Raw genomic sequence first — 112,464 nt, forward strand, 5'->3', positions numbered from 1 at the left:
CTACCCGGTCGGCGTCGTCACCGGCGTGCTCGGTGCTCCGTACCTGATCTACCTGCTCATCCGCACCAACCGCTCGGGAGGATCGCTGTGACCGTCTCGCACAGCCTGTCGGCCGAAGGGGTCACCCTCTCCTACGGCGACCGCACCATCATCGACGGACTCGACCTCACGGTCGCGGCCGGCAAGATCACGACGATCGTCGGAGCGAACGGATGCGGCAAGTCGACGCTCCTGCGATCGCTGGCGCGCCTGCTGTCGCCGTCGTCGGGGCAGATCGTGCTCGACGGCAAGTCGGTGCACGCACGGCCGACCAAGGAGGTCGCCCGCATCCTCGGGCTGCTGCCGCAGTCGCCGGTCGCCCCCGAGGGCATCGCCGTCGCCGATCTCGTGGGGCGCGGACGGCATCCGCACCAGAAGACGCTCGCCCGCTGGAGCGCCCACGACTACGAGGTCGTGGCCGACGCACTCGACGCCACCGGGGTGAGCGATCTCGCCGACCGCAGCGTCGACGAACTGTCGGGCGGACAGCGCCAGCGCGTCTGGATCGCAATGGCGCTCGCGCAGGAGACCGACATCCTGCTGCTCGACGAGCCCACGACCTTCCTCGACGTCGCCCACCAGGTCGAGGTGCTCGACCTGCTCACCGACCTCAGCGTCGCCCGCGGCACCACGATCGTCATGGTGCTGCACGACCTCAACCTGGCGGCGCGCTACGCCGACGAACTCGTGGCGATGAAGAACGGCTCCGTGCACGCGGTCGGGGCGCCGGCCGAGGTCGTCACCGCCGAGCTCGTCGAAGAGGTCTTCGGCCTCGCCAATCAGATCACCATCGATCCCGTCTCGGGCAAGCCGATGGTCACACCCATCGGGAGGCACCATGTCCGCTGAGACCACCACCACCGAGAAGCCGACCTACATCCTCGCGCGCGCCGTGGTGCGCCGCGTCGAACGCGTCTCGCCCAACTTCGTGCGGGTGACGTTCGGCGGCTCCGACCTCGACGAGTTCGGCACACCGGGCAGTGTGTTCGACGCCCGCATCAAGCTGATCTTCCCGCCGGCATCCGGCATCCTGCCCCCGCTCGAGCGCGACACCCCCGACTGGTGGGCGGCGTTCCTGGCGGTTCCCGAAGACGAGCGCGGCACCATGCGCACGTACTCGATCCGCGATCTGCGGGTGACGGATGCCGGCACCGAGGTCGACATCGACTTCGTGCTGCACCTCGCGCCCGGGCTCACCGGCCCGGCATCGCGGTGGGCGAGCGCGGCCGATGCCGGGCAGGAACTCATCATCATCGGACCGCGCCGTGGCGTGATCGCGGGTGGCGGCACCGAGTACCGCCCCGGCGACGCTCCCTCGGTCGTGCTGGTGGGCGACGAGACCGCGGCTCCCGCGATCGCGCGCATCCTCGAGGACGCCCCGCGCGACCTGCGCGGAACGGCGTTCATCGAGGTGCCGTCGGCAGCCGACGAACTCGCGATCGATGCCCCCGCCGGGGTCGAGGTGAACTGGCTGGCCCGCGACGACGAGCAGGAGCACGGATTCAAGGTCATTCCGGCGGTGCTCGCGCACCTCGGCGACGCGGATGCTTCGGACGCGATCGCCGTGAAGGATATCGAGAGCGACGACCTGCTGTGGGAGACACCGGCGTACTCGGGCCTCGGCGAGGAGATCGCGGCATCCGACGCCCCGGGCGACCGCTACTTCTGGATCGCGGGCGAAAGCGGTGTCGTGACGACGCTGCGCCGGCACCTGGTGAAGGACCTCGGCATCGACCGCGGCCAGGTGGCCTTCATGGGCTACTGGCGCCGCGGCGTCGCCATGCGCGGCTGAGTATTCCGGTCGGCCGACCCCCGGACATTCGAATCGCTCACCTTGTCGTTTCCAGACCCTGGAAACTGCAAAGTGAGCGATTCGAAACGGGGGCGGTGGATGCCCCGGTCGCGGGTTACTTCGCGAGGAAGCTCGTCAGCGCGGCGTTGACCTCGTCGGCGTGGGTCCAGAGGAGGCCGTGCGGGGCACCCTCGACCTCGACGTACTCGGCCGCGGGCACCGCCTGGTGGAAGCGGCGGGCGGTGGCGTCGATCGGGAGGATGTTGTCCTTCGTGCCGTGCAGGATCAGCGTGGGCTTCGCGGCGGCGGCGACGGCCTCGACGTCGGCGCGGAAGTCCTCGATCCACGACGAGACGACGGCGTAGGCGGCGACGGGCGCGCTGGTGACCGAGAGGTTCCAGTTGGCGTTCACGACCTCCTGGCTGATGCGCGATCCGAGGTTCTCGTCGAGGTTGTAGAAGTCGTTGTAGAACTGGGTGAACCAGGCGTAGCGATCGCCCTTCGCGGCGGCTTCGATTCCGTCGAAGACCTCCTGCGGCACACCCTCGGGGTTGTCGTCGCGCTGCACGAGGAAGGGCTCGAGCGAAGCGAGGAAGGCGAGCTTCGCGACGCGGTCGGCGCCGTACCGGCCGACGTAGCGGGCGAGTTCGCCGGTGCCCATCGAGAAGCCGACGAGCACGACGTCGCGCAGGTCGAGGGTTTCGAGCACGGTGTTCAGGTCGGCGGCGAAGGTGTCGTAGTCGTAGCCCGTGCTGACCTTCGACGACTGGCCGAAACCGCGGCGGTCGTAGGTGATGACGCGGTAGCCCTGCGCGAGCAGCTCGCGGGTCTGGCGCTCCCAGCTGTGACCGTTGAGCGGGTAGCCGTGGATCAGGACGACGGGCTGACCCGAACCCTGGTCTTCGTAGTAGAGCTCGATCGGGGTGCTGTTCTCGTTTCCGACGGTGATGTAACCCATGATCCTGATCCTTTCGGTTCGGCGAGAACGATCGTTCTCGCCCGATGGATCCTAATCTAGAGAACGATCGTTCTCATGTCAAGTAGACTTCTCGCATGACCGAAGACGAGGCACGCGAACGCATCCTCTCCGCCGCCGAGGGGCTCTACTACCGCAAGGGATACGCGGCCGTCGGCATGGACGAGCTGCGCCAGTCCGCCGGCGTGTCGCTGCGCCGCCTCTACGGCCTCTTTCCCGCGAAGAACGACATCGTCGCGGCCGTGCTCGCGCGCAAGCACGGAGAGTGGGAGTCCGGCCTGACGGCCGCGGTGGCGGATGCCGGTGGCGACCCGCGCGCCCGGCTGCTCGCCGTCTACGGGTACCTCGAGAACTGGTTCTGCACCGACGACTTCCGCGGCTGCGCCTTCATCAACGCCTTCGGGGAGCTCGGTGGCACGAACCCCGAGGTCGCCGAGATCGTGCGCTCGCACAAAGCCTCGTTTCAGGACTACATGTCGAGCCTCGTCGCGAGCACGGGCGCCTCGCCGCTGCTCGCGGCGCAACTGTCGATCCTCGCCGAGGGCGCGCAGAGCACGGCCGCGATCTCGGGCGACGCGGCAGTGGCGGCGCACGCGCGCAGCGCCGCCGAGGTTCTGATCGACGCGGCGGTCGCCGGCTGAGGCATCCGCTCGATTTCGCTAGCCAAGCTAGACGTTAGCTGGGCGAGAGTCAAGGGGATGTGTGTCGACGCCCCGCGCCCGTAGCGTGCCGAGCATGGAGACGCAGACGAAGACCCCGACCACGGGCATCGCCCGCCAGAGCCTCATCATCGCCGCGGCCGTGTTCATGCTGATCGCGGCGGCGGTCGGCGCCGGCGCATTCGGCGGAGCATCCGTCGATGACCTGCAAGACGGCGCCCTCTCGGCCCAGGGCTCGTACCTCGCCCCCGCGGGCCCCGCCTTCTCGATCTGGTCGCTGATCTACATCGCGCTGCTCGCCTACACGGTGTGGCAGGCGCTGCCGGCGCAACGGACGGATGCCCGGCAGCAGGCCGTGGGCGGATGGATCGCCCTCTCGATGGTGCTGAACGGCCTCTGGCTGGTGACTGCACGATTCCTGACGCTTTGGCTCACGGTGATCGTGATCGCTCTGCTGGTCGCCGTGCTCGCCCGAGTGATCGTGCTGCTCGGGCGGTTCCCGGCGAAGAACGTCGTGGACCGCATCCTCACCGACGGTGCGAACGGGCTGCACTTCGGATGGGTCACGATCGCGACCGTCGCCAACACAGCCGCCTGGTTCACGCAGATCGTCCCGGCGGAGTGGGCGGACATGGCGGATGCCGTCGCCGTCGCTGTGCTGGTCGTCGTGGCGGTCATCGGCGTGGCTGCGGCGCTCGTGACCGGGCGGATCGCCCCGGCCCTCGCGACGGCCTGGGGGCTGGCGTGGCTCGCGGTCGGACGGCTGACGGATGCCCCGGACAGCGTGCCGACCGGCATCGCCGCGATCGTGGTGGCCGTGGTGCTGGTGGTCGCGGGTGTGGTCGGGGTCGTGCGGGGTGGGGCCCTTCGACGTGACGCCCGTCAGACGACGAGACGGTAACCCATCCCCGACTCGGTCAGCAGGTGTTCCGGAGCGCTCGGCTCCTGCTCGAGCTTCTTGCGCAACTGCGACATGTAGAGCCGCAGGTACCCCGAATCCGAGACCTGCTCGCTGCCCCAGATCTCCTTCAGCAGATCCTGCCGGGTGACGAGCGCTCCCGGATGCCGGGACAGGTGCTCGAGCATCCGCCACTCCGTCGGGGTCAGGTGCACCCGCGACCCCCCGCGCGTCACGGTCTTGGTCGCGAGGTCGACGACGACGTCGGCGAACGCCACGGTCGACTCGCCGCCGGCCGGCACCGCGCGGCGTGACAGCGCGCGCAGGCGGGCGAGGAGCTCGTCGACCTGGAACGGCTTGGTGACGAAATCATCGGCCCCGGCATCCAGCGCCTCGACCTTGTCGGCCGATCCCGTACGCCCGGAGACGACGATGATGGGCACGTTCGTCCAACCGCGCAGCGCCTGGATCACCTCGATGCCGTCGAGCCGCGGCATCCCCAGGTCGAGCATGATGAGGTCGGGATGCGACTGTGCGGCGGCCGCGACGGCGGCGGCGCCATCGGATGCCACGACCACCTCGTATCCGTGGGCGGCGAGCGTGATGCGCAGAGCCCGCACCATCTGCGGATCGTCGTCGGCGATGAGGAGTTTCACTCCGTGTCCTCCGTGTCGGCGCCGGCCAGCGGCAGTGAGATGACCATCGTGAGGCCTCCCCCGGGAGTGTCCTCGGGAGTCAGGCTACCGCCCATGCCCTCCGTGAAACCGCGTGACAGGGCGAGCCCCAGACCCAGACCCGTCGTGTTGTCGGTGTCGCCGAAGCGCTGGAACGGCTGGAAGATGCTGTCGCGCCGCTCGGCCGGAACCCCCTCACCGCGGTCGATGATGCGGATCTCGGCGCGCTCGCCGAGGGCGCTCGTCGACACGAGTACACGCGCCCCCACAGGCGAGTGGCGGTGGGCGTTCGCCAGCACGTTCACGATCACACGCTGCAGCAGCACCGGGTCGGCCCGCAGGGCGGGGAGGGCGGGGTCGAGCGCGAGCTCGACGTCAGCGGGGCCGAGGCCGAGCTCGTCGACGGCGGCCAGCACGGGGCCGGTCGCGTCGATCCGGGTGGCCGAGACCGCGAGCACGCCCGCTTCGACACGGCTCACGTCGAGCAGGTCGGTGACGAGGGTCGACAGCGTCGCGAGGCTCTCATCGGCGGTCGCGAGCAGTTCGGCGCGGTCGTCGGCCGAGAGATCGTGGGCTCCCCGCAGCCCGCCGATCGCGGCGACGGCCGAGGCGAGCGGGCGGCGCAGGTCATGGCTGACCGCCGAGAGTAGCGCGCTGCGCACCTGATCGGTTTCGGCCAGGGCGGCGGCTTCGGCGGCCGTCGCCCGCAGATCGGTGTGCTCGATCGCGGCCGAGAGCTGCGCGACGATCGCGTCGAGCAGACGGCGGGCCGGGGCATCCAACGCGTCGCCGCTGAGCTCGAGCACGGCGTGCGATGCGCCGACCTCGACCGTGGTCGTGCGCCCGTCGGCGAGCGGCTCGCCGTCGCTGGCCAGCACGTCGCCCTCGGCCGTCAGCAGCCGCACGCCGCTGAGCCCGAACGCTTCGCGCGTGCGGCTGACCAGCGCCAGCACGGCATTGTCGCCGCGCAGCACGTTGCCGGCGACGGCCGCGAGCAGTTCGGCTTCGGCGGTCGCGCGCTTGGCGGTGCGCGCCCGGCGGGCCGCCTGGTCGACGATGATGCTCACGAGGATCGCGATCACCACGTAGAGAGCGAGCGCGAGCACGTGCAGGGGATGCGCCACCGTGATCGTGAACAGCGGCGCGACGAAGAGGAAGTCGAGGGTGATGCCCGACAGCACGGCCGCGAACACGGCCGGACGGATGCCGCCGATCAGCGCCACCACGACGACGAGCAGTTGATACGCCAGCACCTCGGAGGTGATCGACTCGGGACTGCGGAACGTGAACATGATCCACGACAGCAGCGGTCCGAACACGAGGGCGACCGCGAAGCCGAGCACCTGCCGTCGCCAGCCCAGCGCCCCGCCGGTGATGCGGGGAAGGGCGAGGCGCCCGCCGGCGGCGGCGTGGGTGACGATGTGCACGTCGATATCGCCCGAGCGGCGGATCACCTCCGAGCCGATGCCGGGACCGGTGAGCGCCGCCATCAGTCGCCCACGCCTGCTCACTCCGATGACGAGTTGCGTGGCATCCGCTCCCTGCGCGAACTCCACGAGGGCGCCGGGGATGTCGTCGCCGATGATCTGGTGGAAGCTGCCGCCCAGCGACTCGACGAGAGCCCGCTGCGCCGCGAGCGCGCCGGGTGCCGCGTCGCGCAGGCCGTCCTGCGTCGAGATGTGTACCGCGAGCAGTTCGCCGCCGGCAGAGCGCGCGGCGATACGGGCGCCGCGGCGCAGCAGCGTCTCGCCCTCCGGCCCGCCGGTCAACGCGACGACCACGCGTTCGCGCGCCTGCCACGTGCCCTCGATGCCCTGCTCGGCGCGATAGCTGCGCAGGGCGCTGTCGACCTCGTCGGCGAGCCACAGCAGCGCGAGTTCGCGGAGCGCCGTGAGGTTGCCCAGCCGGAAGTAGTTCGAGAGCGCCGCGTCGATGCGCTCGGCCGGGTAGACGAGTCCGGCGGACAGGCGGTCGCGCAGCGTCTGGGGCGCGAGGTCGACGACCTCGATCTCGTCGGCCGCCCGCACGACGGCATCCGGGATCGTCTCCTGCTGCGCGATGCCGGTGATCTTCTCGACCACCGCGTTGAGCGACTCGATGTGCTGCACGTTCACGGTGGTGACGACGTCGATGCCGGCGTCCCGGATCGCCTCGACATCCTGCCAGCGCTTCGGATGCCGCGAACCCGGCACGTTCGTGTGCGCGAGCTCGTCGACGAGGGCGATCTCCGGCCGGCGGGCGATCACGGCATCGACGTCGAGCTCGTCGAGCGCGACGCCGCGGTGCTCGGTGGTGCGCCGCGGTACCTCGGGAAGCCCGATCGTCTGGGCCGACGTCGCCGCGCGCCCGTGCGTCTCGACGACGGCGATCACGACGTCGCGACCGTCGTCGAGCAGGCGTCGCCCCTCGACGAGCATCTCGTAGGTCTTGCCGACGCCGGGAGCCGCGCCGAGGAGAACGCGGAGTCGGCCCCGCCGCTCTCGTGTCATTCGCCCTCCCGCTCATCGAGCGCGAGATTGAGTTCGGCGACGTTGATGCGCTCCTCGCCGAGGAATCCCAGATCCCGCCCTTGAATCCTAGACTCCACGAGGGTGCGCACGACGTCTTCGGCGAGGCCGCGGGTGGCCGCGACGCGCGGCACCTGGAGGAGCGCGTAGGCGACGCTGATGTGCGGGTCGAGACCGGAAGCGGATGCCGTGACGGCATCGGCCGGCACATCGGACGGGTCGACACCCTCGCGCTCGGCGATCGCGACCTTGCGCTCCTCGATCGCGGAGATCAGATCGGCGTTCTCCGGGCCGAGGTTGCTGCCGCTCGAGGCGGTGCCGTCGTAGCCGTCGCCCGCGGCGGACGGGCGGGACTGGAAGTACTCGGGCAGGGCGTCGCCGTCGGCATCCGTCGCGGGTTGGCCGATGAGCGCGCTGCCCTTGTCGTCGGCGAGGGGAGAGCCGTTCGCCTGCCACGGCAGGAGCAGTTGGCCGATGCCGGTGACGACGAGCGTGTAGCCGACGCCGAGCACGAGGGTGAGCACGAGCATCGCGCGGACGGCGACGCCCGCCGTGCGGACGGTGGTGCGGGTGGAGGACATGTGCGGGCCTTTCAGAAGCCGGGGAGGAGGCTGACGACGAGATCGATCAGCTTGATGCCGATGAACGGGGCGATCACGCCACCGAGCCCGTAGATGAGGAGGTTGCGCTGCAGGATCTGCGAGGCGCTCGCCGGGCGGTACTTCACGCCGCGCAGCGCGAGCGGGATGAGGAACACGATCACGATCGCGTTGAAGATGATCGCGCTGGTGACGGCGGATGCCGGGGAGTGCAGTTGCATCACGTTGAGCACCGCCAGCCCCGGGAAGACGCCCATGAACATCGCGGGGATGATCGCGAAGTACTTGGCGATGTCGTTCGCGAGCGAGAACGTGGTGAGTGCCCCGCGGGTGATGAGCAGCTGCTTACCGATGCGCACGATGTCGATCAGCTTGGTCGGGTCCGAGTCGAGGTCGACCATGTTGCCCGCCTCTTTCGCCGCCGAGGTGCCCGTGTTCATCGCCACACCGACATCGGCCTGCGCGAGCGCCGGGGCGTCGTTCGTGCCGTCTCCGGTCATCGCGACGAGGCGCCCGCCCTCCTGCTCGCGGCGGATGAGGGCCAGCTTGTCCTCCGGGGTGGCTTCGGCGAGGAAGTCGTCGACTCCGGCCTCCTTCGCGATGGCGGCGGCCGTGAGCGGGTTGTCTCCCGTGATCATGACGGTGCGGATGCCCATGCTGCGCAGCTCGTCGAACCGTTCGCGCAGGCCGTCCTTGACGATGTCCTTCAGGTGCACGACCCCGAGGATGCGGGACGCTTCGCACGACTCGGGATCCTGGGTCCCTGAGCCTGCCTGCGGGCCCGTCACGGCGACGACGAGGGGTGTTCCTCCGCTGGTGGCGACGGCATCCGTCAGCTCCTGCAGTTCGGTCCCTGAGCCCGACGAAGGGCCCACCCACGCGCGCACTGCCGACGCGGCGCCCTTGCGGATCTGCGTGCCGTCGGCCAGGCCGAGCCCGCTCATGCGCGTCTGCGCTGTGAACGGCACGACGACGGCATCCGTCTGCTCGTCGAGGCGGATGCCGCGGCTCGCCGCGAGATCGACGATCGACGCGCCCTCGGGCGTCGGGTCGGCGAGCGAGGCGAGGGCCGCGAGGCGCAGCAGCTCGTCGGCATCCACACCCGGCAGCGGCAGCACCTCGTGGGCGCGGCGGTTGCCGTGGGTGATCGTTCCGGTCTTGTCGAGGAGGAGCGTGGTGACGTCTCCGGCGGCCTCGACCGCGCGGCCCGACATCGCGAGCACGTTGCGCTGCACGAGGCGGTCCATCCCAGCGATGCCGATGGCCGACAGCAGCGCGCCGATCGTCGTGGGGATGAGGCAGACGAGCAGGGCGATGAGCACCGGGATGCTGACGGGAGACGCTGCGTACGAGGCGATCGGGTTGAGGGCGAGCACCACGATCACGAACACAATCGAGAGGCTAGCGAGCAGGATGTTCAGTGCGATCTCGTTGGGAGTGCGCTGACGGCTCGCGCCCTCGACGAGAGCGATCATGCGGTCGACGAACGTCTCGCCCGGCTTCGAGGTGATGCGCACGACGATGCGGTCGGAGAGCACGCGGGTGCCGCCGGTGACGGCGCTACGATCGCCGCCGGACTCGCGGATCACCGGGGCGCTCTCGCCCGTGATCGCCGACTCGTCGACGGTCGCGATGCCGGCGATGATGTCGCCGTCGCCGGGGATGAGCTCGCCCGCCTCGACGATCACGAGGTCGTCACGCTGCAACTCGGCCGACGAGACCTCTGTCGTCTCCGCGTCGTCGAACTGGGTCCCTGAGCTGAACTGGGTCCCTGAGCTTGTCGAAGGGTCCCACCCCGCATCAACTCTCCGCGCCATCGTGCTCGTACGGGTCTTACGCAGGCTCGCTGCCTGCGCCTTGCCCCGGCCTTCCGCCACCGACTCGGCGACGTTCGCGAAGAGCACGGTCAGCCAGAGCCACACGGCGATGCCGGCGGTGAAGGGTGCGGGCACCGTGGTGCCGCCCGATTCTCCGGGGCCACCGAGGAAGGGCTCGGCGATCGCGAGCACCGTGGTGAACGCGGCGCCGACCCACACGATCAGCATCACGGGGTTGCGCACGAGGGCGGCGGGGTTGAGCTTGCGCAGCGCACCCGGCAGGGCGGCGGCGAGCTGCGGCCAGCCGAAGGTGCGGCCGTTCGTCGGTTCCTGAGCGAGCGAAGCGAGACGAAGGGCGTCGCTGCGCTCCTCGCTCAGTAACCGGTCCGTCGGTTCCTGAGCGAGCGAAGCGCCCTTCGTCTCGTCGCTGTGCTCCTCGCTCAGGGACCGGTTAGTCGAATCGTTGTGGAGGGTCATGGTCAGACGAGTCCTTCGGCGAGCGGGCCCAGGGTGAGCACCGGGAAGTAGGTGAGCGCGGTGACGACGACCGTCACGGCGAGGAGCAGGCCGACGAACTGCGGCCGGTGGGTGGGGAGGGTGCCGACGGTCTCGGGCACCTTCTCCTGCGCGGCGAACGATCCCGCGAGGGCCAGCACGAGCACGATCGGCAGGAACCGCCCGAGCAGCATCGCCACCCCCAGCGCGGTGTTGAACCACGGGGTGTTGGCGGTGAGCCCGGCGAACGCCGAGCCGTTGTTGTTGGCCGCCGATGTGAAGGCGTAGAGCACCTCGCTCATGCCGTGCACCCCGGGGTTCAGGATGCTGGTGGCCTCGACATCCGCTCGGATGCCGGGGATCGCGAAGCTCAGCGCCGTGCCGAGCAGCACGAGCGTCGGTGTGACGAGGATGTACAGGCTCGCGAGCTTGATCTCCTTCGGGCCGATGCGCTTGCCGAGGTACTCGGGCGTGCGGCCGACGAGCAGTCCGCCGACGAAGACCGCGATGATGGCGAGCACGAGCATGCCGTAGAGGCCCGAGCCGACACCGCCAGGGGCGACCTCGCCGAGCATCATGTTGAGCATCGGCATCATGCCGCCGAGAGCCGTGTACGAATCGTGCATCGAGTTGACCGCGCCGGTGGAGGTGAGGGTGCTCGCGCTGCCGAACAGGGTCGTGCCCAGGATGCCGAAGCGCACCTCCTTGCCCTCCATCGCGGCCCCGGCGAGTTCGGGGGCGGTGCCGCGGCCGGCCAGTTCGAGGGCCGAGAGCGCGAACGTCGAGACGAGGAAGATCGTGCCCATCACGGCGGCGATCGCGTAGCCCTGGCGGTGGTCGCCGACCATGCGACCGAACGTGCGGGGGAGCGAGAACGGGATCGCGAGCATCAGCAGGATCTGCAGCAGGTTCGTCGTGGCCGTGGGGTTCTCGAACGGATGCGCCGAGTTGGCGTTGAAGAAGCCGCCCCCGTTCGTGCCGAGCATCTTGATCGCCTCCTGCGAGGCGACGGGTCCGCCGGGGAGAGTCTGAGTTCCTCCCGAGACCGTGGTGACCTCGGTGAATCCGGCGAAGTTCTGGATGACACCGCCCGCGATGAGCGCGAGCGCGGCGAGGATGGCGACGGGTAGCAGCAGGCGTCCGAGACCGCGGATCAGGTCGACCCAGAAGTTGCCGATGGTGGTCGCGCCGCGGCGCGCGATGCCGCGGATCAGCGCGACCGCGACGGCGAGACCCACCGCCGCCGACACGAAGTTCTGCACCGTGAGGCCCGCGAGCTGCACGGTGTAGCCCATGGTCTGCTCGGGCGAGTACGACTGCCAGTTGGTATTCGCGACGAACGACGCCGCGGTGTTGAACGCGAGGCCCTCGGGCACGGCGGGCAACCCGAGGGATTCGGGGAGGAAAGCCTGCAGGCGCTGCAGCCCGTACACGAGCAGTAGGCCGACGACCGAGAACGCCAGGACGCTGCGGGCGTAGGCGCGCCAGGTCTGCTCGGATGCCGGGTCGACCCCGATCACGCGATACACGCCGCGTTCGATGCGGGCGTCGCGCGGGCTCGTGAAGACGTGGGCGATGTAGTCGCCGAGCGGACGGTAGAGCAGCACGAGGGCGACGGTGAGTGTCGCCGCCTGCAGGATGCCGAACCAGATCTCGGCGCCCATCAGATGCGCTCCGCCGCGACGAGGGCGATCACGAGGTAGACGACGGCCGCGGCGGCGAGGGTCGCGGCGATGATCTCGAAGACGATCACAGCTTCTCCACCCCCTTCGCGGCGAACGAGACGAGGGCGAACAGCGCGAGAGTCAGCGCGAGGTAGAGGATGTCGAGCACGTCACCGATACAAGTCCGTCCGCGGCCCCGTTTCGCCGTTCCTCACGGTTCCCCTACGGTGCTCGCTCCGATACATGCGCTTCCCCAACGGCATCCGCTGTTAGCCGTTCCGTCCCCGAGGGCGGCTTTCGAATCGCTCACTTTGTCGTTTCGAGGCCGACAAACCGACAAAGTGAGCGATTCGAAAGCCTGTCGGTGGGCCTATGGTGGCGAGGTGGGACAGGTAGCGCGCCGGGTCGGCGCCGGAACATGGGTGGTGATCGGGCTCGTCGCGGTCGCGGTCGTGTGCGTGCTCATCGGCATTCTGCCGGGCGCGGATGCCGAGGCTCTCGGCGCGCGGATCGCCCCCGTGCTCGGCTTCGTCGTCGCGATCACGATCGTGGCCGAGCTCGCCCGAGACGCCGCCGTGTTCGACGTGGTCGCGCAGCGGCTCGCCCGCTGGGGTCGCGGCCGCGTGCTGCTGCTCTGGGTACTCGTGATCGCGCTCGCCGTGGTGAGCACGGTGTTCCTCTCGCTCGACACGACCGCGGTGATCGTCACTCCCGTGGTGGTGGTGCTCGCGCAGAGCATCGGGGTGCCGCCGATCCCGTTCGCCCTGGCGACCGTGTGGCTCGCGAACACCGCCTCGCTCGCGCTGCCCGTCTCGAACCTCACGAACCTTCTGGCCGCGGGGCAGATCGGGGGACCCGGGGCGTTCTTCGCGCTGAGCTGGGCGCCGACCCTCGTCGGCATCCTCGTGCCGGTCGCGATCCTCACCCTGGTGCACCGGCGCACCGTGTTCTCGGCCTACGAGGTGCCGCCGCCGCGCCGCTCGGCGGATCCCGTGCTCTTCTGGTCGGCCACCGGCATCCTGGTCGTCCTGATGCCGCTGCTCGCGCTCACGCACGACGTGTGGATCCCGGCATCCGTCGCCGCCGTCGCCCTGATCGCGCTGTTCGCGGTGCGCCGACGCCGTGCCCTGCGGCTCGGACTCGTGCCGTGGCAGGCCCTCGCGCTCGCCGCGGCGCTGTTCGTGATCGTCGAGACGCTGCACGCCCGCGGCATCCTGGACTTCCTGACGACCCCGATCGCGGACGATGCCCCCGGTGATCTGCTCCGCCTCGCGGCACTCGGCGCGGTCAGCGCCAACGCGATCAACAACCTCCCGGCGTATCTCGTGCTCGAACCCGCGGCGGGCGACCCGGTCGCGCTCATGGCGCTGCTGATCGGCGTGAACCTCGGGCCGCTGATCACGCCGTGGGCCTCACTCGCGACCCTGCTGTGGCACCACCGGATCACGGCGCTCGGCGTCGAGATCCGGTGGGGACGGTTCATGCGCTGGGGCATGGTCGCGGCCATCCCGACGGTCGCCCTGGCGGTGCTGGCGCTGATGCTGGTGGTCTGACGCCGGCCACCCACCGCTTTCGAATCGCTCACTTTGTCGTCGTCGGCGCCGGAAAACTGCAAAGTGAGCGATTCGAAACCGGGCCGAGTTCACTGCAGGGGCAGGTCGAGATTCCGGAAAGTCGCGCTGTCGTCGAACGTGCCGTCGCCGCGTCCTGGTCGCTGCGAGAAGTAGAGGACGATGCCGGCGATGAGCGTCAGCGGGCCCAGGCTCAGCCCGGCCGGAGCGAAGCCCTCCGACACCGGGATGCCGAAGAACAACTGCGGGATGGAGGCGAGAACCAGCAGCGAACCGATCCCGATCAGCCAGAGTCCGGCCGTGCGGTACGGGCGAGTACGGCGCCGACGACGGGTCATGCGTTCACGATAGCGGCCGGGCCGGGCTTTCGAATCGCTCACTTTGTCGTCTTCGGTGCCTAAAAGCTGCAAAGTGAGTGATTCGAAACCCGGCTCGACACCGGCTACTCCTGCGGCGGGCCCTCCGGACGGTGGGCGCGGCGGCCCGAGACGACCACGGGGGCGACCGGCCGTCCGGCACGCTCCTGCCCGGGCAGCGGGCGCGAGCGGCGTCCGTAGATGAGCTCCGACGAGTCGAGCAGCCACGGCACGAGCGTGATCGAGACGCCGTGCACGAGCATGAGCTGGTTCGCCAGGCGGCGCGCGCGGCGGTTGTGCAGGAACGACTCCCACCAGTGCCCCACGATGTACTGCGGCAGATAGACGGTCACGACCGACGAGCCGTGCTTCTCGCGGTACTGGGTGATGAACTGGCTGATCGGTTGGGTGAAAGACCGGTAGGGCGAGTCCAGGATCACCAGCGGGATCGGCACGAGGTGGTCTTTCCAGTCCTTCTGCACGGCGGCCGCGGCATCCGCCGATACGGCCACGTGCACGGCCAGCGTCTTGTCGTGTTTCGCCGCGATCGCGTAGTCGATCGCCTTCATGCTCGGCTTCTGCAGGTGGCTGACGAGCACGATGGCGACGTCGCCGGATGCCCCGAACCGGGTCGTGTCGTCGATAGCGATCTCGTGGTCGACGTCGCGGTAGTACCGCTTCACGCCGAGCATGAGGAACGCGAGGATCGGGATCGCGAAGAACACCAGGTACGCGCCGTGCGTGAACTTGGTGATCGTGACGATCACCAGCACCAGCACGGTGAGCGTCGCGCCGGCCGAATTGATCACGAGGCCCACGCGGGCGGATCGGCGATCGGATGCCGCAGCCCCGTCTTTCGCGGCGGCACCGTGCCCGCGCAGAACGCGCCGCCAGTGCCGCACCATGCCGATCTGTCCGAGCGAGAACGACACGAACACGCCGATGATGTACAGCTGGATCAGCGTCGTGAGCCGGGCCTGGAACACCACGAGCACGACGATCGCGGCGATGCCCAGCAGGATCATCCCGTTCGAGAACACCAGGCGGTCGCCGCGGGTGTTGAGCGACTTCGGGGCGTATCCGTCGCGGGCGAGGACGGCGCCCAGCAGTGGGAAGCCGTTGAACGCGGTGTTCGCCGCGAGCAGCAGCACGCAGGCGGTCGCGGCTTGCACGACGAAGAACAGGATGCTGCCGCCGCCGAACGTCGCGGAGGCGATCTGCGCCATGAGGCTGGGCTGCGGGTTGGTGCAGTCGAAGCCGATCAGGTCGCAGGGATTCTCGGCGTAGTGCACGCCGGTGATCAGGGCGAGCGCCGTGAGTCCCGAAAACAGGCAGATCGCGATCGTGCCCATCAGCACCAGGGTCGACTGGGCGTTGCGCACCTTCGGCGCCCGGAAGGCGGGCACCCCATTCGACACGGCCTCGACGCCGGTGAGGGCGGAGCATCCGCTCGAGAAGGCCCGCAGGATCAGCAAGATCACCGCTGCCTGACTGAGGTTCTCGGCCTGCACCGAGAACTCTGCGCTCGAGGCGACGGGCGCGTCGCCGAGGAATGTGCGCACCAGTCCGGTCACGATCATCAGACCGACCGACCCGATGAAGACGTAGGTGGGGATCGCAAAGACGAGGGATGCCTCGCGCACCCCGCGCAGGTTCACGATGATGATGAGGATGACGAAGCCGACCGCCAGTTCGACGCGGAAGGGGTCGAAGCCGGGCAACGCCGAGATGATGTTGTCGACGCCGGAGGCGACCGACACGGCGACGGTGAGCACGTAGTCGACGAGCAGGGCCGCCGCGACGATCACGCCGGGGATCTCGCCGAGGTTCTTCGACGCGACCTCGTAATCGCCGCCACCCGAGGGGTACGCCTTGATGAGCTGGCGGTAGCTGAGCACCACCACGATCAGCAGCACGACGACCGCGACCGCGACGAGCGGGGTGAAGGAGAGGAACGTGAGCCCGCCGATCAGCAGGATCATCACGAGTTCCTGCGGGGCGTAGGCCACGGAGCTCAGAGCATCCGACGCGAAGATCGGCAGGGCCATGCGCTTCGGCAGCAACTGGTCGTCGACCTGGGCGCTCGTCAGCGGTTCGCCGATGAGGATGCGCTTGACCGCCGGCGCATCGCCGCCCTCTCTGAATTCTTCCGACACGTCCGGCGACACTACTCCTGCCGAACGGCATCCTGACGGCATCCTCACGGAATCCCTACGGGCCGTGCGGGCGCGCTCACGGAATCCTTACGGGCCGGTGGATGGGTGGCTGGGCGCTCGGGCGGAGATCTCGGGGTCGGCGGATGCTCCTCCGGAACGAGAGATCTCCTCCCGAACGTGCGTGGAATGTCCGGGCGAACGGATGCACAGCCGTTTCCGATCACGGATGGATAACGTCGACATCATGACCACCCTCCCCGTCGACGAGATCTCGATCCAGGAGACCAAGGCCCTTCGGGACCAGTTCCAGCGGTTCCTGCGCGAGTACGAGTTCGGCATGCGCGAAGTCGAGACGAAGATCTCGATCCTCCGCGACGAGTTCACCCACGACCACGCCTACAACCCGATCGAGCACGTGAAGAGCCGGCTGAAGTCTCCCGACAGCATCGTCGAGAAGCTCGCCCGCAAGGGCATCGACGAGCCCGACTTCGAGCTCATCCGCTCCGAGATCACCGACATCGCGGGCGTGCGCGTCACGTGCAGCTTCGTCGCCGACGTCTACCAGCTGTTCGACCTGCTCACCGCGCAGGACGACATCACCGTGCGAGTGGTGAAGGACTACATCGCCACCCCCAAGCCCAACGGGTACAAGAGCCTGCACGCCATCATCGAGGTGCCGGTGTTCCTGTCGACGGGAGCGCTGTCGGTGCCGGTCGAGGTGCAGTTCCGCACGATCGCGATGGACTTCTGGGCCAGCCTCGAGCACAAGATCTACTACAAGTTCTCGAACCAGGTGCCTTCGCACCTCGTCGACAGCCTGAGCGATGCGGCCGAGGCCGCCGCCGAGCTCGACACCCGCATGGAGCGCCTGCACCGCGAGGCGCACGGCGTGCCGAAGCGCCAGCTCGCCCCGCCGCCCCCTCCGCGCATCGTCGAGGTCTGAGTCCGCGGCCCATCCGATCCGCAGTCGACTCCGAACAACACGTGGTGACTCCGATCGTTCGGGAGTACCGTCACCCGTGGACCAGGAGGAGACCATGGCCGAGCACCGAAGCGGAAAGCGATTCATCGCCTGGGCGGCACTCGCCGGTCTGATCAGCGGGGCCGTGTTCCTCGCGGTCGCCGAGCTGTTCGCCCTCCTTGTAGCCCGCACCGCGAGCCCGATCCTCGCCGTCGGCGGATTCGTGATCGACATCGTGCCGCAGCCCTTCAAAGAGTTCGCGATCGCCACGTTCGGCGAGTACGACAAGATCGCGCTCCTCGCCGGACTCGGTCTCGCCGTAGTCATCGCCTCGGCGATCGGCGGAATCCTGCAGCTCGTGCGCGCTCCTCTGGGTGTGATCGTAATCGTCATCGCGGGTGCTCTGTCGACGGCCGCGATCGTCACCCGCGCCGGCGTCACCCCCCTCGCCTTCCTCCCGCCGGTGCTCGGCACGGTCGGCGGGGCGATCATCCTCGTGCTGCTGATCCGGCGCCTGCGCCGCTGGCGCGAGGCCGCGCTGGCTCCGGCCGCAGCGAAGAAGCCCGCCGCCGACCCGTCGACGCCCCCGATTACCAAGCCGTCGCCCACCGACCTCGCGGCCCCGGCGGCGAAGGCCGGCGTCAGCCGTCGCGGATTCTTCGGCCTCGCGGCGATCGCCGGGATCTCGGCCGTCGTCGTCGGCGTCGCCGCGCGCACCGTGAGCATGACGGTCTCGTCGGTGGAGAGCATCCGCAAGGCGCTCAAGCTGCCCACTCCGAACAGCACGGTGACGATTCCGGACGGGGCCGAGCTCGACGTTCCCGGCGTCAGCCCCCTCTTCACGCCGAACGAAGACTTCTACCGCGTCGACACCGCGCTCACCGTTCCGACGATCGACCCCGAGACCTGGCGCCTCGTGATCGACGGCATGGTCGACCAGCGGGTCGAGATGAGCTTCCAGGACCTGCTCGACATGGGCCTCGACGAGTACGTCATCACCCTGACCTGCGTCTCGAACGAGGTCGGTGGCGAACTCGTCGGCAACGCCAAGTGGCTCGGCGTGCCGATCCGCGACGTGCTCGCGAAGGCCGGCGTGAAGTCCGGTGCCGACATGGTGCTCTCGCGGAGCGTCGACGGCTATACGGCCAGCACGCCGCTGGAATCGCTGACCGACGACAACCTCGACGCCATCCTCGCGGTCGCGATGAACGGCGAGCCGCTGCCGCTCGAGCACGGCTTCCCCGTGCGGATGGTCGTGCCCGGGCTCTACGGCTACGTCTCGGCGACCAAGTGGCTCACCGAACTCAAGGTCACCACCTTCGCCGACGACGAGGCCTACTGGACACCGCGCGGGTACAGCGCCGAGGCGCCGATCAAGTTCTCGTCGCGCGTCGACACTCCGAAGCTCGGCGAGGCGGTCGACGCCGGTCGCATCCCGATCGCGGGCGTCGCGTGGGCGCAGTCCGTGGGGATCGAGCGGGTCGAGGTGAGCATCGACAACGGCGAGTGGACGCCGGTCACCCTGTCGAAGGCCATCAACGACGACACCTGGGTGCAGTGGTTCATGGAGTGGGACGCCACGCCCGGCACGCACTACGTCGCCGTGCGAGCGATCAACAAGAACGGCGACACGCAGATCGAGGAGCGCGCGCCGATCGCACCGAACGGCTCGTCGGGCTGGCAGCGCTCGCTCGTGCGGGTGAACTGAGCGGTGCGGGGTAGCCGCTCTCGCCCTAGGGTGGACGGATGACGTCGCTCCCCGCCTGCGTGATCACCGTGTCCGACCGTTCGTTCGCAGGAGAGCGCGAGGACCGAGGCGGGCCGATCGCCGTCGGACTGTTGCGTGAGGCCGGGTGGCACTGCCCGGATGCCGAGATCGTGGCCGATGGCGCGGACTCGGTGTCCGATGCGCTGCGGCGGGCGTTGGGCCGCGGCGCGAAGCTGATCATCACGACCGGGGGCACGGGGATCGCCCCGCGTGATGAGACCCCCGAGGGCACGCGGCCGGTGCTCACGCGCGAGCTCCCCGGGATCGCCGAGGAGCTGCGGCGCCACGGCCTCGTGGACACTCCGAAGTCGGTGCTGTCGCGCGGCCTCGCCGGCGTCGTCGATCCGTTCGGAGCGCTCGTGGTGAACCTTCCCGGATCCACGAACGCCGTGGCATCCGGCATCCCGATCGTGCTGACGGTCGCGGAGCACATCGTCGACCAGCTCGCGGGCGGGGACCACGGATGAACGACGTCCGGATCGCCGCGATCGTCGAGCACCCGCTCGACCTCGACGCGCACCTCGCCGCGGTCGACGACCCGCGCCTCGGCGCGGTCACGACCTTCGTCGGGCGCGTGCGCAACAACGACCCCGACGCCGACTCGCCCGTGGTGGGTCTGGAGTACAGCGCCCACCCGGATGCCACCGTCACTCTGCGGCGCATCGCCGAGGAGGTCGAGGGCGGCGCGGGTGCACTCGTCGCCGTGAGCCACCGGATCGGGCAGCTCGCGGTGGGGGATGCGGCGGTCGTGATCGCGGTCGCCTCGGCGCACCGGGCGGAGGCGTTCGCGGTGTGCCGTGAGGTGATCGAGGCGATCAAGCGCGACCTGCCGGTGTGGAAGCGGCAGCATGAGGCCGACGGCACGTCGTCGTGGAAGGGCATCGGGGGCTGACCCTTCGCGGAAACCGGGTCCCTGAGCTTGTCGAAGGGCCCCGCCCCGCGGAACTCGACGGCTCAGCCGCCGGCGAAGGGCGGCAGCACGTCGATGAGTTCGACCCCGTCGAGCGGGCGATCGTCGTCGGTGCGTACGCCGTCGACCAGCACGGCGCAGCGCGGAAGAATGCCGGCGAGGGCCGGATGCTCGGCGACCGCCGCCGCCCGCAGCGCGTCCAAGGTGAGTTCGCTGCGCTCTTCGGCATCCGTCCCGGCAGCCTCGGCCGCGGCGGCGAAGTAGCGCACGCGGGTCATGCGGATGCCTCGCCCGAAGCGGCCACGCCCGGACGCACCCAGTCGCCCGAGCGCCCGCCCGACTTCGCGGTGATGCGTACGTTCTCGATCACGACCGAGCGGTCGAGCCCCTTGACCATGTCGACGACCGCGAGCGCGGTGACCGAGACCGCGGTGAGCGCCTCCATCTCGACGCCGGTGCGGTCGGCGGTGCCGACGGTCGCCTCGATCTCCACGCCTTCGTCGACGATCTCGAGGTCGACGCTCGCCCGGTGCACACCGATCACGTGGGCGAGGGGGAGCAGAGATGCCGTCGACTTCGCCGCCTGGATGCCGGCGATGCGCGCGACGGCGATCACGTCGCCCTTGGGGGCGGTGCCGTCGCGAAGAGCGGCGATGACCTCGGCGCTGCAGCGCACGAAACCGCGGGCTGTGGCGGTGCGGACGGTCGGCTGCTTGAGGGTGACGTCGACCATGTGCGCGTGGCCGGCGGCATCGAGGTGCGTGAAGCTCATTCAACCAGCATGACATCGATCCGATCGCCGCCGGCCACGGCCTCGACGTCTGCGGGAACGATCGCGAATGCCCGAGCACGCGCGAGTCCTCCCGCCAGGTGCGACCCCGATCCCCCGGACGTGGCGGGGCGCACTGTTCCCGCGACCAGATCGACCACGGCGGGAAGGTACTGACGTCTGCCGGGCGGCGTGGACCACGCGGCATCCGCGATCAGCGACGTGCGCGGGCGATGGATCGCGGTCCGGCCCTGCAGAGCCAGCAGCGCCGGACGCACGAACACCTCGAACGACACCGCCACGCTGACCGGATTGCCGGGCAGGCCGAACACGAGCGCCCCCGAATCGAGCACGCCGAAGGCCTGAGGCTTGCCGGGCTGCATCGCGACGCTCGCGAACTCGACCTCTCCGCCCCCGTCGAACGCTCCGCGCACCGGCTCGTAGGCGCCGGCGCTCACTCCACCCGTGAACACGATCACGTCGGCGTCGAGGGAGACGGCCTCGGCGGTGACCGCGCGCACGGCATCCGCCTCGTCGGCCACGCGGGCGACGAGGACGACGTCGGCATCCGCCTCGCCGACGAGCAGTTCGAGCAGCGGGCCGTTCGAATCGGGGATCCGACCACGCGCTGCCGAGTCGCCGGGAGCGAGCAGCTCGCTGCCCGTCGACACCACGGCCACGCGCGGAGCGCGCGTCACGGTGACCTCCGAGATCCCGGCGGCGACGGCCGCGGCGACCTGGAACGCGCCGAGCCGCTCGCCCGCCCGCACGACCGAGTCTCCGGCGGAGAGGTCGGCACCTCGGCGGCGCACGAAAGCTCCCGCCTTGGCGGGCGCACGCAGCACCCGCACCTCGCCGAGCGAGTCGGCGAGACCGCCCGCGGTGTCTTCGAAGGGAACGATCGCGTCGGCGTCGCTCGGCGTCGGAGAGCCGGTCATGATCCGGGCCGTCTCGCCGGAGGCGAGCGCCGGGTCGTCCGAGACGCCGGCCGGTAGATCGGCGACGACGCGCAGGGCGACGGGGGTATCGGCGGATGCCGTCGCGACATCGGCGAATCGCACGGCGAAGCCGTCCATCGCGGAGTTGTCGAACAGGGGGATGTCGTGCGCGGCGGTGGCATCGGCGGCGAGGGTGCGGGAGGCCGCCGCACGGATCGACTGGATCTCCGACGGCAGCGGGCGCACCGCGTCGAGCACGCGTGCGAGCTGCTCCTCGACGGTGCGGCGGCCGCCGGGCGCGGCGCTCACGCGGTGACCTCCGTCGCGACGCGCGCCGGGCCCGCCGGATGGATCGCGATCTCGTGCTGTCGGCCCGCGAGGGCGTCGATGACGGCGAGGCGTCCGAGCAGGGGGTCGCCGGCACCGGTGATGAGCTTCACGACCTCGGTCGCCAGCATCCCGCCCACCTGCACGCACAGCGCGCCGAGCACGCCGACCTGCGCGCAGCTGGGCGGCTCGCCCTCGGTGCCGATCGGGAACAGGTCGCCGAGCACAACGGCATCCGTTGCGGGCGGATCCGACCAGAAGACCGTCACCTGTGCGTGCCATTCCTGCACGGCCCCCCACACGAGCGGAACGCCCAGGGCCTCGGATGCCGCGGCGACGGCTCGACGCGTCTCGAAAGAGTCGCTCGTATCGACGATGATGTCGGTGCCCGCCAGCATCCGTCCGGCATTCTCGGCATCGAGCCGCTCAGCGATCTGCACGACCACCGTCTGCGGGGCGAGGGCGGTGATCGCTCGGGCAGCCGACGCGGTCTTGGGCGTGCCGATGTCGTCGACGCGGTGCGCGAGCTGGCGCTGGAGATTGGTGAGTTCGACCGCGTCGTCGTCGATGACGGTGAGAGTGCCGATGCCCGCGGCCGCCAGCGCGAGCAGTGCGGGGGAACCGAGCCCGCCCGCCCCCACGACCGCGACGTGGGTGGCGTTCAACCGCCGCTGACCCTCTTCGCCGATGCCCGCGAGTACGGCGTGGCGCGCGGTGCGCACCAGCTCGCTCGGATCGAGGGCCGGGGCGGGAGCGACGAGCGGGTCCATGTGATCAGCGTATGCCCGGCTCCCGACAGAGCGGTCTTCGCCGCATGCGCGGAGATTTCAGTCGCAGAACTCCGCTTCTGCGGTATCGTTGGCCGCATGCAGAGTTACCGCATCACCCGTGCCGCGCAACTCCTCGGAGTCAGCGACGACACGGTGCGCCGGTGGATCGACCAGGGGCTGCTGCCGGTGACCGATGCAGTCCCCGCCGAGATCCCGGGTGACGCGCTCGCCGCCCGCACCCTCGCGCTCGCCGCCGAGAGGGACGCCGCCGACGAGGGGCACTCCAGCGCCCGCAACCGCTTCACGGGCATCGTCACCCGGGTGCAGATCGACGGGCTGATGGCCCAGGTCGACATCCAGGCTGGACCCCACCGCGTGGTCTCGCTGATGTCGGCGGAGGCTGCGCGCGAACTGCGTCTCGACGTCGGCTCGCTGGCCACGGCATCCATCAAAGCGACGCACGTCGTCGTCGAAACCCCGAAGGGCTGACATGAACCGCACGCTCCGCCGCTCCACCGTCGCCGTGCTCGCCGCCGTCGCGCTCGCCCTCACCGGGTGCGCCGCGGAGAGCGCGAACGAACCGGCGCCCACGGATGCCGCCGCCGACACGCTCGAGGGCGAGATCTCGGTCTACGCCGCGGCGTCGCTCACGGGTGCGTTCGACACGCTGGCTTCGGCGTTCACCGCCGAGCACCCCGACGTGACCGTCGTGCCGGTGTACGACGGCTCGTCGACACTGGTGACGCAGATCCTCGAGGGAGCACCGGCCGACGTGTTCGCGTCCGCCGACGAGGCCAACATGGACAAGGCCGGCGACGCGGCGATCGACCCCGAGCTGTTCGCCTCGAACACGCTCGTCATCGCCGTGCCCGCCGGAAACCCCGCCGGCGTCGAGAGCCTCGCCGATCTGGCCGACGTGACGACGGTGCTGTGCGCCTCCGAGGTGCCGTGCGGTGCGGCATCCGCGAAGCTCCTCGATGCGGCCGGCGTCACCGTCGAGGCCGCCAGCCTCGAACAGAACGTGACCGCCGTGCTCACCAAGGTCGCGACCGGCGAGGCCGATGCCGGGCTCGTCTACGCGACGGACGTGATCGGCAACGACGCGGTCGAGTCGATCGTGCCCGAGAACGCCGACGACGTCGTGAATCACTATCCGATCGCCGCACTCGACGGGGCCGCGAACCCGGATGCCGCGGCCGCCTTCGTCGCCTTCGTGCTCTCGGACGCCGGGCAGGCGATCCTCGCGGACTTCGGCTTCGGCAAGCCGTGAGCGCCACCGGCGCGCGAGGCTATGCGCCACGCGCGCTCGCGATCCCCGCGGCGATCGGACTCGCGTTCCTGATCCTGCCGCTCGCCGCGCTGATCGCCCGAGTCGACTGGTCGACCTTCATCGCGGACGTGACATCGGATGCCGCGCGCTCCGCCCTCGTGCTCTCGCTGGGTACGGGGCTGATCGCCACGGTGCTCTGCATCGCGGTGGGCGTGCCGCTCGCCCTGTACATCGCGCGCTCCGGGCCGCGGCTCGCGGCCGTTCTGCGTGCGGCGGTGACCGTGCCGCTCGTGCTGCCGCCGATGGTGGGCGGTGTGGCGCTCCTCTATCTGTTCGGTCGCGCGGGGTGGTTCGGCGGGCTGGGGCTCTCATTCAGCACGCCCGCCGTCGTGCTGGCGCAGACGTTCGTCGCGCTGCCGTTCCTCGTGCTTGCCGTCGAGGGAGCCGTGCGCACCTCGGGTCTCGACCACGAGCGCACGGCCGCCGCGCTGGGGGCCGGCCGGTGGACCATCCTGCGCCGCATCACCCTCCCTCTCGCCGCCCCGGGAATCGTCGCGGGTGTGGTGCTGTGTTTCGCCCGGGCGATCGGCGAGTTCGGGGCGACCGCGCTGTTCGCCGGTAACCGTCCAGGCGTCACCCAGACCATGCCGCTCGCGATCTACACGGCCTTCAACGGTGCGGGCGTCACGCAGGGGGCGGCGGTCGCACTCGCGCTGCTGTTGCTCGCGACCGCCATCGCGGTGCTTCTCCTCGTTCGGGGCTGGCGACCGGGGGCCGCGCGATGAGCGGCGAAGCGATCAGCGAGGTCGGCTCGTCGGCCCGCGGCGCGACGACGGGGCTGCGCGCGCATGTCGTCGTGCCGCGAGAGCACTTCGCGGTCGACGTCGCGATCGAGGTCGCCGCGGGCGAGACCGTCGCCGTGATGGGGCCGAGCGGCGCCGGCAAGTCCACGCTGCTGCAGGCGCTCGCCGGGTTCGTGCCCCTGTCGGCAGGTGAGATATCGGTCGGCGGCGCGACCGTCGACCGGGTCTCGTCGCCGCGCGTGCAGATCGCGCCGATGCACCGCGGGATCGTGCTGCTCGGTCAGGACGCCCGCCTGTTCCCGCATCTGTCCGTGCGCGAGAACGTCGCATTTGGTCTGCGGTCGTCCGGGATTGCCGCTCGCGAGGCGCGCGCCACGGCCGACGAATGGCTCGATCGTGTGGGCCTGCCCGGATCGGGCGGTCGCATGCCCCGCGAGCTCTCGGGCGGCGAAGGCCAGCGGGTCGCTGTCGCCCGCGCGCTCGCCGCCTCGCCGCGGGCCGTGCTGCTCGATGAGCCGCTCGTCGCCCTCGACCCCGAGACCGCGGGCGGCATCCGGCGGATGCTGCGCGAACAGCTCGCCGGCACCACGACGGTCGCGGTCACCCACGACGCGGAGGACGCCGTGTCACTGGCCGATCGGCTGGTCGTCGTCGAGGCGGGTCGAGTCACGCAGAGCGGGGCGGTGCGCGAGGTGCTGGCGTCACCGGCATCCGCTTTCGTCGCCAGCATCGCCGGGATGAACCGCCTCGCCGGGGTCGCCTCGGAAGGGGAGTGGCGCGGCGGCGATATGCGGGTCGCGAGTGCGGATGCCGCGTCGCAGGCGCTCGCCGCGACCGACGGGGCGCCGCTGGCCGCGGTCTTCCGTCCGGGCGATGTGCGGGTGGTCGGACCCGAGATATCGGATGCCGGTGTCTGGTCGACAGTGATCACGTCGCTCGAGCCGACCGTCGCGGGGGTGCGGGTGCGCACCGAGGCGGTGGTCGTCGACGTTCCACTGGCGGAGGCTGCGGGGATGGCGGTCGGGATGTCCGTGCGGCTCCGGGTCGATCCGGGGGCGGTGCGGTTCGTCGCGGGCTGAGTTCGTGCCCGTCCGTCTGGGCGGGCACCGTTCTGACGCCGCCCTGGCAATCGCCCGCCGATCCCTGCCATACCCGCCCCGACCGGTATTCCACGGGTTAGTCTCGGAGGATGATGGGGATCGAGGGGGAGCGATGACGGCCGTACCGGTCGTGATCGGCCGCCGAGCACCCGAGGCCCAGCCCCGCGAACGCACGGAGATCGACCCGCGCGGACTCGTCGACACCCACGGCCGCGTGCACCGTGATCTGCGCATCTCGCTCACCGACCGCTGCTCCCTGCGCTGCACCTACTGCATGCCCGAGCAGGGCAACGAGTGGCTCGCGCGCACCAGCATCCTCTCGACCGACGAGATCGTCGAGGTGGCCGAGGTGGCGGCGGCCCTCGGCATCCGCACCTTCCGGCTCACCGGAGGCGAGCCGCTGCTGCGGCCCGACATCGTCGATGTCGTGCGGCGCATCTCGCGCATCCAGGGGGAGGACGGCCCGGTCGAGGTCGCGATGACCACCAACGGCATCAGCCTGGCCCAGAAGCTCCCTGCCCTCATCGATGCCGGCCTCACGCGACTGAACATCAGCATCGACACGATCGACCGGCAGCGCTTCGCCGACCTCACCCGGCGCGACCGGCTCGACGACGTGTTCGAGGGGATCGCGGCGGCCGCGGCATCCGATCTGCGCCCGCTCAAGCTCAACGCCGTCGCGATGCGCGGCGTCAACGACGACCAGCTCGCGGACCTCGTGGCGTTCGCGATGGGCGTCGGCGCGCAGCTACGGTTCATCGAGCAGATGCCGCTCGACGCCGGGCACACGTGGGACCGCTCGACCATGGTCACGCGCGAGGAGATCCTCGCCGCGCTCGGCGAGCGGTGGTCGCTGGAGCCGGTTCCCGGCCGTGGTGGGGCGCCCGCCGAGAAGTGGCGCATCGACGGCGGACCGCACGAGGTCGGCGTCATCGCTTCGGTCACCGCCCCGTTCTGCGGTGCGTGCGACCGCCTGCGCCTCACGGCCGACGGACAGTTGCGCAATTGCCTGTTCTCGAACGACGAGTACGACCTCACCGCGTTGCTGCGCGGCGAGGCATCCGTTCCCGGTCAGCGCGACGATCAGATCGCCGACCTGCTGCGCTCGTGCATCCTCGGCAAGCTGCCGGGACACGCGATCGACGACCCGTCGTTCCTGCAGCCGGCGCGCGGGATGAACGCGATCGGCGGCTGAGCGCGTCGGTCGCGCCTTTGCGCGGTTCATAACTCCTCAGAGAACGACCGTTCCGGGCGGTTTCGGGGTCGAACCGGCCGGGAGGCGGCGATTTCTCCGGAGTTATGCGCGGGTCGGGTGGCACCAACTCAGGAAAAACAGGCCCAGACGTTCCGAATCGGGCACGAAACAGGGCTTTCGGCGGCGAATGTCCTGAGTTGGGGCCCGCCCGCCGGCCTCAGTCGAGGAATTCGCGCGCCGCGGTCGTCAGGGCCGTCACGCCGACCTCGATCGTCGGGTGGATGACCGGCGCGAAGTACGGCGAGTGGTTGGTCGGGATGTCCTTGTCGAGCGTGCCGCCGGCCATCGCCGCCGCGAAGGTCGCGGGGTCGACACCTCCCCAGAACCAGAACACGAGCGGTGCGCCGGTGTCGCGGGCGAACCACGAGACGTCCTCGCTGCCGGTGAACATTCCGGGGTCGACGACGGATGCTTCGCCGAGCACGCTCTTGAGCGCCCGGGTGACGCGGGCCGTGGCATCCGCATCGTTGATCGTGGGCGGGAGGGTGTGGTCGGTGCGGATCTCGGGTTCGCGCTCGGCTCCGGATGCCGCGGCCTCGGCGCGCACGATCCGCTCGACGCTCGCGAGCACACGGTCGCGCATCTCGTCGTTCGGGTAGCGCAGGCTGAGCTCGAGCTTCGCCTCGGCGGGGATGATGTTGTTCTTGAGTCCGGCGTGGATGGAGCCGACGGTCACGACAGCGACGTCGCGCGGGTCGACCTCGCGCGAGGCGATCGTCTGCAGGCGCATGACGGTCGCCGCGGCCATGACGATCGGGTCGATGGTGGAGTGCGGGCGCGAGCCGTGCCCGCCACGGCCGTGCAGGGTGACGGTGAGGCCGTCGGATGCCGCCATCTGGGTGCCCGGGCGCACGCCGATGGTGCCGGCGGGCAGCGGGGTCACGTGCTGGCCGAGCACGATGTCGGGTTTCGGGGCGATGTCGAGCAGGCCGTCGTCGAGCATCGCGCGCGAGCCCGCGCCGTACTCCTCGGCGGGCTGGATGAGCACGACGAGGGTGCCCGACCATTCGCTGCGCCCGGCGACGAGCTTCTCGACGGCGCCGATCATCGCGGTCACGTGCATGTCGTGGCCGCATGCGTGCATGACGGGAACGGTGTTGCCGGCGGGGTCGATGCCGGTGGCGGTGCTCGCGTAGGCGAGGCCGGTCTGCTCGCCCACGGGCAGCGCATCCATGTCGGCGCGCACCCAGACCGTGGGTCCGTCGCCATTGGGCAGGATGCCGACCACGCCCGTCACTCCGACGCCCTCGTGCACCTCGAGGCCGAGGTCTCGCAGATGACCGGCGGCGATGCCGGCGGTGCGGGTCTCCTGGAAGGAGAGCTCGGGGTGCTGATGCAGGTCGACGTAGAGCGCTTCGAGATCGATCGTCATGGCCCGAGCCTATCCGGCGGGCCGGTATGCCGTCCCGGGGGGAGGGCTCGGGGTCAGGCCCCGGAGACGTAGGTGTCGAGGGCGGGGCCGGGGCGCAGCACGGCGGTGACGATCGCCTGGATCGCGAAGGCGCTGGTCTCGCCGAGCTCGATGAGGTCGGGGTGCAGCAGCCACTGCAGTTGCAGGCCGTCCATGACGGCGAGGATGCTGGAGGATGCCGCGGCGATCGTGTCGGGTGCCGTCACTCCCTCCTGCGCGCAGAGTTCGTGGAACGCGGCGGTGACCTCGCGGCGGAGGGTCGTGTACCGCTCCTCGAAGTACTCGCGTCCGGGGTGGTCGTCGGTCACCGACTCCGACGAGAGCACCGTGTACGCCTGCACGATTCCGGGGCGCAGCTCGTTGGCGAAGGCCGTACGCACGAGGTGCAGGAAGAGTTCGGGCCCGTCGGGGATGTGCTTCTCGGCGAGGTCGGCGACGTCGGCCTGATCGCGGTAGGCGAGCACCTCGAGCAGCAGCTTCTGCTTCGAGCCGAAGTGGTGGAGCACGCCGGCGTGGGTCATGCCCACCTGCTCGGCGACGTCGGCGAGGGTGCCGTTGGTCGATCCCTTGTTGCCGAAGATCTCGACGGCGGCCTGCAGGATCGACTCGCGCTTGGCCAGGGTCGCCGGACGCACCCGCGACTTCTCGCTGTTCTCGTTCACGTGACCCCCGTCGTTCGTGCTCAGGGTTGCCATCTTACTCACCAGTAGGTAACCTCACGGAAGCTTACTTTCTCGCCAGTAAGCAAATCACGAGGCCGTTGATCACCGACCGCTCGACGGCGACACAGCACAAAGACCGTGCCCCCAAGGAGAAGCAATGAAGCTCAGTAGGTCCTTGATCGCCCTCGCGGCGGTCACCGCGCTCGGCACCACCGCGCTCGCCGGATGCTCGTCCGGTGGATCGTCGGATGCCGGTGAAGGGTCAGGCTCCGCCGCCCTCACGATCGCCAAGCCGGACGGCGCGATCACCACCGAGTCGAACAACCCCTACGTCGGCGACTCCGCCGCCTCGAAGTACGGGTACGGCAAGGTCATCTTCGAGACCCTCGGCCTCGTGAACCAGACCGGCGACCGCGGCGTCACCCCCTGGCTCGCCGAGAGCATCGAGTGGAACGACGACTACACGCAGCTGACCGTCGTGCCCCGCGAGGGCGTCACCTGGAGCGACGGCGAGCCCTTCACCGCCGACGACATCGTCTTCACCTACGAGCTCGTCTCGACTCCCGCGCTCGACACCGCCGGCCTCAAGTTCGAGGGGGCGACCGTCGACGGCGACGCCGTGACCCTCACCTTCGGCGAGTCGAAGTACGTCAACCAGGCCCGCGTGCTGCACGTGCCGATCGTGCCGAAGCACATCTGGGAGAACCTCGACGAGCCGGCCACCGACCCGGTCACGGGCGACGACCTCGTCGGCACCGGCCCCTACGCCCTGTCGAACTGGTCGACCGAGTCGGTCACCCTCGAGGCGCGCGACGACTACTGGGGCGGCGACCTGGCCGTGCCCGAGCTGCACTACGTCTCCTACGGCGACAACACCGCGCTGACCACGGCCCTCGCGCAGGGCGAGGCCGATTGGGCGCAGGCGTTCATCCCGCAGATCGAGGAGCAGTTCCTCTCGGTCGACCCCGAGCACAACAAGTACTTCGTCGCCCCGACCACCGGTTCGGCGACGCTGTTCATGAACCTGCACGAGAAGCCGTTCGACGACCCGGCCTTCCGCCAGGCCCTCGCCTGGGTGATCGACCGCGACGCCTACGTCGACATCGCCCGCGAGGGCGCGAGCGAGGCCGTGTGGTCGGTGACGGGTCTGTCGTCGATCCTCGACGACGAGATTCAGCCCGAGTTCGCCGGGCAGAACTACGAGGTGGATGCCGAGAAGGCGCGCGACCTGCTCGAGGGCGCGGGCTACACCTGGGAGGGCGACGCCCTGGTCGACCCCGACGGCGCCCCCGTCTCGTTCACGCTCTCGGTGCCCTCGGGGTGGAGCGACTGGAACACCGCGCAGGAGCTCATCGCCGAGGACGTCAAGGAGTCCATCGGCGCCGAGGTCAAGATCGACATGCCCGACTGGGGTGGCTGGGCCGGACCCCGCGACGACGGCTCGTTCTCGGCGATCATCCACTGGCTCGAAGACAGCGGCACGGCCTACGGCCTCTACACCTCGACCATGGACCCGCGATGGATCTCCCCGGAGGGCATCGCAGGATTCAACTTCGGCCGCTTCGAGGACCCCGCCGCGACCGAGGCGCTGAACACCTACGCGAACGCCTCGTCGGACGAGGAGCGCACCACCTCCCTCGACACCCTGCAGAAGATCTTCGTCGAGCAGGTGCCGGCGATCCCGCTCGGCGCGCACCCGCTGCTGGGCCAGTTCAACACGCGCAACTACGTGGGATGGCCCTCGGAAGAGGACCCCTACGCGTCCGGTGACCCGACGCAGCAGAACATCGTGCTCATCCTCACGAAGCTGAAGCCGGCCGAGTAATCGCGACGAGGAGGCCGGGCTTCGACAGGCTCAGCCACCCACTGGGTCCCTGAGCCTGTCGAAGGGCCCCGGCCTCCGCCGTCCGGTATTGGGTCCCTGAGCCTGTCGAAGGGCCCCCCACGCAGCACCCCACGAAGGGACCCCCATGCCAGACCCCCTCCTGACCGTGCGCGACTTCTCGGTCGTGTACGACGTCGATCCGCCGGTCGCGGCGGTCACGAACGTCACCCTCGAACTGCAGCGCGGCGAGATCCTCGGTCTCGCCGGCGAAAGCGGATGCGGCAAGACCACGCTCGCGTACGGTGTGCAGCGCCTGCTGCGGGCGCCGGCCGTGATCACCGGTGGCGACGTCACCTTCCACGATGTCTCGGGCGTCGATGTCGACATCAACTCCCTCGGTGTCGAGGCGATGCAGCGCTTCCGCTGGGACAAGGTGTCGATGGTGTTCCAGGGCGCCATGAACGCCCTGAACCCGGTCGCGACGATCGGCTCCCAGCTCGAGGACGTCTTCGAGATCCACCGTCCCGAGATGAACCGCCGCCAGCGACGGGCCGAGGCCGAGGATCTGCTCGAGATCGTGAAGGTCGGGCGTCAGCGCGTGCGGTCGTTCCCGCACGAACTCTCGGGCGGCATGCGCCAGCGCGTGATGATTGCGATGGCGCTGGCCCTGCGACCCCAACTGATGGTGATGGACGAGCCGACCACCGCCCTCGATGTGCTGGTGCAGCGCGAGATCCTGAAGCAGATCTCGCAACTGCGGCACGAGTTCGGCTTCTCGGTCATCTTCATCACCCACGATCTGCCGCTGCTGCTCGAGATCAGCGATCGCATCGCGATCATGCGCGAGGGCGAGATCATCGAGCTCGCTCCTGCCGAGCAGATCTGGCGGAATCCACAGCAGGAGTACACGCGCACGCTGCTGTCGTCGTTCCCCCGACTCACCGGGGAGAGAGGGGTGCTGGTGCGATGACCACCCTCGAGTTCCAGAACATCACCAAGACCTACACGGTGCGCGGTGCCGGGCAGATCACGGCGCTCGATGACGTGAGCTTCACGCTCGACTCGGGGCGCACGCTCGGGCTCGTCGGTCAGTCGGGCAGCGGCAAGTCGACGATCGCGAAGATCCTCACCCAGCTCGAGACCCCGTCGAGCGGGAGGGTGCTGCTCGACGGCGAGCCCGTGCCCCGCCGGGGCAGGGGCCTGCGCCGCTACCGCCAACAACTGCGGATGGTCTTCCAGGATCCGTTCGCCTCGCTCAACCCCTACCACTCGATCCGCTATCACCTGGAGCGCCCGATCCGCCTCGACGACGTGGTGCCGAAGAACGAGACCGAGGACGAGGTGCGACGCCTGCTCGCCCGGGTCCGGCTCGATGCGGATGCCGTGATCGATCGCCGCCCGCACGAGTTGTCGGGCGGCCAGCGGCAGAGGGTCGCGATCGCCCGTGCCCTGGCCTCCCGTCCGTCGATCCTCGTCGCCGACGAACCGGTCTCGATGCTCGACGTCTCGATCCGCCTCGGTGTGCTGACCCTGCTCGCCGACCTCCAGCGCGAGGAGGGGCTGGGCGTGCTCTACATCACGCACGACCTCGCCACCGCGCGTCACTTCAGCGACGAGATCATGGTGCTGAACCAGGGACGCGTGGTCGAGCACGGCACGGCCGACGAGGTCATCCTCGACCCGCAGGACCCCTACACGCGCGAGCTGCGCGCGGCATCCCCCGATCCCGAGAAGCACTTCGCCTCGGCATCCGCGAGTGCATCCCCGAACGGAGGCGCCCAGTGAGCACCGCATTCCCCCAGCTCGACGACAACGATCTCGTCGCGCAGGACGCTCTCGAGGTCGGCACGACCGCGACGACGGCCGAGCGCGGGCGACGCCCGGTCGCCTGGCGGTTCTTCGTCGGACGCGCGGGCTTCTATCTGTTCACGCTGTGGGCCGCGATCACGATCAACTTCTTCCTGCCGCGGTTCATGAAGGGCGATGCGGTCAGCTCGTATCTCGCGCGCAACCGCAACGTGAGCCCGGAGGCGGCGGAGTCGCTGCGCATCCTGCTCGGCATCGACAGCGACAAGTCGATCTGGCAGCAGTACATCGAGTACTGGGGGATGCTGTTCCGCGGCGACCTCGGCATCTCGACGCTGCACGGACTGCGGCCGGTGGGCGAGGTGCTCGCCGCCGCCCTGCCGTGGACACTGGGCCTGGTCGGTCTCGCGACGATCATCTCGTTCCTGCTCGGCACCGTCGGCGGGGCGATCGTCGGTTGGAAGCGCGGGAGCAGACTCGACGCGCTCATCCCCATCACGACCTTCTTCAACACCATCCCGTATTTCTGGCTGGGCCTCATCGCGATCGCCATCTTCTCGTCGACCCTGAAGTGGTTCCCCTCGTCGCACGCCTACGACAAGGGGCAGTCGCCCGAGTGGAGCCTCGACTTCATCGGCCAGGTGATCATGCACGGCACGCTGCCGGCGATGACGATCATCATCGCGTCGCTCGGCGGATGGATGCTCGGCATGCGCAACATGATGCTGACCGTGCTCGACGAGGACTACATCACCGTCGCCCAGGCGAAGGGCATGCCGAACCGGCGCGTGCTCTGGGCCTACGCCGCGCGCAACGCGGTGCTGCCGCAGATCCAGAGCTTCGCGCTCTCGATCGGGTTCATCGTCGGTGGGACGATCGTCATGGAGATGGTCTTCAGCTATCCCGGCCTCGGCAAGCTCCTGCTCGACGCCACCAACGCCAAGGACTTCGCGCTCATGCAGGGCGTCTTCCTGGTGATCACGCTCTCGGTGCTCGCGGCCAACATCCTCGCCGATGTCGTCTACGCGTACCTCGACCCGCGCACCCGTCAGACGGAGGCCTGAGATGACCGCTGAACGAAAGACCTTCGCCTCGCAGCTCGCGCAGGCGTTCGCGATGTTCGGAAACCGCAAGTCGATCGCGGGGCTCGTGATCCTCGGCGCGTTCGTGCTGATCGCGATCCTCGCCGACTGGATCGCGCCCTACGGCCCCACCCAGAAGGACCGCTCGGCGCTGCGCCAGCCGCCGTCGTTCGAGCACTGGCTCGGCACGACGCACATGGGCGAGGACGTGCTCAGCCAGATCATCTTCGGCACCCGCGGCGTCATCGTGGTCGGCTTCCTGTCGGCCGCGATCGCCACGGTCATCGCGATCACGATCGGCGTCATCGCCGGCTACGTACGCGGCTGGAAGAGCGAGTCGCTCTCGGCGCTGACGAACGTGTTCCTCGTGATCCCCGGCATCCCGTTGATCATCATCATCGCGTCGCAGTTCGAGAACCCGCCGCTCATCCTCATCGCCGCGGTGCTCGGGCTCACCGGGTGGGCGTGGGGCGCGCGCGTCCTGCGCGCGCAGACCATGTCGCTGCGCAACCGCGACTTCATCCAGGCGGCGCGCGCCAACGGCGAGCCCCTGCGCCGGATCATCACGGTCGAGATGCTGCCGAACCTCATGGCGCTCATCGCGTCGAGCTTCGTCGGCACCGTCACCGCGGCGATCCTGGGCCTGACGACGCTGGCGTTCATCGGGGTCATCCCGGTGAACAACCTCAACTGGGGCACGATCCTCTTCTGGGCGCAGCAGAACGGCGCCTTCCCGCGCCTGTGGTGGTGGTACGTGCCCGCCGGGCTCTGCATCGCGATCATCGGCGTCGCGCTCTCGCTCATCAACTTCGGCATCGACGAATACGTCAACCCGCGCCTGCGCTCGGCGGGCGAGCGGGCGCGCGCGATGAAGAAGAAGGGCCTCGACGTGAACGACGCCGTCACGGCGGTGCGCAGCATCCCGATGGCGAACACGGATGCTCCGCCCAGCTCGACCCGAGACGATACGACCACGCAGAACTCCTCGACCCTCTTGACCCGGAACGCGAAGTGATGACCTCCTCCACCCTCACCACGGCACTGCCGTACCAGGACCCCGCCCTCTCGATCGACGAGCGCGTCGCCGACCTCCTCGACCGCATGACGCTCGAGGAGAAGATCGGGCAGATGCTGCAGCTCGACGCGCGCGAGGACCTCGACGACCACATCCTGCGCCGTCACGCCGGGTCGATCCTGCACACCTCGCCCGAACGCATCCTGCAGGCGAACGACCTGACGGCTCGGACCCGGCTGCGCATCCCGCTGCTCGTCGCCGAGGACTGCATCCACGGCCATTCGTTCTGGCCGGGGGCGACGATCTACCCGACCCAGCTCGGCATGGCCGCGTCGTGGGATGCCGAGCTCGTCGAGCGCGTGGCCCGCGCCACCGCCGAGGAAGTCGCGGTCACCGGCATCCACTGGACCTTCTCTCCCGTACTCTGCATTGCCCGCGACCTGCGCTGGGGCCGCGTCGACGAGTCGTTCGGCGAAGACCCGTTCCTCATCGGCGAGCTCGCCTCGGCGATGGTGCGCGGCTACCAGGGTGACGGGCTCGACGACCCCACCGCGATCCTCGCCACCGCGAAGCACTTCGCCGGGTACTCCGAGACGCAGGGCGGGCGCGATGCCAGCGAGGCCGACATCTCGCGCCGCAAGTTGCGCTCGTGGTTCCTGCCGCCGTTCGAGCGGGTCGCCCGCGAGGGATGCCGGGTGTTCATGCTCGGGTACCAGACGATGGACGGAGTGCCGATCACGGTGAACGACTGGCTGCTCACCGACGTGCTGCGCGGCGAGTGGGGCTACACCGGCACACTCGTTACCGACTGGGACAACGTCGGGCGCATGGTGTGGGAGCAGCACGTGCAGCCCGACTACGCGCACGCCTCGGCCGCCGCGACACGCGCCGGCAACGACATGATCATGACCACGCCCGGGTTCTACGAGGGCGCGATCGAGGCCGTCGAGCGCGGGCTGCTGCCGACGGATGCCTTCGATGCCGCCGCCGCGCGCATCCTCACCCTCAAGTTCGAGCTGGGGCTGTTCGAAGACCCGCGGCTGCCACGCGACGATCTCGACACGGTCGTCGGCAGCGTCGCGCACGCCGAGCTCAACCTCGAGATCGCGCGCCGGTCGATCGTGCTGCTCGAGAACGACGGGGTGCTGCCACTCGACGCGAGCGGTCCGACGAAGGTCGCCGTCGTCGGACCGCTCGCCGACGATGCGCAGACGCAGCTCGGCGACTGGGCCGGTGGATCGGGCCAGGCCGGATGGCTCGACGGGCAGCCCCGTGAGATGATCACGACCGTGCTCGACGGGTTGTGGGGGGTCGACGGGTGGTCGATCTCGCACGCCCGGGGCGCCGACATCCTCACCCTCGAAGACGACCCGCAGGGCGCGCTGTTCCCCGACGGCCAGCCGCGCCCGCGCATCGTGAAGCCGTGCGCCCCCGACGAGGCGCTGATCGCCGAAGCCGTCGCCGCGGCCGAGGCGGCCGACGTCGTGGTCGCCGTCGTCGGAGACCGGATCGAACTCGTCGGCGAGGGGCGCTCGACCGCCACCCTCGAACTCATCGGCGGGCAGAACGCCCTGCTCGACGCGGTGATCGCCACCGGGACACCCGTCGTGGTGGTGCTCATGGCGTCGAAGCCGCTCGTGCTGCCGGCATCCGTCTCGCGGGCCGCCGCCGTGATCTGGGCCGCGAGCCCGGGCATGCAGGGCGGTCGCGCGATCGCCGAGATCATCGCCGGTCAGGTGGAACCCTCGGGCCGCCTGCCGATCTCCTTCGCCCGTCACGTCGGCCAGCAGCCGACCTACTACAACCAGATCCGCGGACAGCACGGCGACCGCTATGCCGACCTCACGCAGGCTCCGGCCTGGGGCTTCGGTGACGGGCTTTCGTACACGACGGTGTCGTATGCCGACCTCGCGCTGGAGCGCTCGGCGCTGGGACGCGATGACGTCGTCGTCGGGCACGTGACGGTGACGAACACCGGGGAGCGGCCGGTGCGCGAGACGGTGCAGGTGTACGTGCGGGATGCCGTGACGAGCGTGAGTTGGACCGACCGCGAGCTCAAGACCTTCCGTCAGGTCGACCTCGCACCGGGGGAGTCGGCGCGCGTGCGGATCGAGGTGCCGGTGGCCGACTGCACGATCGTGGATGCCGCGGGAGTGCGGGTCGTCGAGGCGGGCGAGTTCGCGTTGCTGGTCGGCCCGTCGTCGCGCGAGGAGAAGCTGCTCGGGGCGGGGTTCACGGTGGAGTGATGGGTGCGTCGGTGGGCCCTTCGACAAGCTCAGGGACCCAGTAGTGCGTGGGCCCCGAGCTGCTCGGAGACCCGCGCCGCGAGGGCGACCGCTGCGGCGCGCGCCTCGCCGAGCTTCGCCTTGACCGCCCCGGTGGTGCCGACGATGCAGGCGGCGGCGACGACGAGCCCGCTCGAGTCGCGGACGGGGGCGGTGATGCCGATCTGCCCGGCCTCCTCGGCGGATTCCCGGGAGAGCACGCCGTCTCGGGCGATCTGCCACATGCCGTCGCGGAGCGTCTCGAGCGCGGCGAGCGGGGTGTCGCCCGGGATCAGTGTCGCGATCGCCTCGATGCCGTAGTCGAGCAGCAGGGCGGGGCCGCCGTCGGAGAGTTCGAGGGGACACGGTCGACCGAGCCACGGCGCCATCACCAGGCCATCGGGCTGCTCGGCGAGCTTCTCGACCAGGGTCACGCTGCGCATACGGCGCATCACGGTCAGGAACGCGCTGTGTCCGGTCGCCTGCGATGTCTCGGCGACGAGCCGATCACCGCGCGTCGTGAGGATCGGGGTGACCGCAGCGCGGTGCCACCCGTGCACCGACCAACTCAGGCGCAGCACGGAATCGTCGGCGTCTCGGTGCACGACGCCCGCCCCCTCGGCGGCATCGATCAGGCGCTGTCCACGTCCGGCGGAGATGCCGACGGCGCGCCAGAGCTCTCGCGGGACGTCGGCCCCCTCCGCGAGGTGCTCCAGGAGAAGAGCGACGGCTTCGAGCGTGGAGAGTTCCTCGGGTCCCCGGCGACGAGCGGCCGAGTCGCGTGCCCGCTCCCGGAACTCTCCGACCTGGGTGATCCCGGCTTCGATCCGTTCCCGCGCCTGGTCGACCGCGCGACGGGCGCGTGCCGCCGCCGACCGGGACCGGTTGCGCGGCAGCCGCACGGCGACGGCGGCGATCGTCCGCCCCGTGCGGTCGCGGATCGGAGCCGCCACCTCGGTGCGCACGCCGACGACGGACTCGAAGAGGCGCGCACGATTCGCGGTCGACGACGTGTCGATCGCCGACCGGATCGCGGATTCGCCGTCGTCCACCCGCGAGCCGACCGCGGCCGGGACGAACAGCGTCCACCCCGACTCGACGGACGCGACGATGCGGATGCCGTCGCGCACCGCGGCCGCGATGCACACCGTGTCACCGGTGACGCGCGCCGCCTCGGCGAGCGCGAGCTGCACCTGTCGGGCGGTCGGGGCGGCGGCGCGACCGGAGATCCGGATCGCGCGGAGCCCCAGCCCGTACGACCCGTACTCGGCGGACGGCTCGAGAAGACCGATCGACGCGAGCTCGGCGCACAGCCTCGATGTGCTGCTCAGCGACAGGCCGAGCTGCGCCGACAGCTGCCCGACGCTGACGGGCGCCAGAGGGTCGATGCGCTCGGCGACCAGCCGCACAGCGTGCAGGGCCGAGACGACTCGTGTCATGGGTGTCAGTGTGGCAGAGCGGGTTCCGCGGCGGGCTGGTCGCCCCACACCTCGCGGTAGAGACGGAGCCAGTTGCCGCCCATCACCTTGCCGACCTCGTCGTCGGAGTAGCCGCGGTCGCGCAGTGCCGCGGTGATCAGGGGTGTGTCGACGGAACCGCGGATGCCGCGCACGGTCGGCTCCAGCGGGGCATCGATCTGCCACATCGCGGTCGTGCCGTGCACGTGGCCGAGGTAGTCCCAGAACTCCGGCCCGTGGCCCTCGCAGAAGTCGCTCGCGATGCCCACCGCGTCGATGCCGGCGACCTCGATCAACCGCTCGATGCCGTCGATGTACGCCGCGAGGTCGGCATCCCACCCACCGGGCAGGAACTGCGGGAAGGCGTTCGCGCCGACGACGCCGCCGCGCTCGACGAGCGCGCGGACGAGCTCGGCCGGCTTGTTGCGCGGGGTGTCGAAGTACTCCCGCAGTTGCGTGTGGGTGAAGGCGACTGGATGCCGCGACTCGTCGATCGCATGCCGACTCGATCGGTCGCCCACGTGCGAGAGATCGATGAGGATGCCGCAGTCGTTCATCCTCTGCACGGCTTTCACGCCGAACAGACTCAGACCGTCGTCGTGGGGCTCGAAGCATCCGTTCGCGATGAGGTTGCGCACGTTGTACGCGAGCTGGATGATGCGCACCCCCAGCATCTGGAACACCTCGATCCTGTCGAGGTCGTTCTCGATCGGGGCGACGTTCTGCCACCCCAGGATGATCCCGGCCCGCCGCTCCTCGCGGGCGCGGAGGACGTCGTCGGCCGTGCGGACGGGGCGGATCAGGTCGGCGCGCGTGCGGAAGCGCTGCTGCCAGCGGGCGATCTCGTCGAGCGTGTCGGCGTAGCCCTCCCAGATCGCGGTCGTCGCGTTGATCGCGGTCACGCCGCCCTCCACCAGATGTTCGAGCACGCCCGGCGCATCCCAGCGCGAGGGATTGCACCCGTCGATCACGAGGGGATGCGCCGGAGCGTTCATCGGGGTTCCTTTCCTAGGGCGTACTCACGGTCGGGACCGGACTCAGGGCTGCAGCCAGCTGCCGATCAGGTTGTGCATCGACGTGTACGGGTCGGAGTCGTATCCGATCAGCTTGGTCGAATCCCACACTTCCGAATAGACCGGGAGTGCCAGCGGCATCAGCACCAGCACCTGCTCGGCGACCTCGTCGGTGAGCTGCTCCACCAGTTCGGCCTTGGCATCCGGGTCGCTCTCGGCGCGCACCTGGGCGAGCAGATCACGCGCCTCGTCGGCCTCGGGGTTGTCACGCCAGTGGTTGTAGAGACCGGCTTCCGAGAGGAACCCGTCGAAGTAGAGGGCCGGGTCCGGGCGGTAGCTGCCGGGCAACGCGACCATGTCGACGAACGATTCGCCCGTCGTGTAGATCGGCGCGAGCTCGGCCTGCGGCGTGGCCTTGAGGGTGAGGGTGATGCCCGCCTCGGCGAGCTGCTGCTGCATCAGTTCGTAGATCGGATGCTGCGACGCGGCGACGTCTCCGAAGTAGGAGAGCTGGATGGTCGGGTTCGGCTGGCCGGCTTCTTCGAGCAGCGCGCGGGCCGCATCGAGATCACGCGTGTAGAGGGGCGTGGAGTCGGTGATCTCGGGAGAGGCCGGGTCACCTGCAGGGGTCAGGAGCGAGATCGCCCCGTTGCCGAGCGCCGCGGTGTCGACCAGCGCCTGCCGGTCGAGCGCGAGGGAGACGGCCTGCCGCACGCGGATGTCGGACAGCGGTCCGTCGCCCGGGTTCAGGTAGATGCCGACGCCCTGCGTGTACGAGCGCTCGCCGAGGGTGTATCCGGCGGAGGCCGCCTGATCCGCCGTCAGGGCGTCGATGAACGACGCCCCCTGGATCGAGCCCGACTGCAGGGCCGCGAGACGCGTGGACTCGTCGGGGATGATGTCGAAGACGATCTGGTCGAGGTAGGGCTCGTCCTCGCCCCAGTAGTGCTCGTTCTTGTCGAGCGTCAGGCTCACGCCGTCCTGCCAGTCGACGACCTGGAACGCACCGGTGCCGTAGGTGCGGGTCTGACGCTCCTCCTCCGTCGCGTTGCCGTAGCCGTCGCGGCCGACGATGAACATCGTCTGCCAGCCGGACACGGCGTTGAGGAATGTCCCGTCGACCGCCGACAGGCGGAAGGTGACCTCGAGGTCTCCGGTGGCTTCGACGCTCTCCATGTTCGCGAGGTAGGCCTTCTTGCCCGTCTGGGCGGTCAGGTACGTCTCGAACGTGTACACGACGTCGTCGGCGGTGAACTCCGTGCCGTCGGCGAAGGCGACGCCCTCGCGCAGCTCGAACACCCAGGTGAGGTCGTCGACCTGCTCCCAGGAGGTCGCAAGTCCCGGCTCGATGGTTCCGTCGTCGGCCTTGGTGAGCAGGGTCTCGTACGACTGATCCATGATCACCTGCGCCGCCAGCGCGGCGGCGACCATGGGGTCGACCCCTCCGGCGGCGGGCTGCGCTCCGAGACCCCAGTGCAGGGTTCCGCCGGCGACGGGATCACCGGCCTCGGACGACGGATCGCTGGCGGTGGGGGTGCAGGCGGTGATGAGCAGAGCGGCGGCGATCGTCGCTCCGAGCAGGGCGGTTCTCCTTCGATACGTCTTCATCGTGTCTCCTCGACAAGGGGGCGGCCAACGGTTTCGCCCATTATTCGATGGGTACGTAACACTCGATCGCAACGCCCGTGCACTGCAATTCGGATGCCGGCTGATTGCGTTCTTCGGCAGGTTCGACGGTGATCGGCGGCGGATAACCTGGCGTCGTGCATCGATATCGCGAGATCGCCCGCGACCTGACGATCCGGATCGCCGAGGGCGGGTTCGACGCGGCCGGGATGCTGCCGTCCGAGGCGCAGCTCGCCGCGACCTACGAGGTCTCGCGCGGTACCGTGCGCAATGCGCTCGTACTCATGGCGCGGCAGGGTGCGATCGCCCCTCGGCGGGGTTCGGGCTGGTTGGTGCGCACGGCGGCGCAGAGTCAGCGCTTCTCGGAGATGCGCTCGTTCGCGCAGTGGGCGGCGAGTCGCGGTATGGAGCCGGGAGGGCACGTGCTCACGCAGCAGCGCCGCGCGGCGACCGCGACCGAGGTGCGGCAGTTCCGTGGCGGTCAGGGGATCGGCGAGGTGCTCGAGGTCGTGCGTCTGCGGTCGTTGAACGGGCGGGTCGTCATGCTCGAGCGCACCGTGTACCCGTCGTGGATCGCGCCGATCGTCGAAGACCTCTCGCCCGACGAACCCTCCGTCGTCGGGGCGCTCGAGTCGCGGGGTGTGCGCATGGCGCACGGCGAGCACACGATCGACGCGATCGCGGCGCCCAGCGAGGATGCGCAGCTTCTCGGCGTGCGGCGGGCGAGTCCCTTGCTGCGGGTGCACCGCGTCAGCTACTCCTCGGACGGGCGCGCGATCGAAGCCGGCGACGACCGGTACCTCCCCGACGCGATGTCGTTCCAGATGCACGTCTCCCTGCAGGGATCCTCGCTCTCGCGCCACCCGGGTTGATCCGCGGGGCGGCCGAGCAGCCGTCTGTACAACTGTGCATCGTGGGCGCTCCGATTCGGCGGCCCCGCGGCATCCGTCCCCGGCCGGACCGGCCCCGTTCATCGTCACGTCACCTTCCGACTGTTCTGTCGCATCCAGGAGGCGATCTCGACCTCCGAGGGGCGTCCCGTCGGGGACGCCGACCCTGTTCCCGGAAGGATCACGCCAGACATGTCCTCGTCACCTCCCCCCGTGGTGCGCCCCCGTCGGAGCGCCCGCCTGCTCGCCGCGCTCGTCGCCGCCGGAGCGATCCTCGTGTCGCCCCTGCTGACCGCGGTGCCCGCCTCGGCCGCTGCGGCATCCGAGGTCACCCTCGCCGCCACCGACGTCGCCGTCGGGGGAACCCTCTCGGTCGAGTACTCGACCGATCGCCCGAGCGCCACGAACTGGCTGGCGATCTACCCGGCCTCCCGTCCCGAGCCGTGCAGCGAGTGCGGCATGGCCTGGGCGTACGCTCCCGGCCCGAGCGGCTCGGTGCAGTTGCCCGCGAACGACCGGTCGGGCAACCCGCTTCCGGCGGGCGACTACCGCGTCGAGTACCTCTACAACGACGGCTATTCACGCGTCAGCGAGCCGGTGGCGTTCACCGTCGCCGGCGGACCCGTCACCGAGGAGCCGGGCGAGGGCCCGGAGGTCGACCCCACGAAGCCGATCGACCTGTCGGTCGTGCAGATGAACCTCTGGGGCAAGACCACCGACGCCACGATGCTCGACGAGATCGGCGCCGACCTGATCTTCGTCGAGGAGGCGCAGCGCGGCACGGCTGCCATCGCCCGTGACCTCGGGTTCGACTACCACTCCACGGGTGGCAGCGCGGGCGTCATCTCGCGTTATCCGATCGTCGATGCGGGCGTCGTCACGGTGGCGGGCACGCAGGGCGGATGGATGAAGGCGATCGTGCAGGTCGGCGACACCCAGGTCGCGGCCTACGCGGGCCACCTCGAGTACCGCTACTACGCCACGTACCTGCCCCGTGGATACGCGGGCGACGTGCTCGGCTCCGGATTCCCGACCGAGTGGCGCGGCTGGAACAAGCTCAGCGCCCCGGTCACCGATGTGCCGCAGATCCTCGCCGCCAACCAGGCCTCCGGGCGACCGGCCGCCGCCGCCGCGCTGTCCGCCGACATGGCGACCGAGCGCACCGCCGGACGCCTGACGATCATGGGCGCCGACATGAACGAGCCCTCGGTTCTCGACTGGACCGAAGCCACGGCGAACCTCTACGACCACAACAGCGTCGTCGCTCCCTGGCAGACCACCAGCATCCTGCGTGACGGTGGCCTCGTCGACGCGTACCGCGCCGCCTACCCCGACCCCGTGACCCACCCCGGATTCACGTGGCCGGCCGACACCCCGAACGTCGACGTCTCGCAGCTCGCCTGGGCACCGGAGGCCGACGAGCGCGACCGGATCGACTACATCTTCTTCGCTCCCGACGACCGCCTGAGCCTGACCGGCACGCGCATCGTCGGCCCGACGGGTGACATCGTGCGCGGAGCCCGCGCCCTGCCCGTGTCGGACGAGGAGATCTTCACCCCGCAGACGCTGTGGACCAGCGATCACAAGGCCCTGCAGTCCGACTTCGTGATCTGCGGCGAGGCGTGCCAGGCTGCGGCCGAGCCGGGCGAGCTCGTCGTCGGCACGCCGACGATCGCCGGCGCGGCCGTCGCCGGCGCCGAGGTCACCGCCGCACCCGGCGAGTGGACCGCGGGAACCGCGTTCTCGTACCAGTGGCTGGCCGATGGCGAGGCCATCGACGGCGCCACCGCGGCGACGTTCGCGATCCCCGCGGGTCTCGAGGGTCGTGCGCTCTCGGTGCGCGTCGGCGGCACGCTCGACGGATACGTGCCCGCCGAGGCGACCAGCGCCGCGGTGACCGTGACGGCGGCGGAGGAGCCCGGTTCGGATGCTCCGGCCGTCGTGCTCGGATCGACCACGGTGGTCGCGGGCGGCAGCCTGAAGATCAGCGGCGCCGGCTTCAACGCGGGTGCAGAGCTGCGGCTCGAGCTGCGCTCCACGCCGGTGGCTCTCGGCTCGGTGACCGCGTCGGCCGCGGGTGAGTTCTCGACGACCGTCACGATCCCGGCATCCGTCGCGGCCGGTGCGCACACGCTCGTCGTGATCCTCCCGGACGGCTCCGAAGTGACCGCCGCGGTGACCGTGACGGCGGCTCCGGGTGCCGGTGCGGGCGCGGATGCCGGAGGCGACGCACTCGCGCAGACCGGTGGCGAGCTGTTGCTGCCGGCCGTCTGGGCCGCGGTCGTCGCGCTGTTGCTCGGCGCCGCGCTGGTGATTCGCCGTCGGGTACGTCAGTCGTAACGGCATCCGCTCCTGGCGCCGAGCCACCCCTTTCAGCGCGAGCCACCCCCTTCCGCGACGTGCGGAAGGGGGTGGCTCGCATTCAAGGGGGTGGCTCGGCAGAGTCTGTGACCGGCCGGTCGGGGCCGGTCCGACTAGCGCCAGACGGAGACCAGCACCTTCCCCGATGCCTGGGAATCGCGTGCCGCAGCGAACGCCGCCTCGATGTCGTCGGCGGCGAACTCGTGCGTCACGACCTCTTCGATGCGGGGCTGCGCCAACAGCAGAGCGACCGCCGCATCGATCTCGTCGTTGAACCGGAACGTGCCGAACCAGCGCAGTTCCTTCGAGATGAAGGGCGCGATGTTGATCGGACGTGGCTCGTTGGGAACCATCCCGACCTGCACGACCGTGCCGGCGATACGTGCCGCCTTCAGCGCCGTCGACACGGACGGTGCGACACCGGAGCATTCGAGCACGACGTCGTAGGCGCTCTCGGGCACCTCATCGCGGGTCACGTCGAACACCCGGGTTGCACCGAGCGCCTTCGCGCGAGCGAGCGGACCCTCGAGCACGTCGGTGGCGTGGACCTTTGCAGCGCCCGCCGCGACCGCCGCCGCGATCGCGAGCAGACCGATGGGGCCGGAGCCGGTCACGAGCACGCGCTGCCCCGCGACATCCCCGGCCTTGCTGAGTCCGTGGAGGGCGACGGCGAGAGGCTCGGCGAGTGCTGCGCGGCGCACCGGCAGCCTCTCGGGGAGCACCCGCAGCATGCCGCGGTCGACGATCAAGAACTCTGACAGCCCGCCCTGCGTGTGCGGCCACGTCGAGGCGCTGCCGAGATAGGCACCACCCGGCCACAGGTGCGGCTCGTCGGCGATCTTCTCGCTCGGCGTCCCGAACGTCGCCGGGTGGACGGTGATCGGCGTGCCGGCCGCGAGCTCGCCGCTCGGGTCGAAGTCGACGTGCCCCGACACCTCGTGGCCCGGAACGAGCGGCTCACGCACGACGAACGCGCCGTTCGCGCCCTCGTAGTAGTAGTGCAGGTCCGAGCCGCAGATGCCGACGTACTCGATGCGCACGCGCACCTGCCCCTCGGCGGGCTCGGGCGTCGGCACGTCGCGGACGACGATGTTCTTCGCGGATTCGATGAAGGCTGCGCGCATGAGTGCTCCCGGGTGAGAAGAGGTGGTGATCGGATCAGACGACGGCGGTCATGCCGCCGTCGACGAAGATGTTCTGTCCCGACACGAAGCTGGACGCGTCGGAGGCGAGGAAGAGGAGCGCACCGTCGAGCTCGGCGAAGTCGCCCCAGCGCTGGGCGGGCGTGCGCTGGGTGAGCCAGCCGCTGAACGCGTCGTCATCGACGAGCGCGCGGTTCATCTCGGTGGCGAAGTACCCGGGCGAGAGCGCGTTCACCTGTACGTTGTGGCGCGCGAGGTCGGCGGCCATGCCCTTGGTGAGCTGTGCGACGCCGCCCTTCGTGGCGGAGTAGGGGGCGATGGTCTGCCGCGCGAGCTGCGACTGCACGCTCGCGATGTTGACGATCTTGCCGCTGCCGCGCTCGACCATGCCGGGCGCGACGAAGCGGGCCACGTAGAAGACGCCGGAGAGGTTCGCCGCGACGATGTCGTCCCAGTCGGCGACCGAGAACTCGGTGAACGGTGCGCGACGCTGTACGCCCGCGTTGTTGACGAGGATGTCGGGGACGCCGACGGTCTCGAACAGGCCCGTGATCGCCTGCTCGACGGCCGCGGCATCCGTGACGTCGAACACGAGCGCGTGCGCGGGGCGACCGCTCAGCCGTTCGGCTTCGAGGCGCGTCGCTTCGACGGCATCCGCATCGCGCCCGTGCACGACGACGCGCGCACCCGCACGAGCGAGAGCGAGAGCGAGGGAGCGACCGAGGCCGCGGGACGACCCGGTGATGAGGGCGAGGCGGTCGGTGACGTCGAACAGCTGAGACATGAGAATCCTCTCGGAAGTGATGCGGATGGAAAGAACGGGGGCGGGCCCGGCGTGTGCCCGACCCGCCCCGTTTCGTGCGACGTGCGTGCTACAGAAGCGACGCGAGGCCGTAGATGCCGAGCACCAGGACGAACGCGGCGACGGATTCGATCGTCTGCTGCACGGTCCAGGTCTTCAGCGTGGTCTTCACGTCCATGCCCATGAGGCGGCCGACGAGCCAGAAGCCCGAGTCGTTGACGTGACCGGCGAACACCGAGCCTGCGGCGGTGGCCAGTACGATCGCGACGACCTGCAGCTCGTTGAAGTCGCCGGCGAGCACGGCGGGGGCAGCGAGCCCCGCCGCCGTCACGAGCGCGACGGTCGCCGAGCCCTGCGCGAGGCGGATCACGACGGCGATGATGTACGCCGCGAAGATGATCGGCAGGCCGAGGTCGCTCAGCGTGTCGGCGAGGGCGTCGCCGATGCCCGACGCACGCAGAACGCCACCGAACATGCCACCGGCGCCGGTGATGAGAATGACGGATGACACGGGGCCGAGGGCCGAGTCGACGATCTTCTCCATCGCGGAGCCGTTCTCGCCGCGGCGGGAGCCGAGCACGAACGTCGCGACGAGCACGGTGATGAGCAGTGCCACGAACGAGTTGCCGACAAGCACCAGCACCTGCACCCAGAGGTCGTCGCTGGAGACGATGCCGGCCGATGCCAATGAGGTGAGACCGGTGTTGAGGAAGATGAGGAACATCGGCAGCAGCAGCAACCAGATGATCGTGGACGCCTTCGGCGGGTTCTTCGGCTGGTCATGGTCGAGTTCGCCGAACAGCTCGGGAACCGGAAGCGGGATGCGGGCGGCGACGAACTTGCCCCAGAGGTAACCCGAGAGGTACCAGACCGGGAAGACGATGACGAGGCCGACGAGCAGAACGAGGCCGAGGTTCGCGCCGTATGCTTCGGTTGCGGTGACGGGGCCGGGGTGCGGAGGCAGGAACACGTGCATGACCGAGAAGGCCGCGGCCGCCGGGATGCCGAAGATCAGGACGTTGTTCTTCGAGACGCGGCGCGCGATCGCGAAGATGATCGGCAGCATCATGATCAGGCCCGCGTCGAAGAACATCGGGAAACCGAGGACCAGCGATGCGATACCGAGTGCGAACGGTGCGCGCTTCTCGCCGAAGATCTCGACGAAGCGGTCGGCGAGCGCCTTCGCACCACCGGAATGTTCGATGAGCCTGCCGAGCATGGCTCCCAGGGCGACCAGCAGTGCGACCCCGGCGAGTGTGCCACCGAATCCACTCGTCAGTGTTTCGCTGATCGCCGCGATCGGCACCTGCGCGGCCACTGCGGTGAGCAGCGAGACGATGATCAGGGTCAGGAAGGCGTGAACCTTGAAGACGATGATCAGCACGAGGATGAGCGCGATCGCTCCGGCTGCGATGAGCAGCAATGGTCCGGCACCCAGCGTCTGGGTCCAATCTTCCATCGGTATCTCCGTTGATGTCGAGTAGCGGGATCCCTGGCCTCGTAGCCGTTCGGGCGTCCCGCGTTAGGATTCGATCTACTCCCACCGAGCGTCGGCGGAGCAGTGCGAGCTTTTCACAAAAATCGTATCTTTTGCAACATGTGATCGTATCAATGGGAGAACGTCATGGCGCAGGCATCTCATGGCTCGGTGCTCGACGCCCTCGGGCTGCGCATCGCCGCAGGCGAGCTGGCGCCGGGGACCGTCTTCACGCTCGCAGACCTCGAGGCGCGGTACGCGGTGTCGCGCACGGTGATCCGCGAGGCCGTCCGCGTGCTCGAATCCATGGGGATGCTGGCGTCGCGGCGCCGTGTCGGGCTCACCGTGCGCCCGCCCTCCGAGTGGAGTGCGCTCAACACCCGGCTCATCGGCTGGCAGCTCGCCTCGCCGCGCCGCGCCCAGCAGATCGTCGTCGTGAACGAGATGCGCTCCGCGATCGAACCGATCGCGGCCCGTCTGGCGGCCGTCCGCGGCAGCGATGTGCAGCGCGCCGAGATCGTCCGGCTCGCCGCAGAGCTCGAGAAGCACGGACAAGCCGGCCGCGGGGCATCCGAGGCGTACCTCTCAGCCGACGTCGCTTTTCACGACCTCATCCTCGATATGAGCGGCAACCTCATGCTGGCCGCGAACAAGGCCGCGATCGCCGCCGTCATCACCGGACGCACCGATCTCGGCCTCACTCCCGCAGACCCGTATGAGGAGTCGCTGCACAACCATGTGCAGACCGCTGCCGCCATCGCGCGCGGTGATGCCGAAGCGGCCGAACACCACACGCGCCGGTACGTCGACGCGGTGCTGTCGGAGGTCAGGGCGCTGGTGTGACGAGTCCCTCGGGCGTGCCGCCCGTGATCATCTCGATGACCGCGTCGATCGACTGATCCGTCATACGGCGCACCGCACCGGCGGTGTGACCTCCGGCGTGCGGCGTCGACACGACGCGGTCGTGACCGACCAGCGGCGAACTCGACGGCGGCTCGGCCTCGTACACGTCGATGGCGACGCCGTGCAGGTGCCCCTCATCGAGCAGGGAACGCGCCGCCGCCTCATCGAGCAGTCCGCCCCGAGCCGTGTTGACGACGATCGCGCCTTCCGGCAGCAGCGCCAGGCGGCGTGCGTCGAGGATGTGCGAGGTTTCCGGCAGAAGCGGCACGTGGAGGCTCACGACGTCGGATCGCTCGCACAGCGTGTCGAGGTCGAGTCGCTCGACGCCGGCGGCCTCGAAGACGGCATCCGGCAGCATGGGATCGTAGGCGACGGGCGTCATCCCGAGCCCGCGGGCACGTTCCGCCACGAGGCGGCCGATCGCACCGAAGCCGATGAGCCCGAACACCCCGCCGGTGAGCTCGCGCCCCTCCTGGCGTGGCCAGCCGCCCGAGCGCACGCTGGCGTCGAGGAACGGGATGCCGCGGGCGGCGGCGAACACGAGTCCCACCGCGAGTTCGGCCACCGCGAGCGAGTTCGCACCCGGGGTGCGCGCGACGCTCACGCCGTGCCCCGCCGCGGCATCCAGGTCGACCCGGTCGACGCCGACGCCGTATCGGGCGAGGGCGCGCAGTCGCGGGGCGGCGGCGAACACCTCAGCGGTGTACTCGTCGAGCCCCGCCACGATCGCGTCGACGTCTCCGACCAGCGGCACGAGCTCCTCGGCGGTCAACGGACGTCCGTGCGGATTCAGCACGATCTCGTCGAAAACGGCGCGAAGGCGCTGGATGCCGGGTCCTTCGGGGTCGCGGCAGAGCGAGGTCGGTGTCACGAGGATCTTCACGCGCGGGCTCCTTCCGATCCGGGGACGGTTCGGGTGTAGCGGTCGAGATACCGGGCGAAGCCGGCGTCGTACTGGGCGCGGCGTTCGAGGCGCGGCGTGATCGTGCGCACCTCGGTGTCATCGAACGCCGGATGCTTCAGCGAACCGGTGGTCGCGAGCAGTCCCATCCGCACCGCGCCCACGATCGAGGTGTGCTGCTGGGTGGACACCTGCATCTCGACACCGAAGACGTCGGCGACCAGTTGCGTCCAGAACGGCGACGACAGCACGCCGCCCGAGAGGATGATGCGACGCGGCACGCCGCCGAGCGCGGTGAGCTCCTTGTAGCAGTGGAAGAGGGAGTACACGATGCCCTCGAGCACCGACTGGTACATGTCGACGCGCGAGTGCTGGGGCGTGAGATCGAGGAAGCCGCCGCGGCGCTGATCCTGCCAGCCGGGGCTGCGTTCGCCGAACAGGAACGGCATGAAGACCGGCGTGTCGACGCGATCGGCCGACAGCAGCGGCTCGATCTCGGCGTAGTCGGTCGAGGCGCCGAACAGGCGGTCGCGCGCCCAATCGACGCAGTTGCCGCACCCTGAGGTCGCCGCACCGCTGAGCGCCCCGAGCGGCGAGCGGTACGACCAGGTGCTGAGGGTCGGGGAGAAGGACGGATGCCGCGTGGCCACCCGCAGCGCCCCGCTCGTGCCCATCGAGAACGTCATGTCGCCGGGCTCGATGGCGAGGTCGCCCACCTGGTTGAGGCCGCCGTCGGGGCCGGGGGTCAGCACCGGGATGCCGACGGGCAGTCCGAGCAGCGTCGCCGCCTCTGCGGTCAGTGGTGCGGTGTCCGTGGTCTCGTGCAACTCGGGAAGTCGCACGCCGCCGAGGCCGAAGCGCTCGAGCACCTCGGTGTCCCAGCCGGTGCCGTCGGCGCGCAGCATCCCCGTGCCGGAGGCGAGCGCCGGGTTCGACCAGATCTCACCGGTCATGCGTGCGAAGTTGAGGGTCGACTGGTCCATCGCGATGAGGCCGTCGGGATCGATGCCCTGCTCGCGCAGATACTGCAGCTTGAACACCGGGTAGATCGCGTTGACCATGCAGCCGGTGCGCTCGTAGAACCACCAGGTGAGCTCATCGTCTTGGCGGAGCTTCGCGCAGAGATCTTGCGCACCTGTGTACGGCCATTCCATGACCGGGCTGACGGAGGAGAGGTCGGCGCGGCGAAGCGTCAGGCCGTGCCAGGTGCCGCTCAAGACGATGAGGTCGATCTGGTGACCGGCCGCGCTCTCGCGCCCGAGCGCCATCAACTGCGCATAGATCGAGTCGCCTTCGCGGACGGCGGTGTCGGGCCCCTCCACCTCGAAGCGGCGGTTGCGCACACTCATCTCGCCGGTATCTGCGTCGAACACCATCGTTTTCGCGGACGTCGTACTCGCTTCGAGCGCGAGGATCTTCATGAGGGGCCCATCGTCGGAGTCTCATTGAGGGCAGGCGCCCTCACCACGCCAATAATATGATCTTTTGATCGACGTGTGACACCGCGGGGGAGAGAATCCGCGACTATTCAGCGCCGAGCCACCCCTTTAAAGGCGAGCCACCCCCTCCCGTGACGTGCGGAAAGGGGTCGGTCGTGCGTCAGGGGGTGGCTCGGCGGGGTCAGAGGCCGATGACCGCGAGCGTGACGACGGTGACGAGGATCACGACGAGGATGCCGCCGCCGCAGCCGAGTCCGAGCAGCATCCCGTATCCGGTGCGGGAGGTCTGCGCTCCGGACTGCTGCGCGCCCGCGAGGAACGCCGGCCCTCCGCCGAGCTGAAACGAGTACGCGGCGCCGGCGACGTTGATGGTGCGGGCGACGTCCACTCCCATCTCGAAGCGCGGGATCAGCAACTAGGGGGGGCGGAAGTCCTCCCGCTGATTCACCCCATTCAGGGCACGGTGCAGACGTTATCTGTCAGCACCGTGGGCGAAAAAATGAACCCCGACCGTCACACTCTCGTGCGCTGCGTCGGGGGCTATGCCCTCTATTGTAGACCGGAGACCCGACACCCGGGCCCTCTTGGAACTTCTCGTCCTTGCTGACGGTCTCGATATGGCTCGCGATCGCGGCGCGGAACCGGGGGCTCGCTGTCCTACTCGATGGTGCGGATGACCCGAGCGGGGGAGCCGACCGCGATCACCCGCGCGGGAACATCCTTGGTGACCACTGATCCGGCGCCGACGACGGAATCGTCTCCGATGGTGACGCCGGGGAGCACGGTGACGTTCGCCCCCAGCCAGACGTTCCGGCCGATGGTCACGGGTGCGGGGAGCAGGTCGCCTCGTCGGCGGGGGTCGAGGCCGTGCTGCAGGGTGGCGATGACGACGTTGTGGCCGATCAGGCAGTCGTCGCCGATCGTGATCCCGCCCTGGTCCTGGAAACGGCATCCGGAGTTGATGAAGACGCGCTTACCGATCGCGATGTTCTTCCCGAAGTCCGCGGTGAACGGCGGGAACAGCGTGACCGTTTCATCCACGAGCTCGCCGATCAGCGCGCTGAGGAGTTCTCGCACTCGGCTCGGCTCGTGATAGCCGGCGTTGAGCTCGCCGGCGACGCGGAGCGCTTCTTGACTCGTCTCATGCATCACGGCGTGACCGGGTGAGCCGCCGGGAATGGTCTCACCGGCGTTCAGGAGGGCGAGGAGGTCGGAGAGGCTCGTGCGGTCCTCGTGGGAGGTTCCGTTGTCATCCATGCGTCCCAACGTAGGTCGCCGTGCCTGAATGAGGGATGCCCTGTCGATACGCGCCTTGGTGGGGCGACCTCACATTCGGCGGGCCCCTCAGCGCCCTCTGCGGTTGAGGATATCCATCCAGTCGGCGGGAAGACGATCGCTCGGACCCGGAACGGCCTGCGATTCAGGATGGCTCGTCGGGGCCGCGAGCGACGGGCCATCGAATGCGGCTTCGTCGCGGAAATCCTAGAACCAGTCCTCGCCGGGTTCGAAACTCTGCATCACGGAATGACCGGTCTTCTGCCAGTGTCTCGTCGCGTGGGTGTTCGGGGAGTCGTCGCAGCATCCGCCGCGGAACAGGCCCTCCTGGGGCCACGCCGGAATCGGCTCCGCAGCCCGACGGCAGCACACGAGCTCGCCAGGTTTAGAGTGGATCGGCCCGACTCGGGCCCATCCACCCCCTCTGGAGCATCCGTGACCTCCGTCGACGACCGCGCGCGCTATCGCGCAAATCCCTCCGTACTCACCGCGCTCAAGAGCCCCCGCCTGTTGACGCGCGAGGTGCTCGCGGGTCTCGTCGTCGGCCTCGCGCTGATCCCCGAGGCGATCTCGTTCTCGGTCATCGCCGGGGTCGACCCGGCCGTCGGCCTGTTCTCGTCGTTCATCATGGCGATCGCCATCTCGTTCCTCGGCGGACGCCCCGCGATGATCACCGCCGCGACCGGCGCCGTCGCGCTCGTCATCGCACCCGTGGCGCCCACCTACGGCATGGACTACTTCATCGCCACCGTCATCCTCGCCGGTGTCTTCCAGGTGCTCATGGCCGTGCTCGGCGTCGCCAAGCTCATGCGCTTCATCCCGCGAAGTGTCATGACCGGGTTCGTGAACGCGCTCGCGATCTTCGTGTTCAGCGCCCAGGTGCCGCAGCTGATCGGGGTGCCGTGGCTCGTCTATCCGCTCGTCGCCCTCGGCATCCTCGTCATGATCTTCATGCCCAAGATCACCAAGCTCGTTCCGGCGCCCCTCGTCTCGGTGATCATCGTGACCGCCGTCGTGCTGGTGTTCGCGATAAACGTTCCGACCGTCGGAGACCAGGGAGCCCTGCCGCGCAGCCTGCCCGAACTCTTCATCCCGAACGTGCCGTTCACATGGGAGACGTTCACCATCATCGCGCCGTACGCGCTGGGCGTCGCCCTCGTCGGGCTCATGGAATCGCTCATGACCGCGAAGCTCGTCGACGAGATCACCGACACGCACTCCCGCAAGACTCGCGAAGCCTGGGCGCAGGGCGCCGCGAACATGCTCTCGGGCATCTTCGGCGGCATGGGCGGGTGCGCCGTCATCGGTCAGACGATGATCAACGTGCGCTCCGGCGCCCGCACCCGCATCTCGACGTTCTTCGCCGGGGTCTTCCTTTTCCTGCTCGTCGTCGTGTTCGGCGACTTCGTCTCGACCATTCCGATGGCCGCACTCGTCGCCGTGATGATCATGATCTCGATCAGTGCGTTCGACTGGCACAGCATCCGTCCGTCGACCTTGAAGCGGATGCCGAAGAGCGAGACGTTCGTCATGATCGTCACCGTCGTCGCCGTCGTGCTCACGCACAACCTCGCGGTCGGGGTCGTGGCCGGGGTGATCGCGGCATCCGTCCTCTTCGTGCGCCGGGTGGCGCACGTCGTGTCGGTCACCCGCACGGTCTCCGACGATGGCGAGGTCGCGACGTACGTCGTCGACGGGGCCCTGTTCTTCGCGTCGAGCAACGACCTCACGACGCTGTTCGAGTACGCCGACGACCCGGCGCGCGTGGTCATCGACCTGTCGAAATCGCACGTGTGGGATGCCTCGACCGTCGCCGCACTCGACGCGATCGAGACGAAGTACGCCCGGCACGGCACGACCGTCGAACTCGTCGGGCTGAACGAGACGAGCGGGGCGTTCCACGGGCGGCTGACCGGACAGCTCGGCGGCGAGGGGTAGCGCGCATTACGTTGCATCACGACGACCGGCCCTCGGGTGGGCGGGGTGATTTAGCGTGAGGGTATGACTGCTGAGCCCCGCGTGTACGTGATCCACGAGAACGCCGAATGGTTCCCGCCGTTCGCCGCGGCCTTCGAGGCCGAGGGCGTGCCCGCGCAGGAATGGCTGCTCACCGACGGGTCGATCGACCTGAACGCCGAGCCGCCGGCCGGCGTTTTCTGGTCGCGGCTCAGCGCATCGGCGCACACGCGCGACCACGGCGACTCCAAGGAGTTCGGCCGTGCCGTGCTGCGGTGGCTCGAGGCTTCCGGTCGCACCGTCGTGAACGGCAGCCCGGTGCTCGAGCTCGAGGTCAGCAAGGCCGCGCAGCATGCCGCCCTGCAGCGGGCCGGTATCGCGGTGCCGCGCACCATCGCCGTCTTCGGTACCGCCGCGCTCAAGGAGCGGGCCCGCGAGTTCACCGCCCCCTTCATCAGCAAGCACAACCAGGGCGGCAAGGGGCTCGGTGTGCGCCGCCACGACAGCCACGACGAGTTCGACGCGTGGGTCGACGGCCCGGAGTTCGAGCCCTCGCCCGACGGCATCACGCTGCTGCAGGAGAACCTGTTCGCCGCGGCTCCCTTCGTAACGCGCGTCGAGTTCGCCGGCGGGGAGTTCGTCTACGCCGTGCGCGTCGACACCAGCGCCGGGAGCTTCGAACTGTGCCCGGCCGAGGCGTGCGCGCTGCCCGGCGCCGACGGGGTCGAGCCCGAGCCGCTGTTCCGCATCCGCGAGGAGATCACGGCGCAGCATCCGCTCGTCCAGCAGTATCTGGCGTTCCTGAAGGACGCCGGCATCACCGTCGCGGGCATCGAGTTCATCGAGACCGTCGACGGCCGCTTCGTCACCTACGACGTGAACACCAACACGAATTACAACCCCGACGTCGAGGCGGGTGCCGCGGTCTCGGGGCCGCGCACGATCGCGAGCTTCCTCGGCGGGTTGCTCGCCCGGGAATCGGAGCCGGCCGCGGTCTGACCTGCCCTCCTTCTGCGGAGTTCAACCCCGGGTCGGCCCGTCCGCCGTCTTTCGAATCGCTCACTTTGCGCTTCTGCGGGCGCCGGAACGACCAAGTGAGCGATTCGAACCGTCTGTGCTCTGGTCGGGAAGTCTCGTGCCAGCGGGGGCAGTTCCGAATCGCTCACTTTCCGGTTTTCGGAGCCTCGAAACGACGAAGTGAGCGATTCGAAAGCCGAGGATGCCCCGCCCAGGTAATGCCGCCGCTACCGACCGCTGCCGGCGATCACACCCTCCTTCACGTACCGCTGGGCCGCCAGAACCAGCACCAGCGCGGGCAGACTCGCGATCAACGAGGCGCCCATCGTCGCCGCCCACGTGTTCATGTTCGAGTTCGCCAGCGCGTAGATGAACACGGTCACGGGGTACATGTCGGTCTTCGTCACGAGCGTGAGGCCGAACAGCAGGTCGCCCCACGCGAAGAGGAACGTGAAGACCCCCGCCGTGATGATCGCGTTGCGCGACAGCGGCACGACCACACGCCACAGCGCGCCGATCGGGCCGAGCCCGTCGAGGGTGGATGCCTCGATCACCTCGGTGTCGAGGCGCAGCATGAACGAGCGCAGCAGGATGATCGCGAACGGGATGCCGGCGGTCGCATTCGCGAGGATCAGTCCGATGTACGTGTTGAGCGCCCCCGCGGTGTTGAACATCGCGTAGAAGGAGTTCGCGAGCACGATGCTCGGGATCATCTGCGCGAGCAGCAGGATGACGAGCCCGAGGCTCACCGCCCGCGACCGCAGCCGGCTCAGCGAGTACGCGGCGGGCACGGCGACGACGAGCGTGAGCAGCACCGATCCGATCGCGGTGATCAGGCTGACGCGCAGGCCGTCGAGGCCGCCGTCCTCGAAGGCCGTGACGTAGCCGTCGAGGGCCGGGGCGGTCGGGAACCACGCGGTGTCGGTGGAGTTGGCATCGGGCTGCAGGGATGCCGAGATCATCCAGTAGATCGGGAACAGGTAGACGATGAGGATCGAGACCGTGAGCACGGTCCAGAACCAGCCGCGACGGCGGCGGGGAGTGCGGATGCTCATCGCTCGGCACGCTCCTGTCGGGCGGAGAGCCAGGTGTAGACGGCGGCGAAGCCGAGGCTGATGACGAGCAGCAGCATGCCGTAGGCGCCCGCGTGCCCGAACTCGAACAGGCTGAACGCCGAGCGGTACGAGAGCACACCGAGGGTCATGGTGCTGTTGGCGGGCCCGCCTTGCGTGAGCGCGAGCACGAGGTCGACGATCAACAGGTTGAAGACGACGCTCATGACGACGAGCACCGAGATCACGGGCCAGATGCTGGGGATGATGATGTGCCACAGGCGCTTGAACGCCCCGGCGCCGTCGAGGGATGCCGCTTCGAGGTGCTCGACCGGCACCTGCTTGAGGGCCGCGGCGAGGATCGTCGACCAGTACGGCAGGCTCGCCCACACGGTCACGATGATCACGGCGGCGAGGGCGGTGGCTGGGTCGGCGAGCCAGGCGTTGCCGGGCAGGCCGAGGAATCCGAGGATGTCGTTGATCGCCCCGTCTCCCGCGAGCAGCGACTTCCAGATCGTCGCGACGACAACCGCGGGCAGCAGCCAGGGGATGAGGATGAGGGCAGGCAGCCAACGGCTCCCCGGGAAGCGCCGCGTGAACAGCAGCGCGAGCGCGAGGCCGATCACGAGCTCCGACACCACGGCGACGACCGTGATCGTGAGGGTGTTCACGATCGCGATGCCGGTGGCATCCGCGCGGAAGATGTCGATGAAGTTCTGGAACCCGACGAACGGCGCCTCACCGGTGATGAAGGTGCCGGTCGTGAAGTCGGTCGTGCTCATGAACACGCCGTACCCGAGCGGGAACAGGAAGAAGACGGCGAAGAACAGGATGGCGGGCACGAGGAAGGCCCAGAGCTCCAGGTTCCGTCGCCGCACCAGAGTCAGGCCGAAGCGGCCGGAGACAGGTGTCCCCGGCCGCTTCGGCGCTGTGGCAGCGGTCGTCATCAACCCTGGTCGGCCTTGCTCAGCGCTTCCTCGGCGCTCACGCCGTTGACGGTCGCGTTCTGCAGCGCGTCGACGTACTTCGCCTGCAGGGCGCTCCACTCGGTGCCGAGCGTCGCCGGGTTGAAGGCGTTCGCGACGGGGGTGACGAAGGCCTCGGCGGCCGGGACCTCGGCGACGAAGGCATCCTGCGCCGCCGTCAGCGCCGGGACGTACCCGCCCTGCACGGCCGTGTCGACCTGGTTCTCCTCCGAGGCGCGGCACTCGATCAGAGCGGCGGCGGCCTTCTCGCGCTTCTCGTCGCCCTGCACCGGCACGGTGTAGGCGTATCCGAGGAGTCCGACGCTGCTCTCATCGGCGCTGGTGCCGGCAGGCACCGAGAACGTGCCGTACTCGAACTCGAGGCTGGTGTCGACGAGGTTCCAGGGGCCCGAGACCGTGATCGCGGCCTTGCCGGACTTCCACTGGTCGATGCCGTCCCAGCCCCAGTTCACGAACTCCTTCGAGAGGCTGCCGTCGTCGACGAGCGTCTTGTAGAGGTCGACGGCCGCGACCGCGCCATCGCTCGTGAGGTCGGCGGGGTCGCCGCCCGCGCTCAGCAGGAACGGCAGGAAGTAGGAGGACGTCGAGCCGTCGCCCGCGATGCCGGGCAGCGCGATGCCGTAGTGGTCGGCGGTCGTGGTGGCCTTCGCCGCGGCGATGAGCTCATCGAACGTGGTGGGCAGCTCGGTGATCCCCGCCTCTTCGAAGTACGCCTTGTTGTAGAAGACCGAGTAGTCCTCGACCTGCGTCGGCAGGCCGTAGAGGGTGTCCTCGTAGTGACCGAGGGCGGCGACCGGCTCGGCGAGGCCGTCGGTCGTGATGCCGAGCTCGCTCAGGTCGCCGAGCACGCCCTGTGCGGCGAGCGTCGGCAGCTGAGTGTCGGTGTTGACGAGGGCGATGTCGGGCAGCGACTTCGAGCTCGCGGCCTGCAGCAGGCTGGTCGTGTAGTCGCCCGAGAGGGTCTGCGCGTCGATCGTGATGCCCAGGTCGGCGGCGCACTTCTCGAAGTACTCCTTCTGCAGCGTCTGGTACGGGTCGAAGTCGATGCTGCTCCACGACGTCAGTTCGACGCCCTCGAAGTCGTCGGCGTCGCCGGACGAGCTCGACGGGGCGGACGAACCGGTGCAACCGGCGAGGAGGACGACGGATGCGACGCCGGCGGCGGCCGACAGCGCGACCCGGGTGACGCGCGGGCGAGAGGTGCTCATGAGGGTGCGGGATCCTTAGCTCGACCGGGCTGTGACCGATCGTCGGGAGAAGGTCGGGCGGATGCCCGTGGCATGAGTCTCTCGGACGAGGGGGCCCGCGGTCACGGGTTCGGAAACACGGCGAAATGATGTGACGCAGATCGTCATTCCCGCGAAATCTGCGCGTTACGCGGGGGCGCTTCGACAGGCTCAGCGATCCAGTTCTCGGTACGGGGCCCCTGAGCTTGTCGAAGCGCCCCACCCGAGAGACCCTCAGCGACTCAGTCTTGGACACTGGGTCCCTGAGCTTGTCGAAGGGTCCCGCCCGAGAAACCCTCAGCGCCGCCGCGCGCCGGCCGGGTGGTCCGCTCCCAACTGATCCGCCCCGTCGGTGCGCAGCCGCGAGCGCAGCGTGCCGTCCGACGGACGCCCGCCGAAGAGGCCCCGCTCGCGCAGCCGGGGAGCGAGCAGCGTCGAGAAGTCGTCGAGCGACCCCGGCGACAGGTACTGGTGCAGCAGGAACCCGTCGACACCCGACTCCTCGACGAACTCCTCGATGTTCGCGGCGACCTCGTCGGGGGTGCCGATGAAGCGATCGTCGGCGAAGGCGGTCACCGAGGCGAAACGGCGTCGCACGTCACCGGCGGTGAGGGGCGGAGCATCCGATCGGGTCTCCTTCGTCTGCGTGTGGTTCGTCGACTGCTTCACGATGGGCTCGTCGTCGGCGTAGGCGGCGAAGTCGATTCCGCTCCAGCCGGCGTAGGCGGCGAGCTGGGCGTCGGCGTTGTAGTGCGACTGGTAGCCGTCGAGCTTCTGCTGCACCTCGATGCGGGTGGGCGCGAGCACGGGGTTCATGCCGACGACGGCGCGGATCTGCTCGGGATCGCGGCCCAGTTCGGCGGCGCGGGCGCGGATGCCGGCGAGCCCCGTGCGGATCGCCTGCGGGTCGGAGTCACCGACGAAGATCAGCTCGGCGTGCCGGGCGGCGAACTCGCGCCCACGGGGCGACCATCCCGCCTGGATCAGGTAGGGCGTGCGCTGCGGTGACGGCGGGCTGACGTGCGGCCCGGCCACCCGGAACTGCGCGCCCGCGTGGTCGATGCGGTGCACCTTCGCGGGATCGGCGAACCGGCGTTCGGCGCGGCTGCCGACGTAGGCGTCGTCGTCCCAACTGCGCTCCCACAGGTCGTAGACGACCTCGAGGAACTCGTCGGCTCGGTCGTAGCGGCTGTCGTGCGCCATCACGTCGAGGCCGAAGTTCGCGGCGGCACCCGGAAGGTACGAGGTGACGATGTTCCAGGCGATGCGGCCGGCGGTGAGGTGATCGAGCGTGCTGAAACGCCGGGCATGGGCGAACGGATGCTCGTACGTCGTCGACACCGTCGCGCCGAACGCGATGCGCTCGGTGACGGCGGCGAGAGCCGGGATGTGGAGGAGCGGGTCGTGCGCGGGCAGCTCGACGCCCCATTCGAGCGCGGTCGCGGGGCCGCCGCCGAGCGTGTCGTACATGCCGAGCACGTCGCCGAAGAAGAACAGGTCGAACTCGGCCTCTTCGGTGCGACGGGCGAGGTCGATCCAGTAGCGCAGGTCGAGCGCGCCGAGGCGCCGGTCGTCGGGGTGGGTCCACAGACTCACGGCCCCGGATCCGTTGCCGACGCAGGCCTGCTCGTACAGACCGAAGAACAGTGGCTTCGCCTCACTCATGCGTGCACTCCCTCGAACTCGGACGAAGGGCCCCGCCCCGAGACACCCGCCTCCCACAGCATCCGCCCGTCGACCACCGTGCCGAGCGCCTCGGGCGCCCCCTCGGCGATCTCGGCCAGCGCATCGCGCGGATCAGCGGATGCCGTCGCGAACACCGCCAGGTCGGCCCGCGCCCCGTCGACCAGCGTCCCCGCCGGCGCCGGCCCGTCGGCCAGCCCGAGCGCCCGCGCTCCACCGGCCGTCGCGGCGTGCAGCAGCCGCGCGTGCAGGTCGTCGGCCGTGTACCCCTGGGAGCGAGCTAGCCGGTGCAGTTCGGCGACGTCGTCGAGCACACGCAGCGAGGGCGACGACGACAGCGAGTCGGTGCCCACCCCGATGGGGTTGCCCTCGGTCAGGTATGCGGCGACGGGCGGGGCATCCAATCCGATGACGGCGTTCGAGCGCGGACACAGCGCGACCGACACCCCGCGCTCGCGCAGCAGGGCGCGGTCGGCGGCGTCGACGTAGATGCCGTGGGCGAGGTGCGAGTGCGGCGTGAGCACGCCGACCGTGTCGAGGTAGTGCACGACGCCGGTGCCCGATCCGTTCCCCGAGAGCAGTTGCATATCGGAGTGCCCGAGGCCGCGCCAGCGCTCGGCGAGGGGACCGGTGCCGAATCGCGCGAACTCGTCTTCGGATGCCGACTCCGCGGCGTGGATGTGCAATCGCACACCGTGCGCCTCGGCGAGCCGCTGCAGTTCACGGAACACGTCGGTGTCGAGCGAGTAGATCGCGTGCGGCGAGAGCCCGGTCGCGGGAGGGGAGGGGAGCGCGTCGAGCTGGGCGAGCACCCGCTCAGGGCCGTCGTGCTGCCAGGCGGCGCGCTTCCAACCGAAGACCTCCCAGAACACGACGCCGTGCAGCCCCGCGTCGTGCACCGCCCGGCCCGCCTCGGGGTCGGTGACGATCTCGGCGACGGCGGTCGTGCCCGACTCGATCGACAGGCGCACTCCCTCGGCGGCCGATGCGGCCCAGTCGTGCTCGACGCGGTAGCCCTTCTCGAACGCGAGGGCCCAGGTCTCGAAGCTCGGGTACTGCCCCCGGCCCACCGCCGCCATGTCGGTGTACTGCAGGTGGGTGTGGGCGTTGACGAGCCCGGGAGTGAGGCTGCCGTCCCACTCGTGCCGCTCGCCGATCGCGTCGCCGAACTCGACGGTGAGCGCGTCGTGGGCGCCGACCGCGACGATGCGTCCGTCGCGCACGGCGACGGCACCATCGGCAATCGGCGGCGCAGCGACGGGCAGCACGGTGCGCGCGCGGTGGAGGGTGATGTCGCTCATGGTCGTCTCTCGGGTGTTCGGGTCGGGTCGTTCGGGTCAGGATTCGACATCGCGGGGGCGCCACGACGTCAGGTATTCGCGCTGCGCGGGACTGACGGCATCCAGCCCTCCGCCGAAGGCGCCGAGCGCCAGCGCGGCCACCCGGTCGTCGGCAGCACGGGGCAGGATGTGCACTGTTGGCGTCAGGGTTCCGCGCCCTGCGAGCAGGTGGTCGACCGCCGAGAGCTGCACCCCGAACGACAGGTCCATGACCTGGATCGGGTTGCCCTCGGCGGCGCTCACGTTGATGCAGTGCCCGTCGTCGAGCACGCGGATGCTGCGCCCGTTCGCGAGCCGCAGCACCGACACCGCGCCTCGACGCGACGTCTCGACGGCGCCGGCGTCGAGGGCGGCGAGCAGCGAGATCTCCTGGAACGCGCCGCCGCCGACCGCGACCGCGGCGCCCTCGGGCAGGCGCTCGAGGTGCTCGACCGTGACGGTGTGCGCGATGCCGGTCGTCGAGATGAGCACATCGGCGTGGGTAGCGGCATCCGCCAACGGCTCGACCGCGTACCCGGCGAACGCCGCCTGCAGCGCAGCCACGGGATCGACTTCGGCCACGGTCACGCGCGCGCCGGGGGCGGCGGCGTGGCGGGCGACGCCGGTGCCGACGCGTCCGAAACCGGCGACCACCACATCGCTACCGGCCCAGGGCTGGTCGAGCAGATCGGCGACCGCCAGCACCACCGACTGGCCGGTGCCGTGCGCGTTGTCGAACAGCGACTTGGTGCGAGCGTCGTTCGCGGCGACGATCGGGATGCGCAGGGCGCCCTCGCGCTCCATCGTGCGCAGCGGGCGCACGCCGCTCGTGGTCTGCTCGGTCGCGCCGGCCATCGACGCCAGGATGCCGGGGCGCTCGGTGTGCGCGAGCCGGATGGTCGCCGCGCCGTCGTCGACGATCACTTCGGGGTGGTGGTCGAGCAACGCGAGGGTGTTCTCGCGGTCTTCGGCATCGGTCGCGCCACGGTGCGCGTAGGTCGGGATGCCGGCGTGCACGAGCGCTGCGGCGACGGCATCGTCGGTGTCGCGGCCCACGCAGGTGACGGCGACGTCGGCGCCCGCCTCGGCGAGCAGCAGGGCGACGGTCGCGGTCTTCGGTTCGAGCACGTCGGACACGGCGATACGGATGCCGCGCACCCGCCCGCTCTCGCGCAGCTCGGTCGCGAGCGCCGTGGTGGCGGGCATGAACTGCCGCGCCCACGCGATGCGTTCGGTGCCCTCGCGCCACAGCGTCGGGTCGGCGATGCGCCCGGTCATGCGAGCACCAGCCGGGCGAGAAGGGTGTCGGCGATGACGAGGTCGCTGAGCCCCGCAACTGGGTTGCTGGGCCGCGCACCTGGGTCGCTGAGCTTGTCGAAGCGCCCCCGACTCTCGGGGTGGGGCCCTTCGACAGGCTCAGGGACCCAGCGACCGCGCACCGTCAGGATCGACAGCGCGATGAGCGCGTCGGCGACCCGACTCGGCTGACCGAGCGTCTCGAACACCCCCGGCGCCTCCACCACCCAGGTGCCTTCCCCTACTTGCGTGACATACTCCCGCACCACCACTGGCTTTCGAATAGCTTGCTTTGCCGCCTCGACGGCGGGAAAACCGACATTCAAGCGATTCGAACGCCCGGTGGATGACGACGCAGCATCGATCAGCACACCGGTCACGGATGCCGGGTCGACGGGGGCGTGGCCTTCTCCCGTCGTCAGGACCAGGTCAGCGGCAGGCCACGGCGAGTCGACGAGACGCGCTCCGGCGAGGTGGGCGCGCAGACGCGCGACCGGATCGGCGATCCCACGCAGCACTCGCGATCCCCCGCCGCCGAGCGTCGCCGCGAGACGGTCGGCGACCGCGCCGTCACCGATCACCAGCGCGGATGCCGCGGGCAGCACGAGGTTCGTCCGCCGCGCGAGCGCCCGCACGATCTGTTCGGCGCGCGCCTGCGCGAAGATCGCTGCGAAGGCCGGCAGATCGCGCGGGTCGGCGGCCTCGGCATTCGATACGACATCCACACCGAACGCGGTGCGCGCAGCATCCGCCACGGCATCCGGCAATGCCGGGAACCGCCACGACACCGCCGCGGGCGAATCGCCCGACTCAGGGATCGACGCCGGGAACGCGGATGCCGCGGCCGCCGCCAGCGGGAATCCCGGGGGCGTCACGGCATCCGTCGGCAGGGTGCGGGAAAGGGCAGCGCTCACGGTCGCGACGCTATCCGTTCGCCGTCGCGGGCCGCCGGTCTGTGACCGATCATGACGCCCGGGCGCGCGCCGTTCGCGCGCGTTGTCTAGCGTCGGGGCAATGAGCGAAGGCATCCGTCCCGAATCCGTCCCGCACGAAGTGCTCGAACCGGTGTACGACTGGACGGGCTTCGGCTTCGACACCCGCCAGATCCACGCGGGGGAGTTCGAGGAACCGGCCCACGGGTCGCGCATCGCGCCGATCTATCTGAGCGCGGCATTCCGCTTCGACTCGTTCGACGAGAGCACGCGTCGCTTCGGCGGCGAGGACGGACAGATCTACTCTCGCAACCTCAACCCGACGAACGAGGTCGCCGAGCGCCGCATCGCCGCGCTCGAGGGCGGCGTCGGAGCGATCGTCGTGTCGTCGGGGCAGGCCGCGATCAGCGCCGCGATCCTGTCGATCGTCGGCAACGGCGACCGGTTCGTCTCGACCGCGAGCATCTACAGCGGCACGCGCATCCTCTTCGGTCGCTCGTTCGCGCGCTTCGGCGTCGGCGTCGACTACGTGCAGGACCCGACCGACGAGGCCGAGTGGGAGGCTGCGATCGGCCCCGACACCAAGGCGATCTTCACCGAGACCATCCCGAATCCCAAGAACGACGTGGTCGACATCGCCGCGGTCGCCCGCATCGCCGAGCGCCACGGCATCCCGCTCATTGTCGACAACACGATCGGCACTCCCTACCTCGTGCGTCCTCTCGAACAGGGCGCGCACATCGTCGTGCACTCGGGCACCAAGTTCCTCACCGGGCACGGCGCGGCGATCTCGGGCATCGTCGTCGACGGCGGCACCTTCGACTGGGCCGGCAGCCCGCGCTCCTACCCGGGTATCACCGACTCGCCGGCACCCGGCGTGCCGAGCGCGCTCGAGACCTACGGGCCCCGCGCCTACGAGTACTTCGTGCGCGGCGGCATCGTGAACGACCTCGGCCCGGCGCTCTCGCCGTTCCACGCGTTCCTGCTGCAGCAGGGCATCGAGACCCTGTCGCTGCGCATGGAGCGGCACGTGTCGAACTCCCGCGCGATCGCCGAGTTCCTGGCGCAGCATCCGGCGGTCGAGTACGTCGACTACGCGGGGCTCCCGGGGCACCCGCAGCACGAGATCGCGCAGCGCACCCTCGACGGGCGCAGCGGGTCGGTGTTCGCCGTGACCGTGCGCGGCGGGCGGGCCGGCGCCGAAATCTTCATCGACAGCCTGCGGGTGTTCAGCCGCATGACCAACATCGGCGACGTGCGGTCGATGGTGCTGCACCCCGCGACCACGACGCACCTGTCGTTCACGCCCGAGCTGCGGGCGCAGCTCGGCATCGACGAGGGGCTCGTGCGGCTCTCGGTCGGAATCGAGACGGTCGCTGACCTCATCGCCGACATCGACTCGGCGCTCGCCGCGGTGAGCGCATACCTCTCCGGCGGTTCGGATGCTTCGGATGCCGCGGCGGTCGCGCCGTGACCGCTCGCAGCCAGTGGACCGGCGTCGCGACCCGTGAGGAGAACGCGCACTGGCGCTCGGTCGCGCGGGCCGTGGCGGAAGAGCTCGCGGTCGACGTGCTCGCCCGCGAACGCGCCGGGGCCGTGCCGCGCGCCGAGTCGGCGCTGCTGCAGCGCTCCGGACTCACGACCCTGCTCGACCCGGCCTCGCTGGGCGGCGGGGGAGGGCACTGGTCGTCGGCGTTCCTCGCGGTACGCGAGATCGCCCGGGTGGATGCCGGCATCGCACAGCTCCTCGGCTACCACTACGCCAACTCGGCCACGATCGCCCTGGTAGCGAGCGCTGAGGAGCGCGACGACTGGTACCGCCGGTCGATCGAGGGCACGTGGCTCTGGGGCGACTCGGTGAACCCCGTCGATCCGACGCTGTCGCTCACTCCCGACGGCGACGGTTTCCGGCTGGCGGGCACCAAGCGTTTCTCGACGGGTTCGTCGGTGGGCGACGTGATCCTCGTGAACGCCGTGGTCGATTCCGGGCCCGACGAGGGGCGATTCGCATTCCTCGTACTGCCCGCCGGGCATCCGGGTGTCGAGGTGCAGGACGACTGGGACTTCCTGGGCCAGCGCCTGTCGGCGAGCAACTCGGTGCGATTCGCGGATGCTCCGGTCGGGCGCGAGCATCTGCTCGGGTTCGGCACCGACGAGTGGTTCCAGGCGCTGTTGACGCCCGCCGTGCAGCTGCTGTTCGGCAACCTGTACCTCGGCATCGCGCAGGGAGCCCTCGACCAGGCGCGCGAGCTCACCAACGCACGACCGAACGCGTGGTTCCTCAGCGGAGCCGACCGTTACCGCGACGACCCCTTCGTGCAGCGCCTCTACGGCGAACTCGTGGCGCAGGTCGCGGCGGTCGAGGCACTCGCCGACCGGGTGGACGAGGAATACGACGCGGTGATCGCCCGCGGTGCCGAGGTCGACGAGCAGGCCCGCGGCGACATCGCGATCCGCGTCGCACAGCTCAAGGTCGTTTCGAGCGAGACCGCGACCGACGTCGCGCACCGGGTGTTCGAGGCGACGGGTTCGAGCTCGACCGCGTCGAAGATCGGGCTCGACGCGCACTGGCGCAACATCCGCACGCACTCGCTCCACGACCCGATCGACTACAAGAAGCTCGAGGTCGGCGCCGACTTCCTCCTCGGCATCCGCCAGCCCCTCTCCCTCTACACCTGACGTCGTTCGACACCGGTTCCTGAGCGAGCGAAGCGAGACGAAGGGCCTGTGGACAACGGCATCCGCATGAGGCCGTTCTGAACTACCGTCGCTGGATGCCCTTCGTCTACATCCTCGAATGCTCCGACGGGAGTTTCTATACGGGGAGCACCATCGACCTCGAATACCGCATCGCCCAACATGAGTTCGGCGAAGGTGGTGACTACACGCGCAAGCGTCGACCGCTTCGGCTCGTCTGGTATTCGGAGTTCGCCCGCATCGACGACGCATTCGGATGGGAGCGGCGAATCCACGGGTGGTCTCGAGCGAAGAAGAAACTGCTGATCGAGGGGCGATATGGAGAGCTCCCGGGGTGGAGCAAACGGCAGCGGTCCGAGCGCAGCGCGGCGGAGTGAGGGCCCTTTGTCTCGTCGCTTCGCTCCTCGCTCAGGGACCGAAGCTTTCGGTTCCTGAGCGAGCGAAGCGAGACGAAGGGCGCTAACGCGCCTCGAGGTCGTGGAGTCTCGTCCAGAAGTGGTGGAGGCCGTGCTCCGAAAGTGTGGCCGAGGCGCCGAGCGTCTCGAACAGCGCGCGCACGGCATCGCCGGCCAGCGGCAGCAGGCCGGCGGCCACGGCTTCAGCATCGGCGACGGATGCTTCGCCCGAGGCAGCACGCCGCAGCACCGACTCCGCGGCGGCAGACGCCACGGCCGAACGGGCGGCGGAATCGGCGAGAACCCGCAGGAACTGGGGGTCGTCGGCCGCGCGCTCGCTGTTGCCGTGCTGCTGGCGGCGGGTGCGTGCGGCGGTCTGCGCGGCGCCCGTTTCGGTGACCTCGGCGATCAGCGCGGCGAGGTCGAGCACCAGCCCCAGGGCCCGGGCACCGGCGCCGTCGTTCCACGGTGCCCCGAGGTCGGCGGCGCGGTCGGATGGCAGGGTGGGGGCGGACATGATGCTCCTCGGAGAAGATGCTCGCGAGACGAGCGGGGCGGGATGCTCCGACTGTAGCGAACGGCATCCGTCCCGAACGTCATGCGCGTTAACAGGGCCGCCCGTCGACCCCGGCGCTGGATACGCTGAAGCCATGACCTCCCGTCCGTTCGGCTCCCTGGATTGGGCGCGGAGAACCCCCGGAATCCCGGCGCTCCTCGACGAGATCCGCCAGGCGAGCATCGCCGATGCCCCCGAGCTCCCGCAGAGCTTCTTCACCCGTCTCGCCGCTGCCGGCTTCGGCCGCATCCGCGTTCCCGTCGCCGAGGGCGGCCTCGGCGGCAACGTGCTCGACCTGCTCGACGCCCTGCTCGCGATCGCCGCCGCCGACTCGAACCTCGCGCAGGCCTGGCGCACGCACGTGCTCGCCACCGAGCGTCACGTGAAGTCGCCCGCCGGTGCCCTCCGCGACCGCTGGATCTCCCGCGTCGCCGCGGGCTCGATCATCGGCGGCGGCTGGACCGAGGCCGACGGGTCCGGCCCGAGCGTCTTCACCACCCGCCTGTCGACCGAGACCGGCATCCCGCGCCTCACCGGCCGCAAGTTCTACTCGACGGGCAGCCGCTACGCCGACTGGCTCGAGTACAGTGCGGTCGACGATGCCGGCGACCTCGTGATCGCCGCCCTGAAGACGGATGCCGAAGGCGTCACGCTCCTCGACGACTGGACCGGCTTCGGCCAGCGCGCCACCGCGAGCGGCACCACCGTGCTCGACGGCGCACCGGTCGACCCCGACGACGTCGCCCCGTGGCAGACGCAGCACCTCGGCACGCCGGGGTGGCAGCAGATGATCCTGCTCGCCGTGCTGGTCGGCATCGGTGAAGGGGCTCGTGCTGCGGCATCCGATCTCATCGATCAGATCGATCGGGCGCACGGCGGCTCGCCGATCCTCGTGCTCGAGGGATACGGGCGGATCAGCGCGCTCGTCGCTTCGGCGCGCGCCTCGCTCGGTGAGATCGGTCGCCTCAGCGAGATCGCGCACCAGGCGATCATCGCCGGAGATGCCGATGCCGAGACCCTCGCCGACGATGCAGTCAACGCCGTCTTCCAGGCGCAGGCCACGATCGTGCCGCAGGTGATCGAGGCCGCCGACAAGCTGATGACGCTGCCGGCGCTGCTCGACGGTGATTCAGACGCTGTCGCCGAGGCGCAGAACCTCCGTCAGTCGCTGCGCCTCGACCGCTTCTGGCGCAACGCCCAGACCCTCTCGACCCACAACCCGGTGCTGCACCGGCTGCGCGCGATCGCCGACCGCGAGATCTACGCGATCGACCGCATCGCCGAACCGGCCGAGCGCGAGGTGGCCGTCGCCCAGTCGATCGCCGACGGCATCCGGCCTCTGACCGTCGTCCGGCTCGACGCCGCGCTCGCCGCGCGCCTCACCGCCGACCCGCGCTCGCTCGACGCGGTGGCTGCGGCGTTCGGCGGCCGCGAACCCGTGCTGTTCCAGTTCGACGAGCGCCCCGGTGCGCACTTCGACGCAGCCGTCGCGATCGCGACGCTGCTGCACCGCCTGCCGTCGGCGTGGTTCGCCGTCGGCACCGGCGACCTGTCGCTCACCGGCCACCCCTACAACCTCGCCCGGCGCATCGCCTCGCTCGAGCAGCTCTCGGGCGGACGCACCGCCTGGGTGCTCGATGACGGCGCCACCGAGATCGAGGAGCAGCGCGACCGCATCCGGGTGGTGCAGCAGCTGCTGCGCACCTGGCCGCAGGAGTCGATCGCCGCGGATGCCGGTGCCCGCCACTTCGCGCAGACCGAGAGCATCCGTCGCATCAACGCCGACGGCGCGTACCCGACGGCCGGTCCGCTCAACGTGCCGAGCAGTCCGCAGCACCTGCCGGTGTTCGTGTCGTCGCGCCGATTCGACGACGTGCACCGCTACGTCGACCTGCTCGTGCGCGACGACGCCTGGGTGCTCCCGTACGCGGATGCCGACGGCCACGCGCTCGCAACCGGCCACGCGGTGAGTGACATCGACGGACTGCTCGCGATCGCGAGCGCGTTGCCCGTCATCGCCGACGGTGCGGACGCCTCGGCGGATGCCGAACCGCAGACCCTGCGCGCCCGGCTGCGGTTGCCCGCGCCGGCCCTGTACGAGCTCCCCGGAGCATCCGCCCGCTTCGAGCGCGGCAGCGAGACGGAGGCGTCATGAGCGACGAGAACCGCCTGCTCACGGTCAATATCAACGTGCTCGGGGTCGGGCAGCGGCCCGCCGCCTGGCGCGCACCGGACATCCGCCCCGACGCGATCGTCGACCTCGCGCACTGGCAGAACGTGGCGCGAGTCGCCGAGCGCGGTCTGGTCGACGCGATCTTCCTCGCCGACCGCCCCGCGATCACCGACCCGCGCAGCCGTCCGGTGCAGTACCTCGACCCGGGCGTGCTCGTGCCGGCGATGGCGGCGGCGACCGAGCACCTCGGCTTCGTGGCGACGGCATCCACCACTCTCAACGAGCCGGTCGAACTCGCCCGCCGCCTGTGGGCGCTGCACACCGCGACGCAGGGGCGCTTCGCGTGGAACGCCGTCACCAGTTGGGACGTCGAGGCCGTGCGCAACTTCGGCATCACCGAGGTGCCCGAGCGCGCGGTGCGCTACGCCCGTGCCGAGGAATTCGTCACCGTCATCAAGCGGCTGTGGGAGACCGCCGGGACGTCGGACGTGGTCGACCACGAGGGGTCGTTCTCGGTGCACGCCGGGCTCGAGATGGAGGCCCTCGTTCCCGAGCGCCCGGCGATCGTGCAGGCCGGCGGGTCGGAGCCGGGCTGGCGCCTCGCGGGGCTCGTCGCTGACGGCGTCTACTCGGTCGACCACGACCCGGCATCCGCGGCCGAGCACCGTCAGAAGATCCGTTCGTACGCGGTCGAGGCCGGGCGCTCGGCCGACGACGTGCGCGTCTTCCCGGGGCTCGCGGTCGTGATCGGCAGCACCGAGCAGGAGGCCTGGGACCGCTTCGACCACTGGGAGCACCTCGCCCCCGCGACCTACAGCCTCAACGAGCTGTCGAAGGCGCTCGGCGCGGACTTCTCGGGACTCGACCTCGACGCGCCGGTGCCCGCGCAGATCCTCGCGGATGCCGAGGCGCAGGATGCCGGATGGTCGGCCGCGTACCGCCGCGTGCTGATCGAGCGCATCCGGTCGGAGCAGCCCACGATCCGCCGCCTGCTGCGCGACTTCGGCGGCTACGGGCAGCGGTTCCTCGCCGGCACGCCCGAGCAGATCGCCGACACGATGGAGGAGTGGTTCCGCGCGGGTTCGGCCGACGGTTTCAACATCATGCTCGACCTGTTCCCGTCGGGGCTCGAGGACTTCGTCGACCAGGTCGTTCCCGAGCTGCAGCGCCGCGGGATCTTCCGCCGCGAGTACGGCCAGGGCGGGGTGCTGGAACGCTTCCGGAGGCCGTAGCGCTTTTCGCGTTTCGCAGATGTGCGTCGATTTCGGATGCTTTACGTCCAGGCATCCGAAACGCCTACACATCTGCGCATGGCCGCGCGATGGCCTCGCTCACCCGGTTCCTGAGCGAGCGGAGCGAGACGAAGGGCCCGCCCCGCGTTGCCCCGGTATCCTCCCTAGACATGGACACCCCGAACGGCCGCGAGTTGAGCGCGCGCGAGCGCGAGGTACTGGTCGCGATGATCACGCACGCGCAACCCTCCGCCGGTTCGTCCGGCTCGTTCGGCGCGAGCGAGCGTGCGGCACTGCTCGCGACCGTCGACGACGTGCGCGCGTGGGGGAGATGCGGATGCGGTCGCTGCCCCTCGATCGATCTCGGTGATGCTTCCGGCGAGTACCCCAGCACCGGCGCGCGCGTCGTGCTCGATGGGTGGCGGGGGACGGAGGGTCTGCTGCTTTTCATCGACAACGGATTGCCGACGTACCTCGAGCAGTACAGCGCGAGCGACGACGTCTTCGACGAGTTCGTCCCGGTGAGCGAGATCGAGTACCACTGACCTGCGGATGCCGTGGGGTGGTGCCCTTCGTCTCGTCGCTGCGCATCCTCGCTCAGGAACCGGTCCCTGAGCGAGCGCAGCGAGAGGAAGGGTGCCCAACCGGTTCCTGAGCGAGCGCAGCGAGAGGGAGGATGCCCGCCCGGTTCCTGAGCGAGCGCAGCGAGACGAAGGGCTCAGACCTGGTCGAAGCGCCCCGACCCGGCGAACGCCGGCGTTCCGGAGGCGATGGACGCAGACGCCCCGAGGCCGAACGCGGCGCGGGCGCCCACGGCATCCGCATCACCGTCGTCACCGAGCACGGGAGCCGTTCCCCACACCGGCACCTCGTCGCCGGAGAGCACCACATCGACCCCCGGCGAGGCCGACCCCGAAGGCGACAGCAGCACCGTCACGGGCTTGTCCGACACATCGACCGGCACCGTCAGCGGCCCACCGATCGAGGGGAACTCCGGGTCCGAGATCCGCACGATCCGCGCATCATCGACGTACACCCCGGCCTCGCTGTCGCCGACCATCGCATCGAGCGGCCACGATTCGAACAGTCGCGAGATCAGCGCCAGCTCCGGCGCCGACGTCCCGGCCAGCCCGACCCGCCGCCCGTGCAGGTTCGAGAGGGTAGCGATGTTCCGGCCGAGGTTGATCGGATGCTGCCGCTCACCGATGATCGGCACCACGACGACCCGCTGCGTGATCGCGAGCAGCGCCCCCGCAGCGGCGGTGCGATCCGGCCCCGGGCCGGCGAGATCGCCGAGCAGCAGCACGTCGGCACCGGCATCCAGTTCCGCACCGAGCGCAGCCCGCGATGCGCGCCCCGCTCCGGAGCGAACCGCGAAGGCGGCGAGGGTGGCGTCGTCGACGCGCAGTACACGGGTCATCAGCGGGCCTCTCTCATCCAGCGGGTGAACGGCACATCGCCCGGCGAGGCGAGCAGACCACGCGCCTTCAGCACCGGCGTCACGTGCTCGGCGAACTCGCGCAGGCCCCACGGGTTGGTGTCGAACAGCAGGTTGAAACCGTCGGCGGCGCCGGCTTCCACCCAGTCGGTCATGATGTCGACGAGCCGCTCGGGCGAGCCGACGAAGAGCTGGTGCCCGAAGCCGGCGAAATATCGCAGCAGCTCGCGCACGGTGAGGTTGCCGGCAGCGCCGTAGGCGGCGATCGCCTTGCGGAACCCGATCGGCGCGGCCGACGGGTCGCCCGACAGTCGCTGGATCTCGCCCTCGGCCGGGGCGTCGAGGTCGAGACGCGAGCCGTCGATGCCGAACATCGCGGTGAAGCGCTTGAGCACGTAGCCGTCGGGGCTGCGTTCGTGGATCGTCAGGAAGCGGCGCTCGGCCTCCTCCTCGGTCGAGCCGACGACGAGGTGGATGCCGGGCAGCACCAGTGGCGCGGGCCGCCCGAGTTCTGCCGAGCGGCGCCGCAGGTCGAGCCGGTTCTCGGCCGCGGTCTCCTTCACGGTCTCGGCGGCGAACACGGCCTCGGCACTCGCGGCGGCGAGCTGACGCCCACGCGGCGAGCCGCCGGCCTGCACGACGAGGGGTGCGACGTCGGGCAGCAGGGCGCGGATCGCGGGGTCGACGCCCAGATCGCCGCGACGGATGCTGTCGCCGAAGTACTCGCCCTCGTGCACATACTCGGTGTCGTCCTGCACGGCGGCGAGGAAGGCCGTGTACGCATCGACGAACTCCTCGGCGCGGGCGTAGCGCTCCTCACGCCCGGGGTCGGCGTCGTATCCGAAGTCGGTGACGGCGGGGCCGGTGACGCCCGTGACCACGTTCCAGCCGAACCGCGAGCCGCTGAACGCGCTGACGCTCAGCAAGCGGCGGGCGAGCTCGACCGGATCGTTCGTGCTCGACGAGACCGTCGAGATGACGCCGAGACGTTCGGTCTCGGCGGCGACGGTGGCAAGCGCCGCCAGGGGTTCGAGGAGCCGGCTCGGGCGGATCGCCGGGTTCGACGCGAGGCCCGGGGTGTCGGCGAGGAAGATCGCGTGGATGCCGGCGTCCTCCGCCGTGCGGGCGGCATCGCGCCAGAAGTCGGCACCGAACACGCGCAACGGGTCTTCGCCCGGGGCGCGCCAGGCACCGGCATCCGTCCCGTAGTCGTAGACGTTCGCTCCGATCACGAGGGGGCGGGTCATCGGGCGGGCTCCTTCACGTCGGCGGGGGTGGGTGCAGGTGCGGATGCCGGGACGGTTGCCGCGAGCCGCCCCGTGCCCACGTACCAGATCTCGGGCAGGTCGCTGCCGACCAGCGCCCGCTCACCGAGCGCGCGGGCCTTGAGGTGCACGGGGTTGTGGTTGCTGAGCGTGCGGGCGTTGCGCCAGTGCCGATCGAGCGCGAGGCGGCTGTCGACGAGCGAGCCGCCACCCAGGTCGAACACGCTCTGCGCGGCCTGCAGCACGAGCGTCGGCACGGTGATCTGCGCGCGGGTGACGGCGAGGTGTCCGTCGCCGGTCTGCTCGTCGAGCGGGCGGTCGAGGTCGGCCCCCAGCAGTGCCGCCGCGGCGCGCACGGATGCGACCACTGCCTGAGCGAGACCGTCGAGTGTGCCGATGCGCTCCTGCAGCTGCGGGTCGTCAGCGGGCACCGCGGTCGAGGCGTGGCTGAAGTTGCGCGTGCGCGAGCGCAGCCACGCGATCGCATCGTCGCGCGTACGCAGCGCGATGCCCGCGAGCGTCGCGAGGTGCGTGAGCTGCAGCACGGCGTCGAGGTTGCCGAGCCGGTCGGTGCGCGACCCCTCGCCCACGCGCACGCGCGCCGGGTCGACGACGACATCGGTGAACGCGACCGTGCCCGAGGTCGTGAGGCGCTGGCCCACACCGTCCCAGTCGTCGTACAGCACGACGCCCTCGGCATCCGCTGCCACGACCGCGACCAGGTGGCGGCCGTCCTCGTCGGAGGCGAGCACCGAGATCCGGTCGGCGTAGCCGGTGCCGGTCGCGTAGGCCTTGCGGCCGTTCAGACGCAGGATGCCGTCGGCGTCCCTGCGCAGCGTCGTTCCCACCGTGCCGATCTCTCCGGCGCCCTCGGTGGTCGCCCCGGCGAAGAGCAGACCGGCGGCGATGTCGTCGGTCGCGGCATCCGTCTCGCCGCGGGCGATCGCGCGGGCGGCGCGGTCGCTGGTGGTGAAGTGCGTGCGCAGACTCTGCGTGACGTTCGCGTCGGCACGGGCGAGGAGGATCTGCAGGTCGACGAGCTGCGGGTACGTGAGCCCCGCGCCTCCGGCCGAGACCGGCAGGCGCGCCGCCGTGAGTCCGAGGCGCGCGAGCTCGCGCACGTCGGCGCGGAGCCCCCGCTCGGGGTCGCGGTCGTGATCGCGCGCCGGTGACTCGGCGGCGATGCGGGCGATGACCTCGTCGATCTCGGCGGCGTTCGGTCGGGCGTACCCGACGTCGGCGACTGAGGTGAACGCGAGCAGATCCTCCGGCATCCGTCAGTCCGTTCCGTCGGCGGCCGTCGCCGGGGCCGTCGCTCCCGACGGGCCGGAGTTCGGCCAGCCCGCGGGCGCCGTGCGACCGGCCGGGTCGAGCCCCGGGCGCGTGCGACCGTAGGCGAGCGCGTGCACGAAGCGGCGGCGGAACTCGGTCAGGTCGAACGAGGTCACCGCACGGGTCGAGGCGCCCGCTGGTGTGCCCCACACCAGCGGCAGGCCGTCGCTCGTGAGCGCGACCCGGGTCGCGAGCGAACCCGCGGCCGGGGTGAAGTCGACCGGACCCTCGATCCAGCCCGTCACGATCTCGGGGCGGTGCAGGATCACCGACGACAGTCCGTCGTGGGCGGCCGAGATCCGGCGCCCCCACTTGTACTGGTAGAAGTCGTTGTACGCGTCGAGGATCGTGCCCGCGAAGTGCGCGGCCGGCAGGTCGGAGCCGAGCAGGAGCGCCGTGACGTCCTCTTCGAGCAGTGCCTGCGAGGTCACGTTGACGCCGACCATGATCACGTTGCCGTTGTTCACGGCGCCGAACACGGCCTCCGCGGCTGCGCGGTCGTTGTTCGTGTTCGCGTCGGTCACAGTCGGGGTGCCGGGTGCCGGGTACGGACCCGCGCCGCCCATGATGACGACCGAGCGGAACTTCAGGAACAGCTCCGGGTCCTTCTCGAGCGCCAGAGCGATGTTGGTGAGCGGTCCGAGCGGGTGCAGGTCGATCTGTCCCGGGTGCTCGTTCGCGATGCGCACGAGGTAATCGGCCGCAGACTCCTGCTCGAGCGTCGGCTCGGGGCGCTCGAAGCCGCGGTCGCCCAGGCCGTCGTGGCCGTGCACGAACCAGGCGATCGACGGGTCGCCGTCGAGCGGACCGCTCGCGCCGAGGTAGATCGGGATGCGCGGGGCATCCGCCACATCGAGCACGTACGCGACGTTGCGGGCCGAGTCCTCGACCGCGCAGTTTCCGTAGATCGTCGTGATGCCGACGATCTCGACGTCGGGCTGGGCCAGTAGATAGAGCAGGGAGTGGGCGTCGTCGATCCCGGTGTCGGTGTCGACGACGATCCACTGCTTGTCGGGGGCGAAGTCGGGCATGCGCGCGGCTCTCAGTGCTGGTGCTGGTGAGCGGGCTCGGCGAGCTTGAACGCCAGGCGTCCGTGCGCGAAGCCGCCACCCGCACGGATCGCGGTCGCGACCCACGCGGCCTCGGCCAGCTCGGCCTCGTCGGCACCGGCCGCGACGGCCTTCTGCGAGTGCGCGTCGATGCAGTACACGCACTGCGTCGTGATGCCCACGGCCAGCGCGATCAGTTCGCGGTACTTCAGCGGGATCGCTCGCGACTCGTCGGGGGCGAAAACGGCGCTGTCGAATGCCGCGAACGCCGCGAGGATGTCGGGGGTGTGCTCCTTGTAGACCTTCGTGTAGGTCTTGTCGGCTTCGCTGTCGAAGTAAGCGCTCATGCTCTGCTCTCTGCTGTCGGGTGGGTCTACCGCGACGCTATGGCTCCCCGGCATCCGCCCGCACGTTCGAGTGCAACACGAGGTCATCCGGCGGGATGGTCCTCCTGCAGACGCTGCGGACCCGCGCCGAGGCTGCCGAGCGCGTCATCGGGGTTCAGCAGACCGCACGCCTTCATCGACAGGCATCCGCAGCCGATGCAACCGGTCAGTTCGCGTTCGAGCCGTTCGATGCCCTCGCGGCGCTTCTCGAGCGCGCGCTTCCAGCGGCGCGAGGCGCGCTGCCAGTCGTCGTGGCTGGGGGTTTCGGTGAGCGGCACGTCGGCGAAGGCCGACTGCACGTCGGCCAGTGGGATGCCGAGGCGCTTCGCCACCGCGATCAGCGACACCCGCCGGATCATGTGCCGGGGGTAGCGGCGTTGGTTGCCGGGGGTGCGGTACGAGGCGATGAGGCCGATCGACTCGTAGAAGTGCAGGGCGGATGCCGCGACCCCGGTGCGCCGGGTCATCTCGCCGATCGAGAGCGGTTCGTCGGCGGTGTGCGCGGGGTCGGGGTGTGAGGCCATCGTCGTCCTCCCGCATGCTGTGGCTCGGAGCCCGCCGAGCCGGGCCCCGCGGATTTGACCTAAAGTGTACTTGAGGTTTTAGCGTGGAACGCTGACCCGAAGGAAGCCCTGATGACCTATGTGATCGCCCTGCCGTGCGTCGACGTCAAGGACCGCGCGTGCATCGACGAGTGTCCCGTCGACTGCATCTACGAGGGTGAACGGTCGCTCTACATCCACCCGGACGAGTGCGTCGACTGCGGGGCGTGCGAGCCGGTGTGCCCGGTCGAGGCGATCTTCTACGAGGACGACCTGCCTGACGAGTGGCAGGACTACTACAAGGCCAACGTCGAGTTCTTCGACGAGGTCGGATCCCCCGGGGGCGCGGCCAAGGTCGGCATGATCGCGCACGACCACCCGCTGATCGCCGCACTTCCCCCGCAGGAGGGTGCCGAGTGAGCACCGCAGCATCCGTTCCCGGCGCCCCGGCGTCTGGTGTTCCGGCATCGACCGGCACCGGCATCCCCGTCCCGACCGCCGTCGGCGAGGGGCTCAAGGCCGCGTTCCGCACGCACCCCGCGGGCGTCGCGATCATCACGGCGGCGACCCCCGAGGGCCCCGTCGGACTCACCGCGTCGAGCGTGGCATCCGTCGCCGTCGACCCCGCGGCCATCGTCTTCTCGGTCACCCGCGCGACCGGCAGCGCCGGGGGACTCCTCTCGGCCGACACGTTCGTCGTGCACCTGATCGACGACGACCACTCCGCCCTCGCGCAGAGCTTCGCCGTCAGCGGCTCCGAGCGCTTCACGCCCGAGCAGCAGTGGAGCACCCTCCCGACCGGAGAGCCGTACCTGCCCGCGGCGCGCTTCGCCCTGCGCTGCCGCGCGATCCAGACCGTGCCCGTCGGAACCTCGAGTGTCGTGATCGCCGAGGTGCTCGAGGTGTACTCGGGCCCGCAGGGCCGCCCCCTCGTCTACGTCGACCGCACCTTCCACAGCATCCCGCACCGGCCCTGACGCGGGCCCGAGTGGCTTTCGAATCGCTCACCTTGCAGTTTTGAGAGCCCGAAGTCTACGAAGTGCGCGATTCGAAAGGCTGGTGGTGGCGGCATCCGCGACCGCCCGTGCATAACTCCTCAGAATCGGGCGTCGCCGCCCCGATTCCGGCCCGAAACTCCCCGGAACGCGCGTTCTCTCCGGAGTTATGAACCGCACGCCTCCGGCACCCGTTACGTACCCGGATTTCGAATCGCTCACTTTACAGTTCTGAGCGCCGGAAACGACGAAGTGAGCGATTCGAAAGACGGACGACGGATGCCGCCTCACACCGCCGCGGTCGAACCCCGCTCCGTGAGCACGAACGGCAGATCGGCGGGCGGCACGGAGCCCACACCGAGTCGCGCGAGCACCGTCGCGGCCGCCCGCTCGCCCTGCTGCAGCGGGAACTGATCGACCGTCGTCAGCCCGAAGATCTCGCCGAGCTCGTGCCCGTCGATGCCGATCACCGAGAGGTCCTCCGGCACCCGCAGCCCGTGATCCCGCGCCGCGAGGATCGCCCCGATCGCCATCTCATCGGATGCCGCGAACACCGCGGTCGGCCGCGAACCGTCGCCCGTCAGCAGTTGCGTCGCGGCGCGCAGTCCGCCCGCGATCGTGAAGTCCGCCGCCACCACGAGTGACGGGTCGACCGGAATGCCCGCATCGGCCAGCGCCTCTTCGAATCCCCGGCGACGGTTGGTGGGCACGTGGAACTCGTTGTCGAACTCGGGTCCGGCTCCGATGTACGCGATCTCGCGGTGCCCCAACCCGATCAGGTGCTCGGTCGCGAGGCGGGCGATGCCGAGCTCGTCGACCGTGAGCGTGTCGAGCGTCGGATGCGGTCCGCCGATCGCGATGATCGGCAATCCCAGCTCGAGCAGCCGCCGCGTCTCGTCGTCGTCGAGCCGGATCGACACGGCGATCACGGCATCCACTCCCTGGCGTCGCAGGAAGGTGTCGAACACGTGCCGCCGCGTCTCGCGATCGGGGGTGATGTTGTAGAGGGTGATGTCGAAGCCGGCACGCATGAGCGCCGACGACACCCCCGACAGCACGGTGCTGAAGAACCAGCGATCGAGGTACGGCACGATCACGCCGACCGTGCGGGTGCGCCCGGAGGCCAGGCTCGACGCGCGCGACGACACCACGTACCCGAGGCTCTCGGCGGCGCCCAGAACCCGCGCCCGGGTGTCGTCCGACACCTTGCCGCGCCCGCTCAGCGCGCGTGAGACGGTCGCCGTCGAGACACCGGCCAGTCGTGCCACGTCGTCGATGCTCGCCATCGCGCCACCTTTCGAAAGGGAAGATCGGATGCCGGGGCCGCACGCGAGCGCGACCCCGGCGAGAGCGGGTCAGCCCCGCGTGAACCAGACCGTCGTGTCGACGGGAAGGCCCGACCCCGCGAACGGCTGGCTCTTCACGAGGAACGTCGCGTCGGCCGGCAGCGCGAGCGGTGCGGTGCCGAGGTTCGCGACCACGTGCACGTCGCCGCGGCGGAAGGCGACGGCATCCGCACCGAAGTCCTCCCAGATCAGCGAACCCGATCCGAAGCCGTGCGACCGGCGCAGCGCCAGCAGCTCGGTGTAGAGGGAGAGCGTGGAGCTCGGGTCGGCGGCCTCGACGTCGCGCGCGTAGGTCGCCCACTCGTCCGGCTGCGGGAGCCACGACAGACCGGTCTCGTTGAAGCCGAAGGCCGGGGCGTCCGCTTCCCAGGGTAGCGGCACGCGGCATCCGTCGCGTCCGTACCGCTCGTGCTTCGTGCGGAACCAGGTCGGGTCCTGGCGGTACTCGTCGGGGATCTCCATGGCTTCCGGCAGGCCCAGTTCCTCGCCCTGATAGAGGTACGACGAGCCGGGAAGCGCGAGCATGAGGGTCGTCGCCGCGCGGGCGCGGGCGAGGCCGATCACGGCGTCGGGCTTGTTCGGGGTTTCAGGTCCGATGCCCTCGCCCTGCGGGTTGTCGACGGTGAGTGCGAGGCGTGAGGCGTGGCGCACGACGTCGTGGTTCGAGAGCACCCAGGTGCTGGGGGCGCCTACCGCGCCGAAGTCGTCGAGCGATTCGCGGATGACGTCGCCGAGCGCCTTCGCGTCCCACGCCGTCATGAGGTACGGGAAGTTGAAGGTCTGGTGCATCTCGTCGGGGCGCACCCACAGCGAGGTCTTCTTGAGGGTCGGCAGCCAGGCCTCGCCGCAGAGGGCGCGGTCGCCGTCGTATTCGGCGAGCAGCTTGTGCCAGTCGCGGTAGATGTCGTGCACGCCGTCCTGGCCCCAGTACGGCACGTTCGCCTCGCCACCGCCCATCGAGTCGGCGTCCGTCGGCGGGGTGTAGTCGGGCAGGCCGTCGGCCTTGATCATGCCGTGCGCCACGTCGACGCGGAACCCGTCGACGCCGCGGTCGAGCCAGAAGCGCAGGATGGAGCGGAACTCCTCGCGCACCTCTTCGTTGGTCCAGTCGAAGTCGGGCTGGGTGGCGTCGAAGATGTGCAGGTACCACTGGCCGAGCGTGCCGTCGGCTTCGGTGACGCGCTGCCACATGCCGCCGCCGAAGACCGACTCCCAGTTGTTCGGGGGGAGTTCGCCGTTCTCGCCCTTGCCGTCGCGGAAGATGTAGCGGGCGCGCTCGCGGCTGCCGGGGGCTGCGGCGAGAGCCTGCTGGAACCACACGTGCTGGTCGGAGGAGTGATTGGGCACCAGGTCGACGATCACGCGGATGCCGCGGGCATGGGCTGCCTCGAGCATGGTGTCGAAGTCGGCCAGGGTGCCGAAGAGCGGGTCGACGTCGCGGTAGTCGGCGACGTCGTAGCCGGCGTCGCGCTGCGGGCTGGTCATGAAGGGGCTCAGCCAGATCGCGTCGACTCCGAGGTCCTTCAGCGAGTCCAGCCGACTGGTGATGCCGGGGAGGTCGCCGATGCCGTCGCCCGAGGCGTCGGCGAAGGAGCGGGGGTAGATCTGGTAGATGACGGCGCTGCGCCACCACTCGGATCCGGGCGCGGCGAACTGTTCGATTTCAGGCATCCCCCGAGCCTAGTGCAAGCGCTTGCATTCGCTCGCACGTCGCCGGCCGGGAGTACTCTGACGGCACCATCACAAGGAGGCGTCGCCATGGTTCCCGAGGTCAACTACTGGGCCGTTCTGCTGGCCACCCTCTCGAGCATGATCGTGGGCTCGATCTGGTACTCGCCGAAGGTCTTCGGCACCCGTTGGTCGAAGCTCGCGAACGTTGACATGGATCGCCCTGCCGCCACCGCGGTCTGGCCGATCATCACGACGGTGATCGTGAGCTTCATCACCGCGTGGGTGCTCGCCGGAGCATCCGCCATCGCCTGGCATTTCTACGGCGGATCCTGGTTCTGGGGCGCCGTGATCACGGCGGTCACCTTGTGGGCGGGCTTCACGGCGGCGCGCTTCATCACGCACGACGCCTTCGAGGGGCGGTCGACGCGGCTGACCACGATGAACATCGGGCACGAGCTCGTGACCGTGGTCGTGATGGCGGCGATCATCGGGGTGTGGCCTCCGGCGATGACCGTGTAGCCCGCGCGAGGCCTGGCCGGTTATCCACAGATTTGGGTATACCGGTTCGGGCTTTCTCCCCGTCGCTACGCTGGCTCGGCACCGACCTGCGGTGCGCAGCGACAGGGGGTCGGGGTGAGCAGGATTCAGGCGGATGCCGGAGTCGACTATCGGGTGGATCCGGACGGGGTCCTCGGGTTGATGGCGGCGCTGGATGCACTCGGCGGGGATTTCCAGTCCGCGCATCGCGAGATTGACAGTGCGGCGGCGGACGGGCCCGCATCGCTGACGGTCGACGGGCGACGAGCGGTCGCGAACGCCTGGCGCACTTTCATGGAGGACCGCCGCATCGTGCCCGGCGCCGTCATGTACTCGATCAGCGCATCGGCGAAGGGGGTGGGCGATGCCACCGTGGTGATCGTCACCGGCGATGAGCAGATGGCCCAGGATCTCGTCGCGGCGAGCTTCGGTGTGGACGTCGTCCTATGAGCGCGGTACGCAGCGAACTGCCGCTGCTGCTCGACCCGACGACGCTCGAAATGCTGGGGACCCAGGTGTTCACCGCCGCAAGCACCCTCGCCAACGCAGCGAACGAGGTGAACGACCAGTGGAAGCGACTGCCCGAGGTGTTCGTCGTCGAAGACGCCGGGATCGCAGAGACGATGCTCGACGGTCCCGCGACGACTGCGGCGGAATTTCTCGAGGCGATGAAGTCGGCACGCCGGGTGCTCGACGAGTTCACGGCGACCACGATCCCCGCGTTGCAGAAGCGGCGCGACGAACTCGAAGCCCGCATCGTGACCGTGAACCAGGAGCACGAGACGGCGCAGTCCGGGCTCGAATCGGCGAATGCCGCGTATTGGCGGTCGTACGAGACCGACCCGGTTTCCGACTCGACGCGGCTCGCGGGCGAGGCGCAGACCGACGCCACGGATGCCTGGAACGATGCGCAGAATGCCGTCATCGCCCTCGAAGCCGACATCCGCGTCTTCCGTATCGACGTCGAAGCGGCCGAGGACTTCCTCGCCTCGGATCTGAAGGGGATCAGTGGAGGAGACGATCCGCGCGGAGCCTGGGGCGTGCCGGTCACCAGCACACAGAGCTCTTGGGGTGATACCTCCGCGCCCTACCCGGGCGGTCCCGTGCACGATGAGTCGTTGGCCGACCGACTGCGGGGAGACATGTCGGATGCCGTGGCGGCCCGGATCGCGGCGCTCGGTCGGGAGAACCCCGACGAGGTGAAGACGTGGCTCGACGCGCATCCGGACTTCGCGGGCACGGTCGGCTTCGTCGACGTCGAGCGCGCGGGCGACCTCTGGGATCAGCTCGTGAACGGTTCGGTTCGGGGCGACGACGGGGCGTGGACGTCGGGTCCACTCGCGGTGCTGCTCGGATCGGCGCCCGCGCTCATCGGCAACCTCAACGGCATCCCCGCGGGGGCGAAGGATCAGTTCAATCGGGCGGAGTTGGGGCGGCTGCTCGATGGGGAGTTGACGGAGGATCAGCGGGCGAAGTTGGAGAGTGTACAGGATCTGCTGAATCGTGGCGGGCAGAACAACAACCCCGACATTGATCTCTTGTCGCTCTTCCTCGAGACGAATGACGCGAGTCCACGAGTGAGCCTCGGATTCGGCGATGTCGACTCGGCTGACCAGATCACAACGCTCACTCATGGCATCGCTACCGACACGGGGCAGGTCGATGAGTGAGCGGAGAGTGCAGCGGCATTGCAGCGCACTACAGCACAGGAGCTTCTGCAGCGTGGTTCGTCGGCCGACACCGCGGTCGTCCTCTTCATGGAATGGGATTCGGGAACGCCGGGCAACGTCTGGGGACTGGAGAGACCGAAGGAAGGGGCGGAGCGGCTCGCGCAGCTCCTGCACGGGTTCGCGGCGACGAATCCCGGCGTCCAGCTCGACCTCGGCCTGCATTCCCTCGGAACCACGATGGGCACCGAGATGATCGTGAGCAATCCGGGGCTCGTGCAGAACGCCTGGCTCTACGGCTCGGCCGGTGTCACCGAGAGTACGGCGCGCGATCTGGAGAATCTCATCCGGCGCAATGAACTGAACCTGTTCGTCACACACGCCGATGACGACATCATCGCGCCGGTGGGACGCGTGGAGCTCTCCACGCACGACGTCGACCCGCGCACGGTAGCCGGAGCTGAGGAATTCAGTTCCGATGGCGGGTGGGTCGATGGCTACGGGAGCGGCGAAGGCGAGTGGGGCATGCGCGTCGAGGGCCACAACTCTCAGGCGAGCACCGAGTGGTACTACCGGATCGACGGCGTCATCGTCGTGCCGCCCTCACCGATCGTTCCGGGACCGATGCTTCTTCATCTTCTCGACGACGAGGCGATCGGATACCTCGACCCGCGCTCGGAGTCGTTCAAGCGGACGGTCGTCGAGCTCGCCGACGCGATCGTCCTTGCGGACGGAGTGCGGGGATGAGTGGGTCGAGACGCCGATCGATCGCGGCGATCATGATCGCTTCTGTGTTGATGACGAGTGGATGCGGGGCCCCGATGACGGAGGAAGAGTTGTTCGAGCAGGCGCGTGAGGTGAACTTCGCGTACAAGGCTCCGGTTGCGGACGTGCAGGTGAGTGTGTTCGACGGTGAGTGGCAGATCTGGGATTACGGTGATGCGCCGAAGAAATGTGGGGGCGATCAATACAAGTACGCGATGACGCGAACGACACCGGAAGGGTGGCGACTCGATAGCACCCCATTGGAGTTGGCGGAGGATGTGGCGGCGTGGTTGGACGAGAACGGGTGGTCGGATATCAAGACGCGGGGGTATTCGGGGGAGATCGCGGATGTTGTCGTCGAGGCGGAGTATCCGGAGAAGTACGTCGATCTTCTGATCGTGGATATCAGCCCGGGGGAGGTGTTCGACGCGGTGACGGTCTCGGCGACGTCGATGTGCCAGCCCGGGAGCTGGCGCGAGCTCGTCAGAGAACAGGTCCCCGGCTTCGCGGATAACGATCCGATCGAGCTCCACGACGATCGAAAGGCGGAGCAACCGACAGCGCCGTTGAGTTTCGGGTTCAACGATGACGGCACGCCGCGGTTCTGGGACGACGGCGAGTGACGCGGTCTCGGCGGGCGATTCTTGTTGCTGTGTCAGCAGTGCTCCTCGCATTCGGTCTGAGTGGATGCGGGGCCCCGATGACGGAGGAAGAGTTGTTCGAGCAGGCGCGTGAGGTGAACTTCGCGTACAAGGCTCCGGTTGCGGACGTGCAGGTGAGTGTGTTCGACGGTGAGTGGCAGATCTGGGATTACGGTGATGCGCCGAAGAAATGTGGGGGCGATCAATACAAGTACGCGATGACGCGAACGACACCGGAAGGGTGGCGACTCGATAGCACCCCATTGGAGTTGGCGGAGGAGATTGCGGCGTGGTTGGACGAGAACGGGTGGTCGGATATCAAGACGCGGGGGTATTCGGGGGAGATCGCGGATGTTGTCGTCGAGGCGGAGTATCCGGAGAAGTACGTCGATCTTCTGGTCGTCGATATCAGCCCGGGACAGGCATTCGATTCCGTGACGATTTACGCGACTAGCACATGCGAACCCGGTGACGCGCATACGATCTCGACCATGCGGCGTCCTGGTGACGGTGAGCGTGAGAAGTTGCCGGCTTCGGAGCATCCGACGGCGCCGCCGAGTTTCGGGCATACCGAAGACGGCAAGCGACGGTTCTGGGACGACGGCGAGTGACGCGGTCTCGGAGGGCGACTCTTGTTGCTGTGTCAGCAGTGCTCCTCGCATTCGGTCTGAGTGGATGTGGGGCCCCGATGACGGACGAAGAGTTGTTCGAGCAGGCGCGTGAGGTGAACTTCGCGTATAAGCACGCTGTCGCCGCTGTGCAGTTGGAGATCTTGGATGCTGGTTGGCAGATAAGTGCGTACGGGGATGCGCCGTGGGCGTGCCCGGGGGATGCGTCGAGGTACGAGTTCGATCTGACGCGGCGCACGCCGGAGGGGTGGCGGCTAGACGGGACGCCCCTGGAGTTGGCGGAGGATGTGGCGGCGTGGCTGGACGAGAACGGCTGGTCGGATATCAAGACGCGGGGGTATTCGGGGGAGATCGCGGATGTCGTGGTCGAAGCGGAGTATCCGGAGAAATACGTCGATCTTCTGATCGTGGACATCAGCCCCGGCGAGGTGTTCGACGCGGTGACGGTCTCGGCGACGAGCACCTGCGAGCCGGGCGATTACCTCGACATCGTTCGAGACCAGGTCCCTGGCTTCGCAGATAACGATCCGATCGAGCTCCACGACGAACGGAAGACCGAACACCCGACAGTGCCGTTGAGTTTCGGGTTCAACGATGACGGCACGCCCCGCTTCTGGAACGACAACGAGTGATCCCCCGCCCCTGAAATCCTTTCTCATACACGAGCAGAAACTGTAAGAAATCCCCTTCCCTCTCGCGCTCGGATTTGAGATGATCTTCGCGTGACCCTCGGGTCGCCCGTGTGATCCCCCGCACACGTGTCCTCTGCGAGAGGTCCCCCGCATGTCTCGTCCCCCACGCCGCGCCATCGGCTGGACGGTCGCCGTCGCGCTCGTCGCCACCGCTGTGCTCGCCGGCGCGGCATCCGCAGCCTCCGGCGACCTGACCACCACTGACGAAGCATCCGACCCCACTGCACCGGAGCCCTCCGTGTCGATCGCCCTCGCGTATGAGTTCCTCGACGCGCGCACCGACCAGTTCTGCGACGGCGAGGGCATGTGCCTGCCGCGCAGCTACGAGGGCGGGTTCTTCACCACCCCGAGCTGGGACTTCACGCCGTCGTTCGTCTACGACGACGCCCTCGTCATCATCGCCTACACCGCGCGTGGACTGCCCGACGACATCCGCCGTGCCGAGAGCATCGGCGAGGCCCTGCTCTTCGTTCAGGAAAACGACCCGATCGGTGACGGGCGCGTGCGCACGCACTACGAGCCCCACGGCATCCGTCAGGGCCGCATGGAGATCACCGGACCCGGCACGTTCACCGGCAACCAGGCCTGGGCGGGCCTCGCCCTCACCCGCCTCTTCCACGCCACCGGCGACCAGCGCTACCTCGACGGTGCGCTCGACATCGCGAACTGGATCCAGACGAACACCGCCGACATGGTGCGCGCCCCCTACGGCTACACCGGTGGGCAGACGGATGCCGGTGACTCGCTCCTCTGGAAGTCCACCGAGCACAACGCCGACATCGCCGGATTCTTCGGGCAGCTCGCCCAGCTCACGGGTGACACGGTCTGGGCCGATCGCGCCGCGGTGGCCGCGGACTTCGTCGCCGCGATGCAGAGCGCCGACGGGCACGTCGACACCGGCACGCTGCTCGACGGCAGCACGGTCAACACGCGCCCGATCCCGCTCGATGCGCAGACCTGGACCTCGATCGCCACGGGCGACCCCCGCTACGACGCTGCGCTCGACTGGACGCTCGCGAACCTCATCGGCACCGACGGTCCGTACACCGGCCCCGGCATCAGTGACGTCGACACCTCGAAGGTCTGGTTCGAGGGCGCCGGGCACCTCGCCCTCGCCCTGAAGCTGCGCGATGCCGCGGGCGATGCCGCCTACGCGGACATGCTGCTCGACAGCATCCGCCTCGGTCAGCGCGATGCGGAGAACGGTGACGGCAAGGGAATCGTCGCGACCTCGACCGACGGCCTCGACTCCGGCTTCGGCGACCTCTACTACGCGAGCCTGCACACCGGCGCCACCGCCTGGTACCTGCTCGCCGCTGCCGGCGACAACCCCTTCGCCCTCCCGGCCGACTGAGTGGCGGCATCCCGCTTTTGAATCGCTCACTTTGCGACCTTCGGGTGCCGGAAACGGCAAGGTGAGCGATTCAAAAACCCTCCCGCGTCGCCGACGGCGATGGGTGGCGACACTCCGGGGCTCGAAGGACGGATGCCGGACGCTGCGGTCGAATCCCTCCGACATCTGCCTCAGCCTTCGAATCGCTCACCTTGCGACTTTCGGGTGCCGAGAACCGAAAAGTGAGCGATTCGAAAGCCGGGGAGGACACCCCGGAAGGGTGTCGGAGCAAAAGAGAGGGGGCGGATGCCGAAGCATCCGCCCCCTTCGTCGAAGAAGTTACGCGGCGACGCGGGCGACCGCGGCGATCGCGCTCGTGAAGAAGGCGATGCCGTCGATGCCGGAGCGCATGGCCGCCGCGGTGTCGGGGCCGAAGCCGGCCTCGGTCGCGTGCTCGGGGTGCGGCATGAGCCCCACGACGTTGCCCGCCTCGTTCGTGATGCCGGCGATGTCGCGCAGCGAACCGTTGGGGTTGACGCCCGAGTAGCGGAAGGCGACGAGACCCTCGCCCTCGATGCGGTCGAGGGTCTGCTCGTCGGCGATGTAGCCGCCGTCGGCGTTCTTGAGCGGGATGATGATCTCCTGCCCGCGACGGAACTCGTTGGTCCACGCGGTGTCGGAGTTCTCGACCGTCAGCTTCTGGTCGCGACGGATGAAGTGCTGGTGGCTGTTGCGGATGAGTCCGCCGGGCAGCAGGTGCGACTCGACGAGCATCTGGAACCCGTTGCAGATGCCGAGCACGGGCATGCCCTTGGCTGCGGCATCCTTGACCTCGGCCATGATCGGCGACAGCGCGGCGATGGAACCTGCCCGCAGGTAGTCGCCGTAGCTGAAGCCGCCGGGCAGCACGAGGGCGTCGACACCCTCGAGGTCGTGCGCACCGTGCCAGAGGGCGACGGGCTCGGCGCCGGCGATGCGCACGGCGCGCTGCGCGTCGCGGTCGTCGAGCGAGCCGGGGAAGGTGACGACCCCGATGCGTACGGTCATTCGACGACCTCGATGCCCACGACGTCCTCGATCACGGAGTTCGACAGCACCTCGTCGGCGATGCGGGTCGCCTCGGCGAGCAGCTCGTCGGTGACTTCGCCCTCGACCGTGAGCTCGAAGCGCTTGCCGATGCGGACATCGGAGAAGCCCTCGACGCCGAGGCGTGCGAACGCTCCGGAGACGGCCTTCCCCTGCGGGTCGAGCAGTTCGGACTTGGGCATGACGTCGACGACGATGGTGGGCATGAACGGCTCCAGAAGTCGCGGGCAGGAAGGCGCGTCCAGTCTACCGCCACGTCTCGGGGCGGATTCGCCGCCGGGCGTGGCGTACAGGAGCGCGGCTCAGGCGTGGAAGACGGTGTGCAGATCGCCGATGAGCTCGCGGCCGCCGAGGCCGTCGATCTCGAAGAGCACCGAGATGCCGACGACGTGGCTGCCGAGCTCTTCGACGAGCTTGCGGCCGGCGGCGAGGGTGCCGCCCGTGGCGAGAACATCGTCGATGAGCAGCACGCGGGAGCCTGTGGGCAGGTCGTCGTGCATCTCGATCGTCGCGGTGCCGTATTCGAGGGCGTAGTCGACGGATGCCGCGGGGCGGGGCAGCTTGCCCGCCTTGCGGATCGGGATGAGTCCGGTGCCCGCGGCGATGGCGGCGGCGCTGGCGAGGATGAACCCGCGGGCCTCGATGCCGGCGATCACGTCGAACTGCCCGGCGAACGGTTCGATGATGGCCTCGGTCGTGACGCGGAGGGCTTCGGCGTCGGCGAGCAGCGGCGTGATGTCGCGGAAGATGATGCCGGGTTCCGGGTAGTCCGGCACGTTGCGGATCAGCGACTGGGCGCGGACGAGGGCGGGGGAGAGTTCGGCTTCGGGCACTGAGCAAGGGTACTCCCGGTCTCGACGGTGACGAAAACGGATGCTCTTGACAACCATGGGAGCGCTCCCATATCGTGACGGAAACGTCATGGGAGCGCTCCCATCGAGGAGCCCACGGCTCATGCACCATCCCGACGCACCACCGCACCCGCACCACCACCGCACCACCTCACAAAGGAGTGAACTGTGAACGCACGCGCCCGCCATCGGGTCCTCACGACCGCAGCCGTGGCATCCGTCTCGGCCCTCGCCCTCGCCGGCTGTTCCACCGGCGGCGGAGACGAGGGCGGCTCGAACGCCGACGAGGAGATCACCCTCACCGTCACCACGTTCGGCACCTTCGGCTACGACGACCTGTACAAGGAGTACGAGGACGCCCACCCGAACATCACCATCGAAGCCACCAACATCGACACCGGCGGCAACGCCCGCACCGACGCCTTCACCAAGATCGCGGCGGGCTCGGGCCTCAGCGACGTCGTCGCGATCGAGGAGGGCTGGCTCGGCGCCGTCATGGACGTCTCCGACACCTTCGTCGACCTGCGCGACTACGGCATCGAGGACCGCAAGGACGACTGGGTCGACTGGAAGTACGGACAGGCGACGGATGCCGAGGGCCGCGTCATCGGCTACGGCACCGACATCGGCCCCTCGGGCATCTGCTACAACGGTGCCGCGTTCGAGGCCGCCGGTCTTCCGAGCGACCGCGAGTCCGTCGCCGAGCTGCTGAACGGCGACTGGGAGAACTACTTCCAGGTCGGCGCCGACTACACGGCCAAGACGGGCAAGGCCTGGTACGACCACTCCGGCTTCGTCTGGAACGCCATGGTCAACCAGCTCGACGAGGGCTACTACACCGCCGACGGCGAGCTGAACGTCGAGGGCAACGACGAGCTGCAGGAGCGCTTCGAGCTGCTCGGCGCGGCGACCGAGGGCGGCCAGTCCGCCGCGCAGACCGCGTGGGACTGGAACGGCGGCAAGTCGTTCGTCGACGGCACCTTCGCGACCTTCGTCTGCCCGGGCTGGATGCTCGGCGTCGTGCAGGGGCAGGTCGAGGCCGGCGGCGGCGACGCGTCGACCGGCTGGGACTTCGCCGACGTCTTCCCCGGCGGAGCGGCGAACTGGGGCGGTGCGTTCCTGTCGATCCCGGAGTCCTCGCAGCACAAGGAGGCCGCGGCCGAACTCGCCGACTGGCTGACGCAGCCCGAGCAGCAGGTGAAGCAGTCGGCCGCCGCCGGCAACTTCCCCTCGACGATCACGGCGCAGGAGACCCTCGCCGCTGACGCGACCCCGAACGCGTTCTTCAACGACGCCCCCACCGGCGCGATCCTCGCGGAGCGCGCGAAGGGCGTGGTCGCGCAGTTCAAGGGAGCCGACGACTCGGTGATCCAGGAGAACGTCTTCGGCCCGGCGCTCAGCGCGCTCGACCGTGGCGAGACCGACACCCAGGGCGCCTGGGATCAGGCCATCTCCCTCCTGAACGACCTGGTCGGCTGACCGGCCCTTCGCCCTTCGTCTCGTCGCTGGCGCTCCTCGCTCAGGGACCGGTGTGTCCGGTTCCTGAGCGAGCGGGGACCGGTGTGTCCGGTCCCTGAGCGAGCGGAGCGAGACGAAGGGCCCACCGATCAAGGAACCCCATGACTCTCACCGCACCGCCCGCGCAGCAGCGGGTGGCGGCATCCGATCCGACAGCGGATGCTCCGCCGAAACGCTCCTGGCGCCATCGCGTCTCGCGATTCGACCAGAACGCCTCGCCGTACTTCTACATCTCGCCGTTCTTCCTGCTGTTCGGGCTGGTCGGTCTCTTCCCTCTGCTCTACACGGTGTACGTCGCCGTGCACGAGTGGGATCTGCTGAAGGGCGAGGGCGGGTTCGTCGGCTTCGGCAACTTCGTCGAGATCCTCGGCGACGCGATGTTCTGGAACTCGATCTTCAACACGCTCAGCATCTTCCTGCTGTCGGCGATCCCGCAGCTCGCGGTCGCCCTGACGATCGCGTACCTGCTCGACCGCGGCCTGCGCGCGCCGACGTTCTGGCGCATGAGCGTGCTCATCCCGTTCGTCGTGACCCCGGTCGCCGTCGCGATCATCTTCTCGAGCATCTTCAACGAGGCCGACGGTCTCGCGAACAACCTGCTCAATCTCATCGGCATCGCCGATCAGCAGTGGAAGCACGACACCGCGCTCTCGCACATCGCGATCGCGGTGATGGTGAACTTCCGCTGGATCGGATACAACGCCCTCATCCTGCTCGCGGCGATGCAGGCCGTGCCGCGCGACCTCTACGAGTCCGCGGCCCTCGACGGAGCGGGTGCGGCCCGACGCTTCTTCTCGATCACGATCCCCACGATCCGCCCGACGCTGATCTTCGTCATCATCACCGCGACGATCGGCGGGCTGCAGATCTTCGCCGAGCCGCGGCTGTTCGACGTCTCGACCGCCGGCGGCATCGGCGGCAGCGACCGGCAGTTCCAGACGACCGTGCTGTTCCTGTGGGAACTCGCCTTCTTCCGGCGCGATCTCGGCGAAGCATCCGCCGTCGCCATCCTGCTGTTCCTGTTGATCGTCGGTATCGGCGTGATCAACTTCCTGATCTCGCGCCGGATCTCGACCGGGGATGCCGGGCGCAACCGCGCCACCCGCCGTCGCGCCCGTGCGACCGCCGCCCTCGAGGAGGACGCCCGATGACCGCGACCATGGCACTGAGCGTGCCCGAGAAGATCCGTCGTCGCCGGGGCAGCGCCCTCGGCAACGCGGGCATCGGCAGCCGTCCCGGCTTCCTCACCTACGGCCTGCTGGCCGCGTTCGTCATCGGCAGCGTCTATCCGCTGTGGTGGTCGGTCGTGGTCGCGAGCGGCACGAACGCCACGCGCGGCGAGACCCTGCCGCTGATCCCGGGCGGCAACTTCCTCGCCAACGCCGCCAAGGTGTTCGACGCGATCCCGTTCTGGCTGGCGCTGGGCAACTCGTTCCTGATCTCGGGCATCATCACGATCTCGGTCGTGACATTCTCGACCCTCGCCGGCTACGCGTTCGCGAAGCTGCGCTTCAAGGGTCGCGACGGGCTGATGGTGTTCGTGATCGCGACCATGGCCATCCCGACGCAGCTCGGCATCATCCCGCTGTTCATGCTCATGCGCGAGCTCGGCTGGACGGGCTCGATCGGGGCCGTGATCGTGCCGACGCTCGTCACCGCGTTCGGCGTCTTCTTCATGAGGCAGTACCTCGTCGACGTCATCCCCGACGAGCTGATCGAGGCCGCGCGCGTCGACGGCGCCAACCAGTTCCGCACCTTCCTCACGGTCGGCATCCCCGCCGCCCGCCCCGCGATGGCCATCCTCGGGCTCTTCACGTTCATGACCGCATGGACCGACTACCTGTGGCCGCTGATCGTGCTCTCTCCCTCGAATCCCACCCTCCAGACCGCGCTCAGCCAGCTGCAGTCCGGTTACTACATCGACTACTCGATCGTGCTCGCCGGTGCGGTGCTCGCGACCCTCCCGCTGCTCGTGCTCTTCGTGGTCGCGGGCAAGCAGCTGGTCAGTGGCATCATGGCGGGCGCGGTGAAAGGATGACTCCATGACCCGTGCTTTCCCCCAGAACTTCCTGTTCGGAGCCGCGACGGCGGCCTATCAGATCGAGGGGGCGGCGTTCGAGGACGGGCGTACCGCATCGATCTGGGACGCGTTCTCTCGCGTTCCCGGAGCGGTGATCAACGGCGACAACGGCGACGTGGCGTGCGACCACTACCACCGGTACCGCGACGACGTCGCGCTGATGAAGAACCTGGGGCTGCAGACGTACCGCTTCTCGACCTCGTGGTCGCGGGTGCGCCCCGACGGCGGCGCGGTGAACCCGGCGGGTGTCGACTTCTACAGCCGTCTCGTCGACGAACTGCTCGCCGCCGACATCCTGCCGTGGCTGACGCTGTACCACTGGGACATGCCGCAGGCGCTGCAGGAGACGGGCGGCTGGACGAACCGCGACACCGTCGGTCGCTTCCTCGAGTACGCAGGCACCATGCACGACGCGCTCGGCGACCGGGTGAACGTGTGGACGACGCTGAACGAGCCGTGGTGCTCGTCGTTCCTGTCGTACACGGGTGGGGAGCACGCGCCGGGTCACACGAGCGTCGCCGAGGGTCTGCTCTCGGCTCACCACCTGCTGCTCGCCCACGGCGAGACGGTGCGCGAGCTGCGCGGTCGCGACGCCTCGCTCAACCTCGGCGTCACGCTCAACCACACGGTCGCCGACCCGGCCGACCCGACGAACCCCGCCGACGTCGACGCCGCGCGCCGCATCGACGGGCAGTTCAACCGCTGGTTCCTCGACCCCATCTACCGGGGCGAGTATCCGGCCGACATCGTCGAAGACATCCGGGCGGTGGATGCCGAGGCCGTCGCGACATTCGAAGCGGCGATCCACGACGGCGACCTCGCCACGATCTCGCAGCACATCGACACGCAGGGCGTGAACTACTACCACGGCGACCTCGTCTCGGGCGCGGTGCCCGAGAACGCCGCGGTCGAGAGCGTGCCCGACACCGAGCGCAAGGTGCGCAGCCCCTACCCGTCGTTCGAGAACATCCACAACGTCGAGCGTGGCCTGCCCCGCACGGCGCAGAACTGGGAGGTGCAGCCCGAGGGCCTCACCCGCCTGCTGCAGCGCGTGTGGACCGAGTACGCGCAACCCGCCGGCACCGTGCTCTACATGACCGAGAACGGCGCCGCCTACGACGACGTCGTGGTCATGGAAGACGGCGAGACGCGCGTGCACGACGACGACCGTGCCGAGTTCCTGCGCCTGCACCTGGCCGCGGTGCTCGACGCGGCCGACACCGGCGTCGACGTGCGCGGGTACTTCTACTGGTCGCTGTTCGACAACTACGAGTGGGCGTGGGGCTACGACAAGCGCTTCGGCATCGTCCGCGTCGACTACGACACCCAGGAGCGCACGCTCAAGGACTCCGCGCGGGAGTACGCTCGCATCATCGCCGCTCGCTCTCTCTGAGACCGGGCGGCGAGGGCGGTCGGAGCATCCGATCGCCCCGCTGGATCGGAGGAGAGCTGTGTCGCGAGCGACGATCGAAGAGGTGGCCGCTGCCGCCGGGGTATCGCGGTCGACGGTGTCGCGCGTCGTCAACGGGTCGACCTCGGTCAGCCCCGAGGCGCTCGCCGCGGTGCACGACGCCATCGAGCGGCTGAACTACGTGCCGAACCGCGCGGCGCGATCGCTCGCGTCGCGGCAGACCCACGCGATCGCCCTGATCGTGCCCGAAGACACCACACGATTCTTCGGCGACCCGTTCTTCGCGGCGATCGTCGCCGGCATCACCGGCACGCTCCGCAGTTCCGACTACCTTCTGAACCTGCTCATCGCGAGCGACGACCCGGGCGACAAGATGACCGGCTTCGTGCGCAACGGCGGCGTCGACGGCGCCTTGCTCGTCTCGCACCATACGAGCGACGCGTTCATCGACAGGATCGCGGATGCCGTGCCGGTCGTCTACGGCGGACGGCCCGTGCGCACGCGTGAGACCGACTACGTGGTCGACGTCGACAACGTGGCGGGTGCGCGCGAGGCGGTGCGCCGCCTGGTCGACATCGGCCGCACCCGCATCGCCACGATCTCCGGACCGCTCACGATGCTCTCGTCGATCGATCGCGTGCAGGGCTTCCGCGAGGCGCTGGCGGATGCCGGACTCACGCCGTTCGCCGAGGAGGAGGGCGACTACAGCGAGGCCAGCGGTGCGGATGCCGCGCGGCGCATCCTCGCGGCCGGGCGCCCCGATGCGATCTTCGTGGCGAGCGACCTGATGGCCCGGGGTGCGCTGACGGCGCTGCGCGCCTCCGGTATCCGCGTTCCCGACGACATCGCGCTGGTCGGGTTCGACGACTCCTCGGTCGCGCTCAGCTGCGACCCGCAGCTCACCACGATGCGCCAGCCGATGTACGCCCAGGGCGAGGCGATGGCGCAGGTGCTGCTGTCGCGGCTCGCCGGGGAAGAGCCGCCCCGCACGACGATCCTGCCGACCGAGCTCGTGGTCCGGGCATCCGCCTGATGAGTACGGAGCACCTGGCTGCGAGCGACCCGAACGCCCCGCCGCACGTACTGGCTGAACTCGCCGGTCGTCGGTGGGACCTGCATGGACTGATCGCAGCGAACCCGGCCACGCCGTCCGAACTCGCCCAGTGGATCCGAGCAGTCAATCCCGGTGTGCCGGCGGGGCAGGCATCCCCGCCGCCGTACCCGATCGCGCCCGCAGTGCCATCGGCGACAGCGCCCTGGCCGGCCCCGCCTGCTCCTCGACGCCATGTGGTGGGCGGTTGGCTCGCCGGGTGCGGCTGCCTCGTCGTCGTCGCGATCGTCTGCCTCGTCGCGTTCACGGGGATCGGCGCATCGCTCCTCTCCGGTGGGACGACCACGGCGGACCGCCCCTCGTCCGGCGACGCACCCGCGACGGGGTCGGAGATCGACGCGCAGCTCGCTCTCTACGATGAGGAGCGCGCGAGGATCGACGAGCTCTCGTACGAGTTCGACGGCTCCCCCGTCGCCTGGCTCGTCGCGGACTTCGAGTGGCTGTTCCGGCAGGACGAGAAGATGGCCGACCCCGATCTGAACGAGTACACCGCGCAGACGATCGCCGCCCAGACGAAGACATTCCGAGAGGGGCTCGAGGTCAGCGTCGCCGAGGCGCAGGCGCGGCGCACGAACGCGAGCGGCTCCGTCACCGAGGGAATCGTGGATGCCGCAGGCAAGGGCTTCGTCGACATCCAGTGGGATGCGGCGACCGCGTGCCGGGCCGATGATCGCGAGAACTGGCGGACGACGGGCTGCATCACCAAGGAGGACTCCCTCACCGTGCACTTGCTCCCGGAGAGCGAACTCGGCGAATGGGCGAGCAAGTTCACGGTCGTGCACGAACTGGCGCACGTCTACCAACGCGCGGACAACGCGAGTTACCTGGAGAACGACGGTGACTACAAGGCTCTGCTCGAGCAGGGCCTTTTCCAGGGCAGCGAAGAAGTCATGGCGGACTGTTTCGCTCTCACCTACTACGACCTGTGGACGCTCGACAACGACGGCTCCACCACGGGGTACGGGTACGTCTGCCAGGAGAACGAGCGTCAGGAGATCCGGGAGTGGGCGGCAATGCTCAACGCCCCGCTCGGCTGACGAACGCCGAGTATCGAAACGGGGTTGCCGAGCCTGTCGAAGCACCCGCTCTCGATGTGAACGGATCACCGGGTTGCCGATAGCATCACCGGATGCGTAAGCGGTCACGACTCAGCCCGGGGAAGCAGTCGCTTCTGATGGTGATCGGGTGCGGCGGGCTCTTGGCGGTGGTCTGGCTGGCGACCCTCGTGGTCCCGAGTCCGCCGCGGCCCCTGCTGGAGGAGGCGGTCGCGAAGATCGAGGGGCACTTCGACCGGATCGAAGAATCGATCGCGGCGGGCAGCATCATCGAGCGCTCGGAGGAGGTTGCTGAACAGGCCTGCCCCATCGAGGAACGTGGTGCTCAAGCGAGAGTCCAGCGAGTTCTCGACGTCGACCCCGACCTGGATCGTGTGGCGTGGGCGGCGGCCCTCGGCGGGACGTTCCCCGAAGCGGACGGCTGGGTCGTGCGGGTCAGGACGCTCGATTCGCGCGCGAATCTCGGCATCCGCATCGTGGGTCGGGACCTCACCATCATCAACATCACCGCCACCGATGCCAGCGGTGAGGCGCGAATCACACTGCGCTCCACGAGCGAGTGCAGCCGATCCGCCTGAATCAGTGAGGCGGCGACGGATCCCGGGGCCCGGAGTTCGGCCCGATGGGGCCTCGCGGGGTAGGGCCCTTGAACACGGGTGGGTTCCCGTCGCCCCCTCAGGTACAGGAACCCACCCGCGAGTCTCAGAGGCCGCCGAACAGCGTGAGTGCGGTCACACCGGCCGACAGCAGCACGATCCCGGCGGTGCTCGCCACCGCCAGCACCGAGATGCCGTGCCCGCCGAGGCGCTGGCCGCGAAGCCCCACCGAGACTCCGGCGCGCGCGGCGAGCTCACCCGCGGCGTCGTCGCGGTAGAGCTCGGTGCGTGCGGTGAAGCGGCGGTGGAACTCCTCGGCGAGAACGAGGGCTGCGGCCATCGTCGCCGGGCGATCGAACCGGGTGCTGCCCGGCAGGTACATGTACAACCGGTCGGAGACGAGCTCGATCTCGGCACCGCGTCCGAGGTCGAGCAGGCGCGCCATCAGGTCGGGCGTGAAGATGTAGAGTGCGTCGGTCTGGTACCCCTCCGGCACGATCAACCGGAACACCTTCGCGAACTCGCCCTCGAGGTCCATCCGGGCTGCGCCCCGCCCGAGGCCCAGCGTCGACACGATGTTGCGCCGCCGGTTCGCCAGCACGATGTGCGGCACCGACGACGGCAGCGGTAGCTCGATGAACGCGAACGGACGCTGCACCGTCGCGCCCTCCTGGCCGCGAGACAGCGAGTGATGGATGCCGAGCTCGAACGGCATCCGCGGGTCGTCGCCCGCGACCACCGCCCGTTCCTGCCCGCGCAGCACGCGGGCGAAGGGCGCGCCGGGACGGCGGGTGTGCTCGAGGCGATCCGCGTACGCCCAGCCGTTCTGCCAGGCGAAGGCCGCGATCTTGACGCGGCGGCCGAGCCCCACCGCGAACCACACGAAACCGACGGCGCCGAGCAGCGTGTAGCCGATCACGAACACCGCGAGGATCGGAGCGACCGCCAGGATGTCGGTGCGTCCGAGGAACCACAGGCCCACGAGCATCGCTGCCGCGAACAGCAGCACGACCACGAGCAGGAACACGAAGCGCCGGTGCAGCGGGGTCTTCGTGATCCGCTCGAAGGCGACGATGTCGCGGATGCCGGCGCTGCGCTGCAGCGGAGCGAGGTCGACGGCTACAGCGTCCACGGCAGCGTCGCCCACGGACCGTTGCGCGTTTCGGTCGCCGCGGCCTTGAAGTCCGACCATCCGTCGCCGAACTTCTCGAACGACTTCTCGTCGACGCGGCCGTCGGACCAGTGCATCACGCGACCGGCGAGGTAGCTGAGGCCGAAGTCGGCCCACGACGAGAACGCGGGTCGCGCCTCGGCGTTGATCGTGTGGATGATCGAGCGCGCCTCGGGCACGTCGCCGTGGCCGAGGGCGACGCCCCAGGTCGCCATCGCGACGGCCTGGCCGATCGCGTAGCCGTCGAGGGTCTGCACGAACAGGCCCGGCGTCACGATGTCCTTGCCGACGCGCTTGCGCACCTCCGATTCGATGTACTCGATCGCGGTGACGAACGTCTTGGCGTCGCGCTTGTCGCCACCCTCCTCGACGATGGCGGCCAGCCACTCCTTCGACTTCGGCGCACGGCCGAGTCGCTCGGCGAGGGCCGTGCGCACCGCGAGGTACAGCACCCAGACCTCGCGCCGACGGCGCACCGTCGTGAGCCGCTCGATGTTCGCGAGCCACTCCTCACGCGTGTGCACGCCCCACTGCTCGACGAGCACGGACTTCTCGGATGCCCCGAGGCCGCTCGCGGTCGGGTCGTTCCAGGGACCCGACGGCAGGTTGCGGATCTGCAGGAAGCCCAGGGCGATCTCGTTCGCCTCGGCATCCGTCGTCGAGAACTTCTCGGACGGCTTCACCTTCGCCGCGGGGATGAGCCAGAGCACGAGGAAGAAGAGGGCGACGGCGCCGACGATCGCCCAGACCCACCACTGGCCGACCAACCAGCCGACGATGGATCCGAGGTCGTTGAAATCGACGCGGGCGGAACGATGCATGGAGACTCCCCAGAGAAATTCTTAAGTTGAATGTACATTCAGTGAGTAATCTATAGGGCGGGGACGCACGCAAGTGCAATTTGGGGGCGATGGGGAAGTGAATTTCAGATGGCGCGATCAGAAGAACAGAACCGGATAGCGCGCGAACGCGCCAAGGAGGTCATCCTCCAAGCGGCGATCGAAGTGTTCGAGGAACGCGGCGTCTCCGGCGCCAGCATCGCCGAGATCACCAAACGCGCCGGGGTCGCCCAGGGTCTCGTCAGCTACCACTTCGGCGGCAAGGACCAGCTCATCGCCGCCGTCATCGACCGGTGGTTCACGACGTTGCTCGAGCTGCCGAACGTCGAGGGCACGCCGGACGAGGTGCTCGCCTCGATCATCGACAGCGTGTTCCAGGCGACGGCCTACGCGGTCCCGCTGCAGCGCGTCGTGCTGGCGATCCAGCAGCAACCGGCCACGCACCGTCTCTTCGCCGAGTCGGAAGACCGCTTCAGCGAGCAGGTCACGATGGCCGAAGACGCGGTGCGCAACCTGTTCCGTGCGCGCGGGGCCGCAGATCCCGGCCTCGAAGAGGTCATGTTCCGCAGCGTGCTCGAAGGCGTTTTCGTGAAGTACTCCGTGTACCGCGACACGTACCCGCTCGAGGATGCGCGCCGGTGGGTGCGCCGGCTCTACGGGCTGCCCGAGCCGACGGTGCCGCTGCCGCTGGACGTCGCCCCGCGCGAGGGCGAGCCGCGCCCGCGCGCCCGCGGCGGCGTGAGCGACGGGGTTGAGTCCGCCGGCTGAGTGGAGTTTCTCGGGCGGGGGCGCTTCGACAGGCTCAGCGACCCAGTCCGGCAGTGTCCGGTTTCCGCACGGGCTCCCTGAGTCTGTCGAAGGGTCCCGCCCCGCATGACTGGGTCCCTGAGCTTGTCGAAGGGTCCCGCCCCGCAGAAACCCGAAGGTCCCGGATGCTTCTAGGCGAAGCATCCGGGACCTTCTGTCATGCAGGCCGGCGTCAGGCCGGGTCGCCGCCCAGCGGACCGACGGGCTCGAGGGGCTTGGGGTCGTCGGCGCCGGTCTTGCGCGCACGGGCGATGAGGTTGCCCACGTGGTAGATCAGCAGGGCCGCGACGGTGCCGAGCACGATGCCGCCGAACGCGAAGTCGCCGAGGTTCATCGAGAATCCGGCGATGCCGATCACGAGCGACACCGCGGCGGTGTACTGGTTCACCGGACGCGAGAAATCGACGCGGCTGTCGACCCAGATCTTGATGCCGATGATGCCGATGAGGCCGTAGAGCGCCGTGGTCGCGCCGCCGAGCACGCCGGCCGGGATCGAGTTGAACACCTCGCCGACCTTGGGCGAGAAGGCCAGCAGGATCGCGAACAGGCCTGCGACCCAGTAGACGGCGGTCGAGTAGACGCGGGTGGCGGCCATGACGCCGATGTTCTCGCCGTAGGTCGTGGTTCCCGAGCCGCCGAAACCACCGGCGATGGTCGTCGCGACACCGTCGGCGATGAGCGCGCGACCGGTCTGCTTGTTGACCGCCGGGTCTTCGGTCATGGTGGCGACGCCGCGCACGTGGCCGATGTTCTCGGCGACGAGCACGAGCACGACCGGCAGGAACATCGCGATCGTCGACCACGTGCCGGGGGCGACGAAGTCGGGGAACTGGAAGTCGGGCAGGCCGATCCAGGATGCCTCGGCGATCAGCTCGTTCGGTGTCTTGCCGCCGCGCAGTGCGTTGGGCACGTCGAAGGAGCCGTTGAACGCGGCCCAGATGAAGCCGACCGCGACGCCGAGGAAGATCGAGATGCGGCCGAGGAAGCCCTTGAACAGCACGGCGAACACGATGATCGCGACGAGGGTGATCGTGGCGGTGATCGGGTCGAGGCTGTAGTTGTTCCACGCCGTCGGAGCGAGATTGAAACCGATGAGCGCGACGATCGCGCCGGCGACGACCGGGGGCATCAGGGCGTCGACCCAGCGCAGGCCGGCGAACTGCACCACGAGACCGACGAGGGCGAGCAGGATGCCGACGGCCACCACTCCGGCGAGGGCCGAACCCGTGCCGCCCGCGGCGACCGCGGCGGTGATCGGCGCGATGAACGCGAACGACGAGCCGAGGTAGCTGGGCAGCTTGTTCTTGGTGATCAGGAGGAAGAGCAGGGTGCCGACACCGCTGAACAGCAGTGTGGTCGAGACGGGGAAGCCCGTCAGAGTGGGCACGAGGAACGTGGCGCCGAACATCGCGACGACGTGCTGTGCGCCGATCGCGATTGTGGCGGGCCAGTTCAGACGCTCTTCGGGGGCGACGACGGCGCCGGCTTCGACGGTGCGGCCGTTGCCGTGGATCTTCCACAGGGGCATGCGGGCTCCTCAGGGATTCGGGGTGGGGGAGTGCTGGAGCAACACTACCGATTCCTGAGTGTTCCCTGGGTGCCCGGGAGTCTCGTGGGGAACGCTTCGACAGGCTCAGCGACCCAGTCGGCTCACGACGACGACCACTGGGTCCCTGAGCTTGTCGAAGGGCCCCGCGGCTACGCGCCGAGGCGGTCGATCAGCTCGCGGTACCGGTCGGCCGTGCGCGAGACGATGTGCTCGGGCAGCACGGGCGGCTCGCCCTGCTTGTCCCATTGCGACGCGAGCCAGTCGCGCACGATCTGCTTGTCGAAGCTCGCCATGCGCTGACCCGGAGTCACACCGGTGCGCCAGGCTTCGGCATCCCAGTACCGCGACGAGTCGCTCGTGAGCACTTCGTCGGCGAGACGGAGCACGCCCTCGGCGTCCGTTCCGAACTCGAACTTCGTGTCGGCGAGGATCAGGCCCTTCTCCTCGGCGATCGCGGCGGCGCGCGTGTAGAGGTCGAGAGAGACGTCGCGCAGTTCGGCGGCGCGCTCCGGGCCGACCAGCTCGACCGTCTGCTCGAAAGTGATGTTCTCGTCGTGCTCGCCCATGGGCGCCTTGTACGCGGGGGTGAATAGTGGCTCGGGCAGGCGGTCGCCGTTCTTCAGGCCGGCGGGGAGGGGGATGCCGCAGACGGTGCCGCTCTCCTCGTATTCCGCCCAGCCGGACCCCGTGATGTATCCGCGCACGACGCACTCGACGGGTAGCATCTCGAGCGACTGCGCGAGCATGGCGCGGTCGGCGACGGCATCCGGGATCTCGCCCTCGGCGAGGTGGTTCGGGGTGTCGAGCTGAGCGAACCACCAGCGACTCAGTCGCGTGAGCAGGGCGCCCTTCTTCGGGATGCCGGGCGACAGCACGAAGTCGAACGCGCTCACGCGGTCGCTCGCCACCACGAGGATGCGGGTGTCGGCCGGATCCTCCGAGGCGTACAGGTCGCGGACCTTGCCCGAGTAGAGGTGGCGCCAGCCGGGGATGCTCTGAGACGTGCCGTCTGAAGGAGTGCTCACCCGCCCCATTATCCCGGTCGGCGGACGCGGCCGTGTGCCGCGACGATGTCAAGGGGAGTGGCGGATGCCGCGGCATCCGCGATCCTCGACCCGACCGAGTGGAGGATCGCATGTCGAAAGAGCTGTCGAAGGGCGACCGGGTGAGCTGGAACACCTCGCAGGGCCGCACCCGCGGGACCGTCGAGGAGAAGCGCACTCAGGACTTCGAGTTCGCGGGACAGAGGTTCACGGCATCCGCCGATGATCCCGCGTACATCGTGGAGTCGGAGAAGAGCGGAGATCGCGCTGCGCACAAGAGAACGGCGCTGCGCAGGTTGAAGGGCTGACGGCGCGCCCCCGCGCAGCGCCGTCAGCCCGGTCGTCGGACCAGTGGTGTCGAGGGCCACGGCATCCGCAGGGAGTACGTGCGGTCTGCACGGAGAAACAGGCGGATGCTCCCTGCAGACGTCCTTTCTCCCTGCAACGCGCGCGACCGACCGCCGCTTGCCCGCGCCTCCGAACAGGCGTATAGTCCACGTGGACTAATCGGAGTGGAGCAGGTGATGAAAGACCCTATCGACACGCTCACGCCCATGGGTGTGATGGTGCTCGCGCTGCTGCGCGAAGGCGACATGCACCCGTACGAGATGGTGCGCCTGCTGCGCGCGCGGCACGACGACCGCCTGCTCACGATCACCAACGGCACGCTCTATCACACGGTCGCGCGCCTGCAGAAGACGGGCCTGATCGACGAGATCGGCATCGATCGCGACGGCAATCGCCCCGAGCGCACCACCTACACGCTGACGGATGCCGGCCGCGACACCGTCATCGCGTGGGTGCGCCGCGAGCTGCCCTGCGTCGACCGCGAGACCGACTTTCGAATCGCGCTCGCCGAATCACACAATCTCGAGCGCGATGACGTCACCGCGCTCCTGCGCGAGCGCCGGGACGCGCTCGTCGAGGCGCACACGATGCACCGCGACGGGCTCGCCAAGGCGCACGCCAAGGGGGTGCCCCCGCAGGTCCTCGTCGAGGTCGAGCGTCAGGAGGCGCTCCTCGACGCCGAACTGCGCTGGCTCGACACCCTCCTCACCCGACTCGACGGCGACGAGCTCCGCTGGGGCCCGAACGACTTCGACGACACAGACCGCTACCTCGCTCAGCGAAAGGCTGCACAGCAATGACCGACTCCCGACAGGCCGTAGGCCCCCAGACCGGCCCCTTCGCCGCGGGGCATGCGCCGAAGAGCCCCTGGCCCGCCCTCTGGGCGCTCGTCATCGGCTTCTTCATGATCCTCGTCGACACGACGATCGTCTCGGTCGCGAACCCTGCGATCAAGGCCGCCCTCGACCCGAACACCAACAATCTCGACAACGTCGTGTGGGTGACCAGCGCCTACCTGCTCACCTACGCCGTGCCGCTGCTCATCACCGGACGTCTCGGCGACCGCTTCGGCCCGAAGAACATCTACCTCATCGGACTCGCGATCTTCACCGCGGCATCCCTCTGGTGCGGTCTGTCGACCTCGCTCGAGGGTCTGATCGTCGCCCGCGCCGTGCAGGGCCTCGGCGCCGCGTTCATGACGCCGCAGACGATGGCCGTGATCACCCGCACCTTCCCGCCCGAGCGCCGCGGCGCGGCCATGGGCCTGTGGGGCGCGACCGCCGGCGTCGCGACGCTCGTCGGCCCGCTGCTCGGCGGTGTGCTCGTCGACGGTCTCGGCTGGGAGTGGATCTTCTTCGTCAACCTGCCCGTCGGCGTGATCGCCTTCGTCGCCGCGTGGATCCTCGTGCCCAAGCTCAAGACGCACCCGCACCGCTTCGACATCCTCGGCGTCGTGCTCAGCGCCGTCGCGATCTTCCTCGTGGTCTTCGGCCTGCAGGAGGGTGAGAAGTACGACTGGGGCGTCATCTGGGGCCCGATCACGGTGTGGGGCATGATCATCGCCGGCATCGTGGTGCTCGCGATCTTCATCGTGCAGCAGTGGAAGACGAAGTCCGAGGCGCTCGTGCCGCTCGAGCTGTTCAAGGACCGCAACTTCTCGGGCGCCAACATCGCGATCGCCGCGGTGGGCTTCACCGTGACGAGCATGTCGCTGCCGCTGATGTTCTTCCTGCAGACGGCACGGGGACTCACCCCGACCGAGGCCGCGCTGCTGATGATCCCGATGGCGGTGCTCTCGGGCGTGCTGGCGCCGGTCGCGGGCAAGATCCTCGACCGCACCGACCCGCGGTTCATCCTCATCCCCGGCCTGCTCGCGGTCTCGGGGTCGCTGTTCTGGTACTCGTCGCTGGTGAACATGGACACCCCGATCTGGATGTTCCTGTTCCCCTCCGCCCTCATGGGCCTCGGCAACGCCGGCATGTGGGGTCCGCTCGCGACCACCGCCACTCGGATGCTGCCGATGCGCCAGGCCGGTGCCGGTGCTGGCATCTACAACACCACACGCACGATCGGATCGGTGGTCGGATCGGCCGCGATCGCCACGTTCATGCAGGCCCGCCTCGAGGCGAACCTGCCCGGTATGGACGACGCCAGCGGCTCGATCGGCTCCGGCGGAACTCTCCCGGACTTCGTCGCCGAGGGCTTCTCGACGGGCATGTCGCAGGCGATCCTGCTGCCGGCCTGCGTGATCCTCGTCGCGCTCATCGCGTCGCTGTTCCTGCGCGGTGCGCCGAAGCATCCGACCGTCTGACTCTGTTGATCTGCGGCTGACCGCCGAGACCCATCACCCCCGTCGAGACCCACCATGCGCGACGTCAGCGCCGGTGGGTCTCGACGCGCGTGGTGGGTTTCGACGGGCGGGAGGATGGATGCTTCGCGCAGCCCCCGACGCAGGACCTCGCCCGCGCGTTGACTACAGTAGACGGCGGCGACCGGCCGGTCGCCGACCCGATCCGAGGAGCATCCGTCGTGATCCCACATCCCTCTTCCCTGCGCGAGCGAATGCGCCGCCTCGGCCGCACGACCGGAGCCGCCGTGCTCGCCGCCGTCGTCGCGGGCGTTGCGCTGCTCGGCGCCGCAGCCCCCGCCAGCGCCGCCGACGGCGAGACCTACGTCATCGGCACCGACACGACCTTCGCCCCGTTCGAGTTCACGAACTCCGACGGCGAGCTCGTCGGCATCGACATGGATCTGCTCCGGGCGATCGCCGAGGACCAGGGCTTCGAAGTCGAGATCCGCCAGCTCGGATTCGACGCGGCCCTGCAGGCCCTGCAGTCGAACCAGGTGGATGCCGTCATGGCAGGCATGTCGATCACCGATGAGCGCCGCGAGGTCTTCGACTTCAGCGACCCGTACTTCACCTCGGGCATCCAGCTCGGCGTTCTCGACTCGAGCGATATCCAGTCGCTGGACGACCTCGACGGCAAGACCGTCGCGGTCAAGACCGGCACCCAGGGTCAGACGTTCGCCGAAGACAACCAGGACGAGTACGGCTTCCGCATCACGCCGTACTCCGACACGACCGACATGGTGGATGCCGTCAAGGCGAACCAGGCCGTCGGCTACTTCGAGGACTTCCCGGTGCTGGCGTACGGCATCCAGCAGGGTTCCGGCTTCCGCCTCGTGGGCGAGCCCGAGCTCGGCGGCGAGTACGGTTTCGCGGTCAACAAGGGCATGAACCCCGAGCTGATCGAGAAGTTCAACGCGGGTCTCGCGAACCTCCAGGAGTCGGGCCAGTACGACGAGATCGTCGACACCTACCTCAGCGCCGGTGAGGCATCCGCCCAGCCGACCGACATCATCTCCGTCGCCGTGAAGTACTGGCCGGCGCTGATGAGCGGCCTCGGGCTGACGATCCTCGCGACGCTCGTCGCCCTCGTCGCCGCCTTCGTGCTCGGCATCGTGTTCGGCTTCGGGCGCCTCTCGACCTTCCTGCCGTTCCGCTGGCTCGCGACCGCTTACGTGTTCGTGTTCCGCGGCACCCCGATCCTGGTGCAGGCGTTCTTCGTCTTCTTCGCCATCCCGCAGCTGTTCCCGGGGATCACGTTCAACCCGTTCGTGGCCGGGGCGATCACGCTCTCGCTCAACACGGGTGCGTACATGACCGAGATCATCCGAGGCGGCATCCAGGCCGTCGACCCCGGCCAGAACGAGGCGTCGCGCTCGCTGGGTCTCGGCCACTGGAAGACCATGCAGAAGGTCGTACTGCCGCAGGCGTTCCGCATCATGATCCCGTCGTTCGTGAACCAGGGCATCATCACCCTCAAGGACACGTCGCTGATCAGCGTCATCGGCCTCGCCGAGCTGACGTTCCAGTCGCGTCAGATCATCGCCTCGACGTACCTGTCGGCGCAGGTGCTGACGATCGTCGCCATCATCTACTTCGTCGTGATCACGCTGCTGACGCTGCTCGCGAACCGCCTCGAGAGGAAGTTCAACGCATGAGCAAGATCTCCGTGCAGAACCTGCACAAGTCGTTCGGGAGCAACGAGGTGCTCAAGGGCATCGACCTGACCGTCGATGACGGCGAGGTCGTCGCGGTCATCGGGCCGTCGGGCTCGGGCAAGTCGACGCTGTTGCGCTGCCTGAACAAGCTCGAGGAGCCCACCTCGGGCAAGGTCGTCATCGACGGCGTCGACCTCACCGACAAGAGCGTCAAGCTCGACGAGGTGCGTCAGCGCATCGGCATGGTCTTCCAGCACTTCAACCTCTTCCCGCACATGACGGTGCTGGAGAACATCACGCTCGCGCCGATCGAGCTGGGACGCCTGTCGAAGTCGAAGGCCCGCGAGCGCGCGCTGTCGCTGCTCGAGCGCGTCGGCCTGTCGGAGAAGGCGGATGCCAAGCCGGCTTCGCTCTCGGGCGGTCAGAAGCAGCGCGTGGCGATCGCCCGCGCGCTCGCGATGGACCCCGAGATCATGCTGTTCGACGAGGCCACCAGCGCACTCGACCCCGAGATGGTGGGAGAGGTTCTTCAGGTCATCCGCGACCTCGCCGAGGGCGGCATGACCATGGTGCTCGTGACGCACGAGATGGGCTTCGCGCGCGAGGTCTCCGACCGCACGGTCTTCATGGACGGCGGAGTCGTCGTCGAGGAGGCCGCCCCGGCCGAGCTGTTCGAGGCGCCGAAGAACGACCGCCTGAAGGAGTTCCTCTCGAAGGTGCTGTAGTTCGCGGCATCCGCCCTGCGTGCCTGCGTCGAAACCCACCGCCCGCTTCGAAACCCACCGGTTTCGACGTCGGGCACGGTGGGTTTCGACGTTTGTGGTGGGTTTCGACGCGGGTGGGGTGTGGCGACGCGCATGCGCATGGCCGCTGCGCCACGTCGGGTTTGCGGGCGGATGCTGCCGTCTGATGGGGTGGGGCGATGACCGTGCAGCTCGTCCGACCGACCGTCGATCTCTTCGGCTCCTGGGCCTCTGCCGTGGCGGAGTTCGGAGACGGGCACATCGACGGCTCGGGCCTGACGGCGCCGGTCACCCCGGACCGCGCGACCCTGGGCGCCCTGATCGCGGATGCCGAGCGCCTCGCCGACACGTCGATCGCCCCGCCCGCAGGCCGCGTGCACAACGATCTGTACTGGGTGGTCGACGGCGCGAAGGTCGTCGGATTCCTGTCGTTCCGCCACACGCTCAACGACTGGCTCGCCGAGGCCGGCGGGCACATCGGCTACTCGGTGCGGGCGTCGCGCCGACGGCAGGGGATCGCCTCGGCCGCGCTGCGCCTCGGTCTGGATCGGGCGCGCGAGATCGGCCTGCAGCGAGTGATGATCACGTGCGACGTCGACAACGAGGGCTCGTACCGCACGGTCGAGAGCGCCGGCGGAGTGCTCCAGGACGTGAGCGACCAGTCCGAGCGCGGCATGGGGATGCTGCGCCGCTACTGGATCGAGCTGTAGCGTCGGCGTCCGCTCGGACGAAGTCGTCGAAACCCACCAGCCGCGTCGAGACCCATCGGTACCGACGTCGGGGACGGTGGGTCTCGACGCTTGCGGTGGGTTTCAGGGTGGGGCGGCGCGCGCCGCCCGCGCGGATTACTCCGCGACGCGGGCCGCGATGTCGGTGCGGTAGTGGGCGCCCTCGAGCGAGATGCGGGCGATCGCGTCGTAGGCGCGGGCGCGGGCGGTGCCGAAATCGGATGCCGTCGCCACCACGTTCAGCACACGGCCACCGGTCGCGAGCAGGTCTCCGCCCGGAGCATCCGGTCCGGCGGTCGCGGCGTGCACGATGCGCACACCCTCGACCGACGCGGCATCCGCGAGGTTCTCGATCGGGCGGCCGGTCTGCGGCGCCTCCGGGTAGCCCTCGCTCGCGAGCACCACGGTGATCGCGACGTCGTCGCTGAAGACGGCGTCGGGCTGGTCCTCGAGAGTGCCGGATGCCGCGGCGAACAGCAGCTCCGACAGCGGGGTGAGCAGGCGCGGCAGCACGACCTGCGTCTCGGGGTCGCCGAAGCGCGCGTTGAACTCGATCACGCGCACACCGGCGGGGGTGAGGATGAGACCGGCGTAGAGCAGGCCGATGAACGGCGTGCCCTCCGTGTCGAGCTGGCGGATGACCGGGACGGCCACGTCGCGCGTGACCTCGGCGACGAACTTCTGCTCGCTGCCGAACTGCTCGGCGAGCCAGGGCAGGGGCGAGTACGCGCCCATGCCGCCCGTGTTGGGGCCGGCGTCGCCGTCGAGTGCGCGCTTGAAGTCCTGTGCGGGGCTGAGGGCGCGCACGGTGTCGCCGTCGCTGAGGAAGAAGAGCGAGACCTCGGGGCCCGAGAGGAACTCCTCGACGAGCACGGGACCCGACGGCAGGTACTGCTCGGCGTGCGCGAGGGCCTCGGCGCGGTCGGAGGTGACGATGACGCCCTTGCCCGCGGCGAGACCGTCGGCCTTGACCACGTGCGGGGCGCCGAGGTCGTCGAACGCCGCCTCTACCTCGGCGGTGGTGGTCGCACGCACGGCACGGCCCGTGGGAACACCCGCCGAGTCCATGATGCGCTTGGCGAAGGCCTTCGAACCCTCGAGCTGTGCGGCCGCCTTGCCCGGGCCGAAGACGGGGATGCCGCGCTCGCGCAGCGCATCGGCGACGCCCGCGACCAGCGGTGCCTCGGGGCCGACGACGACGAGGTCGATCGCGTGCTCGTTCGCGAACGCGGTGACCGCGCCGCCGTCGAGCATGTCCACCGCGACGGGGGTTGCATCCTGCGCGATGCCCGCGTTGCCGGGGGAGACGAAGATCTCGTGCTCCGCCTTCTCTGCTCGCAGAGCGAGGATGATCGCGTGCTCACGGGCACCGGAACCGAGGACGAGAATCTTCACCCGTCCAGCCTATCGAGCCTCGTCCGACCCGTTTCGGCGGGTTGCGCGTGCATAACTCCTCAGAATCTGAGGAGTTATGCACGTACTGCCTCCCTGAGCCTGTCGAAGGGCCCCATACACCTGGGTCCCTGAGCCTGTCGAAGGGCCCCACCCCGAGAAACCTCAGACCGGCCGCTCGTCCGCCACGTCCCACGGCACGGTCCACCCGGCCGCGTCGAACATGCCGCTGAGCACCATGGCCGTGAACCCCCACACGATCGTGCCGTCGACGTCGAACGCGGGCGCGCGGAACGTGCGATCCCCGAACGTGCGCACCGAGGTGTATCGCGTCGCCGGGTCGAGCAGTTGCGCCACCGGCACCCGGAACACCTCCACTGTCTCGGCGTGATCGACCGCCGCGACGCGCGAGGGCGTGCGCCACCATCCCAGCACCGGGGTCACGCGGTGGTTGCTCGCCGCCAGGGGGATCTCGGGCAGGGTCGCCAGCACGTCGACACCCGCGGGGTCGAGTCCGGTCTCCTCCTCGGCTTCGCGGAGCGCGGTGGCGACGGCATCCGCGTCGTCCGGCTCGACCCGCCCACCCGGGAACGACACCTGCCCCGGATGCGACGACAGCGTGGGCGCGCGGCGCTGCAGCAGCACGTCGAGGTCGCGCGCGACGGCCGCATCGGGCACGACGGCGGGTTCTCGATCGAGCACGCCGAACAGGATGAGCACCGCCGCGTCGTGGGCGTTCTCGGGATCGAGGAGCGCCGGGAACGGTCCGCCCCAGCCGTGCCCGGATGCCGCGGCGAGCAGCTCGGCGCGGGCTCCCTCGGGATGCATGCTCATGCTGCGAGCCTACGCGCGGTCGTAGTCTGAGGAGATGGCCAAGAAGATCGACATCGTCGACGGGCGTGCGGCGCTCGACGTCGTGAAGAAGGCGGATGCTGCGGGCGAGAAGCCCCCGCGCACGGCCCTTGCCACGGCCGTGCGGTACATGCTGCAGCTGCTCGACGAGAAGGCGCCGGGCAACAGCGTCGAGGTGCGGGTGCCGCCGTTCGGCGCGGTGCAGGTCATCCAGGGGCCGCGCCACACGCGCGGCACGCCCCCGAACGTGGTCGAGATGGACGCCGCGACCTGGCTCGCGGTCGCACTGGGTCAGGAGCAGTGGGCGGATGCCGCTGCATCCGGTCGCATCGCCGCCTCGGGTACGCGCGCCGATCTCGCCGACGTGCTGCCGTTGCGGCCGTAACCGTCGGGTGTCACGGGCTGGGGCCCTTCGACAGGCTCAGAGACCCAGTTCGTCGAAGCATCCCAGCCCCGACGCACTACCGCCGCGCGACGACCAACGGAACCCCCGTGGCGGGGTGCGGGAAGACGTCGACGGGCTGACCGTAGACTTCCTCGATGCGCGGCGCGGTGAGCACCTCGGCGGGGGTGCCGGTCGAGACGACCCGCCCCTGCGAGAGAAGGGTGACGCGGTCGGCGTGCGCGAGGGCGGCGTTGAGGTCGTGCAGCACGATCGCGACGGCGACGCCCTCGGCCGCCTGCAGGCTAATGAGTCGCATGACGTCTTCGTGGTGTTTGAGATCGAGGGCAGCGGTGGGTTCGTCGAGCAGCAGGATGCCCGTGCTCTGAGCGAGTACGCGGGCCAGCGCCACACGGGCGCGCTCGCCGCCTGACAACGACGTCACCGAGCGCGCGCTCAGCGGCAGCACCTCGGTCGATCCCATCGCCGTCGCGACGATCGCGTCATCGTCGTCGGCGGCGGGCGTGCGCGCCCACGGCGAGCGTCCCATGCGCACGACCTGCTCGGCCGTGAACGGGAACGTGACGGTGTTCTCCTGCAGCAGCACCGCGCGCTGCTGCGCGAGGGTGCGGGATCGGATGCCGGTGACCGGCTCCCCGTCGAGTTCTACCCGTCCGGTCTGGGCAGTGACGTCGCCGGCGAGAACGCCGAACAGCGTCGACTTGCCGGCGCCGTTCGGGCCGACGAGGGCGTGGATCTGGCCCGCGTGGATGTCGATCGAGGCGTCGTCGAGGATCGCGCGGCCATCGCCGACGCGCACGGTGAGGCCGGTGCCCCGTAGCCGGACGGTCATGCCCAGCCTCCCGCCCGACGGCGCGTGCGCACGAGCAGCCAGAGGAAGAAGGGGCCGCCGACGAGCGAGGTGATCATGCCGATCGGCATGTCGGCGAGCGGCACGGCGGTGCGGGCGACGAGATCGGCCACGGCGATGAGCAGCGCTCCGCCGAGCGCGGAGGCGATCACGAGCGGCAGGTGCGCGGGGCCGATGATCATGCGCATGAGGTGCGGCACGACGAGGCCCGCGAACCCGATGATCCCGGCGAACGCGACGGCCGCGCACACCAGCAGCGCGACGGTGACGATGACGGTGATGCGCAGGAGCTCGACGTTGAGTCCGAGGTGGCGGGCGGTGCGCTCGCCGAGGGCGAAGAGGTCGAGGCTGGGGGCGACGATCAGCGCGACCACGATGCCGATCGCGACGAGCGGCGCGACGAGGGCGACGTTCTGCCACAGCGCCCCGTTGAGCGATCCGAGCTGCCAGAAGACGATCTGCTCGCGCGTCGACGTCGTGCCGATGAACGTGAGGAAGGCCATTCCCGCCCCCGCGATCGCATTGATCGCGATACCGGTGAGCAGGAGGGTGACGACCTCGGTGCGTCCGCCCGATCGGCTGATGAAGTACACCGAGAGCACCGCGACCAGTCCGCCGATGAACGCGAAGGCTGGGGTGGTCCACATCCCGAACGAGGCGAGGCCGAGGGTGATGCTCGCTGCCGCCCCGAGGGCGGCGCCCGACGAGACGCCGACGACGCCGGCATCCGCCAGCGGGTTCCCGAAGATCGCCTGCATGAGCACGCCCGACACCGCGAGCGCGGCGCCGACGA

At 69.5% G+C, this 112,464-nt stretch carries 109 protein-coding genes (2 of these 109 cut by a window edge); 57 read left to right on the forward strand and 52 right to left on the reverse strand.

Features of this window, described 5'->3' with window-relative positions; all coding sequences use genetic code 11:
• The 3 genes in view from ACFY9N_RS01355 to ACFY9N_RS01365 are tightly spaced (each overlapping or abutting the next) and all read left to right on the forward strand, a layout consistent with a single transcriptional unit that may run on beyond the window.
• A protein-coding gene (locus tag ACFY9N_RS01355) for a FecCD family ABC transporter permease (protein ID WP_391476423.1) crosses the window boundary here: on the forward strand, positions 1–91 show its 3' end. 1,019 nt of this gene lie to the left of the window's left edge; the window shows 91 of its 1,110 coding nt (coding positions 1,020–1,110); its start codon lies off the left edge, out of view; its stop codon occupies positions 89–91.
• A complete protein-coding gene (locus ACFY9N_RS01360) occupies positions 88–888 on the forward strand; it encodes an ABC transporter ATP-binding protein (protein ID WP_391476425.1) in 801 nt (266 codons plus the stop codon). Before ACFY9N_RS01355 ends, ACFY9N_RS01360 begins: the two co-directional genes overlap by 4 nt.
• Entirely contained in the window at positions 878–1,831 is a 954-nt protein-coding gene (locus ACFY9N_RS01365) for a siderophore-interacting protein (protein WP_391476426.1), read from the forward strand. The genes ACFY9N_RS01360 and ACFY9N_RS01365 overlap by 11 nt, the downstream gene beginning before the upstream one ends.
• A 115-nt stretch (positions 1,832–1,946) precedes the next feature.
• Here ACFY9N_RS01365 and ACFY9N_RS01370 read toward each other — a convergent pair whose 3' ends face one another.
• Positions 1,947–2,789 (reverse strand): alpha/beta fold hydrolase, encoded by an 843-nt coding sequence (locus tag ACFY9N_RS01370; RefSeq protein ID WP_391476428.1) that lies wholly within the window; start codon positions 2,787–2,789, stop codon positions 1,947–1,949.
• Between the two features lie 95 nt (positions 2,790–2,884).
• On the opposite strand from ACFY9N_RS01370, the gene ACFY9N_RS01375 reads away from it, so the two are divergent.
• Together ACFY9N_RS01375 and ACFY9N_RS01380 are read left to right on the forward strand one after the other, a co-directional pair.
• On the forward strand, positions 2,885–3,448 hold the full coding sequence (locus ACFY9N_RS01375; protein WP_391476429.1) for a TetR/AcrR family transcriptional regulator: 564 nt from the start codon (positions 2,885–2,887) through the stop codon (positions 3,446–3,448).
• A gap of 94 nt (positions 3,449–3,542) precedes the next feature.
• Positions 3,543–4,367 carry a tryptophan-rich sensory protein gene (locus ACFY9N_RS01380; RefSeq protein ID WP_391476431.1) on the forward strand — a complete coding sequence of 275 codons (825 nt, stop codon included), beginning with the start codon at positions 3,543–3,545 and terminating at the stop codon, positions 4,365–4,367.
• Here the strand turns inward: ACFY9N_RS01380 and ACFY9N_RS01385 are convergent.
• From ACFY9N_RS01385 to ACFY9N_RS01410, 6 genes are read right to left on the reverse strand one after another with little or no spacing between them, the layout of a single operon-like run.
• The gene (locus tag ACFY9N_RS01385) at positions 4,349–5,020 is read right to left on the reverse strand and encodes a response regulator (RefSeq protein WP_391476432.1); all 672 of its coding nucleotides are present in this window, start codon (positions 5,018–5,020) and stop codon (positions 4,349–4,351) included. The two genes, ACFY9N_RS01380 and ACFY9N_RS01385, sit on opposite strands and share 19 nt — an antisense overlap.
• Entirely contained in the window at positions 5,017–7,527 is a 2,511-nt protein-coding gene (locus ACFY9N_RS01390) for an ATP-binding protein (RefSeq protein WP_391476434.1), read from the reverse strand. The genes ACFY9N_RS01385 and ACFY9N_RS01390 overlap by 4 nt, the downstream gene beginning before the upstream one ends.
• Entirely contained in the window at positions 7,524–8,126 is a 603-nt protein-coding gene (gene kdpC / locus ACFY9N_RS01395; protein WP_391476436.1) for a potassium-transporting ATPase subunit KdpC, read from the reverse strand. Before kdpC ends, ACFY9N_RS01390 begins: the two co-directional genes overlap by 4 nt.
• Positions 8,127–8,137: 11 nt before the next feature.
• Positions 8,138–10,438: a potassium-transporting ATPase subunit KdpB gene (gene kdpB / locus ACFY9N_RS01400; RefSeq protein ID WP_391476437.1), complete on the reverse strand. Its 2,301-nt coding sequence runs from the start codon at positions 10,436–10,438 to the stop codon at positions 8,138–8,140.
• 2 nt (positions 10,439–10,440) lie between these two features.
• Positions 10,441–12,120 (reverse strand): potassium-transporting ATPase subunit KdpA, encoded by a 1,680-nt coding sequence (gene kdpA, locus ACFY9N_RS01405; RefSeq protein WP_391476438.1) that lies wholly within the window; start codon positions 12,118–12,120, stop codon positions 10,441–10,443.
• A complete protein-coding gene (locus ACFY9N_RS01410; protein ID WP_391476439.1) occupies positions 12,120–12,209 on the reverse strand; it encodes a potassium-transporting ATPase subunit F in 90 nt (29 codons plus the stop codon). Before ACFY9N_RS01410 ends, kdpA begins: the two co-directional genes overlap by 1 nt.
• A 294-nt stretch (positions 12,210–12,503) precedes the next feature.
• On the opposite strand from ACFY9N_RS01410, the gene ACFY9N_RS01415 reads away from it, so the two are divergent.
• Positions 12,504–13,673 carry an SLC13 family permease gene (locus tag ACFY9N_RS01415; RefSeq protein WP_391476441.1) on the forward strand — a complete coding sequence of 390 codons (1,170 nt, stop codon included), beginning with the start codon at positions 12,504–12,506 and terminating at the stop codon, positions 13,671–13,673.
• Positions 13,674–13,762: 89 nt separating this feature from the next.
• Here the strand turns inward: ACFY9N_RS01415 and ACFY9N_RS01420 are convergent, their stop codons facing one another.
• A complete protein-coding gene (locus ACFY9N_RS01420) occupies positions 13,763–14,029 on the reverse strand; it encodes a hypothetical protein (RefSeq protein ID WP_391476443.1) in 267 nt (88 codons plus the stop codon).
• A gap of 104 nt (positions 14,030–14,133) precedes the next feature.
• Positions 14,134–16,245 (reverse strand): APC family permease, encoded by a 2,112-nt coding sequence (locus ACFY9N_RS01425; RefSeq protein WP_391478433.1) that lies wholly within the window; start codon positions 16,243–16,245, stop codon positions 14,134–14,136.
• A 202-nt stretch (positions 16,246–16,447) separates the two neighbouring features.
• On the opposite strand from ACFY9N_RS01425, the gene ACFY9N_RS01430 reads away from it, so the two are divergent.
• The 4 genes from ACFY9N_RS01430 (at position 16,448) to ACFY9N_RS01445 (ending at position 19,824) form a co-directional block, all read left to right on the forward strand.
• A complete protein-coding gene (locus ACFY9N_RS01430) occupies positions 16,448–17,146 on the forward strand; it encodes a GTP pyrophosphokinase family protein (RefSeq protein WP_391476444.1) in 699 nt (232 codons plus the stop codon).
• Positions 17,147–17,240: 94 nt separating this feature from the next.
• Entirely contained in the window at positions 17,241–18,872 is a 1,632-nt protein-coding gene (locus ACFY9N_RS01435; RefSeq protein WP_391476446.1) for a molybdopterin-dependent oxidoreductase, read from the forward strand.
• 38 nt (positions 18,873–18,910) lie between these two features.
• Positions 18,911–19,399 carry a molybdenum cofactor biosynthesis protein B gene (locus ACFY9N_RS01440; protein ID WP_391476447.1) on the forward strand — a complete coding sequence of 163 codons (489 nt, stop codon included), beginning with the start codon at positions 18,911–18,913 and terminating at the stop codon, positions 19,397–19,399.
• A complete protein-coding gene (locus ACFY9N_RS01445) occupies positions 19,396–19,824 on the forward strand; it encodes a molybdenum cofactor biosynthesis protein MoaE (RefSeq protein ID WP_391476448.1) in 429 nt (142 codons plus the stop codon). The genes ACFY9N_RS01440 and ACFY9N_RS01445 overlap by 4 nt, the downstream gene beginning before the upstream one ends.
• A 62-nt stretch (positions 19,825–19,886) precedes the next feature.
• Here the strand turns inward: ACFY9N_RS01445 and ACFY9N_RS01450 are convergent, their stop codons facing one another.
• The 4 genes from ACFY9N_RS01450 to ACFY9N_RS01465 are packed head-to-tail and all read right to left on the reverse strand — an operon-like array spanning position 19,887 to position 22,646.
• Positions 19,887–20,120 (reverse strand): MoaD/ThiS family protein, encoded by a 234-nt coding sequence (locus ACFY9N_RS01450; RefSeq protein WP_391476449.1) that lies wholly within the window; start codon positions 20,118–20,120, stop codon positions 19,887–19,889.
• Positions 20,117–20,614, reverse strand: a complete 498-nt coding sequence (gene moaC / locus ACFY9N_RS01455; RefSeq protein ID WP_391476451.1) for a cyclic pyranopterin monophosphate synthase MoaC — start codon at positions 20,612–20,614, stop codon at positions 20,117–20,119. The genes ACFY9N_RS01450 and moaC overlap by 4 nt, the downstream gene beginning before the upstream one ends.
• Positions 20,611–21,858, reverse strand: coding sequence for a gephyrin-like molybdotransferase Glp (gene glp, locus ACFY9N_RS01460; RefSeq protein ID WP_391476452.1), 1,248 nt, complete (start codon positions 21,856–21,858; stop codon positions 20,611–20,613). Before glp ends, moaC begins: the two co-directional genes overlap by 4 nt.
• Entirely contained in the window at positions 21,855–22,646 is a 792-nt protein-coding gene (locus tag ACFY9N_RS01465) for a HesA/MoeB/ThiF family protein (RefSeq protein ID WP_391476454.1), read from the reverse strand. The genes glp and ACFY9N_RS01465 overlap by 4 nt, the downstream gene beginning before the upstream one ends.
• 96 nt (positions 22,647–22,742) lie before the next feature.
• On the opposite strand from ACFY9N_RS01465, the gene ACFY9N_RS01470 reads away from it, so the two are divergent.
• The 5 genes from ACFY9N_RS01470 to moaA all read left to right on the forward strand — a co-directional run bounded on the left by ACFY9N_RS01470 (position 22,743) and on the right by moaA (position 27,014).
• The gene (locus tag ACFY9N_RS01470; protein ID WP_391476455.1) at positions 22,743–23,135 is read left to right on the forward strand and encodes a molybdopterin-binding protein; all 393 of its coding nucleotides are present in this window, start codon (positions 22,743–22,745) and stop codon (positions 23,133–23,135) included.
• 1 nt (position 23,136) lies between these two features.
• The gene (gene modA, locus ACFY9N_RS01475) at positions 23,137–23,916 is read left to right on the forward strand and encodes a molybdate ABC transporter substrate-binding protein (protein ID WP_391476456.1); all 780 of its coding nucleotides are present in this window, start codon (positions 23,137–23,139) and stop codon (positions 23,914–23,916) included.
• Positions 23,913–24,701, forward strand: a complete 789-nt coding sequence (gene modB / locus ACFY9N_RS01480) for a molybdate ABC transporter permease subunit (protein WP_391476458.1) — start codon at positions 23,913–23,915, stop codon at positions 24,699–24,701. The genes modA and modB overlap by 4 nt, the downstream gene beginning before the upstream one ends.
• Positions 24,698–25,798: an ABC transporter ATP-binding protein gene (locus tag ACFY9N_RS01485; protein WP_391476459.1), complete on the forward strand. Its 1,101-nt coding sequence runs from the start codon at positions 24,698–24,700 to the stop codon at positions 25,796–25,798. Before modB ends, ACFY9N_RS01485 begins: the two co-directional genes overlap by 4 nt.
• Positions 25,799–25,931: 133 nt before the next feature.
• Positions 25,932–27,014 (forward strand): GTP 3',8-cyclase MoaA, encoded by a 1,083-nt coding sequence (gene moaA, locus ACFY9N_RS01490; RefSeq protein WP_391476461.1) that lies wholly within the window; start codon positions 25,932–25,934, stop codon positions 27,012–27,014.
• Positions 27,015–27,231: 217 nt separating this feature from the next.
• Here the strand turns inward: moaA and ACFY9N_RS01495 are convergent, their stop codons facing one another.
• A complete protein-coding gene (locus ACFY9N_RS01495; RefSeq protein ID WP_391476462.1) occupies positions 27,232–28,446 on the reverse strand; it encodes an amidohydrolase in 1,215 nt (404 codons plus the stop codon).
• A 53-nt stretch (positions 28,447–28,499) separates the two neighbouring features.
• Positions 28,500–29,180, reverse strand: coding sequence for a TetR/AcrR family transcriptional regulator (locus tag ACFY9N_RS01500; protein WP_391478434.1), 681 nt, complete (start codon positions 29,178–29,180; stop codon positions 28,500–28,502).
• Between the two features lie 124 nt (positions 29,181–29,304).
• On the opposite strand from ACFY9N_RS01500, the gene ACFY9N_RS01505 reads away from it, so the two are divergent.
• The 6 genes from ACFY9N_RS01505 (at position 29,305) to ACFY9N_RS01530 (ending at position 37,121) form a co-directional block, all read left to right on the forward strand.
• On the forward strand, positions 29,305–30,972 hold the full coding sequence (locus ACFY9N_RS01505) for an ABC transporter substrate-binding protein (RefSeq protein WP_391476464.1): 1,668 nt from the start codon (positions 29,305–29,307) through the stop codon (positions 30,970–30,972).
• Between the two features lie 145 nt (positions 30,973–31,117).
• Positions 31,118–31,942 (forward strand): ABC transporter ATP-binding protein, encoded by an 825-nt coding sequence (locus ACFY9N_RS01510; protein ID WP_391476465.1) that lies wholly within the window; start codon positions 31,118–31,120, stop codon positions 31,940–31,942.
• Complete coding sequence (locus tag ACFY9N_RS01515; RefSeq protein ID WP_391476466.1) at positions 31,939–32,757, forward strand: ABC transporter ATP-binding protein; 819 nt, start codon at positions 31,939–31,941, stop codon at positions 32,755–32,757. Before ACFY9N_RS01510 ends, ACFY9N_RS01515 begins: the two co-directional genes overlap by 4 nt.
• The gene (locus tag ACFY9N_RS01520) at positions 32,754–33,842 is read left to right on the forward strand and encodes an ABC transporter permease (protein WP_391476467.1); all 1,089 of its coding nucleotides are present in this window, start codon (positions 32,754–32,756) and stop codon (positions 33,840–33,842) included. The genes ACFY9N_RS01515 and ACFY9N_RS01520 overlap by 4 nt, the downstream gene beginning before the upstream one ends.
• Before the next feature lies 1 nt (position 33,843).
• The gene (locus ACFY9N_RS01525) at positions 33,844–34,875 is read left to right on the forward strand and encodes an ABC transporter permease (protein ID WP_391476468.1); all 1,032 of its coding nucleotides are present in this window, start codon (positions 33,844–33,846) and stop codon (positions 34,873–34,875) included.
• Entirely contained in the window at positions 34,875–37,121 is a 2,247-nt protein-coding gene (locus ACFY9N_RS01530; RefSeq protein WP_391476469.1) for a glycoside hydrolase family 3 N-terminal domain-containing protein, read from the forward strand. The genes ACFY9N_RS01525 and ACFY9N_RS01530 overlap by 1 nt, the downstream gene beginning before the upstream one ends.
• A gap of 29 nt (positions 37,122–37,150) precedes the next feature.
• Here ACFY9N_RS01530 and ACFY9N_RS01535 read toward each other — a convergent pair whose 3' ends face one another.
• The 3 genes from ACFY9N_RS01535 to ACFY9N_RS01545 are packed head-to-tail and all read right to left on the reverse strand — an operon-like array spanning position 37,151 to position 41,217.
• Positions 37,151–38,578: a helix-turn-helix domain-containing protein gene (locus ACFY9N_RS01535; RefSeq protein ID WP_391476470.1), complete on the reverse strand. Its 1,428-nt coding sequence runs from the start codon at positions 38,576–38,578 to the stop codon at positions 37,151–37,153.
• Positions 38,579–38,583: 5 nt separating this feature from the next.
• Positions 38,584–39,591 carry a dipeptidase gene (locus ACFY9N_RS01540; RefSeq protein WP_391476471.1) on the reverse strand — a complete coding sequence of 336 codons (1,008 nt, stop codon included), beginning with the start codon at positions 39,589–39,591 and terminating at the stop codon, positions 38,584–38,586.
• A 42-nt stretch (positions 39,592–39,633) separates the two neighbouring features.
• Complete coding sequence (locus ACFY9N_RS01545) at positions 39,634–41,217, reverse strand: ABC transporter substrate-binding protein (RefSeq protein WP_391476473.1); 1,584 nt, start codon at positions 41,215–41,217, stop codon at positions 39,634–39,636.
• Positions 41,218–41,372: 155 nt separating this feature from the next.
• On the opposite strand from ACFY9N_RS01545, the gene ACFY9N_RS01550 reads away from it, so the two are divergent.
• Both ACFY9N_RS01550 and ACFY9N_RS01555 read left to right on the forward strand, forming a co-directional pair.
• Complete coding sequence (locus tag ACFY9N_RS01550) at positions 41,373–42,107, forward strand: GntR family transcriptional regulator (protein ID WP_391476474.1); 735 nt, start codon at positions 41,373–41,375, stop codon at positions 42,105–42,107.
• A gap of 210 nt (positions 42,108–42,317) precedes the next feature.
• The gene (locus ACFY9N_RS01555; protein WP_391476476.1) at positions 42,318–44,465 is read left to right on the forward strand and encodes an endonuclease/exonuclease/phosphatase family protein; all 2,148 of its coding nucleotides are present in this window, start codon (positions 42,318–42,320) and stop codon (positions 44,463–44,465) included.
• 134 nt (positions 44,466–44,599) lie between these two features.
• Here the strand turns inward: ACFY9N_RS01555 and ACFY9N_RS01560 are convergent, their stop codons facing one another.
• From ACFY9N_RS01560 to ACFY9N_RS01570, 3 genes are all read right to left on the reverse strand, one after another.
• The gene (locus ACFY9N_RS01560; protein WP_391476477.1) at positions 44,600–45,610 is read right to left on the reverse strand and encodes a zinc-binding dehydrogenase; all 1,011 of its coding nucleotides are present in this window, start codon (positions 45,608–45,610) and stop codon (positions 44,600–44,602) included.
• 34 nt (positions 45,611–45,644) lie between these two features.
• Complete coding sequence (locus tag ACFY9N_RS01565) at positions 45,645–46,412, reverse strand: SDR family oxidoreductase (RefSeq protein ID WP_391476479.1); 768 nt, start codon at positions 46,410–46,412, stop codon at positions 45,645–45,647.
• 88 nt (positions 46,413–46,500) lie between these two features.
• Positions 46,501–47,889, reverse strand: a complete 1,389-nt coding sequence (locus ACFY9N_RS01570) for a GntP family permease (RefSeq protein ID WP_391476481.1) — start codon at positions 47,887–47,889, stop codon at positions 46,501–46,503.
• A gap of 165 nt (positions 47,890–48,054) precedes the next feature.
• Here ACFY9N_RS01570 and ACFY9N_RS01575 point away from each other — a divergent pair, with 165 nt between their 5' ends.
• Positions 48,055–48,750: a FadR/GntR family transcriptional regulator gene (locus tag ACFY9N_RS01575; RefSeq protein WP_391476482.1), complete on the forward strand. Its 696-nt coding sequence runs from the start codon at positions 48,055–48,057 to the stop codon at positions 48,748–48,750.
• Here the strand turns inward: ACFY9N_RS01575 and ACFY9N_RS01580 are convergent.
• The 4 genes from ACFY9N_RS01580 to ACFY9N_RS01595 all read right to left on the reverse strand — a co-directional run bounded on the left by ACFY9N_RS01580 (position 48,734) and on the right by ACFY9N_RS01595 (position 52,407).
• Positions 48,734–49,693: a phosphoglycerate dehydrogenase gene (locus tag ACFY9N_RS01580; protein ID WP_391476483.1), complete on the reverse strand. Its 960-nt coding sequence runs from the start codon at positions 49,691–49,693 to the stop codon at positions 48,734–48,736. The genes ACFY9N_RS01575 and ACFY9N_RS01580 overlap by 17 nt on opposite strands.
• Entirely contained in the window at positions 49,690–51,132 is a 1,443-nt protein-coding gene (locus ACFY9N_RS01585) for a gluconokinase (RefSeq protein ID WP_391476485.1), read from the reverse strand. The genes ACFY9N_RS01580 and ACFY9N_RS01585 overlap by 4 nt, the downstream gene beginning before the upstream one ends.
• A gap of 199 nt (positions 51,133–51,331) precedes the next feature.
• Complete coding sequence (locus tag ACFY9N_RS01590; protein WP_391476486.1) at positions 51,332–51,538, reverse strand: hypothetical protein; 207 nt, start codon at positions 51,536–51,538, stop codon at positions 51,332–51,334.
• 269 nt (positions 51,539–51,807) lie between these two features.
• Complete coding sequence (locus ACFY9N_RS01595; protein WP_391476488.1) at positions 51,808–52,407, reverse strand: sugar O-acetyltransferase; 600 nt, start codon at positions 52,405–52,407, stop codon at positions 51,808–51,810.
• A 453-nt stretch (positions 52,408–52,860) separates the two neighbouring features.
• Between ACFY9N_RS01595 and ACFY9N_RS01600 the strand changes: the two genes are divergently transcribed.
• Positions 52,861–54,363 (forward strand): SulP family inorganic anion transporter, encoded by a 1,503-nt coding sequence (locus ACFY9N_RS01600; RefSeq protein ID WP_391476489.1) that lies wholly within the window; start codon positions 52,861–52,863, stop codon positions 54,361–54,363.
• A gap of 63 nt (positions 54,364–54,426) precedes the next feature.
• Positions 54,427–55,380: a RimK family alpha-L-glutamate ligase gene (locus tag ACFY9N_RS01605; protein ID WP_391476490.1), complete on the forward strand. Its 954-nt coding sequence runs from the start codon at positions 54,427–54,429 to the stop codon at positions 55,378–55,380.
• 245 nt (positions 55,381–55,625) lie between these two features.
• On the opposite strand, the gene ACFY9N_RS01610 is transcribed toward ACFY9N_RS01605, so the two are convergent.
• The 7 genes from ACFY9N_RS01610 to ACFY9N_RS01640 form a co-directional block, all read right to left on the reverse strand.
• On the reverse strand, positions 55,626–56,453 hold the full coding sequence (locus ACFY9N_RS01610; protein ID WP_391476492.1) for a carbohydrate ABC transporter permease: 828 nt from the start codon (positions 56,451–56,453) through the stop codon (positions 55,626–55,628).
• Positions 56,450–57,397 (reverse strand): carbohydrate ABC transporter permease, encoded by a 948-nt coding sequence (locus ACFY9N_RS01615; protein ID WP_391476493.1) that lies wholly within the window; start codon positions 57,395–57,397, stop codon positions 56,450–56,452. The genes ACFY9N_RS01610 and ACFY9N_RS01615 overlap by 4 nt, the downstream gene beginning before the upstream one ends.
• The gene (locus ACFY9N_RS01620) at positions 57,397–58,644 is read right to left on the reverse strand and encodes an extracellular solute-binding protein (protein ID WP_391476495.1); all 1,248 of its coding nucleotides are present in this window, start codon (positions 58,642–58,644) and stop codon (positions 57,397–57,399) included. The genes ACFY9N_RS01615 and ACFY9N_RS01620 overlap by 1 nt, the downstream gene beginning before the upstream one ends.
• Before the next feature lie 315 nt (positions 58,645–58,959).
• Entirely contained in the window at positions 58,960–60,327 is a 1,368-nt protein-coding gene (locus tag ACFY9N_RS01625) for an NtaA/DmoA family FMN-dependent monooxygenase (RefSeq protein WP_391476496.1), read from the reverse strand.
• The gene (locus ACFY9N_RS01630; protein ID WP_391476498.1) at positions 60,324–61,646 is read right to left on the reverse strand and encodes an amidohydrolase family protein; all 1,323 of its coding nucleotides are present in this window, start codon (positions 61,644–61,646) and stop codon (positions 60,324–60,326) included. The genes ACFY9N_RS01625 and ACFY9N_RS01630 overlap by 4 nt, the downstream gene beginning before the upstream one ends.
• Positions 61,647–61,682: 36 nt before the next feature.
• Positions 61,683–62,942 carry an adenosylhomocysteinase gene (locus ACFY9N_RS01635; RefSeq protein WP_391476500.1) on the reverse strand — a complete coding sequence of 420 codons (1,260 nt, stop codon included), beginning with the start codon at positions 62,940–62,942 and terminating at the stop codon, positions 61,683–61,685.
• Complete coding sequence (locus ACFY9N_RS01640) at positions 62,939–63,874, reverse strand: hypothetical protein (protein ID WP_391476501.1); 936 nt, start codon at positions 63,872–63,874, stop codon at positions 62,939–62,941. Before ACFY9N_RS01640 ends, ACFY9N_RS01635 begins: the two co-directional genes overlap by 4 nt.
• A 100-nt stretch (positions 63,875–63,974) precedes the next feature.
• On the opposite strand from ACFY9N_RS01640, the gene ACFY9N_RS01645 reads away from it, so the two are divergent.
• The 3 genes from ACFY9N_RS01645 to ACFY9N_RS01655 all read left to right on the forward strand — a co-directional run bounded on the left by ACFY9N_RS01645 (position 63,975) and on the right by ACFY9N_RS01655 (position 66,966).
• Positions 63,975–65,366, forward strand: a complete 1,392-nt coding sequence (locus ACFY9N_RS01645) for an O-acetylhomoserine aminocarboxypropyltransferase/cysteine synthase family protein (RefSeq protein ID WP_391476502.1) — start codon at positions 63,975–63,977, stop codon at positions 65,364–65,366.
• Entirely contained in the window at positions 65,363–66,571 is a 1,209-nt protein-coding gene (locus tag ACFY9N_RS01650; RefSeq protein ID WP_391476503.1) for an acyl-CoA dehydrogenase family protein, read from the forward strand. The genes ACFY9N_RS01645 and ACFY9N_RS01650 overlap by 4 nt, the downstream gene beginning before the upstream one ends.
• Positions 66,572–66,666: 95 nt before the next feature.
• Positions 66,667–66,966 carry a GIY-YIG nuclease family protein gene (locus ACFY9N_RS01655; RefSeq protein WP_391476504.1) on the forward strand — a complete coding sequence of 100 codons (300 nt, stop codon included), beginning with the start codon at positions 66,667–66,669 and terminating at the stop codon, positions 66,964–66,966.
• 82 nt (positions 66,967–67,048) lie between these two features.
• Here the strand turns inward: ACFY9N_RS01655 and ACFY9N_RS01660 are convergent, their stop codons facing one another.
• Positions 67,049–67,501 carry a hypothetical protein gene (locus tag ACFY9N_RS01660; protein WP_391476505.1) on the reverse strand — a complete coding sequence of 151 codons (453 nt, stop codon included), beginning with the start codon at positions 67,499–67,501 and terminating at the stop codon, positions 67,049–67,051.
• 133 nt (positions 67,502–67,634) lie between these two features.
• On the opposite strand from ACFY9N_RS01660, the gene ACFY9N_RS01665 reads away from it, so the two are divergent.
• The 3 genes from ACFY9N_RS01665 (at position 67,635) to ACFY9N_RS01675 (ending at position 71,490) form a co-directional block, all read left to right on the forward strand.
• Positions 67,635–69,695 (forward strand): hypothetical protein, encoded by a 2,061-nt coding sequence (locus tag ACFY9N_RS01665; RefSeq protein ID WP_391476506.1) that lies wholly within the window; start codon positions 67,635–67,637, stop codon positions 69,693–69,695.
• A complete protein-coding gene (locus ACFY9N_RS01670) occupies positions 69,692–70,945 on the forward strand; it encodes an LLM class flavin-dependent oxidoreductase (RefSeq protein ID WP_391476507.1) in 1,254 nt (417 codons plus the stop codon). The genes ACFY9N_RS01665 and ACFY9N_RS01670 overlap by 4 nt, the downstream gene beginning before the upstream one ends.
• A 170-nt stretch (positions 70,946–71,115) precedes the next feature.
• Positions 71,116–71,490, forward strand: coding sequence for a hypothetical protein (locus ACFY9N_RS01675; RefSeq protein ID WP_391476508.1), 375 nt, complete (start codon positions 71,116–71,118; stop codon positions 71,488–71,490).
• 173 nt (positions 71,491–71,663) lie between these two features.
• On the opposite strand, the gene ACFY9N_RS01680 is transcribed toward ACFY9N_RS01675, so the two are convergent.
• The 6 genes from ACFY9N_RS01680 to soxR all read right to left on the reverse strand — a co-directional run bounded on the left by ACFY9N_RS01680 (position 71,664) and on the right by soxR (position 76,939).
• Entirely contained in the window at positions 71,664–72,365 is a 702-nt protein-coding gene (locus ACFY9N_RS01680; protein ID WP_391476509.1) for a hypothetical protein, read from the reverse strand.
• Positions 72,365–73,630: an LLM class flavin-dependent oxidoreductase gene (locus ACFY9N_RS01685; RefSeq protein WP_391476510.1), complete on the reverse strand. Its 1,266-nt coding sequence runs from the start codon at positions 73,628–73,630 to the stop codon at positions 72,365–72,367. The genes ACFY9N_RS01680 and ACFY9N_RS01685 overlap by 1 nt, the downstream gene beginning before the upstream one ends.
• Complete coding sequence (locus ACFY9N_RS01690; protein WP_391476511.1) at positions 73,627–74,922, reverse strand: hypothetical protein; 1,296 nt, start codon at positions 74,920–74,922, stop codon at positions 73,627–73,629. Before ACFY9N_RS01690 ends, ACFY9N_RS01685 begins: the two co-directional genes overlap by 4 nt.
• A 3-nt stretch (positions 74,923–74,925) precedes the next feature.
• Entirely contained in the window at positions 74,926–76,011 is a 1,086-nt protein-coding gene (locus tag ACFY9N_RS01695) for a nucleoside hydrolase (RefSeq protein WP_391476512.1), read from the reverse strand.
• A gap of 11 nt (positions 76,012–76,022) precedes the next feature.
• Entirely contained in the window at positions 76,023–76,376 is a 354-nt protein-coding gene (locus tag ACFY9N_RS01700; protein ID WP_247623661.1) for a carboxymuconolactone decarboxylase family protein, read from the reverse strand.
• An 83-nt stretch (positions 76,377–76,459) separates the two neighbouring features.
• Positions 76,460–76,939, reverse strand: a complete 480-nt coding sequence (gene soxR, locus ACFY9N_RS01705) for a redox-sensitive transcriptional activator SoxR (RefSeq protein WP_391476514.1) — start codon at positions 76,937–76,939, stop codon at positions 76,460–76,462.
• Between the two features lie 111 nt (positions 76,940–77,050).
• On the opposite strand from soxR, the gene fdxA reads away from it, so the two are divergent.
• Both fdxA and ACFY9N_RS01715 read left to right on the forward strand, forming a co-directional pair.
• The gene (gene fdxA, locus ACFY9N_RS01710) at positions 77,051–77,377 is read left to right on the forward strand and encodes a ferredoxin (RefSeq protein WP_391476515.1); all 327 of its coding nucleotides are present in this window, start codon (positions 77,051–77,053) and stop codon (positions 77,375–77,377) included.
• A gap of 62 nt (positions 77,378–77,439) precedes the next feature.
• On the forward strand, positions 77,440–77,934 hold the full coding sequence (locus ACFY9N_RS01715; protein ID WP_391478435.1) for a flavin reductase family protein: 495 nt from the start codon (positions 77,440–77,442) through the stop codon (positions 77,932–77,934).
• A 305-nt stretch (positions 77,935–78,239) separates the two neighbouring features.
• Here the strand turns inward: ACFY9N_RS01715 and ACFY9N_RS01720 are convergent, their stop codons facing one another.
• Positions 78,240–79,238, reverse strand: coding sequence for a LacI family DNA-binding transcriptional regulator (locus tag ACFY9N_RS01720; RefSeq protein ID WP_391476516.1), 999 nt, complete (start codon positions 79,236–79,238; stop codon positions 78,240–78,242).
• A gap of 69 nt (positions 79,239–79,307) precedes the next feature.
• The gene (locus ACFY9N_RS01725; protein WP_391476518.1) at positions 79,308–80,969 is read right to left on the reverse strand and encodes a glycoside hydrolase family 13 protein; all 1,662 of its coding nucleotides are present in this window, start codon (positions 80,967–80,969) and stop codon (positions 79,308–79,310) included.
• 87 nt (positions 80,970–81,056) lie between these two features.
• Between ACFY9N_RS01725 and ACFY9N_RS01730 the strand changes: the two genes are divergently transcribed.
• From ACFY9N_RS01730 to ACFY9N_RS01765, 8 genes are all read left to right on the forward strand, one after another.
• The gene (locus ACFY9N_RS01730; protein WP_391476519.1) at positions 81,057–81,488 is read left to right on the forward strand and encodes a DUF1761 domain-containing protein; all 432 of its coding nucleotides are present in this window, start codon (positions 81,057–81,059) and stop codon (positions 81,486–81,488) included.
• 153 nt (positions 81,489–81,641) lie between these two features.
• Positions 81,642–81,956: a DUF6507 family protein gene (locus ACFY9N_RS01735; RefSeq protein WP_391476521.1), complete on the forward strand. Its 315-nt coding sequence runs from the start codon at positions 81,642–81,644 to the stop codon at positions 81,954–81,956.
• A complete protein-coding gene (locus tag ACFY9N_RS01740; RefSeq protein ID WP_391476523.1) occupies positions 81,953–83,176 on the forward strand; it encodes a hypothetical protein in 1,224 nt (407 codons plus the stop codon). Before ACFY9N_RS01735 ends, ACFY9N_RS01740 begins: the two co-directional genes overlap by 4 nt.
• A gap of 18 nt (positions 83,177–83,194) precedes the next feature.
• A complete protein-coding gene (locus ACFY9N_RS01745; protein WP_391476524.1) occupies positions 83,195–83,920 on the forward strand; it encodes an alpha/beta hydrolase in 726 nt (241 codons plus the stop codon).
• Positions 83,921–83,994: 74 nt separating this feature from the next.
• On the forward strand, positions 83,995–84,561 hold the full coding sequence (locus ACFY9N_RS01750; protein ID WP_391476526.1) for a hypothetical protein: 567 nt from the start codon (positions 83,995–83,997) through the stop codon (positions 84,559–84,561).
• A gap of 77 nt (positions 84,562–84,638) precedes the next feature.
• Positions 84,639–85,190, forward strand: a complete 552-nt coding sequence (locus tag ACFY9N_RS01755; RefSeq protein WP_391476527.1) for a hypothetical protein — start codon at positions 84,639–84,641, stop codon at positions 85,188–85,190.
• 77 nt (positions 85,191–85,267) lie between these two features.
• A complete protein-coding gene (locus ACFY9N_RS01760) occupies positions 85,268–85,840 on the forward strand; it encodes a hypothetical protein (RefSeq protein WP_391476528.1) in 573 nt (190 codons plus the stop codon).
• Positions 85,841–85,991: 151 nt separating this feature from the next.
• Positions 85,992–87,254, forward strand: coding sequence for a hypothetical protein (locus tag ACFY9N_RS01765; protein ID WP_391476529.1), 1,263 nt, complete (start codon positions 85,992–85,994; stop codon positions 87,252–87,254).
• A gap of 318 nt (positions 87,255–87,572) precedes the next feature.
• Here the strand turns inward: ACFY9N_RS01765 and purQ are convergent, their stop codons facing one another.
• From purQ to ACFY9N_RS01780, 3 genes are all read right to left on the reverse strand, one after another.
• Positions 87,573–88,280: a phosphoribosylformylglycinamidine synthase subunit PurQ gene (purQ, locus tag ACFY9N_RS01770; protein WP_391476530.1), complete on the reverse strand. Its 708-nt coding sequence runs from the start codon at positions 88,278–88,280 to the stop codon at positions 87,573–87,575.
• A complete protein-coding gene (gene purS, locus ACFY9N_RS01775; protein WP_247623653.1) occupies positions 88,277–88,525 on the reverse strand; it encodes a phosphoribosylformylglycinamidine synthase subunit PurS in 249 nt (82 codons plus the stop codon). Before purS ends, purQ begins: the two co-directional genes overlap by 4 nt.
• A 96-nt stretch (positions 88,526–88,621) precedes the next feature.
• Positions 88,622–89,152, reverse strand: coding sequence for an adenine phosphoribosyltransferase (locus tag ACFY9N_RS01780; protein WP_391476531.1), 531 nt, complete (start codon positions 89,150–89,152; stop codon positions 88,622–88,624).
• A gap of 186 nt (positions 89,153–89,338) precedes the next feature.
• On the opposite strand from ACFY9N_RS01780, the gene ACFY9N_RS01785 reads away from it, so the two are divergent.
• From ACFY9N_RS01785 to ACFY9N_RS01815, 7 genes are all read left to right on the forward strand, one after another.
• A complete protein-coding gene (locus tag ACFY9N_RS01785; protein ID WP_391476533.1) occupies positions 89,339–90,649 on the forward strand; it encodes an ABC transporter substrate-binding protein in 1,311 nt (436 codons plus the stop codon).
• Positions 90,650–90,789: 140 nt separating this feature from the next.
• On the forward strand, positions 90,790–91,839 hold the full coding sequence (locus tag ACFY9N_RS01790) for a carbohydrate ABC transporter permease (RefSeq protein ID WP_391476534.1): 1,050 nt from the start codon (positions 90,790–90,792) through the stop codon (positions 91,837–91,839).
• Positions 91,836–92,726, forward strand: coding sequence for a carbohydrate ABC transporter permease (locus tag ACFY9N_RS01795; RefSeq protein ID WP_372491944.1), 891 nt, complete (start codon positions 91,836–91,838; stop codon positions 92,724–92,726). The genes ACFY9N_RS01790 and ACFY9N_RS01795 overlap by 4 nt, the downstream gene beginning before the upstream one ends.
• Before the next feature lie 4 nt (positions 92,727–92,730).
• Entirely contained in the window at positions 92,731–94,161 is a 1,431-nt protein-coding gene (locus tag ACFY9N_RS01800; RefSeq protein ID WP_391476536.1) for a GH1 family beta-glucosidase, read from the forward strand.
• Positions 94,162–94,219: 58 nt separating this feature from the next.
• Entirely contained in the window at positions 94,220–95,212 is a 993-nt protein-coding gene (locus tag ACFY9N_RS01805; protein WP_391476537.1) for a LacI family DNA-binding transcriptional regulator, read from the forward strand.
• Positions 95,212–96,327 (forward strand): hypothetical protein, encoded by a 1,116-nt coding sequence (locus ACFY9N_RS01810; RefSeq protein ID WP_391476538.1) that lies wholly within the window; start codon positions 95,212–95,214, stop codon positions 96,325–96,327. The genes ACFY9N_RS01805 and ACFY9N_RS01810 overlap by 1 nt, the downstream gene beginning before the upstream one ends.
• Before the next feature lie 92 nt (positions 96,328–96,419).
• On the forward strand, positions 96,420–96,923 hold the full coding sequence (locus tag ACFY9N_RS01815) for a hypothetical protein (RefSeq protein ID WP_391476540.1): 504 nt from the start codon (positions 96,420–96,422) through the stop codon (positions 96,921–96,923).
• A gap of 124 nt (positions 96,924–97,047) precedes the next feature.
• Here the strand turns inward: ACFY9N_RS01815 and ACFY9N_RS01820 are convergent, their stop codons facing one another.
• Both ACFY9N_RS01820 and ACFY9N_RS01825 read right to left on the reverse strand, forming a co-directional pair.
• Positions 97,048–98,073: a hypothetical protein gene (locus ACFY9N_RS01820; protein ID WP_391476541.1), complete on the reverse strand. Its 1,026-nt coding sequence runs from the start codon at positions 98,071–98,073 to the stop codon at positions 97,048–97,050.
• Positions 98,061–98,933, reverse strand: coding sequence for a DUF1266 domain-containing protein (locus tag ACFY9N_RS01825; RefSeq protein WP_391476542.1), 873 nt, complete (start codon positions 98,931–98,933; stop codon positions 98,061–98,063). Before ACFY9N_RS01825 ends, ACFY9N_RS01820 begins: the two co-directional genes overlap by 13 nt.
• A 108-nt stretch (positions 98,934–99,041) precedes the next feature.
• On the opposite strand from ACFY9N_RS01825, the gene ACFY9N_RS01830 reads away from it, so the two are divergent.
• Positions 99,042–99,719, forward strand: a complete 678-nt coding sequence (locus ACFY9N_RS01830) for a TetR/AcrR family transcriptional regulator (protein ID WP_391476543.1) — start codon at positions 99,042–99,044, stop codon at positions 99,717–99,719.
• A 211-nt stretch (positions 99,720–99,930) separates the two neighbouring features.
• Here ACFY9N_RS01830 and ACFY9N_RS01835 read toward each other — a convergent pair whose 3' ends face one another.
• Entirely contained in the window at positions 99,931–101,286 is a 1,356-nt protein-coding gene (locus ACFY9N_RS01835) for a uracil-xanthine permease family protein (protein WP_391476545.1), read from the reverse strand.
• A gap of 170 nt (positions 101,287–101,456) precedes the next feature.
• Positions 101,457–102,341, reverse strand: a complete 885-nt coding sequence (locus ACFY9N_RS01840; RefSeq protein ID WP_391476546.1) for a phosphoribosylaminoimidazolesuccinocarboxamide synthase — start codon at positions 102,339–102,341, stop codon at positions 101,457–101,459.
• 101 nt (positions 102,342–102,442) lie between these two features.
• Between ACFY9N_RS01840 and ACFY9N_RS01845 the strand changes: the two genes are divergently transcribed.
• The 6 genes from ACFY9N_RS01845 to ACFY9N_RS01870 all read left to right on the forward strand — a co-directional run bounded on the left by ACFY9N_RS01845 (position 102,443) and on the right by ACFY9N_RS01870 (position 108,156).
• A complete protein-coding gene (locus ACFY9N_RS01845; RefSeq protein WP_391476547.1) occupies positions 102,443–102,658 on the forward strand; it encodes a DUF2945 domain-containing protein in 216 nt (71 codons plus the stop codon).
• A 216-nt stretch (positions 102,659–102,874) separates the two neighbouring features.
• A complete protein-coding gene (locus ACFY9N_RS01850) occupies positions 102,875–103,498 on the forward strand; it encodes a PadR family transcriptional regulator (protein WP_391476548.1) in 624 nt (207 codons plus the stop codon).
• Positions 103,495–105,009, forward strand: a complete 1,515-nt coding sequence (locus ACFY9N_RS01855) for a DHA2 family efflux MFS transporter permease subunit (protein WP_391476550.1) — start codon at positions 103,495–103,497, stop codon at positions 105,007–105,009. The genes ACFY9N_RS01850 and ACFY9N_RS01855 overlap by 4 nt, the downstream gene beginning before the upstream one ends.
• 251 nt (positions 105,010–105,260) lie before the next feature.
• Complete coding sequence (locus ACFY9N_RS01860) at positions 105,261–106,703, forward strand: amino acid ABC transporter substrate-binding protein/permease (RefSeq protein ID WP_391478436.1); 1,443 nt, start codon at positions 105,261–105,263, stop codon at positions 106,701–106,703.
• Complete coding sequence (locus ACFY9N_RS01865) at positions 106,700–107,428, forward strand: amino acid ABC transporter ATP-binding protein (RefSeq protein WP_391476551.1); 729 nt, start codon at positions 106,700–106,702, stop codon at positions 107,426–107,428. Before ACFY9N_RS01860 ends, ACFY9N_RS01865 begins: the two co-directional genes overlap by 4 nt.
• A 197-nt stretch (positions 107,429–107,625) precedes the next feature.
• Positions 107,626–108,156 carry a GNAT family N-acetyltransferase gene (locus tag ACFY9N_RS01870; protein ID WP_391476552.1) on the forward strand — a complete coding sequence of 177 codons (531 nt, stop codon included), beginning with the start codon at positions 107,626–107,628 and terminating at the stop codon, positions 108,154–108,156.
• A gap of 135 nt (positions 108,157–108,291) precedes the next feature.
• On the opposite strand, the gene purD is transcribed toward ACFY9N_RS01870, so the two are convergent.
• A complete protein-coding gene (gene purD, locus ACFY9N_RS01875) occupies positions 108,292–109,569 on the reverse strand; it encodes a phosphoribosylamine--glycine ligase (RefSeq protein ID WP_391476554.1) in 1,278 nt (425 codons plus the stop codon).
• 162 nt (positions 109,570–109,731) lie between these two features.
• Entirely contained in the window at positions 109,732–110,400 is a 669-nt protein-coding gene (locus ACFY9N_RS01880) for an NUDIX hydrolase (RefSeq protein WP_391476555.1), read from the reverse strand.
• Between the two features lie 34 nt (positions 110,401–110,434).
• On the opposite strand from ACFY9N_RS01880, the gene ACFY9N_RS01885 reads away from it, so the two are divergent.
• Positions 110,435–110,803: a sterol carrier family protein gene (locus ACFY9N_RS01885; RefSeq protein WP_391476556.1), complete on the forward strand. Its 369-nt coding sequence runs from the start codon at positions 110,435–110,437 to the stop codon at positions 110,801–110,803.
• Between the two features lie 76 nt (positions 110,804–110,879).
• Here ACFY9N_RS01885 and ACFY9N_RS01890 read toward each other — a convergent pair whose 3' ends face one another.
• Both ACFY9N_RS01890 and ACFY9N_RS01895 read right to left on the reverse strand, forming a co-directional pair.
• The gene (locus ACFY9N_RS01890; RefSeq protein WP_391476557.1) at positions 110,880–111,653 is read right to left on the reverse strand and encodes a heme ABC transporter ATP-binding protein; all 774 of its coding nucleotides are present in this window, start codon (positions 111,651–111,653) and stop codon (positions 110,880–110,882) included.
• A protein-coding gene (locus ACFY9N_RS01895; RefSeq protein ID WP_391476558.1) for a FecCD family ABC transporter permease crosses the window boundary here: on the reverse strand, positions 111,650–112,464 show its 3' portion. It continues 259 nt past the right edge of the window; 815 of the gene's 1,074 nt are visible here — the last part of the coding sequence; the start codon falls outside the window, past its right edge — the gene reads right to left on this strand; its stop codon occupies positions 111,650–111,652. The genes ACFY9N_RS01890 and ACFY9N_RS01895 overlap by 4 nt, the downstream gene beginning before the upstream one ends.

The sequence above is a fragment of the Microbacterium sp. NPDC008134 genome (assembly GCF_042957055.1).
Taxonomy (GTDB): Bacteria; Actinomycetota; Actinomycetes; order Actinomycetales; family Microbacteriaceae; genus Microbacterium.

Coding starts and splice junctions, on each gene's coding strand:
- ACFY9N_RS01365 (WP_391476426.1), top strand. CDS start 878: ATGTCCGCTGAGACCACCACCACCGAGAAGCCGACCTACATCCTCGCG.
- ACFY9N_RS01370 (WP_391476428.1), bottom strand. CDS start 2,789: ATGGGTTACATCACCGTCGGAAACGAGAACAGCACCCCGATCGAGCTC.
- ACFY9N_RS01375 (WP_391476429.1), top strand. CDS start 2,885: ATGACCGAAGACGAGGCACGCGAACGCATCCTCTCCGCCGCCGAGGGG.
- ACFY9N_RS01380 (WP_391476431.1), top strand. CDS start 3,543: ATGGAGACGCAGACGAAGACCCCGACCACGGGCATCGCCCGCCAGAGC.
- ACFY9N_RS01390 (WP_391476434.1), bottom strand. CDS start 7,527: ATGACACGAGAGCGGCGGGGCCGACTCCGCGTTCTCCTCGGCGCGGCT.
- kdpC (WP_391476436.1), bottom strand. CDS start 8,126: ATGTCCTCCACCCGCACCACCGTCCGCACGGCGGGCGTCGCCGTCCGC.
- kdpB (WP_391476437.1), bottom strand. CDS start 10,438: ATGACCCTCCACAACGATTCGACTAACCGGTCCCTGAGCGAGGAGCAC.
- kdpA (WP_391476438.1), bottom strand. CDS start 12,120: ATGGGCGCCGAGATCTGGTTCGGCATCCTGCAGGCGGCGACACTCACC.
- ACFY9N_RS01420 (WP_391476443.1), bottom strand. CDS start 14,029: ATGACCCGTCGTCGGCGCCGTACTCGCCCGTACCGCACGGCCGGACTC.
- ACFY9N_RS01425 (WP_391478433.1), bottom strand. CDS start 16,245: ATGCCGTCAGGATGCCGTTCGGCAGGAGTAGTGTCGCCGGACGTGTCG.
- ACFY9N_RS01430 (WP_391476444.1), top strand. CDS start 16,448: ATGACCACCCTCCCCGTCGACGAGATCTCGATCCAGGAGACCAAGGCC.
- ACFY9N_RS01435 (WP_391476446.1), top strand. CDS start 17,241: ATGGCCGAGCACCGAAGCGGAAAGCGATTCATCGCCTGGGCGGCACTC.
- ACFY9N_RS01440 (WP_391476447.1), top strand. CDS start 18,911: ATGACGTCGCTCCCCGCCTGCGTGATCACCGTGTCCGACCGTTCGTTC.
- ACFY9N_RS01445 (WP_391476448.1), top strand. CDS start 19,396: ATGAACGACGTCCGGATCGCCGCGATCGTCGAGCACCCGCTCGACCTC.
- ACFY9N_RS01450 (WP_391476449.1), bottom strand. CDS start 20,120: ATGACCCGCGTGCGCTACTTCGCCGCCGCGGCCGAGGCTGCCGGGACG.
- moaC (WP_391476451.1), bottom strand. CDS start 20,614: ATGAGCTTCACGCACCTCGATGCCGCCGGCCACGCGCACATGGTCGAC.
- ACFY9N_RS01465 (WP_391476454.1), bottom strand. CDS start 22,646: ATGGACCCGCTCGTCGCTCCCGCCCCGGCCCTCGATCCGAGCGAGCTG.
- ACFY9N_RS01470 (WP_391476455.1), top strand. CDS start 22,743: ATGCAGAGTTACCGCATCACCCGTGCCGCGCAACTCCTCGGAGTCAGC.
- modA (WP_391476456.1), top strand. CDS start 23,137: ATGAACCGCACGCTCCGCCGCTCCACCGTCGCCGTGCTCGCCGCCGTC.
- ACFY9N_RS01485 (WP_391476459.1), top strand. CDS start 24,698: ATGAGCGGCGAAGCGATCAGCGAGGTCGGCTCGTCGGCCCGCGGCGCG.
- moaA (WP_391476461.1), top strand. CDS start 25,932: ATGACGGCCGTACCGGTCGTGATCGGCCGCCGAGCACCCGAGGCCCAG.
- ACFY9N_RS01495 (WP_391476462.1), bottom strand. CDS start 28,446: ATGACGATCGATCTCGAAGCGCTCTACGTCGACCTGCATCAGCACCCC.
- ACFY9N_RS01500 (WP_391478434.1), bottom strand. CDS start 29,180: ATGGCAACCCTGAGCACGAACGACGGGGGTCACGTGAACGAGAACAGC.
- ACFY9N_RS01505 (WP_391476464.1), top strand. CDS start 29,305: ATGAAGCTCAGTAGGTCCTTGATCGCCCTCGCGGCGGTCACCGCGCTC.
- ACFY9N_RS01510 (WP_391476465.1), top strand. CDS start 31,118: ATGCCAGACCCCCTCCTGACCGTGCGCGACTTCTCGGTCGTGTACGAC.
- ACFY9N_RS01515 (WP_391476466.1), top strand. CDS start 31,939: ATGACCACCCTCGAGTTCCAGAACATCACCAAGACCTACACGGTGCGC.
- ACFY9N_RS01525 (WP_391476468.1), top strand. CDS start 33,844: ATGACCGCTGAACGAAAGACCTTCGCCTCGCAGCTCGCGCAGGCGTTC.
- ACFY9N_RS01530 (WP_391476469.1), top strand. CDS start 34,875: ATGACCTCCTCCACCCTCACCACGGCACTGCCGTACCAGGACCCCGCC.
- ACFY9N_RS01535 (WP_391476470.1), bottom strand. CDS start 38,578: ATGACACGAGTCGTCTCGGCCCTGCACGCTGTGCGGCTGGTCGCCGAG.
- ACFY9N_RS01540 (WP_391476471.1), bottom strand. CDS start 39,591: ATGAACGCTCCGGCGCATCCCCTCGTGATCGACGGGTGCAATCCCTCG.
- ACFY9N_RS01545 (WP_391476473.1), bottom strand. CDS start 41,217: ATGAAGACGTATCGAAGGAGAACCGCCCTGCTCGGAGCGACGATCGCC.
- ACFY9N_RS01555 (WP_391476476.1), top strand. CDS start 42,318: ATGTCCTCGTCACCTCCCCCCGTGGTGCGCCCCCGTCGGAGCGCCCGC.
- ACFY9N_RS01560 (WP_391476477.1), bottom strand. CDS start 45,610: ATGCGCGCAGCCTTCATCGAATCCGCGAAGAACATCGTCGTCCGCGAC.
- ACFY9N_RS01565 (WP_391476479.1), bottom strand. CDS start 46,412: ATGTCTCAGCTGTTCGACGTCACCGACCGCCTCGCCCTCATCACCGGG.
- ACFY9N_RS01570 (WP_391476481.1), bottom strand. CDS start 47,889: ATGGAAGATTGGACCCAGACGCTGGGTGCCGGACCATTGCTGCTCATC.
- ACFY9N_RS01575 (WP_391476482.1), top strand. CDS start 48,055: ATGGCGCAGGCATCTCATGGCTCGGTGCTCGACGCCCTCGGGCTGCGC.
- ACFY9N_RS01585 (WP_391476485.1), bottom strand. CDS start 51,132: ATGAAGATCCTCGCGCTCGAAGCGAGTACGACGTCCGCGAAAACGATG.
- ACFY9N_RS01595 (WP_391476488.1), bottom strand. CDS start 52,407: ATGGATGACAACGGAACCTCCCACGAGGACCGCACGAGCCTCTCCGAC.
- ACFY9N_RS01605 (WP_391476490.1), top strand. CDS start 54,427: ATGACTGCTGAGCCCCGCGTGTACGTGATCCACGAGAACGCCGAATGG.
- ACFY9N_RS01610 (WP_391476492.1), bottom strand. CDS start 56,453: ATGAGCATCCGCACTCCCCGCCGCCGTCGCGGCTGGTTCTGGACCGTG.
- ACFY9N_RS01615 (WP_391476493.1), bottom strand. CDS start 57,397: ATGACGACCGCTGCCACAGCGCCGAAGCGGCCGGGGACACCTGTCTCC.
- ACFY9N_RS01620 (WP_391476495.1), bottom strand. CDS start 58,644: ATGAGCACCTCTCGCCCGCGCGTCACCCGGGTCGCGCTGTCGGCCGCC.
- ACFY9N_RS01625 (WP_391476496.1), bottom strand. CDS start 60,327: ATGAGTGAGGCGAAGCCACTGTTCTTCGGTCTGTACGAGCAGGCCTGC.
- ACFY9N_RS01630 (WP_391476498.1), bottom strand. CDS start 61,646: ATGAGCGACATCACCCTCCACCGCGCGCGCACCGTGCTGCCCGTCGCT.
- ACFY9N_RS01635 (WP_391476500.1), bottom strand. CDS start 62,942: ATGACCGGGCGCATCGCCGACCCGACGCTGTGGCGCGAGGGCACCGAA.
- ACFY9N_RS01645 (WP_391476502.1), top strand. CDS start 63,975: ATGAGCGAAGGCATCCGTCCCGAATCCGTCCCGCACGAAGTGCTCGAA.
- ACFY9N_RS01655 (WP_391476504.1), top strand. CDS start 66,667: ATGCCCTTCGTCTACATCCTCGAATGCTCCGACGGGAGTTTCTATACG.
- ACFY9N_RS01660 (WP_391476505.1), bottom strand. CDS start 67,501: ATGTCCGCCCCCACCCTGCCATCCGACCGCGCCGCCGACCTCGGGGCA.
- ACFY9N_RS01665 (WP_391476506.1), top strand. CDS start 67,635: ATGACCTCCCGTCCGTTCGGCTCCCTGGATTGGGCGCGGAGAACCCCC.
- ACFY9N_RS01670 (WP_391476507.1), top strand. CDS start 69,692: ATGAGCGACGAGAACCGCCTGCTCACGGTCAATATCAACGTGCTCGGG.
- ACFY9N_RS01675 (WP_391476508.1), top strand. CDS start 71,116: ATGGACACCCCGAACGGCCGCGAGTTGAGCGCGCGCGAGCGCGAGGTA.
- ACFY9N_RS01680 (WP_391476509.1), bottom strand. CDS start 72,365: ATGACCCGTGTACTGCGCGTCGACGACGCCACCCTCGCCGCCTTCGCG.
- ACFY9N_RS01685 (WP_391476510.1), bottom strand. CDS start 73,630: ATGACCCGCCCCCTCGTGATCGGAGCGAACGTCTACGACTACGGGACG.
- ACFY9N_RS01690 (WP_391476511.1), bottom strand. CDS start 74,922: ATGCCGGAGGATCTGCTCGCGTTCACCTCAGTCGCCGACGTCGGGTAC.
- ACFY9N_RS01695 (WP_391476512.1), bottom strand. CDS start 76,011: ATGCCCGACTTCGCCCCCGACAAGCAGTGGATCGTCGTCGACACCGAC.
- ACFY9N_RS01700 (WP_247623661.1), bottom strand. CDS start 76,376: ATGAGCGCTTACTTCGACAGCGAAGCCGACAAGACCTACACGAAGGTC.
- soxR (WP_391476514.1), bottom strand. CDS start 76,939: ATGGCCTCACACCCCGACCCCGCGCACACCGCCGACGAACCGCTCTCG.
- fdxA (WP_391476515.1), top strand. CDS start 77,051: ATGACCTATGTGATCGCCCTGCCGTGCGTCGACGTCAAGGACCGCGCG.
- ACFY9N_RS01720 (WP_391476516.1), bottom strand. CDS start 79,238: ATGGCGAGCATCGACGACGTGGCACGACTGGCCGGTGTCTCGACGGCG.
- ACFY9N_RS01725 (WP_391476518.1), bottom strand. CDS start 80,969: ATGCCTGAAATCGAACAGTTCGCCGCGCCCGGATCCGAGTGGTGGCGC.
- ACFY9N_RS01730 (WP_391476519.1), top strand. CDS start 81,057: ATGGTTCCCGAGGTCAACTACTGGGCCGTTCTGCTGGCCACCCTCTCG.
- ACFY9N_RS01740 (WP_391476523.1), top strand. CDS start 81,953: ATGAGCGCGGTACGCAGCGAACTGCCGCTGCTGCTCGACCCGACGACG.
- ACFY9N_RS01750 (WP_391476526.1), top strand. CDS start 83,995: ATGACGGAGGAAGAGTTGTTCGAGCAGGCGCGTGAGGTGAACTTCGCG.
- ACFY9N_RS01755 (WP_391476527.1), top strand. CDS start 84,639: ATGACGGAGGAAGAGTTGTTCGAGCAGGCGCGTGAGGTGAACTTCGCG.
- ACFY9N_RS01760 (WP_391476528.1), top strand. CDS start 85,268: ATGACGGACGAAGAGTTGTTCGAGCAGGCGCGTGAGGTGAACTTCGCG.
- ACFY9N_RS01765 (WP_391476529.1), top strand. CDS start 85,992: ATGTCTCGTCCCCCACGCCGCGCCATCGGCTGGACGGTCGCCGTCGCG.
- purQ (WP_391476530.1), bottom strand. CDS start 88,280: ATGACCGTACGCATCGGGGTCGTCACCTTCCCCGGCTCGCTCGACGAC.
- purS (WP_247623653.1), bottom strand. CDS start 88,525: ATGCCCACCATCGTCGTCGACGTCATGCCCAAGTCCGAACTGCTCGAC.
- ACFY9N_RS01790 (WP_391476534.1), top strand. CDS start 90,790: ATGACTCTCACCGCACCGCCCGCGCAGCAGCGGGTGGCGGCATCCGAT.
- ACFY9N_RS01795 (WP_372491944.1), top strand. CDS start 91,836: ATGACCGCGACCATGGCACTGAGCGTGCCCGAGAAGATCCGTCGTCGC.
- ACFY9N_RS01800 (WP_391476536.1), top strand. CDS start 92,731: ATGACCCGTGCTTTCCCCCAGAACTTCCTGTTCGGAGCCGCGACGGCG.
- ACFY9N_RS01810 (WP_391476538.1), top strand. CDS start 95,212: ATGAGTACGGAGCACCTGGCTGCGAGCGACCCGAACGCCCCGCCGCAC.
- ACFY9N_RS01815 (WP_391476540.1), top strand. CDS start 96,420: ATGCGTAAGCGGTCACGACTCAGCCCGGGGAAGCAGTCGCTTCTGATG.
- ACFY9N_RS01825 (WP_391476542.1), bottom strand. CDS start 98,933: ATGCATCGTTCCGCCCGCGTCGATTTCAACGACCTCGGATCCATCGTC.
- ACFY9N_RS01830 (WP_391476543.1), top strand. CDS start 99,042: ATGGCGCGATCAGAAGAACAGAACCGGATAGCGCGCGAACGCGCCAAG.
- ACFY9N_RS01835 (WP_391476545.1), bottom strand. CDS start 101,286: ATGCCCCTGTGGAAGATCCACGGCAACGGCCGCACCGTCGAAGCCGGC.
- ACFY9N_RS01840 (WP_391476546.1), bottom strand. CDS start 102,341: ATGGGGCGGGTGAGCACTCCTTCAGACGGCACGTCTCAGAGCATCCCC.
- ACFY9N_RS01845 (WP_391476547.1), top strand. CDS start 102,443: ATGTCGAAAGAGCTGTCGAAGGGCGACCGGGTGAGCTGGAACACCTCG.
- ACFY9N_RS01850 (WP_391476548.1), top strand. CDS start 102,875: ATGAAAGACCCTATCGACACGCTCACGCCCATGGGTGTGATGGTGCTC.
- ACFY9N_RS01855 (WP_391476550.1), top strand. CDS start 103,495: ATGACCGACTCCCGACAGGCCGTAGGCCCCCAGACCGGCCCCTTCGCC.
- ACFY9N_RS01860 (WP_391478436.1), top strand. CDS start 105,261: ATGCGCCGCCTCGGCCGCACGACCGGAGCCGCCGTGCTCGCCGCCGTC.
- ACFY9N_RS01865 (WP_391476551.1), top strand. CDS start 106,700: ATGAGCAAGATCTCCGTGCAGAACCTGCACAAGTCGTTCGGGAGCAAC.
- ACFY9N_RS01870 (WP_391476552.1), top strand. CDS start 107,626: ATGACCGTGCAGCTCGTCCGACCGACCGTCGATCTCTTCGGCTCCTGG.
- ACFY9N_RS01880 (WP_391476555.1), bottom strand. CDS start 110,400: ATGAGCATGCATCCCGAGGGAGCCCGCGCCGAGCTGCTCGCCGCGGCA.
- ACFY9N_RS01885 (WP_391476556.1), top strand. CDS start 110,435: ATGGCCAAGAAGATCGACATCGTCGACGGGCGTGCGGCGCTCGACGTC.
- ACFY9N_RS01890 (WP_391476557.1), bottom strand. CDS start 111,653: ATGACCGTCCGGCTACGGGGCACCGGCCTCACCGTGCGCGTCGGCGAT.